Genomic DNA, 115,343 nt, shown 5'->3' on the forward strand with positions numbered 1-115,343 from the left:
GGGATGAGAACCCATTAGGGTTCGTCGGAGCATTTGCATCGTTAGCTTCAGCTTCGCAGTCAGCCCGAAGGGCTGTATCCCTCCTGGGACGTACATAAAAGCCACTCTTCGGAGTGGCTTTTTGCTTGTCTAGAGGGATGAGAACCCATCAGGGTTCGTCGGAGCATTTGCATCGTTAGCATTCGCTTCGCAGTCAGCCCGAAGGCTGTATCCCCCCTGGGACGTACATAAAAAGCCACTCTCAATCGTCTCTTTTCGTTTGCGGTACAACTGCTTCCCGGATCGGCTCAGTCGGTTATTCCGTATCCATTCCTTGCTGTCTTATCAGATATGCCGGGTCACACTTTGCGGTGGTTTCTGGATTGCATGCACTGACTAAGCAGTCGACACTGCAGGCATTAGACCGAATCCGAGGCACTTTTTGTCAATGACATCAGCAAGGCTCATTTTTGCTATGTAATTCAATTTGTCTTCAATGGGATCAGCTGATTCATCTCCAGAAGGGACCATAACCGGTCCGTCAATTCTTCCGCGGAACATGGCATGGATTGGTTGAACCACCACTCGATCACACCGACGATCGCCGAACTTATGAATTGCGCAAATATCGATTTGCTCAGGTCATCTATGCTTAAATTGGTTTCGTTCATATGTTCAATGATCTGTTTATTGATCATACTGTTCAGATGAATCCTGAAGGAAGAAACGTCTTTGATGCTCAACAAGGTCTTATATAATGGAGCATTTTGCTTGATTTCTTTAATCGTATGGAGTAAGGGAGTCTTCGTCGGAAAAGGTCCCTTCGCATCCGCGGAGTAACAGCTTTCCATCAAATGAGTCAGTTGGTCTTCTATACACTTATCCAATAGATCGTATTTGTCCGAGTAATGCGAATACACGGTGCCTCGATTGACGTCGGCACGCTCTGCGATATCGTTGATCGTTATTTTCTCGAATTCTTTCTCAGCTATCAATTGCATTAAGGCATTCATTATGGCGGCTTGATTTTTTTTGATTCTTCTGTCCACGAAAGAACCCACCTTTATTAAACAATTCATATTAATCTGTTGAAAAACCAACAAAACCGGTACATCTAGTCATTGCTGCCGGCCTAAAGTGACTGGTATCCTGATTTTATTCAATGAATGATCAGAAATCAACAGATGTTGAATAGAGGGGATATAAAGATGAGGATATTGGTTTATGGGGCGGGCGTTCTGGGCAGTTACCTTGCTCATGTACTGGTGCGCGGAGGGAATGAGGTTACCGTGCTGGCAAGAGGCAAGAGAGCCGTGCAACTGAAGACGAATGGGCTTGTTATCCGACATTACTTTCAGCGCCGCAACACAGTCGATGAAGTAAACGTCATTCAAGAGCTTACTGCTGACGATCTCTACGATCTCATTTTTGTCGTTATGAAATACAATGATTTCCCATCCGTTCTATCTATACTGGCCGAAAATCAGTCTTCCAATATCGTTCTCGTTGGGAATAATGCGGATGCCCTTGGGATGCAGATTGAAATTCAAGAAAAAAGTAAGGCCAAGAAAAACGTCATCTTCGGCTTTCAGATTAGCGCGGGAATCCGAGAGGAGAATGGCCGTATTATCTGCATCCGCGGAGGCGGGCAAATGATATTAGGCAGCTTAGACGGAGAGATCACAATAAAACCTATCCTAGAGAGCGCATTTAAGAAAGTGAAGTATAAATTAGCTTATCATGAGGATATCGACGCCTGGCTTAAAAGCCATATCGTCACGATCGTTGCCTTGAACTCGGTTAGTTATCTTTACGACGGCGATTTAAAGAAAGCAACGAAGGACAAGAAACTATTTAAACAGGCTATTTCCGCAATGGACGAGGGGTTTCAGCTATTGGAGAAGCTAAATTACACGATCACTCCTGCCAGTCAGGTTAACTTTATTCGTAAGCATAGATGGATCACATACCTGGGTCTAATCATCGTTCACAAATTGTCGTTTATGAAATTGATAGATGGTTCTTTCAGTGAAATTGCTGCTTTGTTCGATTCGTTCAAAAAGCTGAAAAAACATATCACTATCGCGACTCCCCATTGGGACGAGTTGGAGAAGCGAACGATGTCCAAGTTTGCTAGCCGCTAAAATTCACCCAACCTTTATGTGAATAACTATTCTGTTCAAATGCTCTTCGAAAATATCTCTAAAGTCAAAACTATCGTAAACTCCGAATCTCATTCCATCCAACTCATTAAAGTCATGCTGCTGCTTCTAAAACATCTCACTCGAATCGCGAATCACTACTAAATAAAGCAGCAGCCACCATATGCAAAGGTGGCTGCTGTTTTTATCCCCTCTCGCGATGCGAAGGCGATTACCGCAGAGAGTTGCTCATGCTTAAACAAAGAACCAGCCATAAAGATGGCCGGTTCAGATCATGCTGAGTAGCAGCGGAGAGTACGAAACAATTTCGAATAAGCGGTTGCGGTCGCCTGAAAGGAAAGCTCCATCGGAAGCGTAAGCTTTGCTGAGTTTAATACCGCTAATATGAATTCAATAAACTTGGGGGCCACAGCGATCGGAGTCGTGAACCCCCGCAGCTCACTCCTCCTCCGACGCCTGCCTGGCATGAGTATACAGCTGCTCATAATAGCCATGCATGGCGATCAGCTCATCATGCGTACCCTCCTCGACTGCTCTTCCGTCCTTCATGACGAGAATGCGGTCAGCATGCATTACCGTCGATAAACGATGGGCAATGATGAGCGTCGTCCGTCCCTCAGACACGGTCTGTAGGGCATTTTGCACGAGCTGTTCCGTCTGGGAATCCAAATGCGCCGTAGCCTCATCGAGGATCAGAATGCGCGGCTCGAACACCATGATTCTGGCAAACGAGATCAGCTGGCGTTCGCCTGCGGACAAACCGCTGCCTCTCTCGGACAGAAGCGAATCATAGCCCTGCGGCATCCGCATGATCATTTCATGCACGCCGACATGACGGCAAGCTTCCATGACCTTTTCCCGGGAAATGTCGGATTGAAACAGTCTGACATTATCCAGCACGCTCCCCGAAAACAAGAACGGCTCTTGTTGAATCAGGCCGACCAGACGGTGAAGCTGCTGCTGGGGAATATCGCGAATGTCGATATCGTCAATCCGGATACTGCCCCGGTTCACGTCATAGAAACGGTTGAGCAGACTGATCAACGTGCTTTTTCCTGCTCCCGTCGTACCGACAATCCCTACCATTTCGCCGGCATCCAGATGAAGATCCAAATGGGGGATGACCGGTTTGGAAGGCGCATACCCAAAAGTAATATGGTCAAAATCCACTTTCCCGCGGGCTTTTTCCACCTTCAGAACGGTTTTGTGGTCAGGCTGTGGATCCTTCACATCCGGTTCGGTACTGAGAATCTTCCAAATCCGGTCCATGGAAACCATCGTCGACTGGAACGTGTTCCACTGCATCGTGATCTGGTTGATCGGCTGGAAGAACTGCCGGATATAGCTTGTAAATGCGTACAGCACGCCAACTTCCATCGTATTGTGGAATACGGCCATTCCTCCGAGCCACACGACAAGTACCAATGCAAGATTGCCCAAGATGTCAAAGGTCCGGTTGAACAGAACGTTAGCGCGAACCTCCCGCATATTCCCTTCCCAATAACTCTGGTTATGCTCGTTAAAGCGGCGGGTCTGCTCTGCTTCTTGGCGGAAAGCTTGAATCAATCCCATGCCGGAGAGGTTCTCCGCGATGAAACCGATCAGACGCGACAGCCGACTCCGGGTGACCTGGTAAGCCTGACGCAGATAGTTCCGGAACAGGAAGGCCACCAGACCGATGACAGGCAAAATGGTGAGCGAATACCACGCAAGCGTCGTATCCAGCCGGAACATGAAATAAATGATCAGGACCAGGGTCATTCCGTCACGAATCAAACTCAATAAGACTTGCGTGAAAAACTGGCTAATCGTCTCCGTATCGCTTGATACGTTCGTGACCAGGCTCCCGCGGTGAACCTTGTCAAAATAGGACATAGAGAGCTTGGAAATATGATGAAATAAGTCCTTGCGGATTTTCGCCACAATGCCCTGTCCCGCAAACTGAAGCAGGTTGTTTTGCAGATAGGTAAACAAGAAGCTGATCAGCGAAATTCCAAGGTATATCCCCGCCATCAAGGCGATAAAGCCAAACTCGGCTTTTCCTTTGGCGAGATGATCGTCAATGACGATCTTGACCAGATAAGGCTGGAGCAAATCCGCGGATATGCCCAGAAGGGCACAGAAAAAGATGCCTACGAACGTAAGTTTATGCGGCTTGGCATACTTGAGTATATTTTTAAACGCTTCAAATGACTTCCCTTTGCTATCACCGGAAGCCTTATTACCCGCTATCGCAGCGGAAGAAGAATTAGGCATGCTGCAGTCCCTCCTGTTGAATCCGGTACAAGGACGCATACAGACCATCTCTGCGGGCCATTAACTCTTCATGGCTGCCACGCTGTACAATGCGTCCTTCATCCAGAACGATGATCTCGTTGGCATGCTGCACGCTGCTGATCCGATGGGCAATAATCATCGTCGTCTTGCCTTGGCGTTCTTTGACGAGATTGCCTAGAATTCCTGATTCCGTCAGGGTGTCCACCGCGCTCATGCTATCATCGAGAATTAGCAGCTCCGGTCTTTTCATCAAGCCTCTCGCCAGGCTGGCACGCTGCCTTTGACCGCCCGAAAGCGTAAGTCCGCGCTCACCCAGCTTGGTTTGGAACCCTTCCTTAAATGTATTTACGCTGTCCAGCAGTAAAGCCTGATCCGCTGCGCTGCGTATTTGCTGCATATTCGCCGAACGGTCACTAAAGGCGATATTATCGGCAATATCGGTACTGAACAAAAATCCGTCCTGAGGCACATAGCCTATTTTCCGGCGCAGCGTATCCAGAGAAACCTCTGTAATATCTTCACCGCTGATGCGGATTGCGCCTTCGGGAGGCTCATAGACCCGAAGCAGCAGCTTCGCAAGTGTGGATTTGCCGCTGCCCGTGCGACCGATCAAGCCTACCGTATGGCCTTTGCGTATTGTAAAGGTGATGTCTTCCAGCGCTTTTTCCGAAGCGCCCGGATAAGTGAAATTCAAATGATCGATTTCGATATCTCCAATGGAACTTAACTCGATCGCCGAATCATGGTCTCTTACGCTTGGCACTTCGGCCAGCAGACGATTCACCCGCTCCAATGAAGCGCCGGAGCGCTGCATCATGTTGATGACATTGCCGATTTGCTGCAGAGGTCCGGTCAGCATCCGCAGATAAAAGGTCAACGCCACAAAGCTACCGAGAGACAGATGGTGCTGAATAGTCATGTAACCGCCAACAAGAAGCGACACGACCAGGGACAACGCGCCTAGAAAAGGCAGGATCGCTTGGAATAGAGAAGACATCCGCACCAGACGGAGCTGGGCTGCCCTTACTCCGTCTACCGTGTCATCAAATCTCCGCTGCGCCGTATCCTCCATCGCAAACGTCTTCGTAACACGGATCCCTCCAATTTGCTCATCAGCGGATTCCGTCATTGTGGCCAAATCTTCCTGCACGTGCATGGATCTCTCACGTATCCGCGGCCCGAAATAAATGACCAGAAACGGGATCAGGATCAGCGGACCTACGCTGACAAGAATCAGAATCACGGGAATCCCCGTAATCAACATCATCGCCACACAGGAAATAACCATAAATACCGCATTCGTCGTTTGCGTTACACCGAAGGATATGGCCTCCCGCACCGAGGTGACATCATTCATGACGTAACTGAGCAGCTTCCCTGTCCCTTGCCGGGAAAAGAAATCCTCGCTCAGTTTGGCAAACTGCGTGAAAATCTTGCCGCGCGTAATGAATTCAAAACGCCGGCCCAGCCTCATGATCGTAAATTGACCAAGTCCGAACAAGACGCCATAAGAAACGGCTATTGCAAGCAAAATGAGGCTGTACTGAATAATTCCATTCCGTCCCAGTGAGCCATCCTTCAGTCCATCCGTTACCTTTCCCAGCATCTGAGGCAGCAATGACTGGTCTACGTTAGACAGGATAATCAGAATAACGGCTGTGAGGTAGAGCAGCTTGTTTTGCTTCACATAACTGGTGAGAAGTTCAAAGTTTTTCAATGATTTCGTCCCTCCTTAGGCTGATACTTCAAATTCCCTTACCGGATCTTTATCTAAAATATAGCATACTTAAAAATAATCCGTGGCATGACGGCGGGGTGCTGCGAGCGATAAACCGTTGATATGACTGGGTTTTCATATGTTAAAAAAAGTATACCCCTGCATTCTTCATGCGGAGGAGAAGCTTGATTCCATTTTCGCCTATAGTTATAAACTATATATTCTATAGCATTTATATATTTAACTTATAAGGAAATCTATGCAACAATAATGCCAACAAATAACCGGAGGTGTCTTAAATGGAATCCCACAATCAATGGCAGCCGCTTTCTTATGATCAAAAGCTGGGGTTTGTATCCGAATACGGGAAAGGTCTTGTGACATTATTAAACCCTGTGCAGGGGGAAATGATTCTTGATCTCGGCTGCGGTACCGGCGACTTAACGTATGAGATCTCGCAATCCGGTGCCAAGGTGATCGGCATGGATGCCTCTGCAGAGATGATCGGCCGCGCGAGGGAAAAGTACCCGGAAATCGAGTTCTTCATCGGCGATGCCCAGCATTTCGAAATCCAATCCCAAGTTGATGCAGTTTTTTCCAACGCCGCTCTTCATTGGATGAAAAATGCTCCAGGTGCTGTAGAATGCGTATGGAACGCGCTGAACCCAGGGGGACGCTTTATCGCGGAGTTCGGTGGAGCCCACAATGTAAGTACCATCGTCAATGCCATTACGGATGTCCTGACAGGCGATTACGGTATGGACGCCGCTGCGCGGAATCCCTGGTACTTTCCCAGTCCGGCAGAATATGCATCTCTTCTCGAACAGCAGGGGTTTATTGTGCGCTTGATGTGTTATTTTGACCGGCCCACCAGACTTCAAGACGGACAGGATGGCATGCTCAGTTGGCTGGCTCAATTCGGCGATGACTTTTTCCGGGGCATGGAGCCTGAAGAGATTCGGAAGACATGTCTAAAAATCGGCGAAAAGGTTCGTGGAACCTTATGGCACGACGGAGCGATCTACGCGGATTATAAGCGCCTGAGAGTGATTGCCGAGAAACCCGCTACGTCCAGCCGGAATTCTGCCCTTTAAATGAAAAACAAAAAGAGCTGTCTAGGCAGCTCTTTTTCCCATGCGAGTTCAGCTTTCCGTTTTTCGTATCGAGACAGGAATCCAGATTTCGCTCCTGAACCGGGGTGAAGACAGATCCTTACTTTCATTCCACAACATCTCCGGGCCTTCCACCATCTCATAGTTCGAGGAGGGAAACCATTCGGAATAGATACGTCCCCACACCTTTTGGAGCGTTTCCGGAAAGGGTCCGACAACTTCGAATACGGCCCATGTCAACGGAGGAACTTCAAGATGAGCCAGATGCTCCGGGCATTCTTCCGTTGTGGCCGCACCGATATAGTGATCGAGCTCCCCCTGCTCATCCATCCGGCCTTCTGAAAAATTCGTGGATGCGCTGATCAGTCCCTTCGGATCGACATTCGACAACGTTTTAAACAGCTGAATGTTCTCATGATCCAGACTCTCCCACATCGCAGCAATCTCCGGATTCACCCCGCTGAAAATAATCGGTACTTTTTTCATCAATCCAACGATCCGAAATGCCTCTTTCTCTTCAATCCGATAATTCATTTCATCTCCTCCTGAAATGGTTAACTGGAAGGTCAACGGCGGATAAGCTTTGAGAGATCGTCCATGATCTTTCACTTCCGACGGTGTTAGACCGTGCAGCTGCTGAAACGCTCTTGCAAATGAATCCGGGGAGCTGTACCCGTATTTGATGGCGACATCGATCACTTTGGCTTCGCAACCAGACAGCTCGAATGCGGCTAGAGTGAGCCGTCTTCGCCGGACATATTCCGAAAGGGGAATTCCGGATAAGAACGAGAACATTCTTTTGAAATGATATTCAGAACAAAATGCCCGCTTGGCCGCTTCCTTATAATCAATATCGCCCGTCAAATTCTCCTCGATATACCGAATCGCGCTGTTCACGTTTTTGAGCAAATCCATTCCTTATGACCTCCCTATGCCCTTAGAATACCAGGAGTAGTATACGCCCTCCCGACCATTCGTGCACCGAAATGCAGGATTCCTTATCGATCAAATGCCATTCCTCACCGTCGGTGCTTTTCTCTGCTAACAAAAGGCAGCTCCGAGGTTGAATGCTCACCCTCTCGGAACTGCCTTTTTGTTTGTTTATTTATTTTTCTCCAATATAGCGGTTATTCCCTGCTCCCCAACCGGCGAGCATATAGATGATGCCGACCACAAGAAGAAGCATCATCGGCACGGTCCAGTTGCCCGTCATATCGTGGACAAGACCGAACAGAAGCGGACCTACCGCTGCCAGAAGGTAGCCGATGGACTGGGCCATGCCTGACAATTCCGCAGCTTGGTGGGAATGGCGAGTACGGAGCACAAAGAACATCGTGCATAATCCAAAAGCTGACCCTGTTCCCAAGCCAATCGGTATGACAGCCACAGGCACGAGCGCTTGAACACCGGTCAGCAACAGTACAAAACCGATCATCAGGCAAAGGAACGTGAGGAACACTAGCAGGCGCTGGTTTTTAAATCGCGCAGCCAGAATCGGAACCACAAAGGTGGCTGGTACGCTAAATAGCTGCAGAAGCGACAGCATCCAACCGGCTGTCGACGGACTCATGCCGCGCTGAGTCAATATTTCCGGAAGCCACGCGACGACGGAATAGAACACAAAGGATTGCAATCCCATGACGATAGTCACCTGCCAGGCCAACTTCGATCTCCAAATGCTGCTTTTGCCCGAAACCTGCACATTCGCGGCTTCATGACGATAGCGGAGCTGTGGAAGCCAGACAATAAGCGAAACGGCAGCCAGTATACCCCACATGGCTAAGGAGCCGCGCCAGCCTGATTGCAAATGAGCTGCCACCGGCACGCTGATCCCCGAGGCAATCGCCGCAAAAATATTCATGGAAACGGAATAGATGCCTGTCATCACTCCCGTTCGGAGCGGAAAATCGCGCTTGATCAGGCTCGGCAGCAATACATTGCTAAGTGCGATGCCTAACCCGAGGAGTATGGTACCCGAGAACAAAGCGAGCAGTGTGGGGATAAAACGCAAGGCAATGCCCGCTGTTACAGCACATACCCCCAGAAATAATGTTCTCTCCATCCCCCAACGCCGCGAGATTTTCGGCGCAAGCGGTGACATCGCCGCAAAGGCGAGCAGCGGAAAGGTTGTCAGCAGTCCGGCTAAAGTATGTGACATGCTGGTATCGCCGCGAATAGTTTCAATAAGCGGTCCTACCGCCGTAATCGGTGATCGAAGAGTGGTTGCTATCATAATGATACCGACAAGCAGCAAAACTGCTTTCATTCCGGTGGAAACCGGTGCCGTATCTGTCTGATTCTTTACTTGAGTTACGTTATTCATGATGTTCTTCCTTTCCTCCTTGAATATCCTTCAGCAGCATGTCCCGCGAAGCGTCAATGTATTTCCGGACCGTTTCCGCAGAACCGGCTGCATCCTGCTCAATAATTTTTTCAATAAGACACTTGTTTAGCTCTGCGTGCACTTGCTGCAAAGCTAAATAATCTCTTCCATAGGATACGACCTGCTGGACGGCTTCTCCAATGGATTCATACAAATCGCATAAAATAGAGTTATGCGCAGCGGCGATAATTCTGCTGTGAAAAACACAGTCCGCACGGATGAAACTGTCGATGTCCCCCTCATCTTCAGCCTTCCTGTAATCCTCGTAAGCAGACCGAATCTGTATAATATCTTCAGGCGTCCGCCGCAATGCGGCCAAACGCGCTCCCTCCTGTTCAAGAGCGAAACGCACATCCAGTGTGTCGCTTAGCTTGGAGCGCTCCAGTCTGCGCGTTAGTGCCGGCGTCAGGCTGCTAGATGAGCAGACATAAGTTCCGTCACCCTGCCTCGTCCTGAGCATGCCGGCGTGGATTAACGCATGCACAGCCTCCCGGATCGTATTTCTGCTCACGCCCAGCTCTTGGACAAGCTCGGGTTCCGCAGGGATACGTTCTCCAACCGGCCATGTTCCGTTCTCTATCAGCTGCTCCAGCTGGGCAACAATCTGCTCCACCAGCGTTCGCTTCGTCGGACGTTGTAAGTTCATAATCATAAGTCCTCCAAACATAGGATGTTTGGTTCATTATAGCATAGATTTTGCTTTTAGCCGATGTTTTTCTGAAAATAATATGTAAGAATTTCTGGAATTCCCGTTTCCCATAAAAAAAGACTGCTCCACTGGAGCAGTCCACCTTTCTATCGGTACATGCTGCGTATCATGAATAAAATAAAATCAGGCCTGAAATTCGCGGCGCTGTGACGCCGTTTTATTCCGATACATCGCAGGAAGCTTGAAGAACAAGAAGCTGTAGATTTCCACGATCGCGACTGCCCCGATCACGTCCATGATGACATGCTGCTTCATGAAGAGCGTCGAAGCGATGATCAAAAGCGACATTCCGCTGATCAAAGTCACATTCAGTCGATTCCGTGCAGGACTTTTCCAAATCATCCGCATCACCATATAACTGGAGAAGCAATGAATGCTTGGAAAGCAATTAAACGGCTGGTCACGATTGTATATAAACCGCGTCAACTGCGCGAACGGGTCATTTCCGATCACTTCAGGCCGGGGGACGGTTGTCTGGAACACCAGATAAACACCGTAGCAGGTAAGCGCACAAACCGTGTACACCAGCAGCGAGCGATAATAGGAAGGACGGTCGCGGAAGAAAAAGTAGACCAGACAGACATAAATATAGAAAATCCATACTCCATAGGGAAGGGCGAAATATTTAATAAACGGCGTCGCCTGATCCAAGGGAGTAAGAAGAGAATAGACTTTATTCGTCGGCTGGTTTACCAAGTGATACAGACTGCCCAAAACCGGAAAAATAAGCATGAGCAAGATTGGAGCCCAGTACAGCAACTGCCGAGGAGTCCTGTTTTTAAGCCATGTCATTTCATCAGTACCTTTCTGCGTTCAAAAATCGCGGCATTGGACAACGCATCCAGGCATTGCCGCAAAACCTTGCTGAATCATTGTACTCCGCGATCCGCCATCATTCAACACCAATATATGTAGATATTTAGGCGGAAATTTCAGCTTTCAGCCAAGGAAAAACGGAAAATTTGGCTCAGTACAACGGCCGCCCCGCCAATCAGGTTTCCATCCGTACCGAATGAAGAGGGTTTAATGGGGATCCCATCTTTCAGAATCCGCATTCCGCGTCTTTGCACATGCTCCCGAATCCGCTCCAGAAGTACCGGATTATCGTAGGCCAGGCTGCCGTCCATAATAATCGCGCCCGGATTAAATAAATTCAACAGATTAACGATACCGGCGCTTAAATGCTCGGCAACTTCCTCGTTGATATCCATGGACAGGGCATCGCCAAGGCGAATCGCTTCTTTATATAAAGACGGACGAATTTCCGAAAAGTTACCCCGGCAGAGCTCGCTTAACACCGTCGGTCTCCCCGAGGTGATTCCCGCTACGATCCTCGAATACACCGCAGACCAGCTGACTGCGTTTTCCAGGCATCCTACGTTCCCGCATTCACAACGGATTCCGCTCCGGCTTACGCTCGTATGGCCGAATTCCCCCGCTCCTCCGCTGCTGCCGCGCAAGACATTGTCATTGACCAGAATTCCCGCACCAACCCCGTCGCCGACGACAATATATATCAAATCCGGATATTCTCCGCAGTTTCCGAACCTTCTCTCCGCCAGGACAGCGGCGTTGGCGTCATTCTCAATCCACGTCCGCAGTCCATAACGGCGCTCAATGATTTCTTTTAGTGGAACATGATCCAGACGAAGCTTTGAGTTATAGTACACGATTCCTTTCTCCACATTGACCACGCCTGGAACCGTGACGGCGATGCCGGCGCATCTCTCAAGGTCCCTGCAATCCTGCATAAATAAATCCAATTCTTCTGTCATGAGCTGAATGACCTCTTCGCCGGTCTCCCCCTTCACTGGCTTAAGACATTTCCGCTTGATATGGGCCTCCAGATTCAGCTCCGCAAGCTCTATGCTACTATTCGTTATGGCCACCGCGATAATAAAGTGGTTATCGGGCGCAAACTGCAGCAAAATCGGCTTTCTCCCGCCGCTGGATTTACCTGCGCCTAGCTCGGATACATAACCTTCCTTGATCAATTCCTGCACCGCAGATGCCACAGTCGAGGGGCTGATGCTGCATTCCTTCGCAAGGCTGATTCTCGAGATCGGTCCGCTGCCGCGGATTTTATTCAGAATCATGGAACGGTTCAGCTCTTGCACCAGCTTCAAATCGCCTTTTCTCATTTGTTTCAACAATGTTCTCCTTTCTTCTTCAGGATACGATCATTATCTTCCATCTTATTCCATTAATTTCGTAAAATATAGTTCGATTTACACGCTTCATAAGACTTATTCCAACAAAAATAATATGTACATCTTCTGCCACCCATTCTTCTTTCCCTATACATCACTAAAATCTGGAAAAATAATATATTTTATATTTTTGTAATCGCTTACTTGAAAAAAATATACTGCAAAGCTATAATCTTACGCAACAGATGTCATAGTTTCCCTAATTTTCTAAATAGCAACCATTAGAATCTTCATTCACTTTTTTCGATGAATGGAATAACTATGATCAAAAAGTCCGGGAAAGGAGGTATTTTGTACATACTTGGCAGCGTTTTTGAAGAATAAATCCGTATTATAAACAAAATTAGGAGGAAATGTCGATGAGAAAAAAAGCTTCTGCACTCATAACGATTCTGTTCCTGTTTACTACGGTTTTAGCTGGCTGTGGCGGTTCGTCTTCCGGGGAAGCGGGCGGCAAGAAAGTGCTCAACGTCGCTTTATGGGACGAAAATGTAAAAGACACGCTCACCAAAACGATCCAGCTTTATAACAAAAGCCATCCGGATGTTGAAGTGAAAGTCACTTATACCCCATGGGCGGACTATTGGACGAAGCTCAAGACAAGCCTGGCCGGCAACAGCGGTCCCGACGTGTTCTGGATGAACGGGCCGAACTTCTACGCTTATGCCTCCAACGGCTGGATCAAGGATCTGCAGCCGCTAATCGATCAGAGCAAGCTCGATACCTCCGTATATACAGAGGCGCTTGTGAACCTCTACTCATACCAAGACCATCTCTACGGTCTCCCTTATTTCCTCGACGCCGTAGGACTTTACTATAACAAGGAATTATTCGACAAAGCCGGGATTGCCTATCCGGACAATAACTGGACCTGGAACAGCATCGAAGAGAATGCTGCCAAGCTAACGGACAAAACCAGTGGCGTTTATGGATATGCCGCCTTGATCGATAGCCAATCGGGCTACTATGATCTGATTCATCAGGCCGGAGGTCACATCATTTCTGACGATAAGAAATCATCCGGTTTCAATTCGCCTGAAGCATTGTCCGCATTCAAGTGGGAGCAAGGTCTGATGGAAAAGGGCTACTCCCCAACCGCACAGCAGCAGCTTGAGACCAAACCCCTGCAGCTGTTTGGCTCCGGCAAGGTGGCTATGTTCCCTGCCATTTCCGTCAGCGCGCCTGAGCTCTATAAGCTTCTTGGAGACAAGCTCGGCGTAGCCCCGCTGCCAGCAGGCCAGAAGCAAGCGACGATCGTCCATGGCCTGAGCTGGGCTATGAACGGCAAGACCAAGCATGAGAAGGAAGCCTGGGATCTCATTCAGGTCCTCTCCGGCAAAGAAGGCGAGCAGCTGCTCGCAGACTCCGGCTTCAGCATTCCGGCCTATAAAGGTACGGAAGACGGCTGGCTGAAATCCATCCCTTCCCTGAATCTGCAGGTGTTCGTCGATAGTCTGAAGTTTGCCGTTCCTTATCCGGTGTCGGAGAAAACAGCCGAATGGCAGGACGTTGAGAGCAAGGAAATTCAGGATGCCTTCCTTGGCAAGAAAACCTTTGAAGATGCGCTCAAAACGATTGCGGATAAGATGAATGGAATCCTCGCCTCAGAAGGCAAAAAATAGCCTGCACATTGTACCCTTCGAAAAAACGTTCAAGCCCGGCTACTAAGGGCTTGAACGATCAAAAACGAAAGGAAGGTGCTGCCATGAATCCCTCCGCGTCCGCAGCGAAACACCAGCCCGGCAGACCCGTAAATAAAAAACGCACATTCTCCAAGCTTTCCGTTCGTGAAGCCGCTTGGGGGTATCTGTTCATCTTGCCCGTAGCGCTGGGTCTGGCCGTATTTTATATGGCTCCCTCCGCCGCGTCATTGTTTCTCTCCTTCACGTCCTGGGACGGTATGTCTTCACCTGTCTTTAACGGACTTGATAATTTCACGCAGCTCGCCGGGGATGAGAAGTTCACCCGATCCCTGCTGAACACGCTGCTCTATACCATTGCCACCGTTCCACTCTCCATTGCCTTTGCCGTGATTCTGGCTGTATTGCTCAACCAGAAAATCAAGGGCATGATTCTTTATCGGACACTATACTTCATTCCCGTCATTACCATGCCTATTGCGGTCGGCATGGTCTGGAAATGGCTGTACAACTCGGAATTCGGCCTGATCAATTTCGTGCTCGGCAGCCTGCATCTGCCGCAGCCGAACTGGCTGTTCGATGAAAAATTCGCCCTGTTCTCCATCGTGATTGTCAGCGTATGGACAAGCATCGGATATAATGCCGTTATCCTGCTCTCCGGCCTTCAGGGTATTTCGGCGAGTTATTATGAGGCAGCTTCCCTTGATGGAGCCGGGACGCTGTATCGGTTCTTCCGCATCACGCTTCCTTTGCTTACGCCGAGCCTGTTCTTCGTTCTCGTGATGTCGTTCATCAACTCTTTTCAGGTATTCGACCTCGTCTTTATCATGATGGGGCAGCAGTCTTCGCTGCTCGATTCGACCCGGACCGTGGTATACAGTATTTGGGAGGACGGATTCAAGTATTTCAACATGGGCTATGCATCGGCAGAAGCTTTTATCCTGTTCATCGTCATTCTCGTGATCACGGCGTTTCAGATGTATTTCCAAAAACGCTGGGTTCATTACCAATAACGGAGGAGGGACACGTCCATGACAAGCTATTCTTCTTACAGATCCCGCAGAATCGCGGTCCATGTGCTGCTGATAGCTGGCGCGATCCTGATGATCATGCCTTTTCTGTGGATGCTATCCACTTCCTTTAAGTCGTTTGCCGACTCCATGAAGGTTCCTCCCACCCTGTTTCCTTCCGAGTGGCATTTCGAGAACTACTCCAAGGTGCTGAGCACCATTGATTTTGGCCGGTACTATGGAAATACCATTTTGGTCACGCTCGGACGGACGGCGGGGCAACTGCTCCTCTGCTCGCTTGCCGCCTATTCTTTTGCCTGTCTCAAATTCCCGGGCAAGAACCTTATCTTTCTGGCAATGTTGGCCGTGCTCATGGTCCCTTCCCAGGTCGTCATGATTCCGAGTTTCGTGATTATGCGCGAGCTGAACTGGCTTGACACATTCTATGTACTGATCATTCCTGGTATTTTTAGCGCCTTCGGGACCTTCCTGCTGCGGCAGTTTTTTATGACATTGCCAAAAGATTTGGAGGAAGCCGCCAAAATCGACGGCTGCAGCTACTTCCGTATCTATTGGAATATCTATCTGCCTTTGTCCAAATCGGCACTCGTGTCACTGGCGATCTTCACGATCCTTGCTTCCTGGAACGAACTGTTATGGCCGCTGATCATGACCAGCTCCGAGGACATGCGCGTCCTGTCGATTGGCATTTCCACCTTCCAGGGGCAGCATTCCACCGATTACCCTCTGCTTATGGCCGGAGCGGTGATGGCCACGCTGCCGATTATTATACTATTCATTTTCCTGCAGCGTTATTTCATTGAAGGCATTGCCATGAACGGAATAAAAGGCTAGCTCCATCCCACAATCAAACGAAAGAACCTTCCTACCTTAACGGTAGAAAGGTTCTTTCGTTTTTTTCAGGACACTACCTCTTCAGCTTGCGGTTATTGATCCACAGCGGAATCCGGAACAACAAGTTAAGGAGAAGAACGATGATAACCAGTACCGCAGCCGATCTGTCGGCGATTTGTGCGGCATCTTCGACAATAGCTTCAGACTGAACGTACCATAGATGAACAGCAAGCGTTTCGCCCGGCGAAAACAAGTTGAAATCCCACATCTCGCCCGAGGTGCTGAGACCCGCAGTCAGCAAAATAACGGCAGATTCGCCGAAAGCACGGCCAGCGACAAGACAGATGCCTGTGATAATACCCTGCAGCGCCATCGGCAGTACAACCGTACGGATACATTGGAATTTGGTCATGCCAAGTGCATAGGAGGCGTTCTTCACATCATTCGGCACGGCGCGTACCGCCTCCTCCGTCACCCTTGCCAGCATCGGCAGGTTCAGGAAGGCCAAGCTGACTGCTCCGCCCAGAATCGTCAAACCGATTTGAAAATATTCGGCAAAGATGGCGAGGCCCAGCATCCCGAATACGATCGAAGGAACGGAAGAAAGGCTTTCCACGCAGATGCGCAGCACCTCGGTAAATTTATTCTGTGGTGCATATTCAGCCATATAAATACCGGCGCCTACACCAATCGGAATCGAAATCACGAGCGACAGGAACAGAATATAGAAGGAGTTGAATAAAACCGGTCCGATTCCGCCGCCCGCATCCATGTCCTCTGGAAGCTTCATCAAAAAGTCCAAGGTCAATCCGGGAAGACCCTTGCCTAAGATCGTGAACAGAAGCCAGAGAATCAGGAGCAGCACAAGCGCCCCCAGACCATAAAAGGCTCCGGTTGCCAGCTTGTTGTACACAAGCGATCTTTGCATCTTGCGGCTGCGCGTCATGTCCGTCATACCTTGTCACTTCCCTTCCGTCCAAGATAGCGGATAAACAAAATGAGAATGAACGAAATGACAAGCAACAGAAATGCCATCATATGCAGCGCGTAGTTCCACGTCGAATCAAATTCCACGTTGGATATTTGCATGACGATATTGCTCGTCAGCACGGAGGCCGGAGTGAAAAGCGTCTTTGCCAGCTGTGCCGTGTTCCCGATGACCATGACAACCGCCATCGTTTCGCCGATCGCCCGGGTCATTCCCATGATAATGGCTGTGATAATCCCTCTGCCCGCCGCCGGAATCACGACTCTCATCATGACCTGCAGGCGTGTTGAACCCAGCGCATAAGCGGCCTCACGGTATTTTTTGGGTACCATGGAGATCGCATCGTCGCTAATGCGGCAGATGGTCGGCAGCACCATCAACGCCAGCACCAAAGCCGCCGCCAGCAATCCATCCCCCAGATTCTCCCCGCTCAGTCTGCGCAGGAAAGGAATCAAGACAGTCAATCCAAGGTATCCGTAAACGATGGACGGAATGCCGACCAGAAGGTCCAGGACCGGACGCATCATGTTCTTCATCCATTTCGGAGCGATCTCGGAGATCAAGACGGCCAGCCCTACGGCTACCGGCACAGCCATGACCAAAGTTAAGGCAGTCAGGGATAACGTATTGATGATGATCCCCGCCGCTCCATAATGATCCTCCTCCGGCGTCCAGTTAAAGGATAGGAAAAAGTCGGCAAAGGAGATATGGGCGAACGTCAGCAGTGCCGTTTTGCCGATAAAAAAGATCACTAGCCCGAGGACAAAACACAGCGCCAGAATACTGAACAGGAAATAATAATTAAATATCCGGTTCGTTATCCGGGCGCGCACATAGCGGCTGAACCGTTTACTGATGGGCTTCACGATTAAAGCAGAATCTTCGGGCACATATTGCTGGGTGGACGAGCTCACTTTAGTTTCCTCCTATAAAGCAGCCAGCCCCATTTCCGTTCAGGGCTGGCTGTCGTATGCATCTTCAAAACTTAGTGCATTTCGCTGCTCTAGATATTAGTGCATTGCGGAAATCGGAATGAATTTCAGCTTTTTCAGGGAACCTTGTTGGAACTTTTGGCTTTGCACGTATTCGATGAATGCTTTTGTTGCGCCAGTTGGTTGTCCTTTAGTCATGTAATAGCCATATGCCCAAATTTTATAAGTTCCGTTGATGACATTGTCCGTCGTTGGAGCGACGCCGTTATGGCTAATGGCTTTGATATCGCTATTCACGTATACCAGGTCGATATATCCGATGGCATTTGGAGTCGTTGCCACGGCTGTTTTCATATCGCCGCTGGAGCCTACTTCCTTGTAGTTTTTATCCTTTTTCACGATATCGCCGCCTGCCAGGGCCTTCGCTTGGTAGTTGACGCGTGTTCCTGAGCCGAATGCGCGGGTAATGACCACGATATCCGCATTGTCGCCGCCAACTTCTTTCCAGTTGGTGATTTTTCCGGAATAGATGCCTTTCAGCTGTTCTGTCGTCAGGTTGCTGACTTTAACGTTTTTATTGGCAATCGTTGCGAACGGAATGACTGCAACCTTGTTTGCTACCTGTCCGTCAAATGCTTTGAAGCCGGGAACGTCCATGCTTGCATCCCAGTCGCATGCTCCGATGTCGGCGATGCCTTTTTTCACGGCCTGGGGTCCTGTAACAGAACCTTTGCCGGATGCTGCGATTTTAACTTTAGGGTTCAGCTTTTGGAATTCCTTCGCCGCTTGAAGAGTCAGCGGGAGCAGCGCTGTAGAACCGTTGATCGTGATTTTACCGGAAAGGCTGGATGCTGCGGATGCAGAACCTACCAGGGTGGATACGGCTACCAGGGAAGCAGCAGCCAGCAGGGACATTTTTTTAAATATTTTCATGTGAATAATCTCCTCTCGTTTTGCAACAAATTATTTAGTAAGCTGACTTGCTTTTCCGTTTTGAACAACGATCACTTTACCGTCTACAACCACCGCCACGCGAGTGCCGTCTGCAGAAATCGCCAGGTCGGTAATATCGGATTTCGTGCTATACAGTTCGGTTTTGACGCCGGCAACGATGCTGTACACCTTGTTAGTGCCGTCTGCGGCTTCACCCGCTGCCACCACGTTTCCGTTCACGCTTGCCGCGCTCAGGGTTACATCCACATCTCCAATGAGATCCTGGATTTTACCGCTGGCGGAAATGGCCTTAACGACACCTTTGGCATTGATGTTGTCCGAATCCGCACTCAGGTAAGCAACGCTGCCATTGCTCAGGAAGGCAGGGTACAATTTATTGTCGCTGGTCGCTGTCAGAGCTGCAGGTTTTGCATCTTTCACGCCAACATCCAGCGTAAAGATTTGCTCGCCGGCTCCGGAGTAATCGATTTTGAGGGAATCTTCGGTGCTGTCTTTATCGTTTTGCGCCACGCCGGTAATGTTCACAATATACGCGATTTTGGATCCATCTGCCGAGACATGCACCTCGGATTTATTTTCAACTTTGTCGGCCAAAACCTCGGTGATTTTGCCGGTATCTACTGATATGTAAGAAATTTTCTCCTGTTTGTCGCCTTGGATGAAATAAATGTTCTTGCTGTCAGCCGTCCAGGCCAGATCTGTTTTAACTGACGTGTCCGCGCCCAGCTTATACGGCTGTCCGCCATTCAGGTTGAGCAGGAAGAGCTGTCCGGTTTCATCCGTGTAAGCAGCCGAGTCTCCGGAAGGAGAAATTGTCATATTCGACACGTTGTTATCTGAAGATAATAAGCGTGAGCTGTAATCGGTATTCAGGCTGAACAGTTGAGCCGGCTCCGCATCATCCTTAACGGCAAGGACTTGGCCTTTAGCGTCAAAGGATACCGAAGCAAAGCTTCCGGTGATTCTTTCGGATGTCAGAACTTGCAGGGTTTGTCCGGCAGACAGTACTTCGCCGCCGAATGCAGCTACAACCGGATTAAGTTCTACGTACGAACGGTTATCCTGCATGACCGGAGCTGTTGTAAAAGAGTGTGCCGCTCCGTCAAGCTTGAATGTCTTGGAGCCGGTTTGAAGCTGAAGGCTTTGTCCGCTTTTTCCGGTAGCGATCGTGATTACTCCCTTGGAGGAGGTCACTGCGGCGCCATAAGCTTTCGCCAGATCGCCAAGAGCAATCAGTTTCACGTTACCTGCTTGAAGCATTTGAACAGAAGTGCTTTTCCCGTTTACCAAAATCTGTGCGGTTGTGACGGCAAATTTAGCTGCCACGGTTTTGGCTGCAGGACTTTTGACAGGTGCTTTTGCTGTTGCTGCTTCGGCTGTTCCTGCAGACAGTGCTGTTGTTACCAGCGCGGCTGCCGCAAGAATTTGGAACATTTTATTGTTTTTCAAATGGCTCACCCTTTTCTTATCGCTTAATGGATATAGGTCTATTTTCGTATACGATTGTTAAAATTGTTCAGTTGGTATGTTATGGAAATATTAAATATTTACCGTTGTCTTTTGTAAAAATAGGTATTATCCTAGTTAGAAATAGAGCTTATCCCAGAAAAATGCCTGAATATGGATGTTATTGCATGTTTTTTATTGTTAACTGAAGTGATGGAGGCCAAAAAATCGTGTATGTAATCGGATTTATATTATCGCTTGTTATCGTGCTCGCATTGATTCCGCCTCTGCGGAAGCTTGCGATCCGGGTCGATTTTGTCGATAGGCCCACCAGCCGTAAAATCCATAAGGAGCCGGTTCCCCACCTGGCGAGCATCGCCATTTTCCTCGGGTTCATGATTCCGTATCTGATCCTTACCCGTCACTGGGACCGTGAAATGGCCGGCGTGGTCGCAGGCTCGCTCCTGATTCTGGGGATCGGTATGGTGGATGATTGGTACAAAACAAGGGGCAAGGATTTTCCGGCTCTGCCGAAAACCGTGGTGCAGGTGACGGCAGCTGTGGTTGTCTATTTTTCCGGTATCTCCTTTGTCGGGGTCACCATTCCGTTTGCCGGGCACATGATCGTGTTTCCGGAGTGGCTTCAGTTCATTTTGACCATTCTATGGATCTTTGGGGTTACGACGGTCATTAACTTCATGGACGGACTCGACGGTCTATCCGGAGGCGTCGCCGGAATCTCGGCTTTGACCCTTTTCATCGTAGCGATTGCGAAAGGCCAATCCCAGTCGGCCATCATGGCAATTATTCTCGTGGGTGTTGCACTGGGCTACTTGAGATACAACAAGCCGCCGGCCAAAATCTACATGGGTGATGCAGGAGCAACGTTCATCGGCTTTATGCTTGGCATCATCGCACTGGACGGAGCATTCAAGCAGGTAACCGTCATTTCGATTTTGGTGCCGGTGCTGGCGCTGGGCGTTCCGATTTTCGACAACATCTATGTCGTGGTCAAGCGCTATCTTAACGGACAACCTGTGTACAAGGCGGACCGGAGCCAAATTCATTACCGTCTTCTGTCCTGGGGACTTAGTCCCAAGCAGGCTGTTGTCTTCATCTATTTGATCAGCGCATGCCTGTCCCTCTCATCGATCATCTTGATGCTGCTGAGCTGAGTATCGTATATCACAATGCAAAAAGCTCCACTCACCTGGAAACAGGAAGTGGAGCTTTTCTTTATATAGTAAACAAAAGTCTTACAACACCATTCATAGCATCTTCATGTACCGGAGGGCTGCTTACGGAGCATGGCTTTAAAAATGGCTTTCAGCAGCGGCGGTACCGCCAGGAAGATAAATAAGGTCCGAAACAGCTGATAGCATATGACAACAGATAAATCTGCACCCGCTTCCTTCGCCATGATCCCCATCTGATCCATTCCTCCAGGGGCCAGACCCAAGAAGGCTGTCACCATCGTAACGGCATGGAGCCTCGTAAGAAGCAGACTTAGACCCATAGAGCATAAGATCAACAGAACTCCGCTGAATGCGGCTAGGAGGATAATCCGCAGCTTCTTGCCCAGCTGTTCGGGCTTCAACAGCATTCCTACATATATGCCGATCACCAGCTGTGAGGCATTCAGAAATACGGATGGAAGCGCATGACCCGAATAACCGGATAAATTCAGCACAACGGTCCCGATCATCGGACCCAGCAAATAGGCGGTCGGGAACTTGATCCGCTGCCCGGCAATCCCCAGCAGTGTACACACGACAGCAAAAACCATAATGTGAGGAAAAAGCCCTTCCCAGCTTGCAGATGAGGCATGACTCACCGCAGCCTCGACTGCTTTGGCCCCCGTCCCCCCAAACAAAGGACTAAAAACGAGCAGAGGCACAAAGAAAATGATCATCATCAGGCGGGATACCTGCAAAAAGGTCACGACGGTAATATCGATTCCCTTTATTTCTTCCGCCAGCGGAATCATTTGCGTCAGTCCCCCGGGAATGCTCCCCATCAGTACCGTTGGAAACGGAACGCCTGAGAGAAACGAAATCAGAAGGGCGATGAGCAGGCTGCATACTAACAGAAGTACCGTAAGCAATATCATAGAAGGAAGCTGACGGCCGATTTGCTGCAGAGTCGAAAGCGTAAAGGATAGTCCAACCGTATATCCAATGATAATCATTCCGGCATTGCGCAGAACCGGCGGCCACAATGGCTTTACCTGCTTGATAGACCTGGATGCTACCAATGTCACGATCATCGGACCCAGAAGCCACGGGATCGGCATATGAATCCATTTGAAAATGAACGCCCCAATGATGCCGCAGACAAGCGTATAAACAAGCCTTACCGGTTTACTGGACATCCGCGGTCAGCTCGTCAATCCGTTTCTGGACATCCCCTTTAAACCATCCGCCATGGTAGCAAATCACCGCTTCGATATCATATTTCTTCAATTTCAAAAGTGACTTCAGCGCCAGTTCCATATCCGGTGTCACAGGCGGATTCGGTCCGCACAGCTCACCATCGTTGACCGTTAAAGCATCGCCAGCAATCAGCGTTTTGCTATTCGCGTGGTATAAACTGACATGTCCGGGGGTATGTCCCGGTGTATGAATAACAGTAAGCCCTCCGCCAAAAGGAAGCACATCCCCTTCTGCCATCATTTGCGTTACCTGGGCAGGGGATTCCTTGGAGAAAGTATACTCAAATGCCGTATATTCTTCTTCTGTCAGCGACTGCCGGAGCATATCGACGACTTCCGGCCGCATCTTGATCAATGGAATTTCTCCATCAATATAGGGCTGATCGTCCTGATGTGCGTATACCTCCACCGATCCGCTTTTCTTGGCCAGAAACTGCGGCAGGCTGCCCACATGGTCGATATCCTGATGCGTCAAGATGATGGATGCCGGCTCCGAGGCCGTATATCCAGCCTGCTGCACCAGTTTTTGAATAGCCTCATATTGTCCTGGCATTCCTGTATCCACCAGTGTCCAGTGGTCCTTGCTGCCGACCACCACCGGGTGAAGTACCATTCCCGCGCCGTCAACGGTCAAATCAAGCATTTCCAAATCTTGAGCTATTTTCATGTTTTCCAAAGCATATCGCTTTGGTTCACCTCCCTGTTATCTCAATAAAACTCACAAGTCCATTATATGACTCGCGGGTTCTATCTGTCAATTCATCGAAATTGACCTCGTTGGCGGGACATGTCAAAATACAAGGTGAGGTGGATGTCATGGAAACGTTGAAACGACAGCAGATCGTGTGCACGGCAATGGATATTTTTAAGGAAAAAGGGTATGTTGCAGCTTCTATGAAGGACATTGCCGAGGCCTGCGGCATGGCTAAGGGCAGCATTTACAAGCTGTTCCCCTCGAAGGAGGAGCTTTTTACCGCCGTGTTCGAAGCATGCCATCAAACCATGTTCTCCCAGGCAAGAGAACTGGATCAGGAGCAGCATTCTTCTCCCAAAGAGCAGCTGCGCCGGAAAATTGAATTCCAGCTGCAGTACATGCTTGAGAACTACTATTTTACGAGTGAATTCAAAGAGCTTCCGGTCAAGGATCATGAACATTTTATCGTCGCCTGGAAAAAGAAGAGAGTAACGCTCCTGAACCTGCACCGTGACTTCTTTTACGAAGCTTATGGAGAGAATATCAGGGCTTATATATGGGATATTGTCATTATTTTCAGAGGGATGCTGAGAGAGTATCTGTCGTATGCCAATCAAAAGGTGATTTCGCTGCCGATGTCCGAGCTCGCCCGGTTTATTGAGGAACGTATGGATGCTGTCGTGAAGGATATGCTTGAAAAGCAACCCGCTCCTGTGTTGAACGAGAGCAGCATTTATGTTAACGATCTTAATCCGGTCGATCCCCATACGCGCAAGGAAACCATCTTGAGCTTTCTCTTTTCTCTGGAGGAGCAAGTTCATGAACTGACGATCACTGAACATGTCAAACACGAACTCCTAGATGTGATCCGGATGCTTCGCGAGGAGTTGATGCAGGAAATTCCGAATCAGACCATGCTGCGCGTCTATGCTTCCTATCTTGAAAACAATCCTGCTCTTGGCCCCAACGCCAGGCAGCTCCGGTTTATGATTTAGGAAGACCAGCTAGAAAAAGTCCGCAAACATGCAAATGACCCGAGAGGAAGCACTTGTTTTCAAGTGTCTCTTCGGGTCATTTTTTAGTTTACGTGCGATTCGCTCCGTTTGATTCCTTTTCCGACAGATTCGCCCCTAACCAAGGTGACATAAATGCGCTCATGGTCCACCTTTTCACCGGAGAGGATTTTGATCAACTGCTCTGAGGCGAGCGCTCCCCATTTGCGCTTGGAATAATCGATGGTAGCCAGCCGCGGCTGCATGTAACGGGTCAGTTCTATATTATCGAAACCAATCAGGTGAATCTGTTCCCCGATTGTAAAATCGGTGTCGGCAATCCGGTTGCAAAGACCGATCGCCATTTCGTCGTTCAGGCAGAACACGGCAACCGGCTCCGTATATTCCTGCATGATCTGTTCGGCCGCTTTTTCGCCGCCGCTCTTCTTGAAATCGCCCTGGATTTCAATCCACTCCACGTCTTCCGCCCTGTCGGCCACCATTTTGACGGCTTTCATCCGTTGGGTTGAATCATACGAGCCTTCAGGCCCTGAGACCACATAAATTTTCCTATGTCCCTGCTCGACCAGAAATTCCGTAGCCAAGGTTGCCCCGGCTTTGTTGTCCAGCAAGACCTGATTAATATTCGAATGCTCGAGCTCCCTGTCCAGTACAACGATTTTATGATTGCGTTCCGCATATTTAAGCAGCTCTTCGCTTGAAAAGGTATGATCGAGGATAACGGCGCCGTCAATCATACGCTCCGGAAGCATCCGGTGAGACTGTTTGCCGCTGCACACGATCAGATCATATCCCTGCGAGTTGCAAACCTCCTTCATTCCGTCAAGCAGTTCCCCGTATACGTCACCTTTGAAATCGGTCAGGAAGACACCTAGAATTTTGGATTCTCTCTTCTTTAACGTTCTCGCAGCCGCGTTGGGGACATAGTTCAGCTCTTTGGCGATCGCCAGAATCTTGGCGCTTGTCTCGTCTGTCACTTTGCTGCTGCCGTTCAGGGCATAAGATACCGTCGAAATCGAAACCCCGGCTTTTTTAGCGATATCCTTAATACTTACCAATTGTCCTCGCTCCTTACTAATGTTGGGCCCCATTCTATATTTGCCTTCAATGTCTATAAAGCTATGGAAAATGGCGATCCCTAAAGATCGCCTAAAATTTTACATAAAAATATCAATTACATTCGTAGCGCCATTCATGGCTTCTTCAAAGGCTTCCTTGGAAATGCGCAATCCGCCCTCACGGTAAGGATTAGCCACTCTTTCCGAATCCAGTGTCTTTCCGTTCAAGACGATACGGCCTACGGAAGCTCCCGTTATATGGTAGATAAAGGTCACCTTCACTCCATCATATTGGAATTCAAAATGCATGCCGTCCAGTGATGCTGGCAGTACAGGGTCAAGAACGAGACCTTCATGATCCTGGCGGATGCCAAGCGCATTGGAAATCAGTTGATTCATGTAGATCCCCGGACCGCTGGAATAGATTCTCCATCCGCCCTTCACGGGAACCTTGCCGCTGCGCAGGTCGTCAAAATTCGTTTGCGCGTCATAGCGGGTGTTGAATTTGCCGTCCGAGCTGCTAAAGTAAGCATTGCTCTGACGAATCTCTGCATTGGGAACGACATCACGAATACCAACCGGATTAATCACGCTCAATCCGTTCCATACATCCTCGGCATGTCCAAGCTTCGCCATAGCCTCCACGAACCGGATATGGGCATGAACATATTGAAGCCCGACCTCACGGCCAAAGTTCGCAGCTTGCTCCGCCCGCTTGAAATGGGTACTGACGCCACCCGCGTATTGGGCAGGACGGTTCATCAGACGCACGCCATCCGGGAAGAACAGTTTCTCCTTGATGAGATCATAATGAGACTTCGCACGTTCCGGATCCAGCAGCTCGGCAATCATACTGCGCGTCATCGGAAGCAGCCGGTATTGGATCCCTGTTTCGGTATCCGTCGGATGCAGCATCATCTTGGCCGAAGCCGGATCTTCCATGTAGAGGAACCCAGGAATGACATCTGTCTGCAGCATGTAATGGTTGTAGTCTCTCTTAATGCCGGAAGCCATTTCCTGAAGCTCTTCTGCCAGAGCTGCTTCCTCGGTGCGAAGGGCGGCAGACAGCTGTGTCAACGTCTGATACGTCAAGGCAACCGTCCAGCTGCTGACCATATACTTCTTCAGCTGCGCGTTCGCCGGCTGCAACGTGTCATCCCAATCCCCATCGCCGTATGAAGACAAGTACGTATCATGCAGGAAATGACTGCGGATATAATCGATTTCCTTATTCACATGCTCCAGGACCGTAAATTGCTGCTCCGTGAATTGGAAGCTGCCTTTGCGGGTATAGGAAATCTTTTCCTTCAAAATACTGTAATCCTGCGTTGCCGTCAAATAGTCGCTCAGTACCTTCAGCGGCCAAACGATGATATCGCCATGGCTCTCCTCCTGCTGGACCGGAGCATAACGGTCAAACATGAACCATTGCGGCCAGTTTCCATCATCTTCATACTGATGCATGTATACGGTGAGCAGAATATCACGAACTTGTTCGAATTTCTGCGTTGCCATGAAATACTCCGTAGGACCTTGACATACATCGCGCGTTCCCCAAGCTGCTCCGCCGTACTGCTCCAAACCATGCGGAACCGAGTAATGGACGAGCATATTATGGGTATACCACCAGGCCAGCGCGTTGACTTTGAAGAAGTCCTCCTCTTCTGCCCCATCCGCTCCTGTGAGCCGGAATCCATTCATAACTTGTTTATAGAACTCCTGATATTTACAAATCTCTTCTTCTATATTCTTGATCGATGCCGGAAGTTCCTCTCCGTCAAGCAATCCTTGTACGGTAAGCGTCCACTCGGAGGCAGATTCGATCTTCATCGTAATCAGAGACGCGCAGCCCGCCTGGATTCCTTCGGCTAAATCAGTTTCATCGCCGATCTGAGCCTTCGCCCCGTCAACCCACATCCGATACTTCAGGTTCGGATAGGCCTCCGTACGGATCGCATCCTGTCTGCCGTAGAAAGTAAGGACGCCGTTGTCATTCGTCATTTGCACCGAAGTCTCATATTCGTTCACATCCATCGTAACCTGATTGGTTACCAAGAAACGATATGCCTTGCCGCTTTCGGAGCGTACGTTCAGACGAACCTCCGGCGTATCCACGGTCGTGAAGTTCGTAATCACCAGCGTATCAACAGTGGTCTTGTAGTACCAACGCACATAGTTAAAACCAATTTCGAACAGGGATGGCATGGTGAGCAGCCGATATTTTCCGTCCACTTCCACGTAAATCCGCTGTCCTGCCATTTTCGGAATGTTCAGCGCATTACGGGCATTGCTCATCATTTTGTTAAAGTTCGTATTGCCAACCACTAGATGCGAGTTGAAAATGCCATACATATAGGAAGTGGTTGTTACGACCTCAGCTCCAAATTTTACGTTATCCCCGCTCATCAAAATATGTCCGTGCGGACGCTCAACCAACATTTCTTTTTCTTTCAAAACGATATGCTCATAGGTATCTGTAAAGAAAGCCAAGAGCTGTCCATCTTCACGCTCTTCCTGGTGTCTCTTGTGACCCGGGAAACGCTCATTGATTTCATTCTCCGTTAGCGAAAGAGTATGCAGCGGTTCGCCAATGACTGCTTTCAGACGAACCGGGGAAAGCTTCTGCAGCGATCCGCCCTGATCTTCTGCCAGATAAGCCTCCCAGGCCTGCTGCACCTCATCCTTGAATTCCAGCTCTGTTACTGCAGCCGCATGATCGGCTTTGACAAGGCCGTAAAACACGAAGCGTGCTTCACCATGCAGTGAAACCAACTCGGATTGAAGCGCCGTATAGGCGAATTCATACTGGTAGATTTCATTGGCAAGCTTGGCCTGGCTCAGGCAGGATGGTACGTTGGTTTCTTTATAAGACAGTCCGAAAAATTGGAAGCCGTCGGTCGAGTAACCGGCCGCGCGAGTCAGGGAGCCCTGCTGAATATATGGGAATGCCCCGCCCTGCGGCTGATTCTGGCGCGAACATACGACATAGCCGTGTTGTTCGTCCTCGAATACCGAATGATCTATATACTGGGACAGGTATGCCTCATTGCTGCGTACTGCGCCAACATCCGCATCACCGATATCCTGGCCGTAAACAATATCGATGTTCACCCCTTCACCGCGGGTCACGACATCCCAGAACCATACGCCCTGAGCAGACAATGCAAAGGTCACTTTATATTGAACACCTTCTGCGCTTCCTTCCCATACGATCCGGCTGCTGTTTACGCTAATCGTGCTGTTGGAATGAATGCCGAGCAGCGGATAAAAGTTGATACCGGCATCGGTATGGATACGCAAATAAAGGTTATTTAAAGACCCTTCAACAGGGCTTGTCATCAATTGATTAATCATGGTCCGGCCGCTTACGGCCTGATACAAATCTCCGCTCTCCCAAAAGGTAAAGCACAGATCACCAGCTTGAACGTTAAACTTTGAATTCGTAATGGTGGCTGTCATTTTATGTTTATTCCTCCTATCCAATTAAACAAGCCGGCATCATAGACGGTTGTTTTTTCAAGGCAGTGTACAGTATTTTCTTTATGTGGTTATTTACGTAAAGACGAGTATCTCTCGGGAAATCTATTTTTTGCCGCCTTTTTTTGAATTAGATCAGTTTAAAAGATTGCTCCAGCGTATCGCGGCTGTTAGGTCCGACAAATACCTGGAAGGTACCCGGATCACTGCCAAAGCTGAGATCGGAATGATAGTAACGAAGCTGTTCTTCCGTCAGCGTGAACGTGGCCGTGCCGCTTTCTCCTGGCGCAAGGCTAAGTTTCTCAAAGCCTTTCAGCTCGCGAAGCGGACGAACAACTTCACCCGTGACATCGCGGATGTACAACTGTACGGTCTCCACCCCTTCACGATCTCCTGTGTTCTTCACGCTGACCTGAACCGTGAGCGTCTGATCAGCCTTCATCTCTGAACTTGAAATCGTAAGGTCACTGTATTCAAAGGTCGTATAGGAAAGTCCGAATCCGAACGGAAGCAGCGGTTCATTCGGGCTGTCGATGTATTTGGAAACATAACGTTCCTCGGTTTTACGCGGATCCATCGGACGCCCCGTATTGAAATGGTTGTAGTATACCGGAACCTGACCGACCGATTGCGGGAAGGACATGGTCAACCGTGCGGAAGGGTTCACGCGGCCGATGAGAATATCTGCAATCGCTGCTCCGCCTTCGCTTCCCGGGAACCAAGCTTCAAGCACCGCATCCGCTTCTTCGAAAATGCCGTGCAAATCAAGTGGACGACCGTTAAAGATCACAGCGGCAATCGGTTTGCCCAAGGACTTCAGCTGTTTCACCAGTTCAATCTGTGCCTCTGGAAGACGAATATCCGTCCGTGAACCGCCCTCACCGCTCATGGCTGATTCTTCGCCAAGAGCCAATACGATGATGTCGGCACTGCGCGCTGTTTCAAGTGCGCCTTCAAGCTGTTCCGGCGTGATCGAATCGATACCGCAACCTTCGGCAATGCTGAGCTGTCCGCCTGACAAACGCTCCTTAAGCGAAGTTCCAAGCTGCACAGCATCTTCCTTGGCTCCGACACAGGACCACCAGCCCAGAATATCGTCGCTTTGCGCGAATGGACCGATGAGAGCAATATTGGCATCGGAATGAAGCGGCAGCAGGCCGTTATTTTTGAGCAGTACGCTGGATTTGGCAGCTAATTCATACGAAACGTTTCGATGTTCTTCGCAGAAAATGACTTCGCGTTCTCTTTCAGGGTCTGCCGCACGCAGCGGATTTTCGAAGAGACCGAGTTTATTTTTCAGATGCAGAATGCGCAATACAGCTTCATCGATCAGCGCTTCATCCACACGTCCGCTTTCGATCAACTGCGGGAGATGGTTCACATAGCAAGGCGTCATCATTTCGATGTCCACCCCAGCTCGAATCGCGCGGTAAGCCGCTTCACAATCATCTTCCGCCGCGCCATGCGCGATCATTTCACGGATGGAAGCCCAGTCCGATATCACGACACCGTCAAAATCCCACTCGTCTCGCAGAATGCCGCGCAAGAGTTTTTCGTTACCAGTCGCCGGAATGCCGTCCACCGTATTGAAGGAGGTCATGACCATTTCGCAGCCTTCATCGAGCGCTGCCCGATAAGCCGGCAGATATTGCTCGCGCAATTGACGTTCGGACATGTTCACCGTATTGTAGTCACGCCCGCCTTCCGGAGCGCCATATGCGGCAAAATGCTTCACGCATGCGGCAAGACGATCAGGATTATCCTTCAAATTGTCTCCCTGGTAACCTCGGACAAAAGCCCGTGCGAACAGACTGTTCAGATATGGGTCTTCTCCCGTCGTTTCCATCACTCTGCCCCAGCGCGGATCGCGCACCAGGTCTACCATCGGCGCAAACGTCACATGAATGCCGGATACGGCGGATTCCTTCGCGGCAATTTCCGCGCTCTTCTCGGCCAGTTCCGTATTCCAGGAGCAGCCAATCGCTAGCGGTATAGGGAAAATGGTTTTGAATCCATGCACCACATCCGCCATGAAGAGCAGCGGAATGCCGAGGCGGCTTTTGCTAAGATAGGATTGTTGTACATCTATAACGGCCTGCGCACCCGAAAGACCAAGCACGGAACCGCTGGCTGTTACCATCGGTTCGGTAATTCCCATTTCTTCCATCGGGCCCGTCACTTGTCCTTCGTTGTCCGTGCCTTCATGAAGATGGGCGGTAAGCTGCAGCAATTGGGCAATTTTTTCTTCTAGCGTCATTTGTTCTACAAGGTCTTGCAATTGCTTATTATCCATACAGTTCCCTCCACTGCCTGCTTAAGATTAATGAACTCATTTCTTCTGTAAGTGCTGCTAAGAGACTTTCAAGGCGAAAAAACCTTCATTATAGAAACATCAGAGGCACAAAAGATGACCTCTTCGATTCTTTCTCCTTTCTCAGGAGCTTGCACAAAGTCCATTGTCCTTACATGACTGGACAAGGAAAAAAGCTCTTGCCTCTAATCTTTGTGCAAATTCCTCATTCAGAAGATCATTTCAGATTCCCTTCCGCGCGGCCGGTTCGGAAAGTCCCCCCCAGGGATGACCTGTCCCGAACCCGCCTTTGGAAGAGAAGAACCCGGCGGCATTCAACATCCTGCACACCGGGTTCCCCTAGACTCGGACAGTGGCAATCGCCTCAGCCCGAGTCCATTGAAGCGGTATTTTTACTTGCCAAATTTGCTGTTCAATTCATCCAGAGCCGGTTGAACGAGGGATTGCTTGCTTTGCACCCATTTCTTCCAGTTCGCTTCCAGATCACCGCTTTGCAGAATCAGGTTGGCATACTCGTTTTGGTATTCGAACGATGCCTGGCTTTTTGCTTTGGAATCGTACAATTGAACATCCCAGTCATACGTAGCGAGTTTGCCGCCTTCTGTTCCAAGCTTCGCTTTTTCTTGGAAATGTTTTATTGCGGTTTCGCGATATTCTTTTTTGATCGCCGGATTGATCGTACTGAAATCGTCACCGAGAACATACAAACCTTCGAAACGTGCAGGGTATTTATCTTCGAGAGATGTTCCTTCAGGAAGCAGGCTTACCAGCTCTTTATTTTCGTCGTATTTCCAGTCTTTTCCTTCAAAGCCCATGTTCAGCAGCAATTGTCCTTCTTGGCTTGTCGAGTAGTCGATCAGATCCATGATCCGTTCGAATTTCTCTTTGCTGATGTTCGGCGAGAAAATGAGCGAAGACCAGAAGTTCGGCTGTTCCAAGTTACGGTATTTGCCGTCATCGCCTACGACAATAGCGGTATGAACGAGGTCATCGCTGTTTACCCCGAGGTTTTTCTTCATGTTCTTGTCCATGTCTTGTCTGTATGATGCCAGGCCGCCGAGAGAAGTAATTCCGGCTACGCCTTTGACTCTGAAGTTGTCGCTGCCTTCGTTATTTTTCCAGGTGTAGAACTCAGGATTCAAAAGTCCCTCTTTGTATGCTTTTTGCATCAATTTCAATCCGGTAAGCGTCTCAGGATCGGCTGGTCCCCAATGGAATTTGCCGTCTTCACCCTTGTAGAACGCGGATTCCACACGGGAGTGCTCGCTGTTCGCCATGATGATGTTCGTCAGAGCATCATCTGCGTTATAAGAAATCGGAACAAGTTTCGAACCAAGTTTGCCTGGATCTTTTTCTTTGATCAGTTCGGCATATTTCATCAATTCGCTTGTGGTGTACTCGTCTTTGAGCTCAAATCCTACCGCTTTCGCCCAGTCTTTGCGCAGCGCGATAACGCCGATTTGGTTCACGAGCGGATCAGCCGGTTTGTTTTGGTAGTACACTGGTTTCGGCAAGATGTACGTGCCGCCTGTCAGTTCTTCCAGCTTGTCGCCAAGACCGGTCAACTTGTAGGCTGCGGCGATGTTCGGCCAGCGTTCTTTCCAATCATCCGGGAATTTATACAAAAGTCCTTGATCTACGTAGTTCATGAAATCGCCATGTACATAGTTCCAGCTCGCTACGTCAGGCAGATCGCCGGAGTTGACCCAGAGGCGAAGTTTTTCTGCCCAGGAATCCCATTGAATATAGTTGTAATCCCATTCGATATTGAATTTGTCCATCCAGAACTTGTGGAACTCGTTGTCAAGCACACCGTCTTTCACTTCAGTCGTTTGCGCGACGGAGATTTTGAGTTTGTCCTTGTAGTTTCCGTCTGCATCCTTCTCGTTGCCGCCTGATGCGCTTTCTTTCGAGCATGCAGTCACCGTCAGCATCACCGCAGACAATGCCACGGCCAAGAGAGGTTTAAGCATCTTTCTTTTGGTTTTCATGTTTTACCCCCATGTTGATCAGATTTTTTGGTAAAAATCTATTACATAAATTGAACTAAAGAAAGAAGGAAAGACTTCTCCTGAAGAATAGTGAAATCAAGGAGAAGCAAGTTAAAACTTCAGTTCATTTTATATCGAGAATTAGGTCTTGATCGCCCCTGTTAACACCCCTTTAGCGAAGTGCTTTTGCAGCAGCGGGAAGAAGCACATGATTGGCAGCATCGAAACGAAGACCGACGCCATTTTCATTCCCGTGGAGAAGCCTTGCTTGCCTATGGAATCCACGCTTGCCGCGTTGGAAACATTGGTGGTTGACTCGACAATGATCGTCCTCAATACATTTTGCAGCGGCAGCATCTCCGCCTTTCGGAGGAAGATCATGGCATCATACCATCCATTCCAGAAGGCAACGCCGTAGAACAACGTAATCGTGGCCATAATCGGTGCAGCCAGCGGCAGAACGATCGAGAAGAGAATTTTCCATTCCCCTGCTCCGTCTAACCTTGCGGATTCCATGAGGGATTCCGGCAAGCCTTGGAAGTAGTTCATCATCAAGATCATATTAAAAGCACTGAAGCTGCCTACCAAAATGACGGACCACAGGGTGCCGGTCAGATGCAGCGACTTCATCACCAGGTACAGCGGTACGATACCACCGTTGAATATCATGGTGAACAGGACCAGGAAAAAGATGAACTTCTTACCCGGGAATTTGTTGCGGCTCAGGCCGTAAGCCATGGTGCTCGTTAAGAACAAGCTGAGCGGCAGCCCCACAACCAGGATTTTTATCGTGTTCCAGAAGCCTGTCAGAATTCTTCCATCCGCAAATAATGCCTTGTACGCATCAAGCGTCGGATGTTTCGGGAACAGCATCATCGGATTATCTGCATATTCCTTTTGCGACGAGAATGAAATCATAATAACGTTCCAGAACGGAATCAGAATCATTAGGGATAATACAATCAGCGCAATCAGCAGGATGTAATCCAGAAGAGTCATTTTGCCTATGCGGTATTTATGCTGTTTTTTTGCAGCTGTGGTACTCATCAATTAACACTCCTTTCCTATCGGAATAATCCGTCTCCACCCATCATCTTCGCGATCCGGTCAGCAGCCAGCAGCAGTACCATATTCACGAGCGAGCGGAACAAGCTGACAGCCGTCGAGAACGAAAAGTCCGTCGAAGATTGGAACGTAATCCGGTAAATGTACACATCAAGCACTTGAGATACATTCTGTGTAGCCGCATTCGCCAAGTTGAAAATTTGGTCGAAGCCGGCGGACATCAGACCGCCTACGTTCAAGATGAACATCACGGTTACGGTAGGAAGAATGTTAGGCAGCGTCACTTTGAAGATTTGCTGCATGCGCGATGCGCCGTCAATCTGCGCCGATTCATATTGATCCTGATCGATCCCGGAAATGGCGGCCAAGAAGATGATGGCTCCCCACCCGGTTGATTTCCAGATATCCGTTAGAATCAGCATCGGGAGAAACATTTTTTCCGAACCCAAGAAGTTAATGGTCGGAAGTCCGATCATCGACAGTGTGCTGTTGAGCAATCCGTCGTAGGAAAGTACGTTGATAACAATCCCGGAAACAATAATCCAGGACAAGAATTGCGGGAACGTAAACACGGTTTGGAACCATTTTTTCGTCCGTCCCATCCGCAGCTCGTTCAGCATCAATGCCAGCAGGATCGGGAACGGGAACGTAATGACGAGTTTAATAATATTGACGTATAGCGTTCTCCACACGGCTTGCGCAAAGGTCGGATCCCGGAAAACATATTTGAAATTCTCGAATCCAACCCAAGGACTACCCCAGATTCCATCGTTGGCTCGGTAGTGCTTGAATGCCAGGGACAAACCGCCCATCGGCAAATAAGCGAAAAGTATTAACCAGATCAATCCTGGAATGAGCAGCGTGTAAGTCATCCGGTGCTTCCAAATCTCCTTGAACCAGGGTGTGGATTTCGGACGCCCTTTTAAACTTTTGTCAGGCCCTAAGGCTGCGGGTTTCAATTTGCATCGCCTCACTTTTACTTAGTTCTTTTCGTTAAACAAGAAGTCAAATGCTGTCTTCAAATGCTCCTCCCAGAAAAGCCAATCATGCGATCCAGGGCCTTCCACATACTTGAAGTCGAATGGCGTCTTCTGCATGTATTCGGCAAACTCACGGTTCATCCCGATGAATGGATCTTCGGTGCCGCAGCAGTTGAGTATCAGAGGCAGCGCGCCGCCTTCTTCGATTCGTTTTGCAGCCAGAGCGTACAAATCCTGATCCGGCTTCACCTCAAGGCTTGTCCCGAATACCGCCTGCATCTCCTTATCCATCCCCGGCTCCATGTTCGGATCACGAAGACGCTGCTGGATATCCGTGACACCGGAGAGCGACACGGCTTTTGCATAACGGTCCGGATAAGTAAGAGCGGCTTTCAATGCGCCGTATCCCCCCATGGACAAACCAGCGACAAAAGTCTGCTTGGGATCGTCGTTCAGCCGGAACAGCCGCCCGCAAAGATCTGGAAGCTCCTGTGTTACGTAGTAAAAGTAATCGAGACCGTACTCCATGTCCGTGTAATAACTGCGGTTCACTTCCGGCATGATCACCGTGCATCCGTACTTGGCGGCGTACTGCTCAACGGTCGTTAAGCGATGCCATGTACTCGCATTGTCACCCGCACCATGGAGCAGATAAAGCGTACTGCTTGTTGGTACACCGGTATCAACAGGGGAGATCACATGTATACTGGTTGTCATTCGTAAAGTAGGCGATCCTGTGTCTATTGTGATATGCGCCATATGTAACCCCTTTCATCTAATCCAGTTTACAACCTTCTCCGGAGTCTCGATGGTATGTATATACCATCCCGACATGTCATTGAAACGAAACGTTTCTTCTTTTTCCAAGAAAAGAGATAATTTCGCTTTAAATCGGCCATATAGCTTGCACCACGTGGCCTTTCAGCCTATAGAAAACATAACTTGATATAAAGTTTGTTACACCAATTGCCTAATTGAAAGCGATTCATTCGAATCGTTTCGATAACATCATAATCCTCATGACAATCCGTGTCAACTATCATTTAATAAAACCACATCACTGCGGATAGATTGTTCACTTTTTCGCTAAAAATAACCCTTTTTTTGTTAGTAATGCAATTTGTAAGCGGTATTCATTGCCAAATTGACATGCAGATCGAATTATACTAAATTCTAAATTAGAAGAATATCATGGAAACGTTTCTATACTATAGAAAGAAAGAAGGCCTGTCTTCGATGACCAAATCATTAACCGGGTTTGTCCACCGTATTTCCGAACAGGGATTAAACGTTCTATCCGCACGTGTGCTGCAAAATGGAACCGTATTAGCGCAATGGGATCTGACCCGCGACGAGCGCAGGCTCCAGCATTCGGTCAGCAAATCCTTCACCTGTATGGCGGTAGGCTTGGCCATTGCCGAGAACAAGCTGTCTTTGGAAACCAAGCTCAAGGACTTCTTTCCGCAATATGCCCAGGAAACCGATGATCCTGCCCTTCGTCCCGGGGAGCTTACGCTGTACAACCTGCTGCGGATGTCTTCGGGACATGATGCGCCTCCGCTGTGGGCCGATGAAAGAGCTTCTCTACAGGAGAAAGATTGGGTCAAATATTACATGTCGCTGCCTTTGGACCGGATTCCGGGGGAGACATTTACTTACAGCAGCGGCGATACTTTTGTCATCTCCGCATTGGTGCAAGCCGCGGTCGGTCAGACCGTGAGGGACTACTTGACTCCACGTTTGTTCGAGCCGCTTGGCATACATGACGTGACCTGGGAGACATCTCCGCTTGGCGTGACGCTGGGTTGCGCGGGACTTTCCATCAGCAATGAGGAGCTGAGCCGTTTCGGCCAGATGCTTTTGCAAAAAGGATCTTGGCAAGGCCAGCAGCTGGTACCCGCAGATTGGATTGATTTTGTGACCCGGAAGCATATCGATAATCAAGGCAGTGCGGATTGGAGCCAAGGTTATGGCTGCCAGTTCTGGATGTGTACGCATGAGGCCTATCGTGCGGATGGTGCGCATGGACAGCTGTGCGTCGTAATTCCCGGCAAAAATGCCGTTATCGCCGTTAACAGCGAGGAAGATGACATTCAGGGGATTCTCGATGCGGTGTGGGCGGAGATATTGCCTTTGCTTTAGAGAGTTCCCTTTTGAGAGTAAACGCTCCGCATGCGAATCATCCCTCCAATCGCTGTTGTCCCCGGATTTATTTCATTATTATTTTTTATTGTTAAAATCCGGGGACAAAGGCGACCGCTTCGCTTTTTCGAGATTGATTCGCCTGCTATGCTGCTTCGAAGTAAGACACCCTTCAAAGAAAATCTGGATGTTCACATCGACTTATATCCATCTTTATATCAAAAAAGCCACTCCTCGGAGTGGCTTTTAATTTTGTTGCATACCTTCGAACCAGCGGAGCGGACGAATCAATTCCGAAGAAGCGTTAGCGGTCGCCTTTGTCCCCGAAATTAAACCTATTCCATACAAGTTCATAATGATTTTGGGGACAACAGCGATCGGAGGAATGATTCGTTTGCGGAGCGTCCATCTAGAAAAAAAGGTTGCTCCCCCCTCCGAGCATTTAAAAAAGCCACTCGCAATGAGTGGCTTTTAATACGTCCCAGGAGGGATACAGCCCTTTCGGGCTGACTGCGATGCGAATGCTAACGTAGCTTATGCTCCGACGAACCCTGAGGGGTTCTCATCCCTCCATAAATCAAAAAAGCCACTCGCAATGAGTGGCTTTTAGTACGTCCCAGGAGGGATTCGAACCCCCGACCGACGGCTTAGAAGGCCGTTGCTCTATCCAGCTGAGCTACTGGGACTTAGTATGTAGGTGCATTCATTTTTTAAAAATGATGCGTTTATTATTATAACTCATAATTCCAAAAATTCAAAGGGAAATTTACAAATTGAATCATCGGCAGAGACGCAGGGTAATATGATAACACCATACATCATTGTAAAGGAGCATGTTCTATGCGTCAATTATTATCGTCTTTGTCCTATTTCAGCATATTTTTCGCGCCTTTCATTTTTCCGGTGATTGTCTGGATCGCTTCCAGAGACTCGTATGTTGCGATGCATTCAAAACGGGCGCTGATTTCGCATATCGTACCTTTCGCCGCTGCGGTTCCCCTGTTTGTACTCACTTTCGGAGCAGATAATCCGGGATCGGTATTCGGTTATGTTATTTTGTTTGTGATTATCTATTTCGGTACCTTCATCTACAATATCGTCAAAGGTATTCAAGTGCTCCGTGAGTATGCCTAGCTCCATAAAAAATAAATTCCTTCCATTATATGTAATGAAAACCTCCGAATGCGGAGGTTTTTCACTTTAGGGGTTACTTATTGCCAAAACGTCTCGGGCTTTGCGGAACAGCCATATTTCTGTCGTTTTTGCTCAGGACTTCTTCAGCAAATTCAGTCTGGTGGGCATACTTGTTGCCTTTCGTCTTTTTGTACGTGAACGCCACTTTCGCTCACCCCCCTGATCTATAGTATGGGATGCATCAAGGACGCTTATGAGCCGTAATTTTTGGCTGAACATACAGGCTCAAGCAGAATGTAGGACAGCTTAGACAACGGCAAAGCCGCATGACAGTATCCCTCTTCTTATGACAAGTCGCTGAAGATAGCTTCGCTTTCGGACAGACATCATATGCCCATCTTCGGCATATAACTGTATCACTTTGACAAATGAAATTTGGCAAAATCCTGACAAGGGAATGATAACGGGTGGACAAACGACAAAGAAAGGATGAGCCGTCATGTGCGGAATAACCGGTTTTGTTCAGTGGAGCAGCGATTTGACGCAGAGTTCGCAAACGCTCGTAAAAATGACGGAAACCTTGACCCCAAGGGGGCCGGATGCATACGGAACCTGGATCTCGGGTCCCTGTGCTTTCGGACATCGGAGGCTTAGCGTCATCGATCCGGAAAACGGGGCGCAGCCCATGCTTGTATACGATGATGAGGATTTATACACCATAGTATATAACGGGGAATTGTATAATGCGGCAGAGCTCAAACGCGAACTGCTGAAAAGAGGACATCACTTCCGGACGAATTGTGATACGGAAGTTCTTCTGGTTTCCTATATCGAGTGGGGACCTGACTGCGTCGATAAATTTAACGGTATTTTCGCCTTTGCCATCTGGGACAGCGTACGCGAGCAGGTATTTATGGCACGTGACCGGCTTGGTGTGAAGCCCTTCTTTTACAGTCTGATCGGGGGCACACTTATCTTCGGCTCCGAACCTAAGGCGCTGCTGCAGCATCCGAAGGTTGAACCGGTTGTCGGTGCGGAAGGCCTGGCGGAAGTATTCATGATCGGACCGGCAAGAACCCCGGGGCAAGGGGTTTACCGGGATATCAAGGAGCTGCGTGCCGGCAATGCGATGATTTTCAGCCGCAAAGGCTTGAAATCCTATGCCTACTGGAAGCTCGATAGCCACCAGCATGAAGATGACACGGAGGCAACCGCGGCGCGGCTGCGTGAGCTGCTTCAGGATACGCTCGAGCGTCAGCTCGTTTCAGACGTTCCGGTTTGTACCCTGCTTTCCGGCGGACTGGATTCGAGTGCATTAACGGCTCTTGCGGTGCAATACTATAACCAGACCGGTCAGGGACAGATGGACACTTATTCGGTCGATTATGTCGGCAACGACAAACATTTCAAATCACATAGTTTTCAGCCTGGAGCCGACGCGCCATGGATCAAACGGATGGTTGAGGAACTGGGGACGAATCATCACTATATTGAGTTTGACACGCCCGAACTGATTGAATCGCTGAACAACTCCACTCTGACGCGTGATCTGCCCGGAATGGCCGATGTGGACGGATCTCTTTATCTCTTTTGCCGGGAAATCAAGAAAGGTGCCACCGTTGCCGTATCCGGGGAAGCTGCGGATGAAATTTTCGGCGGCTATCCATGGTTTCACAGGGAAGAAATGCTGAATTCTGGGACCTTCCCCTGGGCGGTAGCCTCCGAAATGCGTGCAAGCCTTCTCTCTCCCGAAATTCGGGAATGGACGCGGCCGCTCGATTATCTGGGTGACCGATATGCCGAAGCCGTGCGGGAAGTGCCAAAACTTCGCGGTGAGAACGGCCAGCAGGCTCAAATGCGTGTCATGTCCTATCTGAATATCACCCGCTTCATGCCAACGCTGCTGGATCGCAAAGACCGCATGAGCATGGGTGTCGGTCTAGAAGTCCGTGTTCCTTATTGTGACCACCGTCTGGTGCAGTATGTATGGAATATCCCTTGGGAAATGAAAATGACAGGCGGCCGTGAAAAAGGCATTCTGCGCAAAGCCCTGGAAGGGGTACTGCCGGAAGATGTGCTATACCGTAAAAAAAGCCCTTATCCTAAAACGCATAACCCTGATTTTCTGTCAGCCGTAAAAAAACAAATGCTGGATATTCTTGATGATTCATCCTCGCCGATTCTTCCGCTCATCAACCAGGAAAAAATACGCGAGATCGCAGCCTCTCCTGAAGCCTCCTCCAATCTGCCCTGGTTCGGCCAACTGATGTCGGGACCGCAGCTGTTTGCGTATCTGGCCCAGGTCAATAACTGGTTGAAAACGTACCATATATCCATCAAATGATTGGCCGCAAAAAGCCTTCGGCACGAAAAAGCCCATTCTGGAAGGAATGGGCTTCATCTATCTTATTACAATGCATTTTCGGGATAAAAGGTAAACTGGAATCGCCTTACCCGATAACCCCTTTGGACAAGATCACATTTCCGTATAACGCCTTCTCCCCGGTCGCAATGACCGCGTATGCTTTTTTCGCGCGCTCATAAAATTCAGAGCGCTCGATTTCCGCGAAATCTATGCCTTCTTCCACCTTATCCACCAGGCCACGATATACGTCCCATACCGGTGTTTCCACCGGATCTCCAGGTACGACCTGCATCAGCATTACCGGGTGCGTTACGTAGTGGTTCAGCGGGAACAGTTCAAGCACCGCCTCCAGCAGCTCGGGAATTCCATGGCCATCAGCCCGGACCAAGCGCTGCGCCATCGATACGGCCGGAAAATTTGCATCGCCAAACACAATTTCATCCCCATGTCCCATCTCGGCTAGAATCTTCAGCAGCTCCGGCGACAGCAAAGGGGAAATACCTTTCAGCATCTTGAAACCTCCTTTAAGCGTTTACATGGTATCATCTACTTATTACGACACCGGCTGATGCAATCCTGCTCAAGCACGCCAAAAAACATACGCCCCGTTTATCATCGCTTCTTTAGAATGTTTTGTATTGCTGACGGTATTTTAACGGAGACAGGCCCGTAAACTCCTTGAAAATACGGCCGAAATGGGTCAGGCTTTCAAATCCGACCGTATCGGCAATGTTCGCGACCTTGTCGCTGCCGCCGGTTAGAAGCACTTTTGCCTCCTTGATACGTACATTGTTCAAATATTCGGTAAAAGTAAAGCCCGTGCTCTTCCGAAACGTTTTGCAAAAATGCGAAGGACTAATATAAAACCGGCTGGAAATCTGCTCAATCGTCAGCTTTTCATCATAATGACGATTGACGTAGTCGACAATTTCAAAAGTCTTTTTGTGAATCGAGTTCACCGCGGTTTGATCCGCCGCAGGACTTGCAGACATTTTGCGGTGGATGAACAACAGGAGCTGGAACAGGAGCGTCTTGAGATTAGGCTCGTACCCCTCAGGCATTTTCGTGAATTCATGAATCATTTGATCCAACAACCTCTCCACGAAGCTCATCTCCTGGCCCGACAACTTCACGAATGGGCGACCACGGCTGAAGCTCGACATCACATCGACAGTTAGGCCGCACGGAAACAAATCGTCCAGGAAATCCTTCTTGAACTCAAGAGTAACCCGTTCAAAGGAAGCACCGCTGGAATTGACCAGTTTATGGATCTCGTTCATATCTATGATCAGCAGCGCACCGCTAACCGCCTGATAAGCCTTATCATCGATAAAATAGCAAATATCCCCCGAAACCAGATAAAAAATCTCATATCCGTTGTGATAATGGTGTGCCGGCATACTAGACTGAAATTTCCGTTCACGGTCGATGTAAAACGTGGAGGCTTCATAGAAATTCGTCTCCATCCCATTCCCGCTCCTTCATCATCCGATTCATAAATTGAAGACAAGATATGTAGAAAAAAACCAAAAATCAAGCTTATATGTAATGTTAGTGATCTTATCATGCGGTATAGTGGGTGGCAAGATGAAAAAAGAATGAAAATTTGGAGGATCTTTGATGACATTTGACTTACATACGCATCATAACCGGTGCGGACACGCCCACGGTTCGATTCGCGATTATATTACGGCTGCCGTGGAAAAGGGTATGTCGTATATCGGCATATCGGACCATACGCCCTTCTTTGCCGAGACGGATGACCGGCCATCGCCCGAAGCCAGTATGGCGAAAAGCGAGTTTCCTGCATATATCCAGGAGGTTCTATCCCTAAAACAAGAATTTGCCGGGCAAATTGAGGTTCTTCTCGGCGTCGAAGCTGATTTTCTGCCGGACAGCCTGGATCTGTATCGCAATATCCTAGGCTCTTACCCACTCGATTACATCATTGGATCCGTACATGATTTTGAGGGCGTGAGCCTCTATGACACCGGCTATTGGGAGCGTCTGTCGCCTCAAGGCAGGCTCGAACTCAAGGAAAGCTATTACAGCTATATTGAACAATCCGCAAAATCCGGAATTTATGATATTTTAGGACATGTCGATGCGCTGAACCGATATTTTCCGGGTTACTCCGTGCTGCGCACGGAGATGGCTGAACATACGCTGCGCACCATCGCAGCACATGATATCGTAATTGAGATCAATTCCTCTGACGAGCTTTGGGTTCCCGACACCTGGCTGCTGGAGCGTGCACTTCATTATGGAGTCAAGGTTACTTTTGGCTCAGATGCGCATGAGCCGGCCCGCGTCGGCGAATATTTCGAGGCAATCCGAAAGCATCTGCTAGATATCGGATTCCGGGAATGGGCTATATTCAAGAACCGTGAACGGATCATGCTGCCTCTGGAGAGGTAAGGGCTCGGATCGTACTCGCAATCTGAAAATGCTGCAATCATTCCGGCATTCTCCTTCTGATGATTCCAACCGTTAAGCGGCATCACCAAAGCGTAAAACCGCGTATAAAAAAATGATCAGATAACTAGAAAACCCCCGGCGAGCGAAATGCTTGCCGGGGGTTCCTCTTTATTTCTCCAATGTTTCTATTAAACCAAAAATTCTATAAATCAAGACCTTCCGCTTGAATCCAGAATTCGAAGCTCATATCCCGATCAGACGGAATGCGGTATTCTTCATGCACTGGCGCTCCCCAGCTATCATCCCCGCCGACACCCATCTGGCGACCGGCCACGGTGACAACCGTGTAATGGACCGGAGGAAGCTCGAACCGATGCCGCGCATGTTCCAGCTCGAATGCGGTGTACGGCGAAATGCGGCATTCCACGGGCTGTCTCGCCGAGGCCTTAATGGTCAACCCGGCTCCGCCGCCGTCCAGAATACGGACGCTCCGCACTCCTGTGCGGTTTCCGGACTCCTGCGGTACGAGATATCCTGCATCGCTGTCTTTGACTTCGGTCTCGAACAGGCCCAGCCTCGCTCCCGAGCAGCGATCGATATAGTTCTCTTCCGGTCCCATGGCGAGCCATTCCAGCTTGTTATAGCGTGCAGGAAGCTTGAAACTGAGCGCATAAATCGGCATGTCGGGCAGTCCGGCTGCTCCCTTATACTCGGATTTTACGCGTATACCTCCATCCGGGTATACCGTATATTCTACCGCTGCTCCCGCTTCGGCATGAATACTCAGCTTGTAATCGAAACGGACGGTCACGCCTCCGCCTTCTTCAAGAAGCTGGACTTCCGTACATTTCGGGGCCAAGCTTGCCGCATACCACCCGGCCGCATGGAAATCCATCGCCGTTCCGCGGTCGTTGTCCGTGCTGGCCCGCCAGAATAGCGGCTGCGGCGGAAGGGAGATCATCTCCTGTCCCGCATAATTCAGGGATACCAGCGTTCCGATCTGCTTCGAGAACATGACCGAGAAATTCCGGCCGTGAACGCCGATGTTCACATCGCCGCGGACCACTTCAAGCTCGTGGCGGTTCGAAGCCGCTGCCTCAACCGCATCCTGGCTCCCGATCATAAACACATATTGACCGAAAGCGGCCTCATGACCCGCTTCCGCCCAGAGCGTACGCTCCTTTAGCTTCAGGGAAGCATGGATGCAATACTCTCCCGGTAGTTCCTCCCCCTGTCCTGCTAGCTCAATCGGCAGCGTTTGGCTGCTTAGCGGTGCAATGTTCACCTGTACCTCGGTCCGCCTGATCTCTTCCCCTTCGCGGTACAATACGATCTCCAAAACATGGCTTGACGTATCCGCAAACAGTTGATCGTTAATGATCGTAAGGTTGTCCTTATCTGGAATCAGCTTGATGTTCTGGTACAGGAACTTGACCTCCTGCATCTTCGGCGACCATTTGCGGTCCGCGTAGACGATGCCGTTGCCGCAGAAATTGTAATCCGTCGCCCGGTCATTAAAGTCTCCGCCGTAGGCGAGGTAGGGCTGGCCGTAGCTGTCTTCCTTCAGCAGCGCCTGGTCGATGTAGTCCCAGATGAATCCGCCCTGATACATCGGATACTTGGATTCCAGTTCCGTATATTTGTGCATACCGCCCAATGAATTGCCCATTGCATGCATATACTCGCAGGTAATATAAGGCTTTTCCGGATTACTGTTCAGGTAGGCTTCAACATCCGCAGGCTTAGCGTACATCCGGCTCTCCATGTCGCTCGTGTCGTTGAATCTGCGGTCGTTAAAAACGCCTTCATAATGCACGAGCCGGCTTGGATCGGCCTTGCGGAAAAATTCCGATACTTGATAGATGACTTCGCCGCCAAAAGATTCATTGCCGCAGGACCAGATCAGGATCGAGGGATGATTCTTGTCGCGCTCCAGCATGGATACGGCACGGTCCATAACGATATCTTTCCACTCCGGACGGTCCCCGGGTACGACCCAGGATGGCTCGATGGCGCCCATCTTCTGCCAGGAGCCGTGGCTTTCCAGATTCATTTCGTCAATGACGTATATGCCATACTGGTCGCAAAGTTCATACCACAAGGTCTGATTCGGATAATGGGAGGTCCGGACCGCATTGATATTGTTTTGTTTCAACGTACGGATATCGAATAGCATGTCTTCCTTCGTCAGCACGCGTCCTCGTTGGAAGTTCCATTCATGACGGTTGACGCCCTTGAAGACCAATCGCTTGCCGTTCAGGTGCATAATGCGGTCGATCATTTCGAATTTACGGAAGCCAATCTGCTGCGGCACGACCTCGGCAAGTCCGTCCGAGCTGTCATACAGATAGATCAGCAGCGTATACAGCGCAGGAATCTCGGCGCTCCACAGCCGGGTATCCTGAACCGGCAGCGCAAGCGACAAGCGAAGTTCTTCCCCGCTGTCTGCCGCAGGATTCAATCGCGTTCGTCCTGCTTCTGTTCCGTCCGGATCGATCAAGACCGCCTCGGCATATCCGAATTCTTCTCCCTGCACCCGTACGTCCGCTCGCAGAACGCCATGCTTATACTCCGCGTCGAGATCCGTTCTGACAAAGAGATCGCGCACATGCAGCTTCGGCGCGGTATACAGATATACGTCACGGAAAATACCGGAGAAGCGCCAGAAATCCTGATCCTCGATCCAGCTTCCCGTGCTGCGCTGATAGACCTCAACCGCCAGTTTGTTCATCCCCTTCTGCATGAAGGGAGTCAAATCAAACTCCGACGGCGTAAAACTGTCCTCGCTATAGCCGACGAACTGTCCGTTCAGCCATACATAAAAAGCCGACTCCACGCCCTGAAACGAAATATAAACGGGCTGGTCATGAAAACGCGCCGGAAGCTCGAACTCCTTCACGTAGCTGCCTACCGGATTCGTCTTTTGCGGCAGCTGCGGCGGACGCAGCTCCTCATGCCCATCCCAAGGGTACATCGTATTGACGTACTGCGGCCGGCCATAGCTCTGCAGCTGGATATGACCCGGCACTTGGATGAAATCCCATCCGGCACAACTGCGCTCCGGCAAGTAAAAATCGGCAGGACGGCTATCCGGGTGGTTCGAATATGCGAATTTCCATGTTCCGTTCAGCGAATGCCTAAGATTCATATCCCCTAGCTCGCGTGCTTCACTTTCTGTCCGGTAATATCGGTGATCCGAATGCGCCGGCAGGCGGTTTACCGCAAAAACGCCGACATCGCTGAGCCAACCCTGGCTCGGCTGTTTGGTGTTCATCTCTGGTCGCTCCCTTCGGCAAACAAACTTCTGTCTTAGATTTTATTTTATGGACCCCATCATTCCTGCCACAAAATGCTTCTGCATCAGGAAAAATACGAGTGCAGTCGGCAGGGTGGCGATCACGATGGCCAGCATGATGATGCCGTAATCCGGCGCATACCCCGACCCCAGATTCGAAATCAGCAAGGGGATCGTTTTCTGCTCCGGCGACTGCAGCACGATCAGCGGCCAGAGGAAGTTGTTCCAACTGGACATAAACGTGATGATCCCGGCGGCGGCATAGGTCGTTTTCATGGTTGGCATGAAAATCCGGAAGAATATCCCGATTTCGCTCAATCCGTCGATTCTTCCAGCTTCGATCATATCCTTCGGGAACATTTTGGTGCTCTGCCGGAAAAAGAAAATCAGAAATGCCGTCGTCACCGTCGGCAGCATCACCGCCGCTTTGGAATCAATGCCAAGAAGCGGCGCCGAATTAGACATGTCCGCGAACATCCGGTATAGGGGAACCATCAGCGCGGCAAACGGAATCATCATCGACAGCAGCAATACGTTAAAGACGGCGTCCTTTACCTTGCTCCGGAAGATCTCGAAACCATATCCGGCGAGTGAAGCAATGACAATGGCAAGGACCGTCGTAATGACCGAAACCACGGCGGAATTCCACAGTGCCGTACCCAAATCCGTTGTATCGAGCAGATTTTTGAAATTTTCGATCAGATGGCTGCCCGGCAGCAGCCGGCCTTTGGTCACATCCACCGATTTATTGGTCGCGCTGACCACCATCCATAAAAAAGGAAAGATGGATACGATCGAGGCAATGCTCAGAAACACATACGTAAAAATCCGTTTCGATTTTCTCATTTGCGGTCACCTGCCACTCTGAATTGGATCAACGACAGCACAATGATGATAATCACGATGGAGTAGGAGACCGTGGCCGCATACCCAAAGTCCGCCGTGTATTTGAAGGACAAATTATATATATACTGCGATATCGAAAGGGTCGAGTTTCCCGGACCGCCCTTCGTAATATTGAGTACCTCATCAAACAGCTGGAGCGTGCCGATTGTCGATGTAATGGACGTAAACAGGATAATCGGCTTCAGCATCGGAATGGTAATCCGAAAGAATTGCTTCACGGACGAAGCTCCGTCAATCCGCGCCGCTTCATAGATCGAACTGTCAATATTCTGGAGGGCCGACAGGTAAAAAATCATATTGTAGCCGGTCCAGCGCCACGTGATGGCGATAATAATCGTGATTTTGGCCCAAAACGGGTCGGTGATCCATTCGATCGGTGCCTGGATGATGGACAATTTCATCAGCATGGCATTCACCAATCCGCCGCTTCCGAACATGTATTTGAACACGACAGAATAGGCGACGAGCGATGTCACGCACGGCAGAAAGATAGCTGTACGGAAAAAGCCGCGAAATTTCAGATGGCTGTCATTCAGCAGCACCGAAATGAACAAGGCCAGAATAATCATGATCGGCACCTGTACGATCAGATAGATGAACGTGTTTTTCAGTGCCGTGAAAAAAGTCTTATCCGTTAACAGCCGCTCGTAATTCGACCAGCCGGTATAAGCAAGATTGACGCCCCTACCTGTTTTAAAAGAGAGGATGAGGGCTTGGATCATCGGGTAGAAATAAAAGGCCGCAATCATTAAGACGGCAACGATGATAAAGCTCCAACCTGTGATGGTGGATTTGGCACGGATGCTGAGACTGCCCTGCCGCTCTGTTTTTAACATGGTCAAAATCCCCTTTCGGTCAAAAATATAACCCTGGACGCTTTCGCTGTCTTGCGACTCTAAAAGCGCCGAGGGTTACACCAACTGCTATGAAACAAGCTGACAGCCGTTTATTTGATTTGCGCTTCGGCCTGAGATTGAGCGTCGCTCAGCACTTGGTCCAAACTTTTGCCGTTCAGGTAATTTTGCATTTCAACAACAAGGATATCCTCGATTGCATACGTGGAAGTACCATAGTTCACCTTTGGAATTTCCGCCGTCCATTTAGAGAAATCACTTACGGTTTGCTGTCCGCCGAAGAAGTCGTCCGGTTTCGTATAGGCTTCGCCCTTCGCAGCTTCCTTCAGCGTACCGATGGCGCCGACTTTGGTCAGCAGGGTCTGATACATATCCGCATTGGAGCCGAAGGTTTCCGCGAGGAAATCCGCAGCCGTATCGGAGCCCGGAATGTTCATCACGTACCAGGAGCTGCCGCCCAGGTTCGTCGCATGCACCGAGTTTGGCGTTTCTGGAAGTTTAGGCATCGGCAGGATGGCCCATTGGCCAGCCTGAGAAGCTTCCGCCTTCACTGATGGAGTGATCCAGTTGCCCGTTGGAACGGTTGCTACATCGCCGTTGTTAATCGAGGCAATGAACTGGCTCCAGTCGGCATTGACTTTCACGGTGTTGGATTGCATCAATTCTTTATAGAGGGTAAAGGCTTCCTTGAGCGCCGCATTGTCCTTCAGATCCGGCGTCGTGCCATCGCCCTTCAAGTACCATGAGCCTGCGGACTGGATCATCATACGCAGAATTCCCAAATCATTCGGATCCAGCGAGATGATATCCTTGCCGGTTTTTTCTTTCACTTTTTTGCCGAGCTCAATGTATTGCTTCCAGTCCATGTTTTGGAGATCATCCAATGTATAACCGGCCTGCTCGATGTAGTCTTTGCGAACATAGAGGCCAGCAACGCCGGTATCGAACGGAACGCCGTACTGCTTGCCGTCGTAGCTGGTCGGCCCGATTTTGTATTCCGCAAAATTTTCAGGCTTGATTTTTCCGCTCAGATCCGCGAAGGAATCCGGATATGCCTGCAGGAAGCCCTGTGCCCGGTAGTCCTCGATCAGGACTGCGTTCGGCAGCCCTTTCGTCGTGCCGGAGTTGAGGCCCGTGTTCAGCTTTTGGATAATGTCCGCCTGTGCGAATTCGACGATATTGATCTTTACGTCTGGGTGCTTCGCGTTATATGCCTCTTTGGCAATGTCCAAAGCCGCAATGTTGAATTTCGGATCCCATGCCCAAATGGTGATTTCCTTGGATTTGGCATCTCCCCCGCCGCCGGATGCAGCTTGTTCCTTGTCTTTTCCGCCCGAGGAGCAGGCAGTCAGCAGAATCATGCAGGTTAGCAGTAACACCATAACCTTTTTCATCGTTTCAGCCCCTTTTGATGTTGTTCGGTAACCTTCCCTGCAGGCGGTCCGCACAGCGTTTGCAAACGCTTCCCGCCCGGGTATGGAATCAGTGTAGCACCCGGCCGGCAGGCATCGTTAGAACTTCCTTTGCACAGACTTGTCATTTTATCAGCTTCATGTATGCGCTTTCTGAAAGCGTAAGTCATTTCTTTGGATTTTGGTATTTTGTTTGGATTTTACGGTTTTATTCCATGCTCTGTATCGCTTCCCTGAGCTTCGATCAGCGGCAAAGTGATCCTTACCTTCGTGCCTTCCCCTTTTTGGCTCGTGATGGAGACCCCGTATTCCTCCCCGTACAAGAGGCGGATGCGGTCATGAACGTTAGCTACGCCGATTCCGGAAAACAGCTGACGCGATTTCTTTTGTTTCTTTTTATCCTTCGCCCGTTCCAGCTGCTTCATGTCCATTCCGTCCCCATTATCGACCACTTCGCACACCAGCTTCCGGGCATCACAGGAAATCAGTACATGGATAAAACCCTCCGCCCTTTCGTTGAAGGCATGAAAAAAGGCATTTTCGATAAAAGGCTGGATCATCAGCTTCGGAACCTGATATGTGCTGCAGCCAGGCGCCACAAAATAACTAACCCGGATGCGCTCTCCGTAACGGACGTGGTTGATGAACACATAATGCTTCAGGTTCACCAGCTCCAGTTCTACCGTGATCGTCTCACTGACGTTGCTGATCGTATTTTGCAGCAGGGATATCAGAGCATGAATCGTATCCACCGCTTTGTCCTTGCTGTCCTGCTGTACCAAAAATTTGACGGAGGCGAGCGTGTTATACAAAAAATGCGGATTAATCTGCTGCTGCAGGGCTGCAAGCTCTGCTTTGCGCTGTTCCTGCTGGGTATGGACCAGCCGCGAGACATAATCGTTCACTTCATCCAGCATGTAGTTATAAGCCTCGCCCAACTGACGAATCTCATATCCGCCGCCGACATTCACGTAGTTGTGAAAGTTGCGGCTCGTCACTTTGGACATTTGCCGCGATAAAAGCGTGAGCGAGCGCGTCATTTTGCGGGAAATGAGAAACACCACGACCAGCGCAACCAGCACGATGACCAGTACGAGCAGGACGATGGATTTGGTATTCACCATTTGTCCGAGGACCTGCTGCTGATCGATCATATTGACGAGATAAAAGTTATAGGAAGGCAGGTACTGGGCCAGCATCAGCTCATCCTTTCCCATCATCTTCACCTTTTTGACATGCAGACCCTGATCCTGAATGTCCTGAGCGTAGGACAGAAGCTGAGCATTTTGGGACCCGATCAACGAAGAATGATTGCTGGATATGACCGTTCCGGAACCGTCAATGATGACGACGTCATTGCCCTCGCTCGTAAAGCTGCTGTAAAAAGGCTTAAAATCATTTTCGTCGATGGTAATGTACAACATGCCGTACTCCTGGTCCGTCGTCGTTTCCTGCAGCACCTTGGTTGCGACGATCACGGGCTTCTGTCCGTCCTCTCCCTTGACTTTGTACAGATGGTACATTAATTTTCCCGGACTCGCCTCGGCTTCTTTGGTCAGCGGGCTAGCGTACAGTTCGCGGGCGTTCGGTTTGGTCAAATACGAGTTGCCGGAATAATTCCGGCCGTTTTTACCGACAATCGCGATTCCGGCCGAGTACGCATCCACCGTCGATTGAATCTTCCGCATTTGCTGCGTCATACCGTAATAGGCATTCATTTCTTTAATGGACTCGTCCGAGCCTTTATCGGTAAGAAAGGTTTTGAGCGTGCCGCTCTGCTGGGCAGTGATGGCTGCAAGCACGTTCGAGTAATGGAAGGATTCGAAATTGTTTTTGACCTGATTCATGACCTTGGAATTGGTGATGCTGAAGGTATCCAGAAACAGCTTCTCCGTCATCCGCAAGTTCGTCCAAGCCACGGACGCCGCGATCGCAATGATGCTGACGAACATGACGGCGAACATTTTGATGAACAGGCCGTGAAACTTAAGGCGTTCAAATAATGCTTTCATCGTTCTACCGCTCTCCTATGCCTGGTGATGTCTGCGGTACTGGGTCGGCGACAGCCCCATGCTTTTTTTGAATACCTTGCAAAAATAACTGTGGTCCCCGTAGCCGACCCGGCTCCCGATCTCCGAGATCGGCGTTTCGCTGTAGCGCAGCAGATCCGCCGCTTCGTTAATGCGGACCCGGTTCAAATGCTCCTTGAAGCCTTCATGGTGATGGGCTGTGAAGAAACTGGACAAATAAGATGGATTAAAGTGAAAATGCCTGGCCATCCCGGTCAGCGTAATCGGCTCCATATAATGCTGATCGATAAAGTCCAGCAGCAGCTTCATGCTTGGATTCGGCGTAGATGCTGAACCGGAAAAACGGATCTGCTCTTCGACCTGCGCTTGAAAAGTCTGCAGTACGAGCTCCACCTCACTAACGTGCCGGGCTTCATCGATAGCTTTAAAATACGCGTATTTGGCTTCATCCAGCGGTTTCATATCGTAATTCATGCTGACAAGCAGGTGGATGACATTAAAGACAATATTGCCGATAAAAGATTTGAATTCATACACATCGGCGGTATATGAACTTTTTTGCAAGTGTATATGTTCCCCGAGTTCCTGAAAGGCTTCCGCCAAATCCAGTCTTCGAATATGCTCCATGAATGTCTGCAGCGCAAAAGGTGTGACGGAAGGAGCCGGATCCGGAAGATCGTTTAGCGTCAACGGCGTCGCTCGCGGCAGGAAGAATCGATATTGGAGCAGCTTCAAAAAATGATTACCGTAAGCTTCTCCCGCTTGGCTAAGCGACTGAAAAGGTATGCCAAGCATCCATGGAATATGATCGGAATTGCCATGGAAGGCGGGACAGAGCATTTTTAATTTAGCCGGCAGCTGATCCCGATCCTCTTCGCTGACGTTAACCAAATATAATGACATTTCAGGTCGTCCCTGCACGGAATGTCCAGTGACTTGCACCAGGTTCATCTCAGGTAAGAGCGCTTTCAATGAGTCCGAAAGTGAATTGTCCGTTTTGACTACTGCTCCATCATCGGCGGGCTCCATGCCAAGCAGGTAAAAGTACGGTTTTGGAAACCAATCTTGAATCAGGGCGGGATCCACATCCGTTTCATACCGGGACAGCAGTTTTTCCAATACTTGATTGACGGTAATATGATAATGCCTGTCTCCTACGGCACTTTCGAGCGACGGTATTTTCTCCGCCGTCTTGCGCAGCACTTGGAGCAGCATGTCCGTATCGAGATGAGGCTTTAATATATAATCCGAGACGCCGCTTTGGAATGTGGAACGCACATAATCAAACTCACTGAAGCTGCTGAGCACGATAATTTCAATCTCCGGCCAGTTATGCTTAATCAATCGCGTCAGTTCTTCCCCATCCATCATCGGCATCACGATATCCGTCAGCACGACATGAGGTTTCAGTTCCCTGATCAGCGTCATGGCCTCCTTGCCGTTCCCGGCCTCGCCCACAATCTGAAATCCGCTCTGTTCCCAATTGATTAAATGTTTAATTCCCTGCCGCACCAGCAGCTCATCATCGACGACGAGGACTTTGCATAATTCTCTCATGGATTCTCCCCCTTCCGAAAACATGTTCTTAATTATAGGATATTCCACCTTCCATCGTCTAGAAAGCGTTTTACGTATCCTGTTTGTGAAATAAATGGAAGATCCCGCTCCGTGAAATGCAAAAATCCATACACCCTTCGCGGCTGTACGCCTGAAGAATGTACGGACTGAGCTCCGTCTGAAACGTTATGAAATCCGAATATCCGCTACTACCGGAAAATGATCCGAAGGCATCTTGCCGTGATGGTGATCCACAATCGGACCGTAGCTCAGCACATGAGCTTGATTGGTCACGAAGATGAAATCGATCGGACTCTCAAACTCGACCTCGTGCTTGTCCTGCCGCTCCAGAAAATCCGGAAACATCCTAGCCGCTACCTCCCTGGAATCGAAGCCCTGGAACGTAAACGCCGGTCCGAAATGCTTGTAGTCCGCGACCATACCCGCATCCCGCAGCAGGGCATCGCCCTTTTCGTCCGTTTGGGTGAGGACCCGATATGGAACGGAATCCGAAGTTACGTTGAAATCCCCCGTAAGCACGGCCGGAACGCCAGCGGTCAAGCCCTTGATCCGCTCCAAGATCAGATGGGCGCTTTGCTCGACAGCCACTTGTCCAACATGATCGAAATGCGTATTGAAATGCAGGAACGTTCGCCCGGTATATGTATCTTCAAATTCTGCCCAAGTCACCACACGGCGGCAGGCAGCATCCCAACCCATCGACGGCGATTCCGGCTGTTCCGACAGCCAAAAGGTATTCTGACGCAGCGGTTTTAGCCTGTTTTTGCGGTAAAAAATGCAGGAGTACTCTCCTTCTTGTTTACCATCTTCCCTTCCCACGCCGATCCAGCCATACTCCGGCAAAAGCTGCTGCAGATCCTCCAATTGGTTATACAGCACCTCCTGCATCCCGACCAAATCCGGCCGATGAAAACGAATGACGCCCGCGACCAGCTCTTTGCGGCTGCTCCATACGTTCTCACCCTCCATATCGTACGCATTCTTAATGTTATAGGACATGCAGCGCAGGTCGATTTCCACATTTCGTTTCTCTGCTGACATACCTCTCACTCCATTCTGAACATAGATAATGAACTCCAATATGCCCCATCATACCAAAAAATTATAGAGCATATGAGGATTGATGCCAAAAAAGTTAGACAAAGCCGCTTCTCAAGGATGGCACGCATTAGGTTATTCCACACATAAGCTTAAAATAGAAACATGCAAAAGACCACAGCAAGTCCGGTAAACCGGCGTTGCTGTGGTCTTTTGCATTGCGTGATTTGTTTACATCTCCGGCTGCTGTTGCAGCATGTTGATCAAGCTGCGCAGCGCAACGCCGCGATGGCTGATCGCCTGCTTTTCTTCCATCGAAAGCTCAGCCATCGTCTTCTCGTAATCCGGCAAGTAGAAGAGCGGATCATACCCAAAGCCGCCGCAGCCGGCCGGCTCGTCCGTGATCCATCCGTCCACGGCCCCGCTTGCTTCAATGTGAGTTCCCGTTGCCGGATCATACAGCACCAGCGAGCAGACAAAGCGAGCTGTGCTGAGAAGCGGCTGTGCCGTATCCTCGCCCAGTTTCTTGTCTTCCAGCATGTGCAGCAACTTCTCATTATTCTGCTGATCCGTCGCATGTTCGCCGGCAAATCGAGCAGAGTATACGCCAGGGCGGCCTTCCAGTTCATCCACGCATAGGCCTGAATCATCCGCCAAAACCGGCAGACCCAGCGCATCTCCAACCGTTTTGGCCTTCTTCAGCGCATTCTCGGCGAAAGTTACACCATCTTCCACAACCTCAGGCAATTCCGGATAATCGAACATGCTTTTCACCTGTTTGCCAAGCTGAGCAAAGGCATGCTCAAACTCCTTGACCTTGCCCGGGTTCCGGGTTGCCACAATAATAAGTTCACTATCCAAAATCATGCCTAAGCCCCTCTTCCCGGTTGGCCTGAGGCAATCTTGAGAGCAATCGGTCCAAGCAGTTCCTTCTGTTTCTCAATCAGCTGCAGAATTCCCTTCTCGCCAAGCTCCAGAAGTTGATTCAATTCTTCACGGGTAAACGGGCTCTCCTCGCCAGTTCCCTGGAGCTCGACAAAAGCCCCGCCGCCTGTCATCACGAGGTTCATATCCACCTTCGCGCTGGAATCTTCCTCATAGTTCAAGTCAAGCATCGGCTCATCATTCACCACGCCTACACTTACAGATGCCAGATAATCCGTGATTGGAAATACCGGCAGCTTATGCTGCTGCGCAATTTTATTCACGGCAATGGCCAGCGCCACAAAGGAACCGGTAATCGAAGTTGTGCGTGTTCCGCCATCCGCCTGAATGACATCACAATCAAGCGTGATCGTGCGCTCGCCAAGTGCACGAAGATCAACAACGGAGCGCAGTGCTCTGCCGATCAGCCGCTGAATTTCCATCGTCCGGCCGCTGAGCTTGCCGCGTGCGCTTTCCCGCTGGTTGCGGGATTGCGTCGCTCGCGGCAGCATGGAATATTCCGCCGTCACCCAGCCTTTTCCTTGTCCCTTCAAGAATGGGGGAACCTTCTCATCCACCGTTGCCGTACAAAGCACCTTGGTATCTCCCATTTCTATGAACACGGAGCCCTCCGCATACTTGTTCACATTCACTGTCAAATTCATCGGCCTGAGCTCGTTGCTGCTGCGTCCGTTAGATCTCATCTTTTCTGCCTCCTACATTTACGCGTCCTGTTATGATAGATTGAACCATACTGGCGTATTTTCGTTCATTCTATATGTTAGCAAATTTTATTTTATCAAAGTGTCGGCACAAAAGCATCCTTGAAAGACCGCTTATAACGGAATCGCGTTAATGAAGTCCGGTCTGGAAACCGGTTTGCTGTAATCCTGGTTGTCCGCACCGACGACTTTCGACTGGCCATTCATGTCAATTTTCACTTTCGCGTTGCCGGCATTTTCGGATATGGTCAGCACGACGGATTGAAGCAGTTCGGAAGGAATGGGTTCATCCTTGTCAAACATATCGTCCTTCAGCGCAACGGTGACCGTCCCATCCTTAGCTTTCTCTACGGACTGAACGGAAGTGCCGTCCGTCATTACCTGTTCAAGACCATCGTCCTGCTGCGGTCCCTGGATCAATTCATGCATCGCGGCTTTCAGTTTATCTTGTCCAGGCTGTACCAGTCTTGTTACCGGAACATAATAGGAATAGATTCCATCGGCTGAGAGTGTTGAAAAATAAACCGTGACCGGCGTCGAGTTCGTCAGGCTCACTCCGTCGCCTTTTTGCAGGTTGATGCCAAAGCTGCGGGTAAGCGGTTGATTCAGCGGCGTACCTCCGAGCGGCATTTCCGTCAATGCTTGGCCGTCAACAGAGAGCTGCACCTTCTGCACACCGGAGAATCCGGTTAACGTCCAGATGACGGATTCCAGTATTTTGCGCTCATCCGGCGCATTATATTTGTTAAATGCACTGTTGAAATCCACTACCGCCACCTTCTGGTCCTTATCCACCGTTACGCTGTTAATCTCGGTTCCTTTAGGCAGCACACCCGAAAAACCTTTTGGCACATACTTAGAATAAGTCCCGCCCGATACCATCGCCTGCAGCGCTTGTTTCATGTTGTCGGTATCTTTAGCCTCGGGAATTCCCAGTGAAATAGGCGCGAGCAATCCTTTTTCATTCGCCAGAAATACGGTTGTCTTCGGACCGGTTTGCTCGGTTGGGGTTGCCGAGGCGGAGCCCCCGTCTGTCACATTTAGCATTTGCTGTTCAATCTCAGTCGGCGGCTTATCGATATCCATCGAAGATTGGGACCCGAACAAGCTGCAGCCGGACAGCATTACAGGAACAGCGAGCAATCCGGCAGCGGAAATGCCGCGAATTTTATTCATCTTAGTCATATGCATGGTTCCTCCTAATCATTTTGTACAGATTGTACTACCATGTATACGAGCCCTCTCTTCAAAAAATAACAGCCGGTCCCAATAAAAAAACATGAATTTGCCTGCTTCAAAGAAAAGATCCACGTGTAACGGAAGTTCAGGACCCAAATCCGCGCATTCGTAAACCTCGTATATCCTTTGAGTCTTTGGGTAAAACTGGACAAACGATATGTGAGGAACGTACAATCTTACTACCATACGATAACGGGGGGATAAGATGAGTGACCCGAAGAACGAGAAGATTCCATATAGCCTGAACAGTCAAAAGGTAGCCACCGCAACCCGGGAATGGCTGCATAAAAGGGGCGTGAAGCTGGAGGAAATCGCGGAGCTTGTGATGCTGCTTCAGAAGAAATATTATCCTGATCTGACGATGGAAGAATGCTTGGATAACGTCAACAAGGTGCTCAGCAAACGCGAGGTGCAAAATGCCGTGCTGACCGGTATTCAGCTTGATATACTCGCCGAGGAAGGAAAGCTGTTCTCACCGCTGCAGGAAATGCTTGAGAATGATGAAGGCCTGTACGGCGTCGATGAGATTCTGGCCTTTTCCATCGTCAATGTGTATGGCAGCATCGGCTTTACCAACTACGGATACGTGGATAAGCTGAAACCCGGCATTCTGGAACGTTTGAATGATAAGAGCACCGGAGAAACCCATACCTTCCTGGACGATATCGTCGGCGCTATCGCCGCGGCCGCCAGCAGCCGGATCGCCCATCGGAAGCAAGCCGAACGTGAGCAGCAGCTCGAAGGCATCACATCGGAACTGCCGGAAGATTAATGAATATGCAGCAAGAAAGGGACAGTTCCATTTGGAACTGTCCCTTTTGCATTTTAAATAACCGGCTCACTTCATCTTGTAACATATGATGTCATCTTTATTTCGAAATGAGGTAACCCGTCCACGGCGCTCCAGCTCCCGGGTATGCGCCAGTGTCTCGCACATCGCAAATCGCATTTGGTGAATGCCAAGCTTGCTGCTGAAAAGCGAGACACACAGCTTAAAGCCAGTAGCCGGTGCGGAATCTAGCATCTGCTCGATCTTAACGAGCCGCTCTTCATGATGAAGCAGGAGTGCCTCCAGCCGTTCCCCGAAGTGCTTGAAGGGATTACGGTGCCCCGGATACGCGGTGCTGACCTCTAGATTCTTCAGCTTCAGCAGCCCCTTCAAAAAGGATTGCAGCGGCTCCGGGTCGCTTCCCGGCGTCAGGCTCACGTTCGGTGAAATCTGCGGCAGTACGGCATCACCGCACAGAATCTCGCCGCTCTCCTCATGGTAAAAGGATACGTGCCCCGGTGCATGCCCCGCCGTTTCTACAGGCATCCATTCACGACCGCCCATGACAAGGTGCTGTCCCATCGGAATAAATGAGACCTCCGGCGAAGGAGTAACCTGCGGCACAAAGCTGTTCATATGTACTTCGAGCTGATCTGTCCATTCAGCAGGCATCCCATGGCTGCGGAAAAGCTCAGGCAAATCCGAATTCATCGTAGAGTCAGGTCCCCACATCAACCGGGTTTCCTGATAAGAGCGCTCCGACATCCATACTTTGCAGCCGGACTGCTGCTGAATCCATCCCGAACAGCCCAGGTGATCCGGATGATGATGCGTCAGCACAATGTGTTTGACGTCGCTGATGGTCCTGCCGATTTCCGCAAATGCCCGGTTCCATTCTTCTTCATTCTCCGGCGTGTGCGGTCCGGGATCGATAATCGTTAATCCCTCCGGTCCCTGCAGCACATAGCTGTTCACCCACCGGAGCGGGAAGGACATCGAAATTTTCACTTGAATGATTCCGTTGTGATGATCTGTTATTTCCGGCATGTTCACTTGTCTAACCCTCTTTTCACATCTCTTGCAGCTTGGGACGGTGCCCCACGAAAATCATCCGCTGGGACGATTGCTCCTGATAGCTCTCGTCTTCATCATACCCGCCATAGACCTCATCGATGGCAAGCCCCGAATCCGTAAGCATCTGCCTCAGCTGCTTCAAAGTATATAGCTTTACCCGTTCATGGTAACAACGTTCCTTGCCCTCACCGTCCTGCGGCGTGATCGCGATATCCTTTTTCACAAAGTCCTCTTCAATCCTCCGCTCTTCGACGATCCGCTCGCCCCCGGCCGTACGCTCTGATTTCGGTACCAGATGGGCCCTGACATGGGGCGAGTTCATGAAGTCAATAATAAACCGGCCGCCGGGCTCTAGCATCCGGTAAATCTCTTTGAGCACCTTCATCTGCTCCCCGTCCTCCCGAAAATATCCGAAGGAAGTAAACAAATTAAGAACGGCATCGAAATGCCCTTCCAGCGGAAGCTCCCGCATATCGGCCTGATGCCACTCGACGCGCTGCCGGGTGTCCATCTTTTGCGCCTCGCGCAGCAGCACCCCCGACAAGTCCACACCGCTGACACGATAACCGGCATCAGCCAGCGCCAGCGAATGGCGGCCGGTGCCGCAGCATAAATCAAGGACGCGGGCGCCTGGGGGGAGATCCAGCCAGGAAATCATTTTCTTGACCTCGCGGACGGCTCCTTCCGCATCCCGGTGTTGATAAACAAGCAGATAATCTTCTCCAAAGCTTTTTTCGAACCAGTCTTTGATCATGATGTCCTCCTGAGTATGGGTTCACCCTATAAATACAGTAAAATGCATCGGTATGAACCATATTCTACCCATCGGAGAGCAAAAGACTTCAATTCGCTGTATAATCCTGAATCAGTATGGAATAGAGGTAGGAGTCAACAAATCCGCCTTTATTGGAACGCAGATGCTCCCGAAGGTGGCCTTCCTTCTGCATGCCGAGCTTCTGCATGACGCGCTCCGAGCCTGTATTTTCCGGACGGCAAGTTGCGTATATCCGATGTAATCCCAGCTGCGTAAAGCCCAGTTCCAACATGGCGAGCGCACTTTCATAAGCATAACCCCGGCCCCAATAATCCGGATGGTAGCAGTATCCGATCTCTCCGTTAGAGCCATTCACATGCAGACCAACGCCGCCGATCAATTCCCCGCCAGACTTTAGCGTGACCGCAAACTCATATCCTGTTCTCGGCTCTTCCCGCTGCATCGTAAGCATCATGGCAATATGAGCTTGGGTATCCTCAAGGGTATTCGGCCCCCATAGCGTATACCGCGTTACGATTGGATCAGAAGCGTAACGATGCACGCTTTCCCGATCGTCATCACGATACTCGCGAATGATCAGTCTTTCCGTCTCCAAGACCATTTCAGCTCCCCCCTGCTTTCTGCAATGTATATGTTCTCAGCTTAATGCATCTGCCTGAGCTTGCCAAGGCGAAGACTTTGTTGGTGCGGGATCGGCAAACGTGTCCGCCCTGCAAACAACATGATGCCCGGGATGCTCGCCGCACCACGGATGCCCCAGCCGTGTACGCACGCCAAACGGCCTGCTCTTATGAGCAGACCATTGGGCGGATGATATTTAAGGTTTCGATGGCAGCTTGTAGGCTTCTCGAATGAGCGAGAAATACGGATCAGCCAGCACCTGCTTATACTCTGGGCCGAGGGAATCGGAAATGGCCACCACATCTGTAGGGGTCATATTCCAAGCAAGCAGTCCCAAGGAGACGAACATCGGCGAATTGCCGTCCCATTTTGCTTTGGCATCCGCCAGAATCTTTTGAGCATCCTTCGCGCTGCCGACACCCTGAATGGTCGATACCGGCAGATTTCCTTTCACGATTTCAACGCCGGAATGATCCTCCCAGCTCAAGAACAATCCATCCGAATGGAGATGTTCCTTATAAGCTTTTGCGACTGCATCGCTAAGGGGAACATTCTGGTTTGCAACCCGGTTAAGCACGTAGGGTACCATCATTCCACTCTTCTTCATATACGAATAAGATTGCTTCAAAAAGGCCGGCAGCGTCTTTTCAGGCCAAGCATTCGGATAAAAATAACCCGCTCCCGACGGACCCGCGATCAACTGGTCATTCGGGGTTGCCGTGCTCTGGTAATAATTTAGCATGGTCGGAGCCGCGTCATAGAGGATCGGGCTGGACGTCCAGTTGATTGGCACCTTTCCCCGGTTGGGATCATCCCAAAGATTACGCATGCGGTGCTGGTTATATTGCAAATTGTCCCCTTCACTGAAGGTATAGGTGACATAGATTTTATTTTCCAACTTTGGTGCTCGGGGCTTTTGTGCCGCAGGAGTAACTTTTGCATTCGTACCGGAAAATACAGTTAAATTGCTGAACCAGTCTGCGGCAAGGACGTATACGCTATGGTTCGAAGTGATTTCGACCCCGCTGAATTCGCCGTCAGTGTCGTTGCTGAACCATCCCAGGTAAGGCGTCCCGGGCTTCACGCCGGACAGGATTTTCTCGAACAGCGCCTTTTGCTCCGGTACATTGGAATCCAGCCAGAAAACCATCGCCTTGTTCGCTACCGCGTAGTCGCGAAGATAACCATAGGGCTCCTTCTGTTCCGAGGAAGGCGGTTCTTCATTCCCTGCATACACTTTGAACTCGTTCCACATATCGACGGATGCCGTTACATTCCGGGCCCCTTGCGGCACCTTGAATTTGTACACGAAATATCGTCCGTTATCCGCAAATCGGTGCCCTCCGCTACCGCCGGACAGCTGCGAATCTTGTGCATCGTATAAAAACGGCTTTTCGTCCTCCGTCCCGGGAATGAAGTGCGCGATCACCTGATCGTCCGCCTTCACGGTAACTTCGTGTACCGCCGCCCCCCATCCATCCTGCTGGAACGCATCTTCGAAACGGAGATACACCGCTTCCTGGCCCAAAAACGAGGATAAGTCCAAATCATAAGTTTTCCGGTTTTTCGCGTCGCGCTCCTCCGTCGTTTCTTCCGCGACCACCTTGAAGGATGCCGGAAGACCCGGAGGCAGCTTAACCGATGTATCCGGGCTGAGCCCGATCAGCATCCGGTGCGTCGTCTGCTTCCAGAGGTTATCGTACTGCCAATTGTAAGCATCCATCCGATTCTTGAATTTCCCTCGGAGATCGTCAAGGACTTTAAAATGATACGGGGAAGCCGTCAATTGGGAGCTTAGCTCAGGACTGGCAACAACGGCGTTTTTTAACCCGGCGAGTGTTGTGGCGACATTAATGCTGTCCGGCACTTTAGGGTCATAAATAATGATGCCCTTCACCTCATGTTTGAATTTGTCCATGATCTCCCAGGAATCGTCATGCAACGTATAAGGGACTTTCAAATCATTCAGCCATGTCTTCTTCCCTTCCTCTTGATTCTCCAAGAGGTAGATCCGCGGCTCCTTGCGGTTCACAATTCCCTGCAGTGTGGCCATGAGTATTTTGATGTCTCCGGGTTCGTCGTAAACATCTGCGACTTCCAGTTTCTTGGCTTTTTCGAAGGATGGGAGCGCTTGCGATTCTGGCCAGTGAATATCGCCGGATGAAGAAGGCGAACCGGCCGCCTGCTCAGCGGATGCTCCCACAGACATGGACAATAGACAGATCAGAGTAAGACAAACCGTAGCGAATTTCCGAAACATGCACAACACACCTCAACTTTTTTTCGAATGGGTACGTGCCTCATACAAATATGGCTTTGCTTAAAGTAGAAATCACCCCCATTAATACCATGTAATATATATTTAATATATCTAATATGATATTTAAAGTCCTTCGACAAAATCTGTTGGAAAAATAGTGCTCGGGAGGCATGCAGGTGGTCCAAAGGTGGCACAAGAGTTCGGATATTCGATTTCGTCATGAAACGGCTGCCTGCTTTTGCAGATTTTGTGGCTTATAAAATAAAAAAGCTGGAATCGGTTTGCATACCGACGCCAGCTTATGGTTGATCCGTTCATTTGTTTTAGGGGACGAAAATTACCCCTCGTTGCTTATTGCTTCAAGCTTTTGCTTATTACGCCCTGTGATTCTCTTTCCCCATGAAAGGGACAGAACCAGGCTCAGTACCAGAACGATGGCTCCAAAGGAATAAGGCAGGTTCACGTGCACATCGAATAAAATCCCGGCAAGCGCCGGGCCGAAAATATTGCCCAGGCTCATATAGGCATTGTTCATCCCCATTACGAAGCCCTGCTCCTCGCTTCCAGCCATTTTGGAAAGAACCGTATTGATCGCCGGTCTCATAATGGATGTGAATGTGAAGAATATCAGGATCAGGACCATGTTATACCAGAAGTTCCCAGATAACAACATCAGCACCATCATGATCGCAGAAATCAGGAAAGACACGTTGATGAGCTTATTTTCGCCAAACCGATGCAGCAGCTTGTTGATCAGCGCACCTTGGACCACAACGCCCACGAGCGCACCGACGGTGATCATGACCGAAATCTCTTTGGTCGTGTAGCCGTATTTGTTATCCACGAACAAGCTGAATACCGCTTCAAAATTGACGAGGCCGAACGTTAACGTAAACACCAGGATCAAATAGATGAAGTACGGTGCTTTCACCGAAGTGATCAGCTGTTTCACAATACTTTCTCGTTTTTGCTGTGATTGTCTTGCCGCCTGCAGACGCTCTTCGGACAAGGTTTCTTTCAGCATAAAAAAGGACAGGACCGTTGCAATCGCCGCCACCAGCGCCGAAATGTAAAAAGGAGCACGAAGACCCAAATCCGCAAGAAATCCGCCGATGCCCGGTCCGATAACAAATCCAAGAGACATTGCGGCCCCCAGCATGCCGAGACCTTTTCCCCGCGTATCCTCTGTCGTGCTGTCGGCCACATAGGCCATCATGGCCGGAACCATCATGGCCGCGCCAATGCCGCCAAGGAAGCGGGAGACATAGAGCAGCCACATGACACCCGCGATCGCAAATAAAAATTGGGAGAGCGTGAACAGCACGAGTCCCAGCACAATCATCCGTTTCCGTCCGTATTTATCGGACCATTCACCCGCTAGCGGCGAAAACAAAAATTGCGTCAATCCGGAGGCGGCAATCAGATAACCCGCGGCCGTTCCTCCGGCATTAAAATCCTCTAACAGCTTGGGCAGGATCGGAATGACGAGGCCGATGCCCAACATGGCAATAAACATATTGATCATCAATACAATGAGAGACTTGTTGGTTTTGGTGCCGGATGACATGAGTGTTAGTTCTCCTTTTCGCATCTTAAGGATTTTCTGTCGATTATCCTTAATTTAAATAACTTTTGATTTGCGGCATCGACGCCAGTCGGCCTGCCAGTCCGGCCAATTCTTCAATCTGCTGCAGATTGAGCAGCATCCCCTGCACGATGAATCTGCGCGGCGTCGGGCTTTTCAGCTCCTGGTCAAGCAAAAGGATCGAATCGCGCACGTCCTGCTCTTCTTTTCCGGATTTCGAAAGCGAATCCGCTCTGCGGTACATCCGGCAGATGAGGCCTTCCACGCTATCCGTCTCCGGCTCCGTGATGTCGCATCTCAAATATTCGGGGTAGTTATGCTCGCCGAGAATCGGCTTCAGGCCCTCTTCCTTCATGAGCCCTTCCGCCATATAATCCAGCATCTTCAAAATATAATAGGATAGCTCTTTCATGCTAATGGCCGCATTTTCCAAAATGACCAGGCCGCTGTATTGCTCGAGAAGCGCCAGCAGCGAGTACACCAAATCTACGGCATACGGCTCGATCCGGGGGCCATAGACGGTGTGGAACATCTTTTCGTAATGCCGGATCATCCTCCCGCGCATGGCCCCCGATGCTTTCAAGACCTCCTCGTTGTACGAGTTGGGATTTTCCGTAATGAGCATCCGGATCAAATCGCGATGCGCGAGTGAATCCTGAAGCTGCAGCTCGATCTGATCTCTCAGGCTGTCGGCCGACGTCGTATGTACCTGGTTCATGCTGGCCTGCAGTTTGACATATAACCGGTCGTTTATCATATGAAAAATGGACAGAAGAAGCTGGTCCTTGGATTTGTAGTGCTGATACAGCGTTGCTTTGGACATGCCGCAACCCTCGGCAATATCCTGCATGGTTGAACCGTTAAAGCCCTTGCGGGAGAAAATATGAATGGCAGCATCCATGATTTCCTGTTTACGGTCGCTCGTCATGGCTTTTTCACTTCCTCATTGAATTTCACTACCCAAAAAAACTACACGGTTTTGCAACTAAACGATGCAGTTTTATCGAATTATAACTTGCTGTGCCCATCCCGTCAAGACATAGAATGAACCTTCGACAAACCCGCAGGACAACCCGTTATTTGCCGAAATATTACAGAAAATAAAGTGATAGCGCACTCATATTATGACAAACGTTTTGATAGACAAGTGATATATTGAAGTTGCACTTATGAATAAGTGTATAAAATGGAGGGATTAAACATGGAAAATTTCGAAAACGAATTGCTGCTTTCCGACGAAGAGGCACAAGAATCTCAAATCGAGGACATTGAAGAAAGCGAAGACGAGGAAGAAGAAGACGAAGAAGCTGAATTTGAATCCGAAGAAGAAGATTCCGAGGAAGACGAAAATTCCGAGCAATAATGGTATCAAATCCCTTCTCCCAGAACTGCATACTATTTATAAACCCAACCTGTTCAGACATGAACAGGTTTTTCATTGTTGCGGCTGCTTGATGTTATCGCATAACAAACAGGCGTTAGACCCGTTAACGGGGTCCAACGCCTTTATTTTGAAAAAGGAAGCAGCTTTATTTACTCAATGTTTCCGTCAGAACAGGAACGATTTGCGATTTGCGGGATACAACGCCTTTAAGTACAGCCGTATTATTCTCGAGCTTCACGTTATACGCGGTTTCAACGGCCGGAGCGTTCTTGCCCAGTGCCAGGGCTACGGAATCATTGTTCAGGATATCGGTAACCACGAATACGAACAGATCCAGGCCTTTTTGGTTGATAATGTTGTTCAGGGCGTCTTCAAGCTCTGTTTGGCGGTTCAGAACGTCGTTCGTATCTACGACATTGACTTGAGCGATCTCCACTTTGTGACTGCCCATTTGGAATTCCTTCGCGTCCAGGGAAATGAGCTCAGCAATCGTTTTGCTGCTCATGTCGGCTCCGGCTTTCAGCATTTCCAGGCCATACTCTTCCAGGTTCACGCCGGCGATGTCAGCCAATTCGCGAACGGCTGCCACGTCTTCATCGGTGCAGGTAGGGGATTTAAGCAGCAGCGTATCCGAAACAATCGCCGATACCATAAGACCGGCCATTTCCTTGGTTACGGCCACATTTTTTTCTTTGAAAATCTTGTTCAGGATCGTAGCGGTGCAGCCTACGGGCTCAGCACGGTAATACAGCGGATGGCTTGTCTCGAAATTCGCGATGCGGTGGTGGTCGATAACCTCCGTCACGCGCACTTGATCGATATCGTCAGCGCTTTGCTGGCGTTCATTGTGGTCGACGAGAATAACTTCGGACACTTCCCCAGCCACTTTTTCCACGAGGCGCGGAGCCGCTACCTTGAAAGTATCCAGCGCATACTGCGTTTCACCGTTGACATTGCCCAGACGTACGGCTTCGGTATCGAAACCGAGCTGGTTCTTCAAATAGGAATAAACAATAGCTGATGTGATCGTGTCCGTATCCGGATTTTTATGTCCGAAAATCAATGTTTTAGCCATGAGTTTTCATATCTCCTTATCATGTATAAAGTACAGACATTCCAGAAATGTCTTGGTCTACATTCGATTATAGCGGTAATCTGGTAATATTCCAATTCCTTTACAGAGATTTATTTACAGATGCAAAGGATCAGGCTTCTTGAACCGTTTTTCTCGGAATCTCGTTCAAGGGCAGTCCTTCTTTATAGTAAAGCGATGGCTGCAGCAGAACATAAAAAATATGAGTGCGCGTGAAGCCTTGATTTTGTAAATGTCCGTCTATCATCTTCGCAATGGCGTCATGCTTCTCCTGCTCCCTTGGAAACATGAAGATCTCAACCGACTGCGGGCTGTTTGTGATTTTTTCCACATGCAAAAGCTCAATTTTTACGATTTCCTGCGGAATGTTGGCGATGGCTGCCAACTCTTCGATAATAGCGGGTGCGACAGTTTCTACCACTGTTTTCTCAAATCCCGTAAATCTGACAAAAGGCAAAGCTGTTCCCTTCTTTCTTGAGGTTGGTGTATCAAGTGTACTGGTATAATATACCCTACCACAAAAACACCGGAGGAGTCACCTCGCGAAAGGGACTCCTCCATGAACTTACAGCTACTCCATGATTTTCGACGGGTTGGCCACCACATCGATCTTCTCCTGCACCCGCTCTTCATCGCCGAGAAAATGGCGGTTAAGCGGCCTCAGGTTATCATCCAGCTCATACAGAATTGGCACGGCGGTTGGAATATTCAAATCCACGATATCCTCATCGCTGATTTCTTCCAGGACTTTCATTAGCGCCCGGAGACTGTTGCCATGCGCCACGACCAGCACCTTTTTGCCGGCCTTGATCTGGGGTACGATTTCCGCTTCCCAATAAGGAACCACCCTTGCAATGGTATCCTTCAAGCTTTCGCCCAGCGGAATCTCCTGCTCGGTCAAGCGACCGTAGCGCTTATCCTTTTGCGGATACCGGTCATCCTCGGCAGTAATCTGAAGCGGCGGCACGTCGAAACTTCTTCGCCACAATTGCACCTGTTCGGCCCCATACTTCTCCGCCGTCTCTTGCTTGTTCAATCCTTGAAGCGCGCCATAATGACGCTCGTTCAGCTTCCAGCTTTTGTGGATCGGAATCCAGAGAAGATCATTAGCGTCAAGTATGTAGTTCAGCGTCTTGATCGCCCTTTTCAGGACAGAGGTAAACGCGATATCGATCTCGTAGGGTACCTTTTTGAGCAATTCTCCGGCTTTGATCGCTTCACGGACGCCTTTTTCCGTCAGATCAACATCCGTCCAGCCAGTAAAACGGTTCTCCTGATTCCATATGCTTTCGCCGTGTCTTACCAGAACGACTTTGAACATGGCTATCTATACCTCCCTCACTGATTCGGCTGCGCGGATTGCACAGTCTATTGTTTGCCTATCCTATTTTTTTAAACCTTATTCCGTTCTTTGATGCATGCGTACCGTATTATTGTTCGATGTGAGACATTTCAGTTTGAAGATGTGGTAGCGATGCATTTGCTCCTTCATCCCCTGTACTGTAAAATTGAATGGAAATTACATATTGTAAGGAGGAACATTTTCACATGAGAGACGGTTATATATTCGGACTCATGCTGCGTACGCGCAGCAACATCATCCAAAAAGTCGAAAAACTTCCTGAGGAAAAACGCAACGTGATTCCCGAAGGATTCAACAACAGCATTCACTGGCAGATCGGGCATCTGCTGACAGTAACGAATTTAATCGCATTCCAGTTCGCGGGGAAAGAATCCGTCATTCCGGAAAGCTATAAAACATTCTTCGGTAATGGCACCAAGCCTTCCGATTGGACGGAAGAGCCACCGGCTTGGGATGCGCTGATCGAAGAGCTGACCCAGCAATGCAAGCTGATTGAGGATACTTTCAGCGGCAAGCTTCAGGAGCCTCTGACGATGAAAGAGAATTTTGCCAAAGCGGAAACCGTCGACGAAGCCCTTTTCGTAAATATCAACCACGAAAACTCGCATTTGGGCATGATCAGCGCGATGCTGAAGGTGCTAGGCTAAAACAAAGATACCCTGGCTTGAAAAGAAGTCAGGGTATTTCTTATATCCATATTATTACATATGATGTTAGATCGGTAAATAACTTTTCTATATTTTGGATTTTTTATATTTGACCATAGATACAGCGCCAGCAAAAAAGACAGCCATGCAGAGAATGCTAATTGCAAGAGCTCCCGCCTTGCCCGTATCCCCGCCTTCCCGCTGAAGGAACGTGATGGCTAACTGAGGAAGCGCCCCGGGACTCCAAGCCAAATATTCAGGAATCATGCCGTACATTAGGGATAGCAGCAGGGCTGCGCCCAAGCTGACAAAAGCAATTCCCGCCGCAGGATTCAGAAGAGAACTGACCAGCAGCGTGAGCGACCCCGCGAACCACATCCACAGCAGATAAAACAGTCCTGCTTTGACTGCTGCAGCCGCGTCAACCGGACCGATCATTTGCGCGGTATAATACCAGGCACCCGCGTAGCCGAGCACGAAGGAAACGGTAATCAGCGACAGCATGCTCATCCATTTGGCTGCCGTATAAGACACAAACGACACAGGCTTGGAGAAAATCATCTGGGAAACGCCGCTCTGGCGCTCTCCCGAAATCATCGTCATCAATGATAGCACCAAGATGAGCAGTCCGACGGAATTGTATTGGCTAAGCGTCTGCGCCATCACCTCCGCTCCCGAAGGCGGCTCCATCGTAATCGTCATGCCTTTGGGCATGTTTCCCGCCGATTTCAGGATTTCCGGCATGAAACGGGTCACGATCGGCTGCATCACCCCCAGCATTAAAAAGACCAGCGGCACCCATAACCATTTATAGCTCCGTCCCATCTCCAGCATTTCTTTGCGAAAAAACAATCTGAACTGCCTCATGCCTGCACCACCTTCATGAATAAATCCTCCAGCGTGCTTTGCCCCGATTCGAATTTGCGGAAAATGACGTGATGAGCTACCGCGTCCTCCATCAACTCATGCGACGCTTGCTCCACGTCCGCAACCGTCAGTTCCGCCCGTGTTCCGGCAATCTCTGCTTGAAGAACAAAGGCTTTATTGCCGACCGAAGCCAGCCAATCTTGGGATGCCTTCTCACCGCCGACTTCCATCCGGATCACAGGCTCGCTGTACTCTCTGCGGATATGCTCCAGGTTGCCCTGCAGTGCGATTTCTCCGGCTTTAATCATGAGAATTTCATCACAAATCTCTTCGGCATCATGCAGGACATGCGTCGAGAACAGGACTGTCGTTTCGCGGCGGATGCGCTGAAGCAGGCTGAGTACATCCTTCCGTCCTGCGGGGTCCAGCGCGGAGACCGGCTCGTCCAGAATGAGCAATTTGGGGCGATGGATCAAGGCCTGCGCCAAACCCAACCTCTGCTTCATCCCGCCGGAGTAACCTCCTATTTTTCGTTGTCCATCTGCGCCAAGGCCTACGGCCTCCAGCCACTCTCCGGTCTTCAGCGCCGCCTCTCGGGTTGTAAGCCCGGCAAGTTCTCCGGCATAGTTCAAAAATTCTTTGCCACTCATCCATGGATAGAATACCGGCATTTGCGGCAAATATCCGATATAGGGCCTGCGATCAAGCACGGGTTTTCCGCCAACCCGCAATTGAATAGATCCTTCCGTCGGCTGAAGCAGACCCGCAAGCATGCTGATCGTTGTCGTTTTCCCTGCTCCGTTTGGTCCGAGGAGGGCTGCGCAGCTGCCTTCGGCCACCGAAAACGAAATCCCCTTTACTACCGTACGCTCCTTGAAACGCTTGGTTAATCCGTCAACCTGAAGCAGCGGCGTCATGAAGCATCCTTCCTTCCGATGACAAAGTAGGCTACGGAGCCCAGCAGGTTGCCGCACAATATAATGATCACCCATAACCACTTGGGTCCCCGTGTTGATGCCGCTTTATATAGAGATATGAGACCCACTACAGCCAGGATCAGCTGGATGACAATCAGCGGTGCAATTAAATTCCATGGAATGTCCGTACTCATGTGTTTTCCCCCTTGTATTTTTTCTATTTGTTTTGATTTTTTTGCCGCTCTTTTCTCCGCGGCCAGTAAATATAGATGAACCAATAAGCGATAAGCGGACTCGGGCACTGAATCAATCCGACAATGCCCCAGATCCAGTAATACTTCGTATGCCGGCGTGCATTCATGAACAGCCAGGAACTTTGGGCAAGCAGGATACATATAACCAAAACAATTCCCCAGACGGGTATTGAATCCGAATGTGTGCTATGCATGACCTGACTTCACCTTCTTCCTGGATTTGCGAATGAACCGCAAGGCATAGGCGATGACGCCAACCATGACAACGCCTTGAATAACAACAAAAATGGCAAAGCTGCTTGCCGCCAAAAACATATTTCCACCGATAATGAAAAGCGCAACGATTAGAAACATCGCCCATTCCAGGGCGGCGCGTTTATGCAGCTTTTGCCTGTGCTCCGCTACGAGCTGCTCCAAGTCGTGGAGCGCAGGAGGCTCCGGATGCCGAATGGTCGCATCCATCCGGTCGAATCCATGCAGCAGCTGCGCGATCAGATCCTGATCCTCCGCGGAACTTTCTTCGTCCAGCTTCATCCCCTGCGGCGGCAAGTCGGGTGTCCTCGGCCCCATGCTCCCATGTTTCCGTTTATTCCATTTCATCTGTCGTCAGCTCCTTTCTTAACTGCTGCAATCCGTGATATATTCTGGATTTCACCGTTCCCGGCGGGATGTCCATGATTTCGGCAATTTCATCATAGGTGTAGCCGTAATAATGCTTGAGCAATATCGGAAGCCGCCACTCATAAGTTAGTAAAGACAGCGCTTGTACCGCATCGGTCCATGCTTCCTGGTGATGCTTCAGCTGCCATTCGGTCTGCCGGAGTACCTGCTCCTGGTCCTTCCAACGCTTCTCCACCTGGCTGCGGCGCATCTGATCGATATAAATCCGCGTTGCCAGCGTGATGAGCCAGGAAGAGAATTTGGATTTTCCGTTATATAGATGAATCTTCTCGATGCATCTCAACATGGTCTCCTGCGCCAAGTCCTCCGCTATTACCGGGTTCATCGTCATTTTGATGAGATATTTCATTAAAAAGGAGTAGTGGGCCTGCAGCAGCTGCGCCATTGCCTGCTCATCCCCGCGCTGGGCGCGTTTGATTTGCTTATGTTCGTCCACCTGCCGCCACCCGCTCCTTTCATCGATTCTTGATCCATTATGACCGCAAAGTCCGTACGCGACTCATGCAATCACCCATAATACGTTTAGGTTCCATGGATCGTTCACCGGATATTAAAAAAAGTTCAGGGAATTCATTCCATGAAGCACATCATTCATGAATACATATGAAATAAAACGAACGAAATATAGCAGAATCGTTTGAGTACCTCCAGTCGGTACCTTTTTCATATTAATTCGGTAACTATTTTATGAGAATCACGTTCTTAACTAAGAAGGAGATGATGAGATGGTTGTTATTATTTTCCTCGGTGTTGTTGCACTTGCGTTTGGTCTAATGCGAATCTATAAGCCATCGTTCGGATGGAGACATCATGATAGCTGGAAGGTCGGAAGCGAATCCGAGCCCAGCGAGTCCTATGTGGTATGGGCTCAAATCGGCGGGATTTTCACTACGGTTCTCGGCGTTTTTTTAATATTGGTTGGAATGCTCCGAACATTTTTTTAATGCCCCGGCGGTAAAGCTGGTTCTCGCATACTTATACAAAAACAAGCGGCTGCCTGCATCGTCCGGCAACCGCTTTTACTACGTTTCTCGCTATGTTGATTATGACATTCCCTACTTCTTTTCTGCTGAGATCATCAAAAACATGGGTCTGCGCGTTTCGTCCTGCATCTCGGGTATATTCTTCAACATTTCATCCGAAGGCGTGGATTCCTTGACTGCATTGATGCTAAAACCAGCTTCTATTAAGTCATTCATATACGTTGAAAGGGTTCGGTGGTATTTAATGACGTTTTCGGTCAAAAAGGTCGTTTCACGCATGCCTTCGGATTGATAGTTGTCCACCGGCCAATGCAGCCGCTCCCCTTGATCATCATAATGCCAATCTTGTTCGTTGCGGGAAGTAAAGATAGGATGCTCGACGGAGAAAACAAACGTACCGCCTGCCGTCAGACAATCATGGACTTTTTTGCATATCGAATCGAACGACTCAATATAGTGAATAGCCAATGAACTGATGACCACATCAAATGAATTGTCAGCAAAAAGGATGTCTTCGATTGGCATCTGCACATACGAAATCAACGGATCGTCCGTCATTTCCCGAGCCTTTTGAAGCATTTTGTCCGAAATATCAACGCCAATCACGGAACTCGCTTGCTGCTCGCGGGCATAACGGCAGTGCCAACCGAAGCCGCAGCCCAAATCCAGCACATTTTTATTACGCAGACGGGGGATTAACGTTTTCAAAACGTACCATTCCCCTGCAGCCTCAAGTCCATCGACCGACCTTGGCATTTTTTCATAAGCAGAAAAGAAATTCGCATCATCGTATTTATTTTGCTTCATCGATTAATTCATCTCCTGGTTCCGCTTTCGCTCGTACTCTTACCATGAATATTAGCACAATTCCCCCCTCTTCTGTGCCATCTTGAGCAACTCTCCTATCCATGAATGAGACCGCGATCCTTCCTCAATTAACATTTCCATCGAACTCTCTTAACATTCCGAAGAGATTGATATGGGAATATGAAGAAGGATAGGTTCGTTTAACACAACCAAAAGGAGAGAACACCAATGCATACCAAGAGATCATGGGCTTACAGTACGTTCGCAGCAGCTATACTTACGGGAAGCTTGATGGGAAGTACTGTATCCCATGCAGAATCGGGCACGGAAGATCAGAAGGTCAAAAATGTTATCATGGTCATCCCGGATGGAATGGGCAACAGCATCACCGGTCTGACGCGCTGGTACCAGAATGGAAAACCGCTTGAAGTGGATTCCTATGTGAACGGACTCGTTAGAACCTACGCTTCCAACTCGATCACGACCGATTCAGGTGCTGCAGCTACGGCTTATGCCACCGGCCACAAAGCAGTGACCGAGTCTTTGAGCATTCTCCCGCGCGAAGTAACCATGCCGGGTGTCGCAGCAACGAAGGAAAGCGAGATGGACAAACCTGTTTCCACTATTTTGGAGGCAGCCAGACTGGCGGGCAAGTCTACAGGACTTGTCTTCACTTGCACGCTGGATGATGCGACACCGGATGCCTTTGTAAGCCATGCGATCAGCCGCAATGAATCGGAGAACATTACTAAACAAATGGCATACAGCGGAGTCGACGTATTATTTGGCGGAGGATCTGCCCTCATGAAGCCTGAAGGGAAAGACGGCGGGGCACGCACAGACGGGGTTGATCTGACGAAGGCGCTTCAAGCCCAAGGCTATGAGTACGTGACGAACAAGGCCGGAATGGATCAGTCCAAAGCCAAGAAAATCTGGGGCTTGTTCCAGCCTTGGAATCTGGATGCCGATTTCGACCGCAACCCGAAGGAACAACCGAGCTTGGCGGAAATGACCACCAAATCATTGTCGATCCTCTCTTCCAATCCCAATGGGTTTTTCCTGATGGTAGAGGCAAGCGATATTGATACCTTCGGTCATGAGAACGATCCAGCCGGCATGATTAGCGAGACCCTCGCTTATGATAAAGCAATGAAAGTGGCGATAGACTTTGCCAAAAAGGACGGCCACACTGCCGTTATTTCGATGGCGGATCACAATACCGGCGGCCTGTATCTTACCAATTATGATTCAGCCCAGCAGTTTAATGCCGTCATGCAAAAAGCAAAACTCACGAATCATGCGATTCAAGACAAGATTAATAAAAATGGATCCAATATTAAACAAGTGCTCGAGCAATATTATGGTCTGACCGGCTTGACAACCCAGGAGATCGCCGAAATTAAACGCGCTTGGAAACAGGAGGATGGTGACTTCTCAGGCGTAATCGGCCGCAAGCTCGGAGAAAGAGCCGGCATCTCTTTTGCCAATGAAGATCATACATCGGAAGACGTGGTCCTGTACGCTTATCATCCTCATAACTTCAGACCGACGGATTATGCAAAAAGCGGCGTTCTTCAAAATACGGATATCAATCATTACGTTCAATACATCATGGAATTTAATCTGGAAGATCTGAACAAGAATATGTATGCTTCCGGTCATGATATTCGGGCTCTTGGAGCAACCGTGAAATTCGATAACTCCAATCAAGCATTCCCCGTTGCAGTCGTCGAAAAGGGCGGGAAACAGATTCGTCTTGCAGTGGACAAAAACTTTGCTGTGGTGAACGGACAGAAAAAAATGCTGAAGGTTACGACACTGCTCATCGGAGATCGATTGTGGACGGATCGCAGTGTGCTGGAACTATTGAAATAATCTTACCGACACATAGCAAAGAACCTTCTCTCTATGCCCTCCTTAAAAATAAGGAAGACACAGTACAGAAGGCCAAGGGCGCTTGAAGGCATCGATCAGATCTTTAATTCCCCGAGCTTGATCAGCTCGACGACGGCCTGAGAACGGCCTTTGACATTGAGTTTCTGCATGACGTTGGAGATGTGGTTCCGCACCGTCTTTTCACTGATAAATAACTGTCCGGCGATATCCCGGGTCGTTTTATCCTGAACAAGCAGCTCGAACACTTCACGTTCGCGGTGAGTCAATAAAAATTTGCTTTTATGATCGTTTCCCTTCAATGGTGTCACCCCTCCTTGCTTGGGTTTGTATGGTATAACAAGGTAAAGGGATACAGTCAACTCATATTATGTAAGGTACCGGGCAATGGTGTCGTTACGGGTAAAAAATAGGCTGGCGCCTTGATGGGCGCGTTGCAGCGCATCCGCTGAATCGTTACAAGTTTAATTTCGCTAGCTGGCGCCGACAATAGATCGGAGGAGGTGCTGGCTTTGCTTTTTTGGCTTATCGCCGGGTTTATCGTTGTTCCGTTGATCATGACCGCCTTAGCTGTGCGTAGCAGAACCGTCAGGTATATATGGCATTTGCTTGCGCTGGTTTCTTTTTACACGGCAGGCTCCATCATCGCGGCAGCCGTGTACTTGAACAGGACGAACGAGACGGTGTTTACGACAAATGTTCATGACGTGCTGTTGAATCCTTGGTTTCTGATGACGGGTGCCTATCTCGGATTGTATATCCCTTACCGGCTCGCGGCCGGATTTTGGATTCACCGGCGCTCATGATTTTTAATGGATAGTAGTCTTTCTGTCTTGCGGGATAACGTTCTTATCTCATAAAAAATGCACCCCTGCACCCGCTTCGGATTCCCGTAAAGGACCCGATGCAGGTAAAGGGGTGCATTTGCATTTCATTGGGAGCTTAGCCTGTCATGTATTTATTCGTATGCTCCCATGTTCACGCCTGCTCCTTGAACCCGTGCTCCCCCATCAATATCCAGGGAACCAATGATGCTTGCATCTGTCAATCCGGCATCCACGGCCGGCGATGTAGGCTGAAGGTGATAATTATTCAAAGAAGCATTCACGAATAGCGGGTTGGCAAAAAGAGAATGAGCGTCATTGCCTGTTCCATTTTTGTATGCGGCAAAGCCGGTATACTCTTTATTTTTCCATGTCCAAGTGGCATTCGAGCTTCCGCCAGGTGCAAAATACAAATTATAGTCGACCACGTTGCCCGAGTTTTTCGTATATTCGTTATAAATGAGTACATCTGAGGAACTGGCGACCATGATGTTATTTTTAATCACATTGTTCTGGGTATCGTATTGAACGTACAGCTGGCCGCTGCCGTCGCCCAGGGTGTCGTTTTTATATAACGTGTTATTGACGATCAGGCAGTTCACTGTGGAGCCGCGCTTCGTGTCATAACCGCCCATGGCGATCCCCGTCAAGCGGTTATTATAGATCATGTTGCTTCGGACCGTAATATTGCTGGTAGATTTACCGGCGTGTTCGGAGGCGATTTCGACCCCGATGTCGTTGTTATAGCTGTAATTCCGTTCGATTATGCTGTCCTTGCCCCCATCGACATAAATACCGTCCGCCGCATTGCTGTTGTTCGGAAGCTTCTTCCCGTAGGATGGATTGTTGTTGGAAGTAATATTGTAGACTTCGTTGCCGCTCACGATTCCGTTTCGCGCCTGATCATAGGACGCGTTCGGAGATTTGCCCTCATATCCGATAATATCGATCCCAATATTGTCATTATCATGGATCTTATTGTTCGTTACCGCGAATGTATCAACGTTGCCATTTAATACGAGGGATTCGCTGGAACCCAGCACCAGGTTGTAGAGTTCATTGCCGTCAATCGTGACGTCATGAATGGAATCGGGTGCCTTGGTTCCATACACGGCAATGCCATGTGCGTCCCGTCCGAGAAGATCGCTGCCTGTGGGCGTTGCCGTATTTTTAATATCATGGATCTTGTTATTGGACAGCGTAATGAAGCTGCCGGATCCGTGAACATAAACGCCGACGGGCATCACATTGCTTTTGGTCGTGGCGTAATTGCGGATTTCGAACCCCTGAACGGTAATATAGTTGGCGTCGGTAATATCGATAATGCCCTCGGTCCCACTCACGGACAGCCCTGTGCCGTCAATGACGGCCTGCTCCGAGTTATAATTGGTGAATGTGATCGGCCCCTGAGCGGCAGAACCCGATTTGGTAATCTTGAGCTTCTCATTATACACGCCGCCGCGAACATAAACCGTGCTTCCCGGTCCCGCGGCATCCGCTGCGTGCTGCAAGGTTTTCCATGGAGCGCTGCTCGTTCCCGCATTCGAATCGCTTCCGTTTGCCGCCACGTAATACTCGGTCCCGGCAGCCGCAGCCGAAGGCGCGTTGACACTTCCAATTCCCATTCCGAGCAAGGCAACGCTTGCTCCAACCATCAGTGTTTTACCGAATTTCATGAATAATCAGCTCCCCAGAATATAATGGACATAACAGATGTATGAACGGTTTCCAGTCAAAACACAACCTGCTCATCGTTCCAAATGCGGTCTCCCCTGTGCCTATTTCAATGCAGGGATAAAATCGCGCTCCGCCTCGAACAGTTCTTCAAACATATCGCTGATCTCAGATAACGAGCATACGGCTGCAGATAACGGATCGACCATCAACGCATGCCGGGCCATTTCCTTGTCGCCTGCGAGCACCGCCCCCACAGCCAGATCGAAAAAGGCCATGTTGGAACGGCATAGAGCCGCCAGGTGTTCAGGCAGACTGCCGAACTGGCAAGGATTGATCCCATTGCGATCGACCATGCAGGCAACTTCGACAACGCCGTTGGACGGCAAATTATGAATCAGCCCTTCGTTAGGCACATTGCCATAAATCACTTTCGGTTCGTTTTTCAGCATCGCTTCAATAATAATGGCTGCATACTCATTGCTTGGCGTCAGCTCTAACGGAAGCGAGCCTTCCAGCTGCTGAATAATTCTCTCGTCATTTTCCTTGCGCCATATCGGCCAATTATCCGCGTAATAGCCTGTTGCGCCGTTATACCCTGCACTGCAATGAAGGTCTATCAGAGATTGGCGTTTGCGGTAGTAGGGAATGTATTCCGAGAAATGGCCGCTGGACTCCGAGACGAAAGCCCCCAGATACTTCATTGCATCCAGCCGAACAGGGTCCTTTTTTAACAGTTCCGGGTCCTTAATTTTCTCAAGCAGCAGAGGATACAAGTCCTGGCCCTGATGGGAAAGCTCTACGAACCAGGACATATGGTTGATCCCGGCGGCCCTCCATTTCATCTCCGCATAAGGGACCCCTGCAAATTTGGCCAGGCGATGGGACGTATTCTGAATCGAATGGCATAACCCGACGACCGGAATCTGCGTAACACGGGAAGTAAGCAGCGTTACCGCAGACATTGGATTCGTGTAATTCAGTATGGTCGTGTCCGGGCAGAGATCCTCGATATCGCGAATGATCTCCATCCAAGAAGGCAGCGTGCGCAGCGTTTTGAAAAGCCCACCGGGTCCAAGCGTGTCGCCTATGCATTGGTTCACGCCATATTTCAGCGGAATTTCATACTCATAACGGACGGTTTGCAGTCCACCCACTTCAATTTGGTTAATGACGAACTGCGATCCCCCGATCACCTCCCTTCGGTCAGTAGAAGCAATGACGTCCCATCTCTTGCCTGAAATTTCTATGATTTGCGCGACCAGTTTGCGGGCGATCTCGAGCCTTTCCGGATCGATGTCCACGAGCGCGATCGTGCCTCCTTCAATTCCTTCTATGAGCATAATGTCCGTGATAATCTCCTGCGTAAATGCGCTGCCTGCGCCGATAATCGATATTTTTGTCATCTGTCTTCTCCCCTTCTGTTTACTTCATGCCCGTCATCGTCAGGCCTTTGATAAATTGTTTTTGGAATATGAGAAATACGGCAATAACCGGAAGCGTAATCAATACGGCCGCCGACATCACGACATTATAGTTGACCATATGCGTCCCGTTAAAATAAACCAAAGCCAATGGAACCGTCATTTTGCTCTCATCGTTCAGAATGATCAGCGGCCATAAATAATTGTTCCAGGAATTCATAAAGGTAAATATGCCGAGGGCGGACAGCATGGGCAAAATGAGCGGCGCAATGATCCGAACCATCAGCCGCAGCTCGCCCGCACCATCCATTCTTGCCGCATCGAGCAGATCCTGCGGAATATCCTCTATGAACTGTTTAGCCAGGAACACGCCGTAGGAGCTCACCAGATTCGGCAAAACAATGGCCATCAGCTGATTAACCAGTCCCAACTTTGCTGTGATTAAATATGTCGGAATCATAATGACCTGAAACGGAATCATCATCGTTGCAAGGATCAGAACGAACAGCAGCTTTTGCCCTTTGAACTCGTGTTTGGCAAAGATATATCCGGCAAGGGCGCTTGTAAAAAGCGTCGCTGCCGTAATCACGATGGAAGTCACCGCGCTGTTCAGGAGCCATCTTCCGAATGGAGCATCCAGCAGTACGGTACGATAACCCTCCAGACTGGCCCTTTGTGGCAGTAAAGAATGCGAACCGGATACGATTTCCATGTTACTTTTTAATGAGGACAAAACCATCCATCCGTAAGGCAGCAGCATGGCACAGGCGGCTACTATCAGCACAAGCATGATCAAACTATCCAACCATTTATTTCTGCGGTGCATTTGCTCCGGACCCCCTTCTTCAATATTCCCACTCCGTACGCCCCCATTTGAGCTGCAGTAAAGTAACCACTAAAATGATCATCAGAAACACCGTAGCCATAGCCGACGCGTACCCCATGTTGGAGTTGGAAAAGGCCTGCTCGTAAATGTGTAAAGCCAGCACCCTTGTTTCATTAAACGGTTCTCCCTTGGTCATGATCTGGAACTGGGCGAAGGCCTGAAAATATGAAACGACCGTGGTCACGGAAATAAACAACATGGATCTGCGGAGCAGCGGAAGCGTAATGCTCTTGAAAATATGCCAGCGGTTTGCCCCGTCCAAAATGGCTGCTTCATAATACATATCCGGAATCGAATCCAGACCGGCGATAAATAGTACGATATTGTACCCGATATCTGCCCATAGCGTCATCATGATGACCGAATACAGCGCATAATGCGGATCGCTCAACCACTGGATAGGAGCCATGTGCAGCTTGGCGAGAAGAATATTGAACAACCCGTGATTGAAATTGAACATCGTGCTCCAGACAATGGCCGTTCCGGCAAGCGGGGCGATCGTCGGGAGAAAAAATACGGTGCGCATCAAGCTTCGCAGCCAGCCAGCTCGGATCCGCTGAATCGCCACGGCGATCATTAGCGTGATAATCATGTTGACGACGACGGCAATAATCACAAATTCAAACGTGACCCAGAGCGACTTGATGAAGACGGAGTCACCCAGCATCCGGATATAGTTGTCGGCTCCGACAAAGAGAGCGCTTGCATTTAGCGGGTTATATTTAAACACCGATAACCCGAGACTCCATCCGATAGGAAGAAAGGCAAATATGCCGAAAAGCAGCAGAATCGGAACCAGCGACAGGTAAACAAATTTCCTTCCGCCTTTACGGCCCACATGTTCGATCTTGGGCTTCATCCCTTTATTTCTGCCTGTTGCAGTGCCAAGATTCATGCTCATTCCACTCCGATCATTTATGTTGATCCTGACTATCGTTTATGGTTTTTTCTATGTTCTGTAGGCCTGTTTCAACCGTTTCCTGCCCCGTGGCCATCAATTGGAAGTGATCGTTGATCGTTTTGAAAAAGAAATCCCGATCAGCAATCGGACCGATCCATTTCCCCAACTGCAAAATATCAAGCGAAGTCTTCATATAAGGGTTGGATTTGAGGAATTCCGGATTTTCCGCTACTGGCTTTTTGGCCGGAACGGTGAACGTTCTTTGGTTCCATGCAAGCAATCTGTCGTTGGAGGAAATGTATGTGATAAAATCGATGGCTGCTTTCTGCTGCTTGCTTTTTTCTGAGGCGACAATACCCCAGCCTGACTCTGCTGCAAAAGAAGGTGGATTCGTTGTAAAAGAAGGCACAGGCACATACTCAAAGTCCTTCACTTTGTATGTATTCAGCCCAGCCGCTACGGTCCATGGACCTCGATAGGTCATTGCCGAGCTGCCTTGAAAGAAATAATCGGAAGTGTCTAGTTCGCCGCCAAACGTCGTGAGGTCTGCCACTTTATCGACGGAGACGAGGGAAGTTAAGGCAGTCATAGCTTTCTGGGCTTCAGGTGTCTGAAAATCAACATGGTCGTTTTCTCCCCAATATTTCCCGTTTTGCTGCAAAATCATAGACAAAAACGTGAACGTAATATTGTCGCCGGAAACAAAGTCAAAACCCTTGACCTTGATTCTGTTGCCGTCACGAACCGTCAATGTCTTCGCGTCGGCCACGAGCTCATCCCATGTAGAAGGAGGATTGGCGATCCCATGCTCCTTCAGCATTTGCGGATGAATCAGCATCCCGCCGTTCTCAATATTAAATTCGAGCGGAAGTCCATACAGCTTGCCATTCAGTGTGTACCCGCCAAGAGGCGCTTCGTAGTATTCCGTTCGCAGCTGTTCACTTCCCGGCATTTCCGCAAGCAGGCCGTTTTTCGAATACTCCGGAACCCAGGTGCCGAACATTTCGGCGATATCAGGCGGATTTTTTGCAGAAAAGGATGCTTTAAGCTTCTGGTTGTACACGTCATAAGGAAAGGTCTGGTAATCAATGCTTACATCCGGGTGAAGCGCCTCATAGTCCGAAATCACTTTTTTATAAGCATTCATGAAGGCGTCTTCCTGATGGCTCCAAAAAACAAGTTTTACTTTTCCTTGAGCGTTTGAGGGTGCAGAAGAATCGGCTTCAGAATCATTCGCGCAACCCGATATTGCAAACATTGCGCAAGTAATTGCAAAAACAATGCAAAAATTAAAGATCCGCATGATAAAAACCCCTTCTTTCTTATTTAGTTGACTTCCCTCGCCTTAATCACATGAAAATAATACCTTTGTTACTAACTACAGTCAATAATTATTTGCAAAATAGTTTGCAAATAATTTGATTATTTGCAGCAATATTTTTCAGAAAAACATTGACCTTCGTCTTCTTTTTACTTACCATAGAGGATGGGAATTTGTATTTTCTAAGCTTTTCCTATATGAAATTGAAGGCAGGTCATATCATGCCCACATTAAAAGATATAGCCGAACGCGTCGGCGTTTCCATCTCCACGGTTTCCCGCGTTCTGGCTGATGAATCAAACCGTACCTTTAACAGCAAAACCCGGCAAAAAATATGGGATGCGGCACGTGATCTCGGGTACACGGCCAATCTTCAAGATAAGGGACCGGCCCTTCCGCTCAAAAAAATCGGATGCGTCGTATCCACGATGCAAGGTCGGCATTACCATCCTTATTTTTCGGTCATCTTTGAAGGCATTGAACAAGAATTGTCTCTCCATGGATATAAATTAGCCTTCATCCATACGCAAGAAGAACTGAAAAAGCCCGACATTTTGCATCAAATTACGTCTGAGGCGCAAATCGACGGCCTGATTATCATCGAAGGTATCGAAAACAAAATATACAGCTTAATCAAAAAACACGTGAAGCACATCGTCGGAATAGACGTATCCGATCCTCATATTCCTGCCATTACGTTTGATCGTGTTGAGGCTGCGCGTGTTGCTGTTACCCATCTGATCGAACAAGGTCACCGTAAGATTATCTTCATTGGAGGGACCGGCTTGTCCGGGGATTCGGATCGGGAGAAAAGATACCGCGGCTACAAGCTGGCATTGGAGCAAGCCGGACTGACGGTAGAGCCCCAGCATATCTTGAATGCCGAATGGGAGCCTGACAATGCCTATCATCTCGTCCTGAGACACATTGAACAACATCGCGGCCAACTGCCGACAGCCGTTTTTGCCGCAAGCGACATTATGGCTATGGCGGCAATGCGGGCCATTTCGGAGAAGGGATATCGTATACCGCAGGATTTTGCCATTATGGGGTTTGATGACAATGAGCCGTCCCGCTACACCGTTCCACCGCTTTCAACGATTCATATCCCGACGCTCGAAATGGGCATGGTTGCTGCGAGAACGCTCCTGCAAAGTATACAATCCCCCTTTCCGCTCCCCATTAAGGTATTGCTCCCGTTTCAGCCGCTCTTCCGCCAATCCAGTGATTGGCAAGTATAGATTATCGTAGAAGCCTCTCTTTGGACCTGAAAGAATCGTTAACCTTTCAGCCTAAAGCGAGGCTTCTATATCTTCTCTTCTATAATCATTCATGTCTGCTAAAACGCGGATCGGCGTACGCTTCTTCCACCCCCTAAAAAATATATTGACAGCAATCAAGCAACTCTATATTATTAGTTCAGGCATGATACTGAGAATCATTATCATTTATAAAATTAATTAACAATTTTTATATTAAAAGGAGCTGCTTTTCTTGAGATACAACGTCATTCTTCCCACGGGTGTTCTGGTCGCTTCCCTGCTCTTCAGCGGATGCGGGCAAAAGGAAGACGCCAATGCTGATTCCACGCCTGCCGCACCTGCTTCCACCGAAACGAGCACCACTGCATCGGCGGCTGACTTTAACGCAGCCATTGAGCAGTACCGTACCTTTGCCGTTGAACAGTGCGATCTGTTCGTAAAAGAGACGGAGAAGTTTACGAACGCGGTCAAAGCCGGGAATCTGGACGAAGCCAAAAAGCTCTACGCTCCTGCGCGAGCTTATTACGAGCGGATCGAACCGGTTGCCGAAGCACTCGGTGATCTCGACCCGAATATCGACGCACGTGTGAATGACGTTGATGCGGCAGACTGGCGCGGCTTCCACCGGATTGAGAAAGCACTCTGGGAAGACAAAACCACCACGGGGCAAGAAGGATATGCCGATCAACTATTGAAAGACGCTCAGCTTCTCAGAGCAAAGATCGAAACCATTGATATTGACGCCAGCCTGATGGTGACCGGTGCGGTTGAGCTTCTGAATGAGGTATCCTCCTCTAAAGTCACGGGTGAGGAAGAGCTCTACTCCCATACGGATTTGTACGACTTCGCGGCCAACGTTGAAGGAGCAAGCAAGATTTTCGAAATCCTGAAGCCTGAACTGGCCAAAAAGGATGCCGATCTTGAAAAAGAAATCGGTGAACGCTTCGCGACGTTAAAACAAGAGCTGGACGCCTTCAAAAAAGGCGACGGTTATGTCGATTACACGGAACTCAAGGACGATCAAATCCGCAAGCTCAGCCAAAACCTTGATGCGTTAGCGGAACCACTGTCCAATATGGGCAAGATTTTGGGAGTGTAATCCATGTCAGACCATAATCAGAATTCAAACGACAATTCCATATTGAAAAAACCAATGACCCGCCGTGACGTCCTTCGTCTGGCGGGTTCCGGTGGTCTTGGACTCCTTCTCGGAGGCTCCACTTTCGGCCTGTTTGCGGCGCAGAATAATCGCAAAACAAAAGCCGCCAATGCTACCGGAACTACGGATAATCAGGTTCCCTTCTATGGGCAGCATCAGGCGGGAATTATTACGCCTGCTCAGAATTTTATCTGCTTTGCCGCTTTTGACGTCACTGCAAGTGGCAGTAGTTCGCTGCAGAAGCTGTTCCGGACTTGGACGGCAGCTGCCGCTGCAATGGCAGAAGGCAAGCAGGTCGGGGAGGAAAGTACCAATCATAACCTGCCGCCTGTCGATACCGGCGAATCGGTCGGCCTGAATCCATCCCGTTTGACGATTACATTTGGAGCAGGACCCTCGCTCTTCGACGACCGTTTTGGTCTGTCCGGAAAACGCCCCCCGTCCTTTAAAGATCTGCCTGCTTTTAATGGCGAGCAGCTGGAGCCGCAGTGGTGCGGAGGCGATATTGGCGTTCAGGTATGTGCAGACGATATGCAGGTTGCCTTCCACGCCGTGAGAAATCTGGCCCGAATGGCACGTGGAACGGCTGTCCTGCGCTGGGTACAGGAAGGCTTTCAACGTTCCACCCAAGCCGATCCGTCAGGAAGCACCCCCCGCAACCTGCTCGGCTTCAAAGATGGTACAGCCAACCCCGCAGTGACAAGTGCCCAGGATATGAACAAGGTTGTCTGGGCGCAGGGCAGCGACGGTGCCGCCTGGATGGGCGGAGGAAGCTATATGGCTGTCCGCCGCATCCGGATGCGGATTGAGGTATGGGACCGCTCCAGCCTGAAAGACCAGGAGGATACGTTTGGTCGTTACCGTGGCAGTGGTGCTCCGCTTGGTGCCAAAAACGAGTTTGATGCCGTGGATTTGAATGCCAAGGATGAAAAGGGAAACCCTCATATTCCTGCCGATTCCCATGTCGCTCTCGCCAAGGGGGACGGTTCCATCCAGATCCTGCGCCGCTCCTACTCTTATTCCGGAGGCATGGATCTTAAGACCGGACAACTTGATGCAGGACTGCTGTTCATCAGCTATCAGCGCGACTTATTCAAGCAATTTGTAACCATGCAGCAAAAGCTCGCGAAAAGCGACCGCTTAAACGAATATACTTTGCATGTGGGAAGCGCGGTATTTGCCTGCTTCCCCGGGGTCTCCAATGGCGGATACATCGGAGATACCTTGTTCTAAAGCTTGTTGATACCCGTTCGCCCTTTCAATTCGCATTAAAGGAGATCACAGCCTATGCTGCCAAGAAATCATTTCACACCGCTCAATAAATACACGAGCAAAAGACCCGGTGTCCTGGTCCTTTTGCTTCTGTCCATAATGGTGGTTCTCCAGTTTGCTGCGGCTCCGGCATACGCAGAAGACGCAGACACTTCAACCTTAGACCATCTCCTGCCAACTGTTGGAAGCGCCCTTGTGGAAGCCGGACAACAGGAATGGAAGGAAGCTGCCGGAGATCTCCAGCAGTTTAAAGAGCTATGGCTGTCCGTCAAACCTGAGGGCGGCAAGGATCTTGCTGATGCAAAAAACCGGATCGACGCCGCATTGGCGGATGCAGAGTCCAAGCTTCAAACGGAGGATGCCGGTGCCAAGCAGTCTCTTTCCACGCTTGCAAAAGCAGTCAATGCGTATGTAGAAGCAGCCTCTGAACAGCCAAGCGGCAATAAGGCGTCAGGAGGCACGGAGGCTGCCGCCAAATTGCTTCCTTTTGCCAAGGAAAGCCTTGCCGCCATTGAGAGCAAGGATTGGGCAAAGGCCAAATCCAGTTATCAGAGTATCGTAAATGCCTGGCCTAAAACGGAAACCCCAATCCGCAGCGAAAACTTCACCGTATACGGTCAGCTGGAAACCCAAATCAGTTTGGTGCGTATCGCCCTGCAGGCAGACCCGGTTCGCGAAGAACAGGCTGCCCAGGAAATGAAAAAACTCGTCACGCTCCTGACCGATTATACGGAAGGAAAAATACAAAATACCGGCTCCGCTGTAAGCGGCAGTGACTACACATTAACCGATCTTCTCGGCGTTCTGGAAACCGTCCGGCAGCAGACTTCTGACGGCCAGAGCGATAAGGCTGCAGACAATATGAATAAGTTTATCGCAGCATGGCCGGCCGTCGAGGGTGAAGTTCGGATTTCATCACCGGCTCTATATACCAAGATAGAGAATCAGATGTCCGAAGTGTCAGGATACCTGCTATCTTCCCCTCCGCGTAATAAGGAAGCCTTGGCACTCATCGAGGAGATGAAGACTTCTTTGACACCGATTGCCGGAAGTCACAGCTATACCATTTGGGATGCTGCACTCGTCCTGCTTCGCGAAGGTCTGGAGGCCATATTGGTCATCGCGGCGCTGCTATCCTATTTGAAACGCAGCGGCAACAGTGAGGGGCGTAAATACATATGGTCTGGTGCAGGCACCGGCTTCGTCCTGTCGATGTTGCTGGCGGTTGTACTCACCTATACCATTTCCCAAGCAGCCTCAGGCAGCGCCCGTGAAATGATTGAAGGCATCACCGGCCTTGTTGCCGTGGTTATGATGATCACGGTCGGACAATGGTTGCATAATAAATCCAACACCAAAGCTTGGAATCAATATGTCGGCAAGCAAGTCAGCAATGCGCTTGCCAAAGGCAGTCTGTGGTCCCTTTTCTCGGTGTCTCTTCTGGCCATATTGCGGGAAGGAGCCGAAACAACCATCTTTTATGTGGGGATGGCGTCCTCCATCCCGATGCTTCATCTGATCTTAGGCGTCGTTATCGCACTGGTCATCCTAGCCATTTTGGGCTACGCCATTATTGTTCTCAGCGCCTCGCTGCCGCTTCGAGCCTTTTTCCTGGGTGCTACGCTGCTGATCTATTATCTGGTGTTCCGGTTTCTGGGAGACAGCGTTCATTCCTTGCAGGTTGCCGGCCGTCTGTCGGCTCACTCGCAGTCTTCCCTGCCATCCATCTCGTGGCTCGGCATGTATCCAACCTGGGAGACTTTCGTACCGCAGATGATTATTCTGGCCTATATTATCTGGCAAATCCTGCGACAGGAAATCGGGAAGTCAGGAAAATCCCGGGTGAGCGCTTAGACCGCTGCAATATGTATGAGCCTATACATTTCATTGTCTTCAAATAGCATCTACAAAGCCCGTGTTCCCGTGAACACGGGCTTTGTCATTTCCTGGGGAATGAACGGACAAATAATTACGGAATACCCCTTGTCACCGGGCGACTTTTGACCTATGATGATGGTAATCATAAAAATTATTTTCTTATATATGAAAATAATTATTAAAATAATTTTCACTACTTTTTTAAATAAGGAGGTCCTTTCGTGGCACCTATCTTGTATGCGCTGGCACAGGGAAAGGAAAAACTGTCCCAGCAGGAACGCCGGATTGCCGATTTCATTCTCTCTTCCCCGGCGGAAGTGGTGCATATGGGAATCAAGGAGCTGGCCGAGCAGTGCGGAACCAGTCCTGCCACGGTGACTCGTTTTTGCAAGGTCTTCCATTTAAAAGGGTACCCGGATCTGAAGGTCAAGCTTTCCGCTGAGATTGCCCACACGGAAATGCAGGAACGAAGCCAGACTTCTTCCTATCAGGACATTGTCGCCAACAATCCATTATCCAAAATCGTGGAGGCCATGGAAGCCAATCATCTCACTTCCATACACGATACCACATCACTGCTGGACATCAATCGTCTGTCGGAAGCCATCAACCTGTTGTGCAAGGCACAGCGCATCGATCTATACGGAGTGGCAACCTCATCGATTGTTGCGCTTGATTTCTACCAGAAGCTGATTCGGATTGGTAAAAACTGCACCGCCTTCGCGGATCCTCACATGCAGATCACTTCAGCTTCGACGCTATCGGGCAAGGATGTGGCCGTCGCCATTTCCTATTCCGGGGAAACCGAGGAAACGATCAATGCCCTGGCCTGCGCCAAAGACAACGGAGCCTCAACGATCACCCTCACTTCTTACGGCAGTAACACCCTGGCATCCATGGCAGATATCCCCCTCTTCGTTTCTTCACTCGAAGAAGGCATGCGCAGGGGAGATATGGCTTCACGGATTGCCCAGCTTCATATTATTGATATTCTTTTCATGGGCATGAGCAGCGAGCAGTTCGGACAATATGTTCCCAAGCTGGAACACTCTTACCAAAATGTCCGGAACTACCGAAAACCAAAAGGAGGTCATTAAAAATTATGAACATCTACACATTCAAGCAGGAGGCCGATTTTGTCTCTACCGGAGCCAGCCTCATTGCAAGTTTGCTTCACACCAAACCGAGGTCCGTTCTCGGCCTTGCGACCGGCAGTTCCCCAATCGGAATCTACCAGCGCCTGATTGAAATGAATCAACAAGGGCTTGTCAGCTTCTCCAAGGCGTCCAGCTATAATCTCGATGAATATGTAGGTCTGCCTGAAGGTCATGCGGAGAGCTACCGCTACTTTATGAATGACAAACTCTTCAACCATATCGATATCAACATGGAAAATACGCATGTACCTGACGGCAATGCCGCCGATCTGGAAGACGAATGCAAACGGTATGACGCGATGCTGGAAGAAAACGGCCCAGTAGATCTGCAAATCCTCGGACTTGGACATAACGGGCATATCGGATTCAATGAACCGGATGAAAGCCTCGCTGGCGGGACGCATGTCGTTGAGCTCCAGGAAAAAACACGTACCGCGAACGCACGCTTCTTCCCTTCTCTCGCCGATGTTCCTACGCAAGCAATTACGATGGGTGTCGGAAGCATTCTGAAAGCGAAGCAAATCCTGCTCCTTGTACGCGGCGAAGATAAGGCTGAAATCGTCAAACGTGCCCTGAAAGGACCGATCACGTCCCAATGCCCGGCATCCCTCTTGCAGTGTCACCCTAATGTTGTCGTATTACTGGATCAAGGAGCCGGGAGGTTATTATCATGAGTGAAGTTTCAGGTCAATTGCTATACGGAAAAGTCGTTGTTCCGGGCGGTGTGATCGAGGAAGGCGTTGTCGCCATTCAAGACGGCACTATCGTCTATGCAGGCGAGGCTCTGAATCTGCCGGAGCGCTGGCAGGAACTCAGCAGCAAGAAAACGGAAGGTTATATCGTACCGGGCTTTATCGATGTGCATGTTCATGGAGGCAACGGCGAGGATTTCATGTATTCCGGCAAGGAGCAGCTTGATAAGATCACTTCCTTCCACTGCTCGCAAGGAACCACAGCCATGCTGGCTACGACCATGACGGCGCCAAAAGCATCCATCGATAAAGTACTACAAGAAGTACATGACTACAAGCAGCAAGACATGCCTTACACCATCATCGAAGGCGTGCACATGGAAGGACCTTTTATCAGCCCGAAATGGCCCGGTGCCCAAAATCCGGAGCATATCGTCAATCCGAACGTGGAATGGCTGGAAGCCTGGGAAAACCAATATCCAGGACTGATTAAACAGGTTACGTTGGCCCCGGAACGTGAAGGCGCTCTGAATGCCATCGCCTGGATGGACGGGCATGGCATCAATGCCGCCCTCGGTCATACCGATGCGTCCTACGAGGAAGTCGAAGCTGCGGTTGAGGCCGGACTTCGTCAGGGCGTTCATACGTTCAATGCCATGACGCCGCTCCATCACCGGAAACCGGGTACAGCCGGGGCTGTCCTCAGCGATGACCGGATCCATGCCGAAATTATCGCAGACGGGATTCACGTGCATCCGGCGGCCATTTCCATCTTGGCTAAGCTGAAAACCAATGACAATCTCATTCTGATTACGGATGCCATGTCCGCTGCCGGCATGCCTGACGGCGATTACACGATCGGTGACCTGCCCGTACAGGTCAAAGACGGCATCGCCATGCTGAAAGGCGAATCGAACAGCCTTGCCGGAAGCACGTTGACCATGATCAAAGGCTTCCGCTACCTGGTCGAAACCGTTGGCTTGAGCGTAGAACACGCTTCCCGCGTTGCCAGTTACAATCCAGCTAAGCGCCTTCGTATCGAAGACCGTACAGGGTCTCTGGAGGCAGGCAAGCAAGCCGATGTTCTTATGCTGGACGACAGCCTGAACATTCAGGGTGTATGGGTACGCGGACGGCAAGTATATTAAGATCTTATTGACTAAAAACATGACAAAAAAGCAGCCGCGGTTAATAACGCGAAGCTGCTTTTTGTTTTTTACTGCATCATATGCCGACCGGCCGGTGTCTTGCCAAGCGGCGCGGTTGGCGTGTTCCCCATCGGGGTTACGCGGTTGGTGTTGTTGATATTATTGGTATTCACATTGTGGTCCGTGCCTGTGTGCATCGGGAAAATCCGTTCAAACATGGTCGAAAGCTCGGACATCATGCCCCCGATCGGATGACCGTTTTTCACATCGGTTGCATAATTGCTGACACGTTGGACAAAATCAGGATTAGCAGACACATAAACATTGGTAATGTTCGGGTCGGCTTTTTTGATAACATCGCTGATTTTTTTCTTGATGTCTGCACTCATATTATCCTGAGCGGCATTATGGTCGGAGAGGGTCTCGTTCGTACCAGATGTTCCTGGCGTTGTGGCATTGAATCCGTTGCTCTTCGTGATGGGTTCGCCTGAGCTGGTCGTATAGCCATGAATCCGGTCTCCGTTACCTGTGCTCAGAGTCCCCATTCCCGTGCCCGTCGTGCCTGTTCCGTTTCCGGTTGCATCACGCATCATGCCGTAGCTCCCGGTTCCCATCGTACCGTAAAGGCCGCGATTGTTCGTACTCATCGAACCATTGCTGGTGCTGTTATTGTTAAAGCTGCTGTTGTTCATCGTTCCAAAGCTGCTGCTGCGGAAATTGCCATTGGTACCATTGATGCTTTTGGTACCCATATGCCCTTTCGTAGCACCATCCTCCAAGGAGACAGCCACATAAGCACTGTTGCCGCCGTGCAGCACATTGGCCGTACGCACTTCCTTCAAGGCGGCCACTTTATCCGCCAACTCCTGGGAAGAAGTTAAATTACGTACATTATGTCCCGTACCGTCCGTATTGTAGGTTGATAAACGGTCTCCTCCATCTCTCAGGGAGTTGACGTTAAGCCGTCCATTCATTCCGTTCAGTCCCCGGGCATCATGGACATTTTTAGTGCGGACATTGGTATTGGCTGGCTCTTTCGTGGTACAGCCTGTCACACCGGCTACACTTGCAAGCAGGGCGGCGGATATGGAAAGACTAATCGCTTTGGATCGCATCATAAGTTCATCCTCCGTTATGATTGAGATGTAGGAACACCTTTTAGGATGACCGTGCGATCATGGTGCTATGCTGAAAGGATTTGGCATCCCTCCTTCGGGCCCTTTTTAATGAGCCGAACTTGATGCTTTTAACCGGTCAATGTTCTTTTCCAGCTGTTGCACGCCATCTAATGGCACGGGATAAATCATGGATTCCCCCGCCGGAATGATCCAGAGCGTATCTGGCTCGTCCGGCTCGACCGCGATCTGATACACTTTGTCCCCATGATCCGGACCGCTAAAAATCGTGACCGTAGAATCGATGACTTCCGCTTTTAATGAAGAAGCCTTGCGGGATGAATCCGAACCTAGGGATAGCAGCGCGTTCATCTGCGACACAATCGTTTTAACCTGCTCCGTGGAAATCGGGCTTCCGTTTAAGGTCCATCTACTTCCCGTCCCTTCCTGTTCATCTGCACGCTTGAGCATCCATGAGGTCCTTTTTCCATCCCACTCAACGACGGTTACGTCCTTATTAGCCCACACGATTTCTCCCTCTCCTGCTTGTTCGCTTGTATCCGAAGGTGTAGTCCCCGTGCTTTCCTCTCCAGGTGCCGCGGTTTGATACGGATGAAACACATAGGCCGCGCCGGCGATCAGTATCATGCATACGACTATAATGACGGCAGGTATCCATTTTTTCGCCATGCTCTCTCCTCCTCCTTGCCTCTAAATCAGCGGATCTCTATTAACATGTTACCCCGGTCGCCATCCTTTACTACCTTGTTTCTGCATAAATTCCGTGAAGCTAATGAAATCAAATAGGCAAATATGAAATAGGGGAATGCCTAATACCAATAAAACGCCTGCCACATAGGATAGATTATGACCCATCCCTCAGGAGGTAAAGACATGAAAACGGTGGTGGTAACAGGCGGGGCCGGATTTATTGGGTCTCATCTCGTGCAAAAATTAATTGAAGCAAAGCATCAAGTCCATGTCATCGATAATCTTTCCACCGGCTCGTCCGCAAGGGTTCATCCCGCAGCGGTTCTGCATGTGGAAGATATACGGAGTCCGGCAGCCCTGCAAACGATTCTTGCCGTCAAGCCGGATACGATATTCCATCTGGCGGCCCAGGCCGATGTCCAGCAGTCCATTCGTGACCCGCTGCAGGACATGGAGCATAACGTGAAGGGCACTTTAAACATGCTTGAGGGCTGCCGTCAGGGCGGCGTTCGTAAATTCATTTTCGCCTCGACTTCGGGTGTCTATGGCAATCTTGAAACAGATGTGCTGAAGGAAACCGATCCTGCTATGCCAATTTCTTTTTATGGCTTGTCCAAGTATGCGGCAGAGCATTATATTCGCCTTTACGGGCAATTGTTTGATGTAGAATGGATGGTCCTTCGTTTTGCCAATGTGTATGGACCCGGCCAAACTTCCAAAGGCGAAGGCGGGGTCGTTTCGATTTTCATGAATCAGCTCCGGCAGGATCTCCCGTTAACCATCAATGGCGACGGAGAGCAAACCCGGGATTTTATTTATGTAAAAGACGTGGTATCCGCCCTACATGCCGCGCAGGCATCGGGAAACCGTGACATTCTTCATGTAAGCACCGGAACCTCCACTTCGGTGAACCGGCTTGTCGCCCTTCTCGGTCAATTTCAAGGCAAGGAGATTCGGACTACGAATCGTTCTGACAGGGCAGGGGATATTCGCAACAGCTGTTTATCAAACGACCGCATCCGCGGCCGATTAGAATGGAAACCGGACTTCCGTATTGAAGAAGGCTTAAAGGAAACTTATCTTCATTTCATGCAACAAGGCTCGTGAGCACCGGGTAACGTTTAAGAAAGTGGCCGATTCCTCAAGCGCGAACCCGGATCGGCCACTTTTCCCTGAATTTACGCCGGGGAGTACACGCTTCCTTCCAACGCGTAAGCAACGAGCCGGGCTTTCTGCTCGGTGGATTTTACTGTTAGAAAAAAGTGACGCATGCCGCTGTCCGCAATCAGCGTATAGTTTTCTTTGGTACGTGCTTTGGCATAACAGGTTTCAAGCGTCCAATAAATAACGGGTCCGTCTGCAGCACCCTTTCTCAGAAAGAACTCAAGCTCCCCGAGATCGCACAACGGCTTGAGCCAGGATACATCAATCGCCAAAACAATCCGGTCACCCTCCGCTACTCCTTCCAGCGTAACCGAGGTCAACACAATCTCATCTGCCCCTACGACGAATGAGTCAAACGTACCTGCTGCGGCTTCCTGCTTGATTCTGTACTTGAGTGTCATCGTCCTCGTCTCCTCCCTTAAATTTGATTCAGCATTTGGATGAAGCTTACGCAATAGACGTGAGGGTTAAATTCGGTTTGCAGCATCCTCAGCGCATTGTGACGGATGTTTTCCCTTTGTGTTGTATTAAGTATCAAATCCAGTGCTTCCTGAACCGCCTGCGCAATATTGCCAAGCATATAATTTTTGCCTGTCTCGTTATGACGGATGCACAAAGCCACGCCATCCGAATTCGTTGCGAGCACGGGGCATCTGCAGCTTATGGCTTCCAGGACGGATAGAGGCCCCCCTTCGACCTTGGATGTGGAGCACATGAAACCTCCCGAATCGCCGATGAGCGAATAAAAATACTGCATCTGGACATTTGCCACGTTGGAGCGGAGAGTCAGTCTTTGCCGCAATCCCAGATTATCGACCATATGCTCATACTGCTCCCGTTCACAGGGATCCGACAAATTGGGGTCCTCGAACATCCACATCTCCAAATTCGGAATGTAATAGGCAAGCTGATGGCCGATAAGGAGAAACTCTCTCCAGTTTTTGTTGTCCTCCATCCGTCCAAGCCAGGCGATGATCGGCTGCTCCGGTTTGGCGCCAGGACGATACGTGAAGGCTTCGGAATCAAAGCAGTTTGGAAAATGGAACTGGGGAATGTGAGAATACAACTCCTGAAACAATGCGGCGATATGGGGCGTGCAGGGATTGAGAAGCGCGTTGGCATAGCTGTTGACATACGGCATGGCTTCTGTAAGCTGCTTTCTGGCATTTTCCTTTGAGCCATAGCCTTGAATTTCCAAGACCAGTTTTCCCGTATAGCCGAGTTGTCTGAACCTTGGAAAGCTCATATGGTCTGTTGTAACGACGATAACATCGTACTGGCCGGCAGCCAGGATCCACCGGATCTCATCATCGTTATTCGTGATATACATTGGAACCCCGTCATTATTTTGCACGCCCGCCCCCCAATGGAAATAGAGGCAGGAAGCATGAATCCCGTATTTTTTAAGGGCTTTGCAGCGCAGCCGGTTCAGCGTATCCATGCCTCCGCTCGGCACATAGAATACAAACAATACATTCACGTCACATTCCTCCCCTACCTCCGTCTAAATCGAACGGATCGTATCCTCCTGCGTATATAAGGCAATCAGATTGCCATGATCGCGTACCCTTACGGTTACCCATGTATTCGCATATTGGTTCACATTCGTGACCAGAACAAGCTGAAAGGGCATATATCCCGTCATGATATCGTGAAGCGATACGCTATTGCCGGGACTTACATGGATTAGCTGTACATAAAAAAGTCCCTGGTTGCCGTAACCATGAACGAGCATCTCAAAGCCATCGCTTCCGCCATTGGTCACTTCAACGTCAAGGGATTCAATATAACGGCAGTCAATTGGGGCAAAGGGAGCTGCTTCGAGTCGTAATACGGACATATCCCATCCTCCTGATATCAAGTCTTATCCCATCGTATGTTTTTCCCTGTCAAGGGTAAGGGCGTATGGCTTTAGTCTCTAACCTAAATATGGTGACAGAATAAACGGAGGTACAGGCGAACCCGGTACGGAACGCATCTACTATAAAATGAACTGACAATTTAATTTTGCTTCTACTCGAATTCTTTTTATCAGGGGAGTCATCACCCTTTATTTAGTTCAATTATAAATACCTGGTGACGTATTCAAATTAGTGAAGGGAAGGCTAATCATGCGGATAACAGATCTAAAAGGAACCTATGATGCGATCTTCAGCCTTGGAGATTTATGCCTGGCTTCCATGCAACTTGAAAAGTTTGATCTTAGGCCCTATGCCGGCCCGCTTGATTGGATGGCAACCTATGATTTGGCCAACGTAAACCGTTTGCTCCGGAACCACTTCGCCAATTTTATGGACTACAACCATCTGATCGTCGAAAAACGGCTCAGTGACCAGCTGTACCTGGTCAGGGAAACCTACTATGATTTCCTGTCTAACCATGACTTTTTTACGCACAACAACTTTCCTCCTTATCTGGCAGCTTATCCCGAAGTCAAAGCAAAGTATGACCGCCGGGTGCAGCGTTTCATGGAAAAAATGGCTACCGCGCGCAGCATTCTTTTCATCCGGACGGAAGGAACATTTGAACAGGCGCAGGAGCTGCAGCAAGTCTTATCCGGTCTTGTGGCTCATGACTTCAAAGTTCTGCTCATCAATCACACGACCGTCCCCCATATTGTGGAAGCAGACTGGCCGCTTGAGAAGGTATGCTCCATCCTGATGCCAAACGATGAGAAATGGGACGGAAACGACCATCTCTGGGCCGAAATACTAAGCGGAATTCATTTAAACGAGGGATAACCATCTTATAGCAAAGGGGTCCAACCAGACAGCAGAAGATTCTGCTCACCGATGGACCCCTTTTCTTCCAAGCTTCAATCAAAAGTCAAAACTTCCATATCAGGAAGCAAATAATTCGGAGGCAATTGTTCGAATATCCGATTCCACGCCGCATAGTCCACCAACACATCGATATGTGAGGACTGTACGGCAAAGATACGGTTGTAAAGATCGCCAATAACCATATAAGGCTCTCCCGGCAAGGCTACATCCCTCCTCAGCTATAAAGTTCGGCGACTTATAAGTTCGCTGCTGCTTTTCCATACGCATTCAGCAGCCTGGCGATCATCCGATCCATTGACCAATGTTCCTGCGCCCAATGCGCTGCATTTTGTCCAAGCTTCCGGCGGTATTCATCATCTTCGAGAAGTGCATTCAGCTGCTGGGCAAGTGCCAAGGGATCCCTCACCGGGGACACAAGTCCGGTTACGCCGTGTTCAACCATCTCCGGAAGCCCGCCTGCATTCGATACGCATGCCGGCAGTCCGGCGATCTGCGCTTCCATGACCGAAAAAGGCTGATTATCCTGGATGCAGGAATGGACGAAAATATCGGATTGCAGGAGCAGCGCCGGGATATCCCGTCGTTCTCCCAAGAATGCGACGTCGTCCTGCAGGGAAAGCCCCGCGGTCTGCTGCATCAGTTCTTCACGCATTTCTCCTTCGCCCACAATCCAACATACCCAGTCATTACGCATATATTTCAGCATGCCAAGCGCGGAAATCAGCACATCGATGCCTTTGACAAAGGCGAGTCTTGCGGGAACAATGATCACCTTTTTCCCCGGCGGCTTGTGTACATCGGTCCCATGCTGCGCGCTTTGCCAGAAAGGGCCGGTATCCAGTCCGTACTGAAAAACCTCGATGCGATGCTCGGGAATTCCGAAACTTTGAACAAGCTCGTTTTTCTGCCACTGGGTCGAGGTGATCGTCAGCTGTCCCGAGGATGCGCCGTAATATTCGATCGAATCGAAGTATTTCCATGCCGGGGAATGTTCCTGAACGCCAAGCTGCGGATTCAGCAGGAAATGGTTATGCAGCTCCTTGTTGACGGAACCGTGAACTTGAGCCACCAGGGGAACATGAGACGGTTTGACTCGGTGCAGGGCTCTAGCCGCAAAAATATCCTGTGTATGAATGAGATCATATTGACCAAGTCCGAAGTAGGCTGCGGACAGCTCCATATTGTACCGATCCTCTTCGTAAAAATGAATAATCGGGTCACGATGCAGCTGCGGGACATGGATATCCGCAAGTTTAGCGGACAATAAAGGCCGCAACGCGGCTTTGGACAGTTCCTGCCCCCGGTTGATGATGTGGAATTTGGAATAATCCGGACTGTTGCCAAGCAAATCAACCTGGTGCCCCATCGCTTCCAGCCGTTGTTGAATTTGCAGCATATATTTCCACACCCCGCCGACATGGGGAATCAGCCAGTAGGTTGCCAGTAATATCTTCATGCCTTCTCCTTTCCATGGAATCCGGCAGGGCCGGATTCATTGCGGGTAATCCATCATGATCGGACACTATACTATATTGATGAAAAGCAGGGCCGGACCCGACTCTTGAACCCTACATGCATAAAAAAAGCACCGGAGGCCGGTGCCATAAGGTAAATCTTCAAACCATCTTTAGTCTGAAAAAGCGACTGCTTGGAAGCTCTCCGGTCCAACCCGGGTCGGAACAATCGCAAGTCCTGCCGGAATACTGATAAAAGCTTGATATACGACAAACCCCGGATTGTCATCGAGCGCATCCACCCCGGATATCGTAAATGCTTCGGTCGTCAGCAGCAGCGTGCCGATAGGAAGAGTTTCCGTTGCGGTATAGACGGGGAAGGATACGCCGCTAACAACTCTGACGATCGTGATCGTAACGGGAACAAGAACAGAGACAATCGCACTCAGCGTAACCGTGGCCGAAAAGTGAACCGACAGGTTCGGGCCTGCAGCAGCCGTATTCAGCCCTAATGATCCGAACAAGGCTGGCGTCGTACTTGCCGGAATGGCAATAGAGCCGGCAATGGAGCTATTTTGCGATATTTGACTATCTACCAAAACGTTTGGCATAGGTTTTCCCTCCTTTCATACTATAAGTATGCAAATCTTCGAATCTCGCATGGACGAAGCATAGGGAACATAGATCCAAAATTGTTCATGATCTCTCCATGATGGAAATCAGCGGCCCCAGCGAGCTACGCACATTGCCGATAGTGTTGGCATATTCCTGCTCTATGACGGCCCTGTGACGGATTGTCCCCATGGCTTCATGCTGTCGGTAGCCGACAAGCGGTTCATCCAGATAAGGCAGAGGAAACCCGGCCTGAATGACTCTTCTCCACAGATCCAGGTCATGCGTATAAGGCAGGTTTTCATCGAAGAGGCCAACGTGACAAAACAATTCTTTTCTCATCATCACCGTGCAGCCGTTAACGGGATTGCCGTTCATGAAAATCCGGTAGAAATCCAAATAATTCGAAAAGGAGCAGCCTGACCGGAATGCCGTAACCTGGCTGAAGCGATCAATCACGTTGAAATTCGTATGCGAAATAAAAGCTCCCTGCTCCATCATGAACTGGACTTGACGGCTGATTTTCTCCGGATAAAACAGGTCATCAGAACTGAGCCAGGCCACGTACTCCCCCGAAGCATGGCGTATGCCGTGATTGAGTGCGCTCGCGGTGCCGCCGTTGGCTTTACCCAAATAATAGATGTGCGATAGAAACGGCGTGACACGGTCAGCAAAACTTGTAGATCCGTCGTCCACGACGATAATTTCCAGCGGAGCGTATGTTTGCGCTAAAGCGCTTTGAACCGCCTGATCCACGTAGGGATCGTTAAAAAAAGGAATAACAATGGTTACCAGCGGTCTCATACGTCCCCTCCTTTTCTCTCTCGAAAGTGCTGCAGCACGTCACGGAGCGAGGTCGTAAGCGGTATTTCCGGCTTCCATCCGAGCCCTGCCATACTCTCATCCGGAGGCTGGGGGCCTTGGTCTGCCGAGGCATCGGCCTCATCCCCCCATTCCAGCGGAACCACGCTGCCTGCGATGCCCAGCATACTTAGCGTTATCTCTTCCAGCGTGCATTGGATTCCCGAACTGATCGTAACGGTATGTCCCGGCATCCCCCTTTCCAGTAAGACATCATAAGCCTTCACCGCATCCCGGACGTCCAAAAAATCACGGCGGGCTGTCTTGGATGAAATTTTAAAGGGAACGGTCTTCCCTTCTTGTTCGCAGGCAGCGATATGGCGGGCAAGCAACGCGCAAAACCCTGTCGAAGGCCCCGGACCAATCAAATTGGAGGGTTCGGCAAGGATTACGGTCTGCCCAAAAAGAACCTCCCAAGACAATACGACGGCCTTTTGCAAGCTTTTGCTGAGGCTGTAAGGATGCGACGGCTGGAAAGGAGACGTAAGTGGGAACACCATCATGGAGCCGGCAATAACAATGCGGCAGGAAGGAAATGAACGGAGCGTATTCAGGAGATAGACGGTCGGAAGCACATTGGTTTCCATATACAGCAGCGGACTTCTCCAAGATTCAGGCACCGAATTCTTACCGCCCAAATGCAGCACGGCATCCGGAGCAATGCGTTGTACCACGTTCTCAAGCTCATGCTTATCCAATAAATCGCATTTATAATACGTAATCCCCTCCGGGACGGGGCCCGGGGGGATTCTTCGAACCATGGCGGCTACCTGATAGCCCTGTTCAGCAAAATAATGGCAGGCATGACCGCCGGTAAAGCCCGAAGCCCCGGTGATTAGAATGACACGTTTGCGGAAGGAAGCTCGTTCATCCATCTCTCCAACTCCTTCAGCATATCGCGGTAATGAGGTACGTTATAATGCACATCCGTACGGGAGGACACCAGGGTCCGGTCCTGTTTCGGATACTCGGCCGGCTCCACCGTTACTGCATGTACTTTCCAGATCTCCTGGAACAAGAGCAGCAAATCATGCTTGCTGATCGGGACGGGATGAGCCAAATGCATTAACCCGGACACGGATGAGCACATCAGTTCATCGATAGCCTTAGCCAGTTCCAATGTGGTCACTCCGTTCCACAGGACGTTCCGGTATCCGGAGACCGCTCCTTTTTGGGACATGAACCAGTGCATGAGACCAATGCCATGACTGCGGTTCTCCGGCCCAATGATTGAAGTACGTATGGTTAGATGACCGGGTGCGCGGACTTCGCCGAGCGCCTTGGTCAATGCATAGGTGCTGGTACCATCCGGTTCGTCATCCTCTTCATAACCGCCTGTTGTGCCCTCAAACACGCAATCGGTACTGATATGGATCAGGCGGCTTCCAAGCACGTCCGCCGCCCGGCGCAGCCTATGAGGCAGGAAGCCGTTGACATGGTATGCGTTGATCCGATCCTCTTCCGCAAATTGGTTTAGGACGCCAATGGCATTGATCACGATATCCGGTCTGACGATTTCCAGCACTTTTTCAACCATGCAGGATTCAGATACGTCAAGAAAAAGCCCCCCCGGGCTCCGCTGATCCCGGGTCGTATAGAATACCTGATGTTTTCCCTGCCGCTGAAAATAATCAACAAGCATATGGCCCGCCATTCCGTTTCCACCCAGAATTAGCAGCTTCATTGCAGAAACCCCCCGCGCTGGAGAATGTCTCTGATCTCCTCTTTGTTCATCAGATGGTAATTCGAGCTGAAGCTGCTGAACGATACCGGTCTGCAGTGGCTGTAACGCTCCTTGAGCTCAGGCATATGAAGGGTTGGCAAGATCACAAGATACTCCTCGTCATAAACCACCGTAGTCAGGCTCTCAAAATCGCTCATCAGAATCTCGTGGATCTTCTCTCCCGGACGGATGCCGGATTCTACAATGCTTATATTTTCCCTGCCGGAGTCTTCAATCAGCACCTCCGCCATATCCACGATTCTGCAAGCAGGCATGGTCATGACGAATATTTCACCTCCGTAGCTTTCCTCAGCCGCTTTGAACAGGAGCTTGATCGCATCCCGAAGCGTAAGGAAGAAGCGCGTCATCTCCATATCGGTGATGGAAACCAGGCCCTTGTTGCGGATCTGATCCTTAAAGACATGAACCACGCTGCCGTTGGTTCCAAGCACATTGCCGCCGCGGACCGTAACAAACCGCGTTTCACTGTTCAGTAGATTGGCATATACAATGAGCTTTTCACCGATCGCCTTGGTCATGCCATAGAAATTCGAAGGATTCGCAGCTTTGTCGGTAGAGATATAAAATACCTTCTTTACCTTGTTATCAATTGCTGCTTCAATGACGTTTTGGGTCCCGATAACGTTGGTTTTTAGAGCTTCATAAGGCTGATCCTCGCATACGGGCACATGCTTCAGCGCTGCGAGATGGAACACATAATCCATCCCCTGGCAGGCCATGACCAGTGCATCCTTATCACGGATGTCTCCGATCCGGAAACTCAAATGCTTGTTCTCGAATTCCCGGCTCATCGCTACCTGCGAGGATTCATTACGGGAGTATACAATCACTTCCTTGGGGTTCAGCGCAAGCAGCTGGGCGACCAATTCATACCCCCACGAGCCGGTACCCCCGGTGACCAAAATTCGTTTGTTTTCAAACATGAACTTTCCCTCCAAGCAGAAATTTAACAACTTTATCCGAAACATCTTCAGCCAAGTACCCTTCCGGACACACCCAACCCTGATTCAAACTGATCATCAGGTCCGCCGCGCGATAGATAGCTTTGGCATCAAGGCCGGATACAATATTGCTGCCGCAGTCCACCGTCTCCGGACGTTCCGTCGTATTCCGCATGGTCACGGTCGGAACCTGCATGATGCAGCATTCCTCCTGGACGGTCCCGCTGTCCGTTAATGCGCAGCAGGCAAACTGTTCCAGCTTTACGAAATCGAAAAATCCGAATGGTTCATGGAATTCAACCAGTGGATGCAGCGTCAACGAATCAAGGCTGGCCACGCGCGAGGCTGTACGCGGATGAATACTGCAGATGATGCGTCGCCCATATTTTTCGGCAATGAGGTTAAGCCCTTCTACAATTTGCTGCAAACGCTCCGGATGATCTACATTCTCCGCACGGTGAGCCGTAACCAGAAAATACGCCTTCGGCTTCAGGGAGAGATGGTTCAGAATATCGCTTTCCGCGATGGATTGTTCATAATGCTTCATGACCTCATAGATTGGATTGCCTGTCAGCACGATTCGTGAGCTCGGAAATCCCTCCGCCAGCAGATGTTTCTTGCTCTGTTCGGTATACGGCATATTAATAGAAGAAATCGCATCGATGACCCTTCTGTTTTTTTCCTCTGGTACGCCAAGGTCAAAGCAGCGGTTCCCGGCTTCCATGTGCACGACCGGATATCCGAGCCTTTCCGCAAGAACAGCGCACAGAGCGCTATTCGTATCGCCGAGCAGCAATATTTTATCGGGCTTCTCTTTCTCCAGAATGGATTCCATCTGAGAGAACATGGACGACAGCTGATTTCCCAGCGATGCAGCCGCGTCCTGCAAAATATAATCAGGTGAGCGCAAGCCCATTTGACTGAAAAATATTCCGCTCAGCCTTTCAGCAAAATTCTGCCCGGTATGAACTAGCACATGCCGTTCCGCATACCGATCCAGCTTAGGAAGGATGAGGCTAAGGCGAATAATTTCAGGCCTGGTGCCCAAAATCGTCATAATTCTCATTGCGTCCGTCCCCTACCTTCGTTTGATTGATTTGAAGCGACGTAAAGACCGTCTTTTTGCTCCTGCCTTTCTTTTCTTGTGACGATGCTTCGCCGCCGTCGTTCCTTGGATTCGGCTCCTGAGACCCTTCTGCATCCTTTTTTTCCCCCGTTTTCGTTTGACGGAAGCTGTTCCCTGCAAAGGTATGGGCAGAGGGGCACGATATGTCGACAGGCTTCGGGAAATATCGCCGCTCATCCAATCGGGGCATCCGCGCTGCAATTCGTGTACGAATGACCGGACTCTGTCCTGGTAAACCTCCAGGCCATAGTGAGCCCTCGCTGCTCCCGCATTCACGCTTCCGGTATGCTGCATGAGTACGGGGTCCTCCAGCAGTTCGGATACTTTTACGGCAAGCATGGCCTCATCCCCCAGAGGTACGGAAAAGTGCGCATTCCCCGTCATGGTCATCAGTTCTCCCAGACCGCCGCCGTCAAAGGACACGACCGGTTTGCCGCAGAGCATGCCCTCCAGTGCCGTCATACCGAACCCCTCGTGCACCATGCTTGGAACCACAAGGATATCCATCGCGTTGTATGCGGAATGAACGGACTCCACGAAAGGAATGAAGCGGAATCTTGTTCTGTAGCCAGAAGCGTTCACTTCAGTGATGCAGCGGTCATAATATGCCTGATCTGCCGGCTTGCCGATGATTACGAACCGGCAGCTTGCATATGTTTCGGATATCATGAGGGCCATGTGGATAAATTCGCGCAATCCTTTTTCGGGATGGATAAAAGAAGAGATATAACCAATGCAAGTCTGGGAATCCTTGAGTCGGAGAATTTTGCGGTAACCGGTGCGGATGAGCTTTTGATCCGGATGGAGCAGCCCATTATCGGAAGATGGCGGCAGAAGGGTGATTGGCCTGGATATTCTACCTCGAAAAATACGGGCCGAAGCTTCAGAGATGGCGATCAGGCAATCGCTGTATTTTTCAATGACATGCATTGCAGCAGAAGTGTATTCGGTGGCCTGCATTACCTCGGTAATTTTCCACAAGACAGGGATGCCTAGGGTTTTTGCGGCGATCGCGGGCAAGGCGTTGACGACCGTATTGGTCAATACCATATCCGGTGCAATCTCGGTTATACAGCGGATCACGGAGGAAAAGTCCGGATGGACCCGGAGTTCCTCCGCTTCCTGCTCCAGCCGCCCACCGGGGAAATACATGCCGTAAAGAAGAGGGTAGGATTGAATTCGCACCGGAATGCCTTGCTTTCTGGCATAGTTTGTCAGTTTCCCTTCTTGCGGAGCAGCCAGAATACAATCGAAATAAGGAGAGACTTGCAGACAGAACAGAAGCAGAAGCTTTTCGGCCCCTGTAATACTGCCCGTATTACTGACATGGGAGAATAGCAGGAGTTTGGGTTTATACGTTATCATGCGCATGGGATCTCTGTAAAAAGCACAGGGTACGATCCACACCTCCTTTGACCCAAGTAATACAATATATTAGAAGTTAATCTGTACCGGCACGACAAATGGTCCCCTCCATTTGACCAAAAGTGCAGGTTCGAAGCTCTCTTAGGGGAAAACAATGGACAGCATTTGGTTCAAACGATTTCCGTACGTGTGCTCCTGCATGGTCCGCTTTAGGGCATTCAGCGCGATGTCCCTGCGTTCCTTTTCATGGGTCAGGTAATATTCGACTTTATCGAGGAGTTCTTCCGGCGAGCTGTAGGTTTCGATTTCCTTGCCGGGGGTGTAAAACTTGGAGAGGTCGCTACGTGCATCGCTGAGCTGGAGGGTTGCGCAGGCAGAAATCTCGAAGGTTCGCGGGTTCGGAGAAGCAGCAGGAATCTTGACGGCATTATTGTTGACGGAATCATCTTCATGGGAACGGTGTAGATTAATAACAATTTTGGACGCATTATAGGCTTGGGCGGTTTCCTGCGGCCCCATCCATTTATTCAGCTCAATGCGGTCCTGATATGCGGAAAAGTTAGGGAGTCGGTCCCACCAGATCCCGTTGATGAAGGTATTATGCTGCATCAGGCGATCCATGATCGGACTCAGATACTCAATCCGGTTCCAGTAGGCGGAGCCGATGAAGCTTACCTCCCTGCGGGGATTTGACGGGGTTCTTTCCGGTCTGTAATGCTCGGAATAAGCGGCGAAAGGCAGATGATGAACCTGCGCGCATCCAAGCTGCTGATAGAACGGAATGCAATTGGACTCTAATGTAAATACATAATCGTAATGATTCACATTCTCAGTCGTCATATCCGTGTAATACGGGTCATCCGTCAGCCAGATTGCCGTTTTGATTCCTTGCTGGCGGATGGCATCCAGCTGCTCATTTTGAATGAACATGCCGTCCAGAACCAAGATCAGGTCTGGCATGACTTGGTATGCAATCTCGCTGATCAGCTGTCCCGGTTCAATGACGGTCAACTGGGAGACCATACCGCGAAGGGTCGAGGAGATGGCCTCATCCAGGGGGGAATAAGGAAATCCTTTTCCTGATGCCACGTACAGTACATGGATTTGACGTAAAGGAAATGCGGACGTATGACGGCTGATAATGTAATCGGCCCGCCCCTTCAAATAACCTTCATCATATCCTCCTTGATAGCCCGCTTCTCGGCCGCGTGCGCGAGCTTCTTCGGCCGGGTTCAAAACCTCTTGCCGCGTAACACTTTGACCGTGCTTAATGGTTGCCATGTCGTTACCCGCTCCTCTTCCTTTTAATTTTAAACAAGCTCCAGCATCGTTCTCATTCTCGAAACGAAGGAATGGTTCTGCCTTGTCGTCCATAACCCGCGCGCTGCCATTTCCAGCCGCCGGTCCTCGTGTTCCAGGTAATAGCTGATTTTATCTTGAAGCTCCTTAACAGAACCAAAGGTTTCGATGTCATAACCCGGTCTGTAATGCGAGTTCGTATCCTCGCGCACATCGGTGATCTGGAGCGTGCCGCAGGCACTGATTTCATAGGTACGGGGATTAATGGATTTGGCCCTGATCTGGTGGATGTTGTGGTTATCCTGCCCATACTCGTCCGGCCGATGGATGTTTAGGACGATTTTAGCCCCATTGTAGTAGTTAACGGTTTCCTCCGGTGCGATAAAACCTAGATGCAGCGCGCGGCCGAGCTTTTCGGTCTGGGTGATCCTTTCCCAAAATCCTCCGGCGATCAACACCTTCTTATCCTCCAGAAAAGATGCCATCTCATCAAATATGGCCACTCTGTTCCAAAAGGCATTGCCGATAAAGCAAATATCATACATATGCCCGGGTCCCGGATGCTGCGGCTTGAACATGGCGGTGTTTACGGCAAGAGGTAAATAATGCACCTTGGCAGCGCCAAGCCCGCGGTAGAACGGAACACAGCCTAACTCATGGGTGAAGACCATGTCGTATGCTGTACACATTGGGGCCGTTTCCTCGGTAAAATACGGATCATCAACAAACCATATTGCCGTTTTAATGCCCATTCCGCGGATTGTTGCAATATCCTCCAAATGGTTGTCAGGAAAAACATGAAGCCCGTTCATGACAAGCACCAAATCGGGTCTTTCCTGCGCAGCCAGCTCCAGCATGTTTGGAGCTTCCGCTACGATGCATTCTCTTACCAGGCTGCGGAGCGCCTCTGTCACTCCTTGATCGATTGCATGAAATCCTTGTGGAACATACAGTATTTTCATATCCCGTTGATATGGCTGCGGTAATGGCACTCGTTCTTTCACGGCCTGGCATATGCCAAGTCTGCAGCCATTGCCGTAACCTTGCCGGTAACTGGCGTTATTCCCTGCAACGTTTCTTCCCACAGCTTTCACCCTGCCTGTCGTGATATCAAAATCATAATAGAGAAGCTTTTAAACGGGCATCTTCCTCCGGGAAAACGGACCGCTTGTTGCGAAAAATGTTCCCACTTACGGATTCAAAAGCGATAAGCTCCGCTGAAAACTAATCAAAGCTATAATCATAAATATATGCGGAAGAGACAATTGCATCATGGACGACAGCCTTTCGGGCAGGAAATTGGCGTATGTCACGCTTTTCATGCAAACCAAAAAACCTTCAACTTCATGGCTTCCCATGAAGTTGAAGGTTTGACTGTTCCCATCCCTGCATATTTTCCTAGAATTCTGTCGATATCTCTATTTGGACTGGTAGGCTATCTGGTGCCCATCCTCATATCCTTTGGCAAATCCGGCATTGAATCCTTCGTTGTAGGCTTCATCAAATCCTTCGTTGTATGCGGCATCCGGTGCTTGAGGCAGCGCTCCCTGTTCCACCGGAACCGGAAGCACGGGTTTGACCCATCTGCGCTTGCGTTTCCTACGAATCGCGCCGAGACGTTGATTCCGTCCTTTTCCGCCTTTGACAAGGCGGCGGGTAGATTTGCCAGAACGCGTCTTTTTCGCTCTCAGCTTCCTTGCCTTCCGGGCAACGAGAATCTTCCGCCTCCGGGTACCGGACTTGGCGGACCGGGAAACGCGTTTCTTGGTCTTCATCCGTTATTCCTCCTGTATTTCGGTCATCATGTATGTGGCAGTCGGGATGCGTTGAACCAGGGCGGTGCAGGAGTACCGCTACGGGGATGGCATAACGTGATTCCTTGCAGCATCTCACACATGGTGGCCTGATACTGCGCAAGAAGTCGGATGTTCTCCTTCAGACTCCGGGCAGATAGTTCTGAATGGGAGGAAACATCCGCAATACTGCTGAGGATCCGGGCTAACGCCTGTTGGCTCTGGGCAATCGAGGCGATCAAGTCCAGCTTGGCTTCCTGCTCTTTGAGGAGCATGCTCATTTTCCCATGTCTCCCAGGTCAAATCCCGAACCAAACATGCCATCATCGCCACCAAGATCGTTCTCCTCCTGAATCAGAACAGCTTTCAAATTGCTGCAAAGGCCGTTCTCGAGCTTGGTGAGCCCCTCCAGCAGTTCTACGATTTGGCCGTGAATTTGCAGGGGTTCATTCAGCTGATGATCATGAGTCAGGAATGCATCCGCGTTCAAATGATTCAGTGCCCAATTCCGGACTTTCTCCGCCTCAACCGCCTTAGCTTCCAAAATCATGGCGATATTCCATTGAATTTTGGAAGCGGCATCCAACATATGCAAAAAGGCCTGTTCCCTGCTCATCTGCAGCACTCTCCTCTATCAAGTCTCCACTTACTCTTCCTCATGACTGCCAAGCTCTTTCACAACATGATTCAGAGTCTCCGCGAGCGCTTCCTGAAGATCCGCGATACTTCCCAGATAAGCAATAATGCTCTTATTGATTTGTCCGGAGTTCTCAATTAATCCGTTAATGCCATCGAATTCAGGATCGGAATCCGGCAGATCGTGTATGATTTGAGCCATCCGGACCGCCATCTGGCGCTCAGCATCCAGAACTCTGGCCATCTGTTGGTGTGAGTGGGACATATGGGTTAACATTTCATCAATTTTGCTCTGCATGGTCAATTCCTCCTGTTGATGCTTTCGCAAGGGCCGCGAAGGCCCGCCCCGCCTGATCCGCTTCTGCCTGCTATATCCTATGCCGGTCGCCTACAGACAGTTACGCCTTACGAGGCATGAACCTTAAATTAATTACAGGTCAGGGTTCTGAAGCATAGGCGGAGCAATAATCGGTAGTCCCCGTGGAATGGAATTCAGCTTCTCCGGCGACAATCTTATGACGCCCCTAGCCTCCATATTCCATCGTTCCAGTGCGCAATCCGATACAAACGGCCGGAGCACCTCTCCCTGGCTCCATTGATAAACGGTACCCTCTCCGGTGCTAACAAGTTGCCCCTCAACAAGCTCACTGCCTGAGATCGTCAATATGGAAAGCACTTCAAGCTCACTCATCGCCGTACCAGCAGTCGGGATGCGCCGGATATCCATTCTGGATAGCACAACCGGCCGGATTCCCGCCCTCTCGTCCATGCCGATGCAAGGATATTTGCTCCCTTTATATAATAGAAACTGTCGTCCACCCTGATCTCCTACTAATACATGAGATGGAAAAAAATCGGCAGGAGAACTATCCGTTCCTGGAGAGAGACCCTTTTCATACTTCAAGCCGTTATGTCGCACCTCATCCACCCAGGCGTGAGGATTTCCCCATTTGCCTGTATAATACAGCTCGTTATGTCCGTGAACGGCATGAAACTGTTCCTGTCCGAGATTCTTCATGCTGACGCTGCCAAAATGATGAATGAATGAATCGCCGGCAATAACCAGCTTTAGGCCGCAAAGCCGGAGCCGAATGATCCAGTCATCATCCTCATAATTACCGATCCTGAAGCCCTCGTCAAAATAACCGATCTGCTCCAACACCTCTCTCTTGAACAAAACGCAAAATCCGACTAGCCTGTCGGTCTGTTTCCACTTGGTGTCATCCGGTCCGCCCCGTGCAGCAGCATACTCCCACATCTGCTCCTCATGTTCGTAAGGAACAACAATCTGCTGTTCGCCGCTGATGTAATTCGTTACGGGGCCTACGGCGCCGATCAGGGGATCACTCTCTAGGCAACGCATCATACAGGTTAGCCAGTTCGGAGTCACCAAGGTGTCATTGTTCAAGATAACGATCGTGTCGCCTTTGGCCATCATCAAGCCCTGATTCACGCCTCCGGCGAACCCTCGGTTGTTCTCCAACCGTTTGAAACGCAGATGGCCGGATCTCTTTCCCAAGTAAGTGGCCGTCTCATCTGTCGAGCCGTTATCCACGACAATAATTTCATAAGGTTCGGCCGTGTGGGTCTCGATGCTATCGATGCATCGGGCCAAATATTCCGCTTGATTATAGCTGGGAATCACGATGCTTGTGCCATGAAACGGCTGTCCGAACGCCTCCTTCCCTTTTTCAACTCCCTGCTCATAGCCCCGTTCATACCCCCGCCGGTAACTGTTGCTTCTATCCGGATTGATGTTTTTTATTGTGCTTCTGCGGACCGGCTTCACCGTTCTATTCTTCAATACTCTCTTCATGCACACCCCTCCCCGCATATAACTTACAAGATTTATGGCTTGCAGCGCAGGCTTCAAGAATAAGTCCGTTCGCCCGAAATCAGCTTATCCGCCAGATGTCCGAAATCGAGCGCTACTTTGCCAAGCTCCACCGCTATTTTTTGGCAAATGACCACGGCCGGGATGCCGCTCGCAACCAACGCAATATCAAAGGAGCATTCCGCCGCTTCCGCCAGCACGCGGGGAATATCCGCAAATCCGTTTACGGGAGTAATGATCCCCGCCACATGTACTGAAGCTGCCAAAAGTACACCAGCCAATTCTCCTGCCAAATTACCGATGACAAGGACGCGTCGATCCCGCAGTAGAGGCTGTAGGAAACCATGTTCTTGCAGAGCGTAATTAATGGTGGAGGTCGTCATGGCAAGCGATCTGTAATCGATACCGTAATAATGAAATATCGGAAATAAAAGCCCCTGATATGTGGGAAGACGTGACGATGGAATGCCGATGATATCCGCTTTCCTGACCGCTTCCACCAGCAAGCCGCGGGAAGCATAATCAGGCAGCGTGATGCCGGCTAGCGGCAGGAAATCTCCAGCAGCCTTGGCATGTTCAAGTGGAAGCACGGTATCGTGAGCCAAAGCGAGCAGTTCCCCGTCCCCGAGCCGCACGACAGCGAGCGGCTGGCCAGCAGCCAAAGAACAGGCGATGCGATGATAGATCTCCTCCGGCCGCAGGAGCGGCTTCAATCGTGGCAAGTAGGCCTGCAGTCCCGCAGTGATAATTTCTCTTGCGGTCACATCAGGCAGAACCGTGTACGGCGGGAGCAATGATGCAACCTCTTCCTCCCCGCCTGCGAAGCTGCCTTCCCTGTATCCCATGTCATACCCTTCTGCATAAGCAGTCTTTTTCTCGCTTTCCAGAAATACAGTCTGAGGAAACTTCTCTACTTCCTTAAGCCGATAATCGTTTGCAAAATGTTTTTTGTATAGAGGCAACCTGTTTGCAGCCCTTGATTTTCGGCGGTGGGCGGGACGCTTCCTCCCTGCTCTGCGCTCCCGTACTTCCTGCTTCATTCTCTGCTGTGCGGATTCATGGCGGTTACGGGGCATCTTAGGTTTACGGATGATTTGTACAGCAACAGCCTTCTTCCGGAGTGGAATGAAGGCTGTTGTATTTTGGGATGGCCGTATCACGGGATCATCCCCTTCATGCGCCGGCCGGCTTCCTGAAGCGATTCGAAGGTACCTGCATCGCTCCACCATTTTTGGAGAATGTCATATTCCAGCTTCCCTTGTGCCGCATAGACGTTGTTGACATCGGTAATTTCAAGCTCACCGCGTTCCGAAGGCTTGATCTGCGAAATGATATCAAACACGGCCTTATCGTACATATATATACCGGTTACACAATAGGAGGACTTGGGGATCGCGGGCTTTTCTTCGATTTCCGTAATCAGCTCGTGCTGCTTTTTATCAAATACAGGCACTCCGTAACGTCTGGCATCCTTGACCTGTTTTAATAGCACTCTGGCCGTTCCCTCCGGCTGGAGCCCGTAGCTGTCAACGAACGGAGCCAAATCGTCCATGAACAAATTATCCCCGAGCAGCACTACAAAGCGGTCCCTATCGGATATGAATCCCCGTGCAAGCTCAAGCGCCTCCGCAATACCGCCTGCCCCCTCCTGGATTCGGTAGGTAAGGTTAACCCCAAATTCCCTGCCGCTGCCCAAAAAGTCTGTATACAAACCGGCAGACTGCTTACCCATAACGATTAAAATATCGGTGATTCCCGCCTGCCGCAACCTGTCGATGCCGTAGATGATCATGGGATACTTCCCTACAGGAAGCAAATGCTTGTTGATTAGCCGGGTCAGCGGATACAACCTTGTTCCTGTCCCGCCTGCCAAAACGACGCCTTTCACTGCACTTCTCCTCCTTCGGGTTTGCTTTTCTGCTCTTCGATATATTCACGCGGATCAAAATGCCATTTATCGATAAACAATCGAAAATTTCGATTGATTAATGCTTGCAGCTTTTTCGGCTGCGACTGCCTGAAGCTGGCGCTCCCTTTGTGATGTACCAGCACATCCTTACAAATGAGCAGCCTGTAACCTGCGATCCTTGCCCGGTGACAGTAGTCATCATCTTCGTAGTGACCCGGAGAAAAAACCTCATCCAGATAGCCGATCCGGTGCAGAACCTCCCTTTTCAACAATAGGCACATGCCGATAATTCGTTTTGCTTCCATCCATCTTCCGGCATCTGAAAGGTTATTGTCGGCGGCAATTCTCTGGAAATCCGCTATATCCCGAAAATGGATATTCATCTTCTGTACACCGCTTGCTTCATTCGTTACCGGTCCTACCAAGCCGATATCTGCACTGCTGTCCGCTGCCGCAATCAGATTAGTCAGCCAATTGCGGGTCACCGTCACGTCGTTGTTCAACAGCAGAAGATAGTCTCCCTGCGCTGCTTTCATTCCCAAATTACAGGCTTTGGGAAACCCTTCATTTACCGACAGGGAAATGAAAATAATTCCTTCCCGAATACAGTATTCGTCCGTCCCATCCGTTGAAGCGTCATCTACCACAATGATTTCGTAAGGAACTTCCGTATATTTTCGAATGGATTCTACACATGAAATCAACATTGGCAGCCCGTTAAAAGTCGGTATGATAATGCTGGTCATTCCCTTTTGTGCCCTCATATGGCATTCCTCTTCAAAGCGATATCCTTACGGGATAGCCTGCCGGCCGAACCGGATTGTCCCCGCCGCTTCAGCACTTCCTCGAGCGCCTCCGCATGATCGCCGATAATCATATCTGCAACTGCGTTGCCCCTGCCCGTGTTCCCGTCGCGTCTTCGGTTGCCCGCGAAAACATCCACCGCATGCACAGCTTCCACTCGGTAACCCTCAAGAACGGCCAGAGCCTGCGCCTTCGGCGGTACGGTCAAATGGTGCACATCCATTCCACGAATCAATCGTCCGGAAAGGGCATGGGGTACAGCCGTGAGGGAGTTGGCGCCCAGATCTCTCCGCCCCAGCGCCATATTCAAAAAGCTTTTGCAGTGTGTCACTTCATCCTGATGCACAAACAAAGGAAGAAACCCGTTCAAATCATTCAGAGCAACGTCGCAGCCGCCGTCAACCGCATATATAAAGGGGGCAAGCTCTTCAGCCGGAATAACCATATCCCCATCACAGAAAAGTATGGTATCCACTCCAGTCATCCTGGCCCCAATGCTTCTTCCTACGTCATGCCCGAGCAAATCCGGGTAATAAACCACCGTCACTAACAAATGGCTCCGGGTAATGGCATAGCTGTTGTCCCGGCAGCCGTTCAATACGACAATCACTTCCTGAAGCGGCAGTTTCTCCAGTTCGTTCAGCATCGCGTGAAGGTTGTCTTCCTCACTGCTCGCGCATACCACGGCTGCCGCGCTGCCTTTCAATAAAAGTGGTATTCCATGCACCGGGCAAGCAGCTCCTTGGGCGTATCCTTGAGCAAAAGCTCCTGCCATCCGCTTCATCGCGGAATATTCAGGCCTCGGAAGCATGCTGACGTTCATCCATTCCACAAATGACCTCTGCAGTCTCGATGCATAGAAATGAGATTCCGGTTCTCCTCCATCTGTTCTTTCCGGGCTCCCTGCTCTCCAGCCGGCCTTGAGCGCGCGGCGCACCCACGGATTTTTGTTGGCCTTGGAGGAGCCGTCGCGACGCTGCTTTATTTTCACAAATTTATTTTTCCTTGACCTGATTGTGTTTCGCCGGTGTCTCACACGTTCCGACCTGCCTTTTCTGCCACTCATTATTCTCACCTTCCCACCCTGTCTCTGTCACGTCCAAGGTCACTATGACCGCCTCTTGGATCCGTATGGGACAAGTACCAATCTAATGCCTTCAGATGATCTTCAATGACCACTTGCTGCAGAAGGTCCTGCCCGCTTGTTTTGCCCCTGCGCCGATTCATCCTGCCTACGGGCACCTCATGGACAGCCGCAACTTTAAGGCCCGAATGGACAGCCATGGCAAGGGCAAGCGGGGGAGTGGCAAGATGTTCGCTTCCAATAACCTCAACCGCACGGCGGTTCATGGCATGCGGGACAGCCGTAAGCGAGGCTCCGAGCAGATCAGATCGGCTAAGCATCGAATTCAGCGTGTGCTTGGCTAACACGACAGGATGAGCCTGACGTTTGTGTACCGGCCCGCGATAACGGTTCAGCGCAATATCCGTTCCGCTTAATACCGCGTCTACGAAATGGCGGAGATGCCTATAGTCCATTCTCATATCTGCATCAATAAAAAGCAGCACATGACCCGAGGCAGCTTCAGCCCCGACGGCCCTGCCCACATCATGTCCAAGCGCCTGCTCAAACCGCAGCACCTTGGCTCCCATTGTTTCGGCGATATCCGCTGTACGATCTGTACAGCCATTCGCCACAACAATCACTTCACAGGCTTCATGTACCTGCCAAGCTCCCTTAATGACATGACCAATCGTCTTTTGCTCATTCATAGCAGGAATGATGACCGATACGACCGGGTGCTCACAGCTTCTGCGTCCCAAAAGGCTTACCGTACTGCTTCGTTTACGTTTTCTTTGCGGCTGGCGCTTCCGTCCGGATGGCTTGTGCATGCGGGCATACTCCCCCTGTTCGAGTCGGCTAATATTTCCTTGAGTATCGTATGCTTCCTTAAGAGTCGTGGAAGCGGCTATTGTGCATGAAATTAGGGTTAACTCCCGGATTTCGGATGCAACGCAAAAAAAAAGACGCAGGAACTCCTGCGTCTGTGATTCATCTTGCTGTAAAGATCCGGCCCATTTCCGCGATCCGGCTAATATAGACGGGCGGTAAACTAAAAACCTCTGAATGAATCGGCCGTCGCCTGAGCAGCGCCTACGGCAATCCAGG

110 protein-coding genes, 1 tRNA gene and 1 pseudogene (1 of these 112 only partly in view) are annotated in these 115,343 nt (G+C 49.9%); 26 read left to right on the plus strand and 86 right to left on the minus strand.

The features are described 5' to 3' along the window. Positions 1–231: 231 nt before the first annotated feature. Positions 232–398, minus strand: a pseudogene (locus GRF59_RS29845) (transposase); the annotation flags it as partial. 63 nt (positions 399–461) lie between these two features. After that, positions 462–1,028 (minus strand): TetR/AcrR family transcriptional regulator C-terminal domain-containing protein, encoded by a 567-nt coding sequence (locus tag GRF59_RS24460; RefSeq protein WP_160500356.1) that lies wholly within the window; start codon positions 1,026–1,028, stop codon positions 462–464. A 159-nt stretch (positions 1,029–1,187) separates the two neighbouring features. On the opposite strand from GRF59_RS24460, the gene GRF59_RS24465 reads away from it, so the two are divergent. Continuing rightward, positions 1,188–2,123: a ketopantoate reductase family protein gene (locus GRF59_RS24465; RefSeq protein WP_160500357.1), complete on the plus strand. Its 936-nt coding sequence runs from the start codon at positions 1,188–1,190 to the stop codon at positions 2,121–2,123. A gap of 456 nt (positions 2,124–2,579) precedes the next feature. On the opposite strand, the gene GRF59_RS24470 is transcribed toward GRF59_RS24465, so the two are convergent. Both GRF59_RS24470 and GRF59_RS24475 read right to left on the minus strand, forming a co-directional pair. Next, positions 2,580–4,397, minus strand: a complete 1,818-nt coding sequence (locus tag GRF59_RS24470; protein ID WP_160500358.1) for an ABC transporter ATP-binding protein — start codon at positions 4,395–4,397, stop codon at positions 2,580–2,582. After that, the gene (locus tag GRF59_RS24475) at positions 4,390–6,135 is read right to left on the minus strand and encodes an ABC transporter ATP-binding protein (RefSeq protein WP_160500359.1); all 1,746 of its coding nucleotides are present in this window, start codon (positions 6,133–6,135) and stop codon (positions 4,390–4,392) included. The genes GRF59_RS24470 and GRF59_RS24475 overlap by 8 nt, the downstream gene beginning before the upstream one ends. Positions 6,136–6,434: 299 nt before the next feature. Between GRF59_RS24475 and GRF59_RS24480 the strand changes: the two genes are divergently transcribed. Continuing rightward, positions 6,435–7,229 (plus strand): class I SAM-dependent methyltransferase, encoded by a 795-nt coding sequence (locus GRF59_RS24480; protein ID WP_160500360.1) that lies wholly within the window; start codon positions 6,435–6,437, stop codon positions 7,227–7,229. 48 nt (positions 7,230–7,277) lie between these two features. Here GRF59_RS24480 and GRF59_RS24485 read toward each other — a convergent pair whose 3' ends face one another. From GRF59_RS24485 to GRF59_RS24505, 5 genes are all read right to left on the minus strand, one after another. Then, the gene (locus tag GRF59_RS24485; RefSeq protein WP_160500361.1) at positions 7,278–8,162 is read right to left on the minus strand and encodes an AraC family transcriptional regulator; all 885 of its coding nucleotides are present in this window, start codon (positions 8,160–8,162) and stop codon (positions 7,278–7,280) included. A gap of 190 nt (positions 8,163–8,352) precedes the next feature. Continuing rightward, positions 8,353–9,570 (minus strand): CynX/NimT family MFS transporter, encoded by a 1,218-nt coding sequence (locus GRF59_RS24490; protein ID WP_160500362.1) that lies wholly within the window; start codon positions 9,568–9,570, stop codon positions 8,353–8,355. Then, a complete protein-coding gene (locus GRF59_RS24495) occupies positions 9,563–10,276 on the minus strand; it encodes a FadR/GntR family transcriptional regulator (RefSeq protein WP_160500363.1) in 714 nt (237 codons plus the stop codon). The genes GRF59_RS24490 and GRF59_RS24495 overlap by 8 nt, the downstream gene beginning before the upstream one ends. 186 nt (positions 10,277–10,462) lie before the next feature. Further along, complete coding sequence (locus tag GRF59_RS24500; protein ID WP_160500364.1) at positions 10,463–11,131, minus strand: phosphatase PAP2 family protein; 669 nt, start codon at positions 11,129–11,131, stop codon at positions 10,463–10,465. A 140-nt stretch (positions 11,132–11,271) separates the two neighbouring features. Beyond that, complete coding sequence (locus GRF59_RS24505; RefSeq protein ID WP_237392056.1) at positions 11,272–12,480, minus strand: ROK family transcriptional regulator; 1,209 nt, start codon at positions 12,478–12,480, stop codon at positions 11,272–11,274. 428 nt (positions 12,481–12,908) lie between these two features. Here GRF59_RS24505 and GRF59_RS24510 point away from each other — a divergent pair, with 428 nt between their 5' ends. From GRF59_RS24510 to GRF59_RS24520, 3 genes are all read left to right on the plus strand, one after another. Then, positions 12,909–14,171, plus strand: coding sequence for an ABC transporter substrate-binding protein (locus GRF59_RS24510; protein ID WP_160500366.1), 1,263 nt, complete (start codon positions 12,909–12,911; stop codon positions 14,169–14,171). Positions 14,172–14,254: 83 nt separating this feature from the next. Continuing rightward, positions 14,255–15,202, plus strand: a complete 948-nt coding sequence (locus GRF59_RS24515) for a carbohydrate ABC transporter permease (protein WP_160500367.1) — start codon at positions 14,255–14,257, stop codon at positions 15,200–15,202. An 18-nt stretch (positions 15,203–15,220) separates the two neighbouring features. Next, a complete protein-coding gene (locus GRF59_RS24520; protein WP_160500368.1) occupies positions 15,221–16,054 on the plus strand; it encodes a carbohydrate ABC transporter permease in 834 nt (277 codons plus the stop codon). A gap of 73 nt (positions 16,055–16,127) precedes the next feature. Here GRF59_RS24520 and pstA read toward each other — a convergent pair whose 3' ends face one another. The 4 genes from pstA to GRF59_RS24540 all read right to left on the minus strand — a co-directional run bounded on the left by pstA (position 16,128) and on the right by GRF59_RS24540 (position 20,377). Next, the gene (pstA, locus tag GRF59_RS24525; protein WP_160500369.1) at positions 16,128–17,009 is read right to left on the minus strand and encodes a phosphate ABC transporter permease PstA; all 882 of its coding nucleotides are present in this window, start codon (positions 17,007–17,009) and stop codon (positions 16,128–16,130) included. After that, a complete protein-coding gene (pstC, locus tag GRF59_RS24530; protein WP_160500370.1) occupies positions 17,006–17,956 on the minus strand; it encodes a phosphate ABC transporter permease subunit PstC in 951 nt (316 codons plus the stop codon). Before pstC ends, pstA begins: the two co-directional genes overlap by 4 nt. A gap of 96 nt (positions 17,957–18,052) precedes the next feature. Next, positions 18,053–18,907: a phosphate ABC transporter substrate-binding protein gene (locus GRF59_RS24535; RefSeq protein ID WP_160500371.1), complete on the minus strand. Its 855-nt coding sequence runs from the start codon at positions 18,905–18,907 to the stop codon at positions 18,053–18,055. 30 nt (positions 18,908–18,937) lie between these two features. Then, positions 18,938–20,377, minus strand: a complete 1,440-nt coding sequence (locus tag GRF59_RS24540; protein ID WP_160500372.1) for an LpqB family beta-propeller domain-containing protein — start codon at positions 20,375–20,377, stop codon at positions 18,938–18,940. A 224-nt stretch (positions 20,378–20,601) separates the two neighbouring features. Between GRF59_RS24540 and GRF59_RS24545 the strand changes: the two genes are divergently transcribed. Continuing rightward, positions 20,602–21,549, plus strand: a complete 948-nt coding sequence (locus GRF59_RS24545) for an MraY family glycosyltransferase (RefSeq protein ID WP_160500619.1) — start codon at positions 20,602–20,604, stop codon at positions 21,547–21,549. Positions 21,550–21,653: 104 nt separating this feature from the next. On the opposite strand, the gene GRF59_RS24550 is transcribed toward GRF59_RS24545, so the two are convergent. Together GRF59_RS24550 and GRF59_RS24555 are read right to left on the minus strand one after the other, a co-directional pair. Further along, on the minus strand, positions 21,654–22,745 hold the full coding sequence (locus GRF59_RS24550) for an AbrB family transcriptional regulator (RefSeq protein ID WP_160500373.1): 1,092 nt from the start codon (positions 22,743–22,745) through the stop codon (positions 21,654–21,656). Further along, positions 22,735–23,472 carry an MBL fold metallo-hydrolase gene (locus GRF59_RS24555; RefSeq protein WP_160500374.1) on the minus strand — a complete coding sequence of 246 codons (738 nt, stop codon included), beginning with the start codon at positions 23,470–23,472 and terminating at the stop codon, positions 22,735–22,737. Before GRF59_RS24555 ends, GRF59_RS24550 begins: the two co-directional genes overlap by 11 nt. 149 nt (positions 23,473–23,621) lie before the next feature. On the opposite strand from GRF59_RS24555, the gene GRF59_RS24560 reads away from it, so the two are divergent. Beyond that, positions 23,622–24,494 (plus strand): TetR/AcrR family transcriptional regulator, encoded by an 873-nt coding sequence (locus GRF59_RS24560; RefSeq protein ID WP_160500375.1) that lies wholly within the window; start codon positions 23,622–23,624, stop codon positions 24,492–24,494. An 83-nt stretch (positions 24,495–24,577) separates the two neighbouring features. Here the strand turns inward: GRF59_RS24560 and GRF59_RS24565 are convergent, their stop codons facing one another. From GRF59_RS24565 to GRF59_RS24595, 7 genes are all read right to left on the minus strand, one after another. After that, positions 24,578–25,570: a LacI family DNA-binding transcriptional regulator gene (locus tag GRF59_RS24565; RefSeq protein ID WP_160500376.1), complete on the minus strand. Its 993-nt coding sequence runs from the start codon at positions 25,568–25,570 to the stop codon at positions 24,578–24,580. 99 nt (positions 25,571–25,669) lie between these two features. After that, a complete protein-coding gene (locus tag GRF59_RS24570) occupies positions 25,670–29,029 on the minus strand; it encodes a GH36-type glycosyl hydrolase domain-containing protein (RefSeq protein WP_160500377.1) in 3,360 nt (1,119 codons plus the stop codon). 148 nt (positions 29,030–29,177) lie between these two features. After that, positions 29,178–31,340 (minus strand): beta-glucosidase BglX, encoded by a 2,163-nt coding sequence (bglX, locus tag GRF59_RS24575; protein ID WP_160500378.1) that lies wholly within the window; start codon positions 31,338–31,340, stop codon positions 29,178–29,180. A 410-nt stretch (positions 31,341–31,750) separates the two neighbouring features. Then, entirely contained in the window at positions 31,751–33,349 is a 1,599-nt protein-coding gene (locus GRF59_RS24580; RefSeq protein ID WP_160500379.1) for a type 2 periplasmic-binding domain-containing protein, read from the minus strand. Between the two features lie 141 nt (positions 33,350–33,490). Beyond that, positions 33,491–34,396, minus strand: coding sequence for a carbohydrate ABC transporter permease (locus tag GRF59_RS24585; RefSeq protein WP_160500380.1), 906 nt, complete (start codon positions 34,394–34,396; stop codon positions 33,491–33,493). A 17-nt stretch (positions 34,397–34,413) separates the two neighbouring features. Further along, positions 34,414–35,373 carry an ABC transporter permease subunit gene (locus GRF59_RS24590; RefSeq protein ID WP_160500381.1) on the minus strand — a complete coding sequence of 320 codons (960 nt, stop codon included), beginning with the start codon at positions 35,371–35,373 and terminating at the stop codon, positions 34,414–34,416. A 21-nt stretch (positions 35,374–35,394) separates the two neighbouring features. Then, entirely contained in the window at positions 35,395–36,111 is a 717-nt protein-coding gene (locus tag GRF59_RS24595; protein ID WP_237392032.1) for an alpha/beta hydrolase, read from the minus strand. Between the two features lie 474 nt (positions 36,112–36,585). On the opposite strand from GRF59_RS24595, the gene GRF59_RS24600 reads away from it, so the two are divergent. Next, on the plus strand, positions 36,586–37,536 hold the full coding sequence (locus GRF59_RS24600) for a serine hydrolase domain-containing protein (protein WP_237392033.1): 951 nt from the start codon (positions 36,586–36,588) through the stop codon (positions 37,534–37,536). Between the two features lie 612 nt (positions 37,537–38,148). On the opposite strand, the gene GRF59_RS24605 is transcribed toward GRF59_RS24600, so the two are convergent. Further along, a tRNA-Arg gene (locus GRF59_RS24605) sits at positions 38,149–38,222 on the minus strand. A 154-nt stretch (positions 38,223–38,376) separates the two neighbouring features. On the opposite strand from GRF59_RS24605, the gene GRF59_RS24610 reads away from it, so the two are divergent. Continuing rightward, the gene (locus GRF59_RS24610; RefSeq protein WP_160500383.1) at positions 38,377–38,670 is read left to right on the plus strand and encodes a magnetosome magnetite crystal formation protein family; all 294 of its coding nucleotides are present in this window, start codon (positions 38,377–38,379) and stop codon (positions 38,668–38,670) included. 73 nt (positions 38,671–38,743) lie between these two features. Here GRF59_RS24610 and GRF59_RS30060 read toward each other — a convergent pair whose 3' ends face one another. After that, positions 38,744–38,875, minus strand: coding sequence for a hypothetical protein (locus tag GRF59_RS30060; protein WP_272915022.1), 132 nt, complete (start codon positions 38,873–38,875; stop codon positions 38,744–38,746). Positions 38,876–39,169: 294 nt separating this feature from the next. On the opposite strand from GRF59_RS30060, the gene asnB reads away from it, so the two are divergent. Continuing rightward, on the plus strand, positions 39,170–41,014 hold the full coding sequence (asnB, locus tag GRF59_RS24615) for an asparagine synthase (glutamine-hydrolyzing) (protein ID WP_160500384.1): 1,845 nt from the start codon (positions 39,170–39,172) through the stop codon (positions 41,012–41,014). Positions 41,015–41,120: 106 nt separating this feature from the next. On the opposite strand, the gene fucU is transcribed toward asnB, so the two are convergent. Together fucU and GRF59_RS24625 are read right to left on the minus strand one after the other, a co-directional pair. Then, complete coding sequence (fucU, locus tag GRF59_RS24620; RefSeq protein ID WP_160500385.1) at positions 41,121–41,546, minus strand: L-fucose mutarotase; 426 nt, start codon at positions 41,544–41,546, stop codon at positions 41,121–41,123. A 112-nt stretch (positions 41,547–41,658) separates the two neighbouring features. Next, positions 41,659–42,501, minus strand: a complete 843-nt coding sequence (locus GRF59_RS24625; protein WP_160500386.1) for an AraC family transcriptional regulator — start codon at positions 42,499–42,501, stop codon at positions 41,659–41,661. Positions 42,502–42,655: 154 nt separating this feature from the next. Between GRF59_RS24625 and GRF59_RS24630 the strand changes: the two genes are divergently transcribed. Beyond that, positions 42,656–43,453, plus strand: coding sequence for a histidinol-phosphatase (locus GRF59_RS24630; RefSeq protein WP_160500387.1), 798 nt, complete (start codon positions 42,656–42,658; stop codon positions 43,451–43,453). A gap of 202 nt (positions 43,454–43,655) precedes the next feature. Here GRF59_RS24630 and lacZ read toward each other — a convergent pair whose 3' ends face one another. From lacZ to GRF59_RS24680, 10 genes are all read right to left on the minus strand, one after another. Continuing rightward, positions 43,656–46,727: a beta-galactosidase, LacZ type gene (gene lacZ / locus GRF59_RS24635; RefSeq protein ID WP_160500388.1), complete on the minus strand. Its 3,072-nt coding sequence runs from the start codon at positions 46,725–46,727 to the stop codon at positions 43,656–43,658. Between the two features lie 42 nt (positions 46,728–46,769). Then, positions 46,770–47,594, minus strand: a complete 825-nt coding sequence (locus tag GRF59_RS24640; protein ID WP_160500389.1) for a carbohydrate ABC transporter permease — start codon at positions 47,592–47,594, stop codon at positions 46,770–46,772. Beyond that, positions 47,591–48,490, minus strand: a complete 900-nt coding sequence (locus GRF59_RS24645; RefSeq protein WP_160500390.1) for a carbohydrate ABC transporter permease — start codon at positions 48,488–48,490, stop codon at positions 47,591–47,593. Before GRF59_RS24645 ends, GRF59_RS24640 begins: the two co-directional genes overlap by 4 nt. A gap of 110 nt (positions 48,491–48,600) precedes the next feature. Continuing rightward, positions 48,601–49,902: an ABC transporter substrate-binding protein gene (locus GRF59_RS24650; protein ID WP_160500391.1), complete on the minus strand. Its 1,302-nt coding sequence runs from the start codon at positions 49,900–49,902 to the stop codon at positions 48,601–48,603. A gap of 218 nt (positions 49,903–50,120) precedes the next feature. Further along, positions 50,121–51,932 carry a cache domain-containing sensor histidine kinase gene (locus tag GRF59_RS24655; RefSeq protein ID WP_160500392.1) on the minus strand — a complete coding sequence of 604 codons (1,812 nt, stop codon included), beginning with the start codon at positions 51,930–51,932 and terminating at the stop codon, positions 50,121–50,123. A gap of 15 nt (positions 51,933–51,947) precedes the next feature. Next, positions 51,948–53,507, minus strand: coding sequence for a response regulator transcription factor (locus GRF59_RS24660; protein WP_160500393.1), 1,560 nt, complete (start codon positions 53,505–53,507; stop codon positions 51,948–51,950). Between the two features lie 186 nt (positions 53,508–53,693). Beyond that, positions 53,694–54,569 (minus strand): endonuclease/exonuclease/phosphatase family protein, encoded by an 876-nt coding sequence (locus GRF59_RS24665; protein WP_160500394.1) that lies wholly within the window; start codon positions 54,567–54,569, stop codon positions 53,694–53,696. Positions 54,570–54,797: 228 nt separating this feature from the next. Further along, entirely contained in the window at positions 54,798–55,433 is a 636-nt protein-coding gene (locus GRF59_RS24670) for an XTP/dITP diphosphatase (protein WP_160500395.1), read from the minus strand. 2 nt (positions 55,434–55,435) lie between these two features. Further along, a complete protein-coding gene (rph, locus tag GRF59_RS24675; RefSeq protein WP_160500396.1) occupies positions 55,436–56,194 on the minus strand; it encodes a ribonuclease PH in 759 nt (252 codons plus the stop codon). A gap of 132 nt (positions 56,195–56,326) precedes the next feature. After that, positions 56,327–57,397, minus strand: coding sequence for a GerMN domain-containing protein (locus GRF59_RS24680; RefSeq protein WP_160500397.1), 1,071 nt, complete (start codon positions 57,395–57,397; stop codon positions 56,327–56,329). Positions 57,398–57,656: 259 nt separating this feature from the next. Between GRF59_RS24680 and GRF59_RS24685 the strand changes: the two genes are divergently transcribed. Beyond that, positions 57,657–58,223, plus strand: a complete 567-nt coding sequence (locus GRF59_RS24685; RefSeq protein ID WP_160500398.1) for a phosphatidylglycerophosphatase A family protein — start codon at positions 57,657–57,659, stop codon at positions 58,221–58,223. Positions 58,224–58,289: 66 nt separating this feature from the next. Here the strand turns inward: GRF59_RS24685 and GRF59_RS24690 are convergent, their stop codons facing one another. From GRF59_RS24690 to GRF59_RS24715, 7 genes are all read right to left on the minus strand, one after another. Next, positions 58,290–59,273, minus strand: a complete 984-nt coding sequence (locus tag GRF59_RS24690) for an MBL fold metallo-hydrolase (RefSeq protein WP_341480136.1) — start codon at positions 59,271–59,273, stop codon at positions 58,290–58,292. Between the two features lie 16 nt (positions 59,274–59,289). Further along, positions 59,290–60,045, minus strand: a complete 756-nt coding sequence (locus tag GRF59_RS24695; RefSeq protein ID WP_160500621.1) for a methyltransferase domain-containing protein — start codon at positions 60,043–60,045, stop codon at positions 59,290–59,292. A 91-nt stretch (positions 60,046–60,136) separates the two neighbouring features. Further along, the gene (locus GRF59_RS24700; RefSeq protein WP_160500400.1) at positions 60,137–60,670 is read right to left on the minus strand and encodes a GNAT family N-acetyltransferase; all 534 of its coding nucleotides are present in this window, start codon (positions 60,668–60,670) and stop codon (positions 60,137–60,139) included. 36 nt (positions 60,671–60,706) lie between these two features. Continuing rightward, complete coding sequence (locus GRF59_RS30065) at positions 60,707–60,841, minus strand: hypothetical protein (RefSeq protein WP_272915023.1); 135 nt, start codon at positions 60,839–60,841, stop codon at positions 60,707–60,709. Positions 60,842–60,886: 45 nt separating this feature from the next. Next, the gene (locus tag GRF59_RS24705; RefSeq protein WP_160500401.1) at positions 60,887–62,950 is read right to left on the minus strand and encodes a GxGYxYP domain-containing protein; all 2,064 of its coding nucleotides are present in this window, start codon (positions 62,948–62,950) and stop codon (positions 60,887–60,889) included. A 337-nt stretch (positions 62,951–63,287) separates the two neighbouring features. Next, positions 63,288–64,517, minus strand: coding sequence for an MFS transporter (locus tag GRF59_RS24710; protein WP_237392034.1), 1,230 nt, complete (start codon positions 64,515–64,517; stop codon positions 63,288–63,290). Positions 64,518–64,566: 49 nt separating this feature from the next. After that, positions 64,567–65,463, minus strand: a complete 897-nt coding sequence (locus tag GRF59_RS24715) for a TetR/AcrR family transcriptional regulator (protein WP_160500403.1) — start codon at positions 65,461–65,463, stop codon at positions 64,567–64,569. Positions 65,464–65,736: 273 nt separating this feature from the next. Between GRF59_RS24715 and GRF59_RS29510 the strand changes: the two genes are divergently transcribed. Beyond that, positions 65,737–65,898 carry a hypothetical protein gene (locus GRF59_RS29510; protein ID WP_202128860.1) on the plus strand — a complete coding sequence of 54 codons (162 nt, stop codon included), beginning with the start codon at positions 65,737–65,739 and terminating at the stop codon, positions 65,896–65,898. Positions 65,899–66,064: 166 nt separating this feature from the next. Here the strand turns inward: GRF59_RS29510 and GRF59_RS24720 are convergent, their stop codons facing one another. The 3 genes from GRF59_RS24720 to gpmA form a co-directional block, all read right to left on the minus strand. After that, complete coding sequence (locus GRF59_RS24720; RefSeq protein ID WP_160500404.1) at positions 66,065–66,994, minus strand: manganese-dependent inorganic pyrophosphatase; 930 nt, start codon at positions 66,992–66,994, stop codon at positions 66,065–66,067. 130 nt (positions 66,995–67,124) lie between these two features. After that, positions 67,125–67,469: a DUF1904 family protein gene (locus GRF59_RS24725; RefSeq protein WP_160500405.1), complete on the minus strand. Its 345-nt coding sequence runs from the start codon at positions 67,467–67,469 to the stop codon at positions 67,125–67,127. Positions 67,470–67,583: 114 nt separating this feature from the next. Beyond that, entirely contained in the window at positions 67,584–68,333 is a 750-nt protein-coding gene (gene gpmA / locus GRF59_RS24730; protein ID WP_160500406.1) for a 2,3-diphosphoglycerate-dependent phosphoglycerate mutase, read from the minus strand. A gap of 227 nt (positions 68,334–68,560) precedes the next feature. On the opposite strand from gpmA, the gene GRF59_RS24735 reads away from it, so the two are divergent. Continuing rightward, complete coding sequence (locus tag GRF59_RS24735) at positions 68,561–69,022, plus strand: DinB family protein (RefSeq protein WP_160500407.1); 462 nt, start codon at positions 68,561–68,563, stop codon at positions 69,020–69,022. A gap of 87 nt (positions 69,023–69,109) precedes the next feature. On the opposite strand, the gene GRF59_RS24740 is transcribed toward GRF59_RS24735, so the two are convergent. The 6 genes from GRF59_RS24740 to sigY are packed head-to-tail and all read right to left on the minus strand — an operon-like array spanning position 69,110 to position 72,177. Next, positions 69,110–69,889 (minus strand): ABC transporter permease subunit, encoded by a 780-nt coding sequence (locus tag GRF59_RS24740; protein ID WP_160500408.1) that lies wholly within the window; start codon positions 69,887–69,889, stop codon positions 69,110–69,112. Further along, on the minus strand, positions 69,886–70,806 hold the full coding sequence (locus GRF59_RS24745; protein WP_160500409.1) for an ABC transporter ATP-binding protein: 921 nt from the start codon (positions 70,804–70,806) through the stop codon (positions 69,886–69,888). Before GRF59_RS24745 ends, GRF59_RS24740 begins: the two co-directional genes overlap by 4 nt. Then, positions 70,803–71,000 (minus strand): PLD nuclease N-terminal domain-containing protein, encoded by a 198-nt coding sequence (locus GRF59_RS24750; protein WP_160500410.1) that lies wholly within the window; start codon positions 70,998–71,000, stop codon positions 70,803–70,805. Before GRF59_RS24750 ends, GRF59_RS24745 begins: the two co-directional genes overlap by 4 nt. A 23-nt stretch (positions 71,001–71,023) precedes the next feature. Beyond that, on the minus strand, positions 71,024–71,254 hold the full coding sequence (locus tag GRF59_RS24755; protein ID WP_160500411.1) for a transcriptional regulator: 231 nt from the start codon (positions 71,252–71,254) through the stop codon (positions 71,024–71,026). Beyond that, on the minus strand, positions 71,247–71,660 hold the full coding sequence (locus GRF59_RS24760) for a YxlC family protein (protein WP_160500412.1): 414 nt from the start codon (positions 71,658–71,660) through the stop codon (positions 71,247–71,249). The genes GRF59_RS24755 and GRF59_RS24760 overlap by 8 nt, the downstream gene beginning before the upstream one ends. After that, positions 71,647–72,177, minus strand: a complete 531-nt coding sequence (sigY, locus tag GRF59_RS24765; RefSeq protein ID WP_160500413.1) for an RNA polymerase sigma factor SigY — start codon at positions 72,175–72,177, stop codon at positions 71,647–71,649. Before sigY ends, GRF59_RS24760 begins: the two co-directional genes overlap by 14 nt. A gap of 289 nt (positions 72,178–72,466) precedes the next feature. Between sigY and GRF59_RS24770 the strand changes: the two genes are divergently transcribed. Continuing rightward, positions 72,467–72,685 (plus strand): DUF6199 family natural product biosynthesis protein, encoded by a 219-nt coding sequence (locus GRF59_RS24770; protein WP_160500414.1) that lies wholly within the window; start codon positions 72,467–72,469, stop codon positions 72,683–72,685. A 111-nt stretch (positions 72,686–72,796) separates the two neighbouring features. Here GRF59_RS24770 and GRF59_RS24775 read toward each other — a convergent pair whose 3' ends face one another. After that, positions 72,797–73,531 (minus strand): class I SAM-dependent methyltransferase, encoded by a 735-nt coding sequence (locus tag GRF59_RS24775; RefSeq protein ID WP_160500415.1) that lies wholly within the window; start codon positions 73,529–73,531, stop codon positions 72,797–72,799. Positions 73,532–73,759: 228 nt separating this feature from the next. On the opposite strand from GRF59_RS24775, the gene GRF59_RS24780 reads away from it, so the two are divergent. Further along, complete coding sequence (locus GRF59_RS24780; protein WP_160500416.1) at positions 73,760–75,406, plus strand: alkaline phosphatase; 1,647 nt, start codon at positions 73,760–73,762, stop codon at positions 75,404–75,406. A gap of 95 nt (positions 75,407–75,501) precedes the next feature. On the opposite strand, the gene GRF59_RS24785 is transcribed toward GRF59_RS24780, so the two are convergent. Next, positions 75,502–75,726, minus strand: a complete 225-nt coding sequence (locus GRF59_RS24785; RefSeq protein WP_036649309.1) for a helix-turn-helix domain-containing protein — start codon at positions 75,724–75,726, stop codon at positions 75,502–75,504. A 210-nt stretch (positions 75,727–75,936) separates the two neighbouring features. On the opposite strand from GRF59_RS24785, the gene GRF59_RS24790 reads away from it, so the two are divergent. Continuing rightward, positions 75,937–76,230, plus strand: coding sequence for a transposase (locus tag GRF59_RS24790; protein ID WP_160500417.1), 294 nt, complete (start codon positions 75,937–75,939; stop codon positions 76,228–76,230). 152 nt (positions 76,231–76,382) lie between these two features. Here the strand turns inward: GRF59_RS24790 and GRF59_RS24795 are convergent, their stop codons facing one another. The 5 genes from GRF59_RS24795 to GRF59_RS24815 form a co-directional block, all read right to left on the minus strand. Then, complete coding sequence (locus GRF59_RS24795; RefSeq protein ID WP_160500418.1) at positions 76,383–77,924, minus strand: right-handed parallel beta-helix repeat-containing protein; 1,542 nt, start codon at positions 77,922–77,924, stop codon at positions 76,383–76,385. A 102-nt stretch (positions 77,925–78,026) separates the two neighbouring features. Further along, positions 78,027–79,328, minus strand: coding sequence for an alpha-galactosidase (melA, locus tag GRF59_RS24800; RefSeq protein ID WP_160500419.1), 1,302 nt, complete (start codon positions 79,326–79,328; stop codon positions 78,027–78,029). Between the two features lie 19 nt (positions 79,329–79,347). Further along, positions 79,348–80,172: a carbohydrate ABC transporter permease gene (locus tag GRF59_RS24805; RefSeq protein ID WP_160500420.1), complete on the minus strand. Its 825-nt coding sequence runs from the start codon at positions 80,170–80,172 to the stop codon at positions 79,348–79,350. Positions 80,173–80,191: 19 nt separating this feature from the next. Next, entirely contained in the window at positions 80,192–81,127 is a 936-nt protein-coding gene (locus tag GRF59_RS24810) for a carbohydrate ABC transporter permease (RefSeq protein WP_160500421.1), read from the minus strand. Positions 81,128–81,143: 16 nt separating this feature from the next. Then, a complete protein-coding gene (locus GRF59_RS24815; RefSeq protein ID WP_237392035.1) occupies positions 81,144–82,280 on the minus strand; it encodes an ABC transporter substrate-binding protein in 1,137 nt (378 codons plus the stop codon). A gap of 371 nt (positions 82,281–82,651) precedes the next feature. Here GRF59_RS24815 and GRF59_RS24820 point away from each other — a divergent pair, with 371 nt between their 5' ends. The 7 genes from GRF59_RS24820 (at position 82,652) to nagA (ending at position 91,022) form a co-directional block, all read left to right on the plus strand. Further along, entirely contained in the window at positions 82,652–83,695 is a 1,044-nt protein-coding gene (locus tag GRF59_RS24820) for a LacI family DNA-binding transcriptional regulator (protein WP_237392036.1), read from the plus strand. Positions 83,696–83,948: 253 nt separating this feature from the next. Continuing rightward, entirely contained in the window at positions 83,949–84,815 is an 867-nt protein-coding gene (gene efeO, locus GRF59_RS24825; RefSeq protein ID WP_160500424.1) for an iron uptake system protein EfeO, read from the plus strand. A gap of 3 nt (positions 84,816–84,818) precedes the next feature. Further along, positions 84,819–86,108 (plus strand): iron uptake transporter deferrochelatase/peroxidase subunit, encoded by a 1,290-nt coding sequence (efeB, locus tag GRF59_RS24830; RefSeq protein ID WP_160500425.1) that lies wholly within the window; start codon positions 84,819–84,821, stop codon positions 86,106–86,108. A 54-nt stretch (positions 86,109–86,162) separates the two neighbouring features. Next, positions 86,163–88,001, plus strand: coding sequence for an FTR1 family iron permease (locus GRF59_RS24835; RefSeq protein ID WP_160500426.1), 1,839 nt, complete (start codon positions 86,163–86,165; stop codon positions 87,999–88,001). A 245-nt stretch (positions 88,002–88,246) separates the two neighbouring features. After that, the gene (locus GRF59_RS24840; RefSeq protein ID WP_160500427.1) at positions 88,247–89,122 is read left to right on the plus strand and encodes an SIS domain-containing protein; all 876 of its coding nucleotides are present in this window, start codon (positions 88,247–88,249) and stop codon (positions 89,120–89,122) included. A 5-nt stretch (positions 89,123–89,127) separates the two neighbouring features. Further along, a complete protein-coding gene (gene nagB / locus GRF59_RS24845) occupies positions 89,128–89,856 on the plus strand; it encodes a glucosamine-6-phosphate deaminase (protein ID WP_160500428.1) in 729 nt (242 codons plus the stop codon). After that, positions 89,853–91,022, plus strand: a complete 1,170-nt coding sequence (gene nagA, locus GRF59_RS24850; protein WP_160500429.1) for an N-acetylglucosamine-6-phosphate deacetylase — start codon at positions 89,853–89,855, stop codon at positions 91,020–91,022. The genes nagB and nagA overlap by 4 nt, the downstream gene beginning before the upstream one ends. Before the next feature lie 68 nt (positions 91,023–91,090). On the opposite strand, the gene GRF59_RS24855 is transcribed toward nagA, so the two are convergent. Next, complete coding sequence (locus tag GRF59_RS24855; protein WP_160500430.1) at positions 91,091–92,140, minus strand: YhcN/YlaJ family sporulation lipoprotein; 1,050 nt, start codon at positions 92,138–92,140, stop codon at positions 91,091–91,093. Positions 92,141–92,245: 105 nt separating this feature from the next. Beyond that, a complete protein-coding gene (locus GRF59_RS24860) occupies positions 92,246–92,827 on the minus strand; it encodes a hypothetical protein (protein WP_160500431.1) in 582 nt (193 codons plus the stop codon). A gap of 204 nt (positions 92,828–93,031) precedes the next feature. Between GRF59_RS24860 and GRF59_RS24865 the strand changes: the two genes are divergently transcribed. Further along, a complete protein-coding gene (locus GRF59_RS24865; protein WP_160500432.1) occupies positions 93,032–93,955 on the plus strand; it encodes an NAD-dependent epimerase/dehydratase family protein in 924 nt (307 codons plus the stop codon). Between the two features lie 71 nt (positions 93,956–94,026). Here the strand turns inward: GRF59_RS24865 and GRF59_RS24870 are convergent, their stop codons facing one another. From GRF59_RS24870 to GRF59_RS24880, 3 genes are read right to left on the minus strand one after another with little or no spacing between them, the layout of a single operon-like run. Beyond that, a complete protein-coding gene (locus tag GRF59_RS24870) occupies positions 94,027–94,413 on the minus strand; it encodes a hypothetical protein (protein WP_160500433.1) in 387 nt (128 codons plus the stop codon). A gap of 17 nt (positions 94,414–94,430) precedes the next feature. Then, positions 94,431–95,492 carry a glycosyltransferase gene (locus GRF59_RS24875; RefSeq protein ID WP_160500434.1) on the minus strand — a complete coding sequence of 354 codons (1,062 nt, stop codon included), beginning with the start codon at positions 95,490–95,492 and terminating at the stop codon, positions 94,431–94,433. A gap of 24 nt (positions 95,493–95,516) precedes the next feature. Further along, a complete protein-coding gene (locus tag GRF59_RS24880) occupies positions 95,517–95,852 on the minus strand; it encodes a hypothetical protein (RefSeq protein WP_160500435.1) in 336 nt (111 codons plus the stop codon). 271 nt (positions 95,853–96,123) lie between these two features. Here GRF59_RS24880 and GRF59_RS24885 point away from each other — a divergent pair, with 271 nt between their 5' ends. Further along, the gene (locus tag GRF59_RS24885; protein WP_160500436.1) at positions 96,124–96,753 is read left to right on the plus strand and encodes a DUF1796 family putative cysteine peptidase; all 630 of its coding nucleotides are present in this window, start codon (positions 96,124–96,126) and stop codon (positions 96,751–96,753) included. Between the two features lie 74 nt (positions 96,754–96,827). Here GRF59_RS24885 and GRF59_RS29515 read toward each other — a convergent pair whose 3' ends face one another. The 22 genes from GRF59_RS29515 to GRF59_RS24990 form a co-directional block, all read right to left on the minus strand. Next, positions 96,828–96,995, minus strand: a complete 168-nt coding sequence (locus tag GRF59_RS29515) for a hypothetical protein (protein ID WP_202128888.1) — start codon at positions 96,993–96,995, stop codon at positions 96,828–96,830. A gap of 35 nt (positions 96,996–97,030) precedes the next feature. Beyond that, positions 97,031–98,251, minus strand: a complete 1,221-nt coding sequence (locus tag GRF59_RS24890) for a glycosyltransferase family 4 protein (protein WP_160500437.1) — start codon at positions 98,249–98,251, stop codon at positions 97,031–97,033. Between the two features lie 171 nt (positions 98,252–98,422). Next, the gene (locus GRF59_RS24895) at positions 98,423–98,860 is read right to left on the minus strand and encodes a hypothetical protein (protein ID WP_160500438.1); all 438 of its coding nucleotides are present in this window, start codon (positions 98,858–98,860) and stop codon (positions 98,423–98,425) included. Positions 98,861–98,945: 85 nt separating this feature from the next. Continuing rightward, entirely contained in the window at positions 98,946–99,665 is a 720-nt protein-coding gene (locus tag GRF59_RS24900; protein WP_160500439.1) for a glycosyltransferase family 2 protein, read from the minus strand. Next, complete coding sequence (locus GRF59_RS24905) at positions 99,662–100,597, minus strand: NAD-dependent epimerase/dehydratase family protein (RefSeq protein WP_160500440.1); 936 nt, start codon at positions 100,595–100,597, stop codon at positions 99,662–99,664. The genes GRF59_RS24900 and GRF59_RS24905 overlap by 4 nt, the downstream gene beginning before the upstream one ends. Beyond that, positions 100,558–101,406 (minus strand): SDR family oxidoreductase, encoded by an 849-nt coding sequence (locus GRF59_RS24910; RefSeq protein WP_160500441.1) that lies wholly within the window; start codon positions 101,404–101,406, stop codon positions 100,558–100,560. The genes GRF59_RS24905 and GRF59_RS24910 overlap by 40 nt, the downstream gene beginning before the upstream one ends. Continuing rightward, entirely contained in the window at positions 101,403–102,389 is a 987-nt protein-coding gene (locus GRF59_RS24915) for a polysaccharide biosynthesis protein (RefSeq protein WP_160500442.1), read from the minus strand. Before GRF59_RS24915 ends, GRF59_RS24910 begins: the two co-directional genes overlap by 4 nt. After that, entirely contained in the window at positions 102,382–103,473 is a 1,092-nt protein-coding gene (wecB, locus tag GRF59_RS24920; protein WP_160500443.1) for a non-hydrolyzing UDP-N-acetylglucosamine 2-epimerase, read from the minus strand. Before wecB ends, GRF59_RS24915 begins: the two co-directional genes overlap by 8 nt. Positions 103,474–103,485: 12 nt before the next feature. Beyond that, positions 103,486–104,904 (minus strand): glycosyltransferase family 4 protein, encoded by a 1,419-nt coding sequence (locus tag GRF59_RS24925; RefSeq protein ID WP_237392037.1) that lies wholly within the window; start codon positions 104,902–104,904, stop codon positions 103,486–103,488. A 135-nt stretch (positions 104,905–105,039) separates the two neighbouring features. Then, positions 105,040–106,179, minus strand: a complete 1,140-nt coding sequence (locus tag GRF59_RS24930) for a CgeB family protein (protein WP_160500445.1) — start codon at positions 106,177–106,179, stop codon at positions 105,040–105,042. A 29-nt stretch (positions 106,180–106,208) separates the two neighbouring features. Continuing rightward, positions 106,209–107,291 (minus strand): CgeB family protein, encoded by a 1,083-nt coding sequence (locus GRF59_RS24935; RefSeq protein WP_160500446.1) that lies wholly within the window; start codon positions 107,289–107,291, stop codon positions 106,209–106,211. Positions 107,292–107,615: 324 nt separating this feature from the next. Beyond that, complete coding sequence (locus tag GRF59_RS24940; RefSeq protein ID WP_237392038.1) at positions 107,616–107,972, minus strand: hypothetical protein; 357 nt, start codon at positions 107,970–107,972, stop codon at positions 107,616–107,618. 26 nt (positions 107,973–107,998) lie between these two features. Then, positions 107,999–108,271, minus strand: coding sequence for a hypothetical protein (locus tag GRF59_RS24945; protein WP_160500447.1), 273 nt, complete (start codon positions 108,269–108,271; stop codon positions 107,999–108,001). Then, entirely contained in the window at positions 108,268–108,606 is a 339-nt protein-coding gene (locus GRF59_RS24950) for an alpha-helical endospore appendage domain-containing protein (RefSeq protein ID WP_160500448.1), read from the minus strand. Before GRF59_RS24950 ends, GRF59_RS24945 begins: the two co-directional genes overlap by 4 nt. A gap of 30 nt (positions 108,607–108,636) precedes the next feature. Then, the gene (locus tag GRF59_RS24955; RefSeq protein WP_160500449.1) at positions 108,637–108,924 is read right to left on the minus strand and encodes a nucleoside-diphosphate sugar epimerase; all 288 of its coding nucleotides are present in this window, start codon (positions 108,922–108,924) and stop codon (positions 108,637–108,639) included. A 132-nt stretch (positions 108,925–109,056) separates the two neighbouring features. Beyond that, complete coding sequence (locus GRF59_RS24960) at positions 109,057–110,442, minus strand: glycosyltransferase family 2 protein (protein WP_160500450.1); 1,386 nt, start codon at positions 110,440–110,442, stop codon at positions 109,057–109,059. 53 nt (positions 110,443–110,495) lie between these two features. Then, a complete protein-coding gene (locus GRF59_RS24965) occupies positions 110,496–111,620 on the minus strand; it encodes a GT-D fold domain-containing protein (RefSeq protein WP_341480138.1) in 1,125 nt (374 codons plus the stop codon). Further along, complete coding sequence (locus tag GRF59_RS24970) at positions 111,617–112,348, minus strand: sugar phosphate nucleotidyltransferase (protein ID WP_160500451.1); 732 nt, start codon at positions 112,346–112,348, stop codon at positions 111,617–111,619. Before GRF59_RS24970 ends, GRF59_RS24965 begins: the two co-directional genes overlap by 4 nt. Then, positions 112,345–113,133, minus strand: coding sequence for a glycosyltransferase family 2 protein (locus GRF59_RS24975; protein WP_160500452.1), 789 nt, complete (start codon positions 113,131–113,133; stop codon positions 112,345–112,347). The genes GRF59_RS24970 and GRF59_RS24975 overlap by 4 nt, the downstream gene beginning before the upstream one ends. Next, entirely contained in the window at positions 113,130–114,164 is a 1,035-nt protein-coding gene (locus GRF59_RS24980) for a glycosyltransferase (RefSeq protein WP_160500453.1), read from the minus strand. Before GRF59_RS24980 ends, GRF59_RS24975 begins: the two co-directional genes overlap by 4 nt. Before the next feature lie 80 nt (positions 114,165–114,244). Further along, entirely contained in the window at positions 114,245–115,066 is an 822-nt protein-coding gene (locus GRF59_RS24985) for a glycosyltransferase family 2 protein (protein ID WP_160500454.1), read from the minus strand. Positions 115,067–115,287: 221 nt separating this feature from the next. Next, positions 115,288–115,343: part of a WIAG-tail domain coding region (locus tag GRF59_RS24990; RefSeq protein ID WP_160500455.1), annotated on the minus strand (this coding region is incomplete at its 5' end). The annotated region continues 2,510 nt past the right edge of the window; the window shows 56 of its 2,566 annotated nt.

The sequence above is a fragment of the Paenibacillus dendrobii genome (assembly GCF_009807035.1).
GTDB classification, from domain to species: domain Bacteria; phylum Bacillota; class Bacilli; order Paenibacillales; family Paenibacillaceae; genus Paenibacillus_AQ; species Paenibacillus_AQ dendrobii.

What these genes read in the sequence shown, in the direction of transcription:
- GRF59_RS24755 (WP_160500411.1), bottom strand. Translation starts at nt 71,254, where the DNA reads ATGCATAGCACACATTCGGATTCAATACCCGTCTGGGGAATTGTTTTG.
- GRF59_RS24885 (WP_160500436.1), top strand. Translation starts at nt 96,124, where the DNA reads ATGCGGATAACAGATCTAAAAGGAACCTATGATGCGATCTTCAGCCTT.
- efeB (WP_160500425.1), top strand. Translation starts at nt 84,819, where the DNA reads ATGTCAGACCATAATCAGAATTCAAACGACAATTCCATATTGAAAAAA.
- GRF59_RS24655 (WP_160500392.1), bottom strand. Translation starts at nt 51,932, where the DNA reads ATGAAAGCATTATTTGAACGCCTTAAGTTTCACGGCCTGTTCATCAAA.
- GRF59_RS24595 (WP_237392032.1), bottom strand. Translation starts at nt 36,111, where the DNA reads ATGACAACCAGTATACATGTGATCTCCCCTGTTGATACCGGTGTACCA.
- GRF59_RS24665 (WP_160500394.1), bottom strand. Translation starts at nt 54,569, where the DNA reads ATGTCAGCAGAGAAACGAAATGTGGAAATCGACCTGCGCTGCATGTCC.
- GRF59_RS24470 (WP_160500358.1), bottom strand. Translation starts at nt 4,397, where the DNA reads ATGCCTAATTCTTCTTCCGCTGCGATAGCGGGTAATAAGGCTTCCGGT.
- GRF59_RS24715 (WP_160500403.1), bottom strand. Translation starts at nt 65,463, where the DNA reads ATGACGAGCGACCGTAAACAGGAAATCATGGATGCTGCCATTCATATT.
- GRF59_RS24610 (WP_160500383.1), top strand. Translation starts at nt 38,377, where the DNA reads ATGCGTCAATTATTATCGTCTTTGTCCTATTTCAGCATATTTTTCGCG.
- GRF59_RS24905 (WP_160500440.1), bottom strand. Translation starts at nt 100,597, where the DNA reads ATGGATGAACGAGCTTCCTTCCGCAAACGTGTCATTCTAATCACCGGG.
- GRF59_RS24960 (WP_160500450.1), bottom strand. Translation starts at nt 110,442, where the DNA reads ATGAAGAGAGTATTGAAGAATAGAACGGTGAAGCCGGTCCGCAGAAGC.
- GRF59_RS24760 (WP_160500412.1), bottom strand. Translation starts at nt 71,660, where the DNA reads ATGAAATGGAATAAACGGAAACATGGGAGCATGGGGCCGAGGACACCC.
- GRF59_RS24625 (WP_160500386.1), bottom strand. Translation starts at nt 42,501, where the DNA reads ATGGAGACGAATTTCTATGAAGCCTCCACGTTTTACATCGACCGTGAA.
- GRF59_RS24870 (WP_160500433.1), bottom strand. Translation starts at nt 94,413, where the DNA reads ATGACACTCAAGTACAGAATCAAGCAGGAAGCCGCAGCAGGTACGTTT.
- GRF59_RS24895 (WP_160500438.1), bottom strand. Translation starts at nt 98,860, where the DNA reads ATGCCAAACGTTTTGGTAGATAGTCAAATATCGCAAAATAGCTCCATT.
- GRF59_RS24645 (WP_160500390.1), bottom strand. Translation starts at nt 48,490, where the DNA reads ATGTTAAAAACAGAGCGGCAGGGCAGTCTCAGCATCCGTGCCAAATCC.
- GRF59_RS24810 (WP_160500421.1), bottom strand. Translation starts at nt 81,127, where the DNA reads ATGAATCTTGGCACTGCAACAGGCAGAAATAAAGGGATGAAGCCCAAG.
- GRF59_RS24750 (WP_160500410.1), bottom strand. Translation starts at nt 71,000, where the DNA reads ATGAGTACGGACATTCCATGGAATTTAATTGCACCGCTGATTGTCATC.
- GRF59_RS24775 (WP_160500415.1), bottom strand. Translation starts at nt 73,531, where the DNA reads ATGAAGCAAAATAAATACGATGATGCGAATTTCTTTTCTGCTTATGAA.
- GRF59_RS24555 (WP_160500374.1), bottom strand. Translation starts at nt 23,472, where the DNA reads ATGAAAATAGCTCAAGATTTGGAAATGCTTGATTTGACCGTTGACGGC.
- bglX (WP_160500378.1), bottom strand. Translation starts at nt 31,340, where the DNA reads ATGGATAATAAGCAATTGCAAGACCTTGTAGAACAAATGACGCTAGAA.
- GRF59_RS24680 (WP_160500397.1), bottom strand. Translation starts at nt 57,397, where the DNA reads ATGACTAAGATGAATAAAATTCGCGGCATTTCCGCTGCCGGATTGCTC.
- wecB (WP_160500443.1), bottom strand. Translation starts at nt 103,473, where the DNA reads ATGAGAATTATGACGATTTTGGGCACCAGGCCTGAAATTATTCGCCTT.
- GRF59_RS24805 (WP_160500420.1), bottom strand. Translation starts at nt 80,172, where the DNA reads ATGCACCGCAGAAATAAATGGTTGGATAGTTTGATCATGCTTGTGCTG.
- GRF59_RS24580 (WP_160500379.1), bottom strand. Translation starts at nt 33,349, where the DNA reads ATGAAAACCAAAAGAAAGATGCTTAAACCTCTCTTGGCCGTGGCATTG.
- nagB (WP_160500428.1), top strand. Translation starts at nt 89,128, where the DNA reads ATGAACATCTACACATTCAAGCAGGAGGCCGATTTTGTCTCTACCGGA.
- GRF59_RS24485 (WP_160500361.1), bottom strand. Translation starts at nt 8,162, where the DNA reads ATGGATTTGCTCAAAAACGTGAACAGCGCGATTCGGTATATCGAGGAG.
- GRF59_RS24855 (WP_160500430.1), bottom strand. Translation starts at nt 92,140, where the DNA reads ATGATGCGATCCAAAGCGATTAGTCTTTCCATATCCGCCGCCCTGCTT.
- GRF59_RS24835 (WP_160500426.1), top strand. Translation starts at nt 86,163, where the DNA reads ATGCTGCCAAGAAATCATTTCACACCGCTCAATAAATACACGAGCAAA.
- GRF59_RS24735 (WP_160500407.1), top strand. Translation starts at nt 68,561, where the DNA reads ATGAGAGACGGTTATATATTCGGACTCATGCTGCGTACGCGCAGCAAC.
- GRF59_RS24700 (WP_160500400.1), bottom strand. Translation starts at nt 60,670, where the DNA reads ATGGTCTTGGAGACGGAAAGACTGATCATTCGCGAGTATCGTGATGAC.
- gpmA (WP_160500406.1), bottom strand. Translation starts at nt 68,333, where the DNA reads ATGTTCAAAGTCGTTCTGGTAAGACACGGCGAAAGCATATGGAATCAG.
- GRF59_RS24510 (WP_160500366.1), top strand. Translation starts at nt 12,909, where the DNA reads ATGAGAAAAAAAGCTTCTGCACTCATAACGATTCTGTTCCTGTTTACT.
- GRF59_RS24815 (WP_237392035.1), bottom strand. Translation starts at nt 82,280, where the DNA reads ATGAATGCTTATAAAAAAGTGATTTCGGACTATGAGGCGCTTCACCCG.
- GRF59_RS24910 (WP_160500441.1), bottom strand. Translation starts at nt 101,406, where the DNA reads ATGAAGCTGCTAATTCTGGGTGGAAACGGAATGGCGGGCCATATGCTT.
- GRF59_RS24600 (WP_237392033.1), top strand. Translation starts at nt 36,586, where the DNA reads ATGGAAACGTTTCTATACTATAGAAAGAAAGAAGGCCTGTCTTCGATG.
- GRF59_RS24535 (WP_160500371.1), bottom strand. Translation starts at nt 18,907, where the DNA reads ATGAAAATATTTAAAAAAATGTCCCTGCTGGCTGCTGCTTCCCTGGTA.
- GRF59_RS24660 (WP_160500393.1), bottom strand. Translation starts at nt 53,507, where the DNA reads ATGAGAGAATTATGCAAAGTCCTCGTCGTCGATGATGAGCTGCTGGTG.
- GRF59_RS24955 (WP_160500449.1), bottom strand. Translation starts at nt 108,924, where the DNA reads ATGCAGAGCAAAATTGATGAAATGTTAACCCATATGTCCCACTCACAC.
- GRF59_RS24865 (WP_160500432.1), top strand. Translation starts at nt 93,032, where the DNA reads ATGAAAACGGTGGTGGTAACAGGCGGGGCCGGATTTATTGGGTCTCAT.
- GRF59_RS24900 (WP_160500439.1), bottom strand. Translation starts at nt 99,665, where the DNA reads ATGAGACCGCTGGTAACCATTGTTATTCCTTTTTTTAACGATCCCTAC.
- GRF59_RS24915 (WP_160500442.1), bottom strand. Translation starts at nt 102,389, where the DNA reads ATGTTTGAAAACAAACGAATTTTGGTCACCGGGGGTACCGGCTCGTGG.
- GRF59_RS24780 (WP_160500416.1), top strand. Translation starts at nt 73,760, where the DNA reads ATGCATACCAAGAGATCATGGGCTTACAGTACGTTCGCAGCAGCTATA.
- rph (WP_160500396.1), bottom strand. Translation starts at nt 56,194, where the DNA reads ATGAGATCTAACGGACGCAGCAGCAACGAGCTCAGGCCGATGAATTTG.
- GRF59_RS24570 (WP_160500377.1), bottom strand. Translation starts at nt 29,029, where the DNA reads ATGACAGCCACCATTACGAATTCAAAGTTTAACGTTCAAGCTGGTGAT.
- GRF59_RS24890 (WP_160500437.1), bottom strand. Translation starts at nt 98,251, where the DNA reads ATGAAGATATTACTGGCAACCTACTGGCTGATTCCCCATGTCGGCGGG.
- GRF59_RS24710 (WP_237392034.1), bottom strand. Translation starts at nt 64,517, where the DNA reads ATGTCATCCGGCACCAAAACCAACAAGTCTCTCATTGTATTGATGATC.
- GRF59_RS24940 (WP_237392038.1), bottom strand. Translation starts at nt 107,972, where the DNA reads ATGAAGACCAAGAAACGCGTTTCCCGGTCCGCCAAGTCCGGTACCCGG.
- GRF59_RS24685 (WP_160500398.1), top strand. Translation starts at nt 57,657, where the DNA reads ATGAGTGACCCGAAGAACGAGAAGATTCCATATAGCCTGAACAGTCAA.
- asnB (WP_160500384.1), top strand. Translation starts at nt 39,170, where the DNA reads ATGTGCGGAATAACCGGTTTTGTTCAGTGGAGCAGCGATTTGACGCAG.
- fucU (WP_160500385.1), bottom strand. Translation starts at nt 41,546, where the DNA reads ATGCTGAAAGGTATTTCCCCTTTGCTGTCGCCGGAGCTGCTGAAGATT.
- GRF59_RS24520 (WP_160500368.1), top strand. Translation starts at nt 15,221, where the DNA reads ATGACAAGCTATTCTTCTTACAGATCCCGCAGAATCGCGGTCCATGTG.
- lacZ (WP_160500388.1), bottom strand. Translation starts at nt 46,727, where the DNA reads ATGAACACCAAACAGCCGAGCCAGGGTTGGCTCAGCGATGTCGGCGTT.
- GRF59_RS24740 (WP_160500408.1), bottom strand. Translation starts at nt 69,889, where the DNA reads ATGAGGCAGTTCAGATTGTTTTTTCGCAAAGAAATGCTGGAGATGGGA.
- GRF59_RS24495 (WP_160500363.1), bottom strand. Translation starts at nt 10,276, where the DNA reads ATGAACTTACAACGTCCGACGAAGCGAACGCTGGTGGAGCAGATTGTT.
- GRF59_RS24880 (WP_160500435.1), bottom strand. Translation starts at nt 95,852, where the DNA reads ATGTCCGTATTACGACTCGAAGCAGCTCCCTTTGCCCCAATTGACTGC.
- GRF59_RS24930 (WP_160500445.1), bottom strand. Translation starts at nt 106,179, where the DNA reads ATGGCAACCATTAAGCACGGTCAAAGTGTTACGCGGCAAGAGGTTTTG.
- GRF59_RS24820 (WP_237392036.1), top strand. Translation starts at nt 82,652, where the DNA reads ATGAAATTGAAGGCAGGTCATATCATGCCCACATTAAAAGATATAGCC.
- GRF59_RS24515 (WP_160500367.1), top strand. Translation starts at nt 14,255, where the DNA reads ATGAATCCCTCCGCGTCCGCAGCGAAACACCAGCCCGGCAGACCCGTA.
- GRF59_RS29510 (WP_202128860.1), top strand. Translation starts at nt 65,737, where the DNA reads ATGGAAAATTTCGAAAACGAATTGCTGCTTTCCGACGAAGAGGCACAA.
- GRF59_RS24950 (WP_160500448.1), bottom strand. Translation starts at nt 108,606, where the DNA reads ATGAGCAGGGAACAGGCCTTTTTGCATATGTTGGATGCCGCTTCCAAA.
- GRF59_RS24550 (WP_160500373.1), bottom strand. Translation starts at nt 22,745, where the DNA reads ATGTCCAGTAAACCGGTAAGGCTTGTTTATACGCTTGTCTGCGGCATC.
- GRF59_RS24945 (WP_160500447.1), bottom strand. Translation starts at nt 108,271, where the DNA reads ATGAGCATGCTCCTCAAAGAGCAGGAAGCCAAGCTGGACTTGATCGCC.
- GRF59_RS24720 (WP_160500404.1), bottom strand. Translation starts at nt 66,994, where the DNA reads ATGGCTAAAACATTGATTTTCGGACATAAAAATCCGGATACGGACACG.
- GRF59_RS24860 (WP_160500431.1), bottom strand. Translation starts at nt 92,827, where the DNA reads ATGGCGAAAAAATGGATACCTGCCGTCATTATAGTCGTATGCATGATA.
- GRF59_RS24585 (WP_160500380.1), bottom strand. Translation starts at nt 34,396, where the DNA reads ATGAGTACCACAGCTGCAAAAAAACAGCATAAATACCGCATAGGCAAA.
- GRF59_RS24650 (WP_160500391.1), bottom strand. Translation starts at nt 49,902, where the DNA reads ATGAAAAAGGTTATGGTGTTACTGCTAACCTGCATGATTCTGCTGACT.
- GRF59_RS24560 (WP_160500375.1), top strand. Translation starts at nt 23,622, where the DNA reads ATGGAAACGTTGAAACGACAGCAGATCGTGTGCACGGCAATGGATATT.
- GRF59_RS24745 (WP_160500409.1), bottom strand. Translation starts at nt 70,806, where the DNA reads ATGACGCCGCTGCTTCAGGTTGACGGATTAACCAAGCGTTTCAAGGAG.
- GRF59_RS24630 (WP_160500387.1), top strand. Translation starts at nt 42,656, where the DNA reads ATGACATTTGACTTACATACGCATCATAACCGGTGCGGACACGCCCAC.
- GRF59_RS24465 (WP_160500357.1), top strand. Translation starts at nt 1,188, where the DNA reads ATGAGGATATTGGTTTATGGGGCGGGCGTTCTGGGCAGTTACCTTGCT.
- GRF59_RS24925 (WP_237392037.1), bottom strand. Translation starts at nt 104,904, where the DNA reads ATGCGCATGATAACGTATAAACCCAAACTCCTGCTATTCTCCCATGTC.
- GRF59_RS24490 (WP_160500362.1), bottom strand. Translation starts at nt 9,570, where the DNA reads ATGAATAACGTAACTCAAGTAAAGAATCAGACAGATACGGCACCGGTT.
- GRF59_RS24795 (WP_160500418.1), bottom strand. Translation starts at nt 77,924, where the DNA reads ATGAAATTCGGTAAAACACTGATGGTTGGAGCAAGCGTTGCCTTGCTC.
- GRF59_RS24770 (WP_160500414.1), top strand. Translation starts at nt 72,467, where the DNA reads ATGGTTGTTATTATTTTCCTCGGTGTTGTTGCACTTGCGTTTGGTCTA.
- GRF59_RS24505 (WP_237392056.1), bottom strand. Translation starts at nt 12,480, where the DNA reads ATGAGAAAAGGCGATTTGAAGCTGGTGCAAGAGCTGAACCGTTCCATG.
- nagA (WP_160500429.1), top strand. Translation starts at nt 89,853, where the DNA reads ATGAGTGAAGTTTCAGGTCAATTGCTATACGGAAAAGTCGTTGTTCCG.
- GRF59_RS24705 (WP_160500401.1), bottom strand. Translation starts at nt 62,950, where the DNA reads ATGTTTCGGAAATTCGCTACGGTTTGTCTTACTCTGATCTGTCTATTG.
- GRF59_RS24985 (WP_160500454.1), bottom strand. Translation starts at nt 115,066, where the DNA reads ATGCACAAGCCATCCGGACGGAAGCGCCAGCCGCAAAGAAAACGTAAA.
- GRF59_RS24480 (WP_160500360.1), top strand. Translation starts at nt 6,435, where the DNA reads ATGGAATCCCACAATCAATGGCAGCCGCTTTCTTATGATCAAAAGCTG.
- melA (WP_160500419.1), bottom strand. Translation starts at nt 79,328, where the DNA reads ATGACAAAAATATCGATTATCGGCGCAGGCAGCGCATTTACGCAGGAG.
- GRF59_RS24640 (WP_160500389.1), bottom strand. Translation starts at nt 47,594, where the DNA reads ATGAGAAAATCGAAACGGATTTTTACGTATGTGTTTCTGAGCATTGCC.
- GRF59_RS24500 (WP_160500364.1), bottom strand. Translation starts at nt 11,131, where the DNA reads ATGACATGGCTTAAAAACAGGACTCCTCGGCAGTTGCTGTACTGGGCT.
- pstA (WP_160500369.1), bottom strand. Translation starts at nt 17,009, where the DNA reads ATGACGGACATGACGCGCAGCCGCAAGATGCAAAGATCGCTTGTGTAC.
- GRF59_RS24975 (WP_160500452.1), bottom strand. Translation starts at nt 113,133, where the DNA reads ATGAGGGCACAAAAGGGAATGACCAGCATTATCATACCGACTTTTAAC.
- GRF59_RS24670 (WP_160500395.1), bottom strand. Translation starts at nt 55,433, where the DNA reads ATGATTTTGGATAGTGAACTTATTATTGTGGCAACCCGGAACCCGGGC.